This is a genomic window from Psychrobacillus mangrovi (assembly GCF_037104765.1).
Lineage (GTDB): Bacteria > Bacillota > Bacilli > Bacillales_A > Planococcaceae > Psychrobacillus > Psychrobacillus mangrovi.
Genome location: NZ_JBAWSY010000011.1, coordinates 1 through 104,253 on the forward strand (window position 1 = coordinate 1; position 104,253 = coordinate 104,253).

General features: G+C 36.9%; 100 protein-coding genes, 8 tRNA genes, 1 rRNA gene and 3 pseudogenes. 26 read left to right on the forward strand and 86 right to left on the reverse strand.

The genetic code is table 11. The annotated features are described in order from the left end of the window. The 24 genes from WAX74_RS13840 to acpS all read right to left on the reverse strand — a co-directional run. Positions 1–345: ribosomal RNA gene (locus tag WAX74_RS13840) — 16S ribosomal RNA — on the reverse strand; the annotation flags it as partial. A 158-nt stretch (positions 346–503) separates the two neighbouring features. Beyond that, positions 504–577, reverse strand: a tRNA-Gly gene (locus tag WAX74_RS13845). A 27-nt stretch (positions 578–604) separates the two neighbouring features. Continuing rightward, positions 605–681 (reverse strand) — tRNA-Arg (locus WAX74_RS13850). 8 nt (positions 682–689) lie between these two features. Next, positions 690–776: transfer RNA gene (locus WAX74_RS13855), tRNA-Leu, on the reverse strand. 63 nt (positions 777–839) lie between these two features. After that, positions 840–915 (reverse strand) — tRNA-Lys (locus WAX74_RS13860). 9 nt (positions 916–924) lie between these two features. Next, positions 925–999 (reverse strand) — tRNA-Gln (locus tag WAX74_RS13865). Between the two features lie 3 nt (positions 1,000–1,002). Then, positions 1,003–1,078, reverse strand: a tRNA-Asp gene (locus tag WAX74_RS13870). A 25-nt stretch (positions 1,079–1,103) separates the two neighbouring features. After that, positions 1,104–1,175 (reverse strand) — tRNA-Glu (locus tag WAX74_RS13875). A 6-nt stretch (positions 1,176–1,181) separates the two neighbouring features. Next, positions 1,182–1,256, reverse strand: a tRNA-Asn gene (locus WAX74_RS13880). A 65-nt stretch (positions 1,257–1,321) separates the two neighbouring features. After that, a complete protein-coding gene (locus WAX74_RS13885) occupies positions 1,322–1,807 on the reverse strand; it encodes a SprT family protein (RefSeq protein ID WP_336498261.1) in 486 nt (161 codons plus the stop codon). Positions 1,808–1,867: 60 nt separating this feature from the next. Beyond that, the gene (locus WAX74_RS13890; RefSeq protein WP_336498262.1) at positions 1,868–4,036 is read right to left on the reverse strand and encodes a Tex family protein; all 2,169 of its coding nucleotides are present in this window, start codon (positions 4,034–4,036) and stop codon (positions 1,868–1,870) included. An 89-nt stretch (positions 4,037–4,125) separates the two neighbouring features. Continuing rightward, complete coding sequence (locus tag WAX74_RS13895) at positions 4,126–4,722, reverse strand: PP2C family serine/threonine-protein phosphatase (protein WP_336498263.1); 597 nt, start codon at positions 4,720–4,722, stop codon at positions 4,126–4,128. Next, complete coding sequence (gene sigB / locus WAX74_RS13900; protein ID WP_336498264.1) at positions 4,719–5,504, reverse strand: RNA polymerase sigma factor SigB; 786 nt, start codon at positions 5,502–5,504, stop codon at positions 4,719–4,721. Before sigB ends, WAX74_RS13895 begins: the two co-directional genes overlap by 4 nt. Further along, entirely contained in the window at positions 5,482–5,952 is a 471-nt protein-coding gene (gene rsbW / locus WAX74_RS13905) for an anti-sigma B factor RsbW (RefSeq protein WP_336498265.1), read from the reverse strand. The genes sigB and rsbW overlap by 23 nt, the downstream gene beginning before the upstream one ends. Continuing rightward, entirely contained in the window at positions 5,939–6,283 is a 345-nt protein-coding gene (locus tag WAX74_RS13910) for an STAS domain-containing protein (RefSeq protein ID WP_336498266.1), read from the reverse strand. Before WAX74_RS13910 ends, rsbW begins: the two co-directional genes overlap by 14 nt. A 69-nt stretch (positions 6,284–6,352) precedes the next feature. Continuing rightward, positions 6,353–7,351 (reverse strand): PP2C family protein-serine/threonine phosphatase, encoded by a 999-nt coding sequence (locus WAX74_RS13915; protein WP_336498267.1) that lies wholly within the window; start codon positions 7,349–7,351, stop codon positions 6,353–6,355. Between the two features lie 14 nt (positions 7,352–7,365). Further along, positions 7,366–7,767 carry an anti-sigma regulatory factor gene (locus tag WAX74_RS13920; protein WP_336498269.1) on the reverse strand — a complete coding sequence of 134 codons (402 nt, stop codon included), beginning with the start codon at positions 7,765–7,767 and terminating at the stop codon, positions 7,366–7,368. A 5-nt stretch (positions 7,768–7,772) separates the two neighbouring features. Then, positions 7,773–8,135: an STAS domain-containing protein gene (locus WAX74_RS13925; RefSeq protein ID WP_336498270.1), complete on the reverse strand. Its 363-nt coding sequence runs from the start codon at positions 8,133–8,135 to the stop codon at positions 7,773–7,775. Further along, entirely contained in the window at positions 8,132–8,962 is an 831-nt protein-coding gene (locus WAX74_RS13930) for an STAS domain-containing protein (RefSeq protein WP_336498271.1), read from the reverse strand. The genes WAX74_RS13925 and WAX74_RS13930 overlap by 4 nt, the downstream gene beginning before the upstream one ends. 193 nt (positions 8,963–9,155) lie before the next feature. Further along, on the reverse strand, positions 9,156–9,506 hold the full coding sequence (locus WAX74_RS13935; protein WP_142640587.1) for a type II toxin-antitoxin system PemK/MazF family toxin: 351 nt from the start codon (positions 9,504–9,506) through the stop codon (positions 9,156–9,158). A gap of 4 nt (positions 9,507–9,510) precedes the next feature. After that, the gene (locus WAX74_RS13940; RefSeq protein ID WP_336498272.1) at positions 9,511–9,792 is read right to left on the reverse strand and encodes a transcriptional regulator; all 282 of its coding nucleotides are present in this window, start codon (positions 9,790–9,792) and stop codon (positions 9,511–9,513) included. A 138-nt stretch (positions 9,793–9,930) separates the two neighbouring features. Then, positions 9,931–11,037: an alanine racemase gene (gene alr / locus WAX74_RS13945; RefSeq protein WP_336498273.1), complete on the reverse strand. Its 1,107-nt coding sequence runs from the start codon at positions 11,035–11,037 to the stop codon at positions 9,931–9,933. Between the two features lie 68 nt (positions 11,038–11,105). Then, the gene (locus tag WAX74_RS13950; RefSeq protein ID WP_336498274.1) at positions 11,106–12,131 is read right to left on the reverse strand and encodes a LolA family protein; all 1,026 of its coding nucleotides are present in this window, start codon (positions 12,129–12,131) and stop codon (positions 11,106–11,108) included. Between the two features lie 59 nt (positions 12,132–12,190). Continuing rightward, complete coding sequence (gene acpS / locus WAX74_RS13955; RefSeq protein WP_336498275.1) at positions 12,191–12,544, reverse strand: holo-ACP synthase; 354 nt, start codon at positions 12,542–12,544, stop codon at positions 12,191–12,193. Between the two features lie 66 nt (positions 12,545–12,610). Here acpS and WAX74_RS13960 point away from each other — a divergent pair, with 66 nt between their 5' ends. Continuing rightward, positions 12,611–13,237: a rhomboid family intramembrane serine protease gene (locus WAX74_RS13960; protein ID WP_336498276.1), complete on the forward strand. Its 627-nt coding sequence runs from the start codon at positions 12,611–12,613 to the stop codon at positions 13,235–13,237. A 501-nt stretch (positions 13,238–13,738) separates the two neighbouring features. Here WAX74_RS13960 and WAX74_RS13965 read toward each other — a convergent pair. From WAX74_RS13965 to WAX74_RS14000, 8 genes and pseudogenes are all read right to left on the reverse strand, one after another. Beyond that, complete coding sequence (locus WAX74_RS13965) at positions 13,739–15,241, reverse strand: PH domain-containing protein (RefSeq protein WP_336498277.1); 1,503 nt, start codon at positions 15,239–15,241, stop codon at positions 13,739–13,741. After that, a complete protein-coding gene (locus WAX74_RS13970; protein WP_336498278.1) occupies positions 15,231–15,710 on the reverse strand; it encodes a PH domain-containing protein in 480 nt (159 codons plus the stop codon). The genes WAX74_RS13965 and WAX74_RS13970 overlap by 11 nt, the downstream gene beginning before the upstream one ends. 260 nt (positions 15,711–15,970) lie before the next feature. Further along, positions 15,971–17,521 carry a DEAD/DEAH box helicase gene (locus tag WAX74_RS13975; RefSeq protein WP_336498279.1) on the reverse strand — a complete coding sequence of 517 codons (1,551 nt, stop codon included), beginning with the start codon at positions 17,519–17,521 and terminating at the stop codon, positions 15,971–15,973. Between the two features lie 338 nt (positions 17,522–17,859). Continuing rightward, positions 17,860–18,576, reverse strand: a complete 717-nt coding sequence (locus tag WAX74_RS13980) for an alpha/beta hydrolase (protein WP_336498280.1) — start codon at positions 18,574–18,576, stop codon at positions 17,860–17,862. Positions 18,577–18,597: 21 nt separating this feature from the next. After that, positions 18,598–19,968 (reverse strand): UDP-N-acetylmuramoyl-tripeptide--D-alanyl-D-alanine ligase, encoded by a 1,371-nt coding sequence (locus tag WAX74_RS13985; protein WP_336498281.1) that lies wholly within the window; start codon positions 19,966–19,968, stop codon positions 18,598–18,600. 5 nt (positions 19,969–19,973) lie between these two features. Beyond that, complete coding sequence (locus WAX74_RS13990; RefSeq protein WP_336498282.1) at positions 19,974–21,080, reverse strand: D-alanine--D-alanine ligase; 1,107 nt, start codon at positions 21,078–21,080, stop codon at positions 19,974–19,976. Between the two features lie 136 nt (positions 21,081–21,216). Continuing rightward, positions 21,217–21,320, reverse strand: a pseudogene (locus tag WAX74_RS21030) (ligand-binding protein SH3); the annotation flags it as partial. Positions 21,321–21,542: 222 nt separating this feature from the next. Next, a complete protein-coding gene (locus tag WAX74_RS14000; protein ID WP_336498284.1) occupies positions 21,543–22,283 on the reverse strand; it encodes a hypothetical protein in 741 nt (246 codons plus the stop codon). Between the two features lie 182 nt (positions 22,284–22,465). Between WAX74_RS14000 and WAX74_RS14005 the strand changes: the two genes are divergently transcribed. Continuing rightward, complete coding sequence (locus WAX74_RS14005) at positions 22,466–23,650, forward strand: FtsW/RodA/SpoVE family cell cycle protein (RefSeq protein ID WP_336498356.1); 1,185 nt, start codon at positions 22,466–22,468, stop codon at positions 23,648–23,650. Positions 23,651–23,698: 48 nt separating this feature from the next. Here the strand turns inward: WAX74_RS14005 and WAX74_RS14010 are convergent, their stop codons facing one another. Beyond that, complete coding sequence (locus WAX74_RS14010; protein ID WP_253278910.1) at positions 23,699–23,830, reverse strand: Lmo0850 family protein; 132 nt, start codon at positions 23,828–23,830, stop codon at positions 23,699–23,701. A gap of 176 nt (positions 23,831–24,006) precedes the next feature. Here WAX74_RS14010 and WAX74_RS14015 point away from each other — a divergent pair, with 176 nt between their 5' ends. Together WAX74_RS14015 and WAX74_RS14020 are read left to right on the forward strand one after the other, a co-directional pair. Continuing rightward, positions 24,007–24,420, forward strand: a complete 414-nt coding sequence (locus WAX74_RS14015) for a CBS domain-containing protein (RefSeq protein ID WP_336498285.1) — start codon at positions 24,007–24,009, stop codon at positions 24,418–24,420. 149 nt (positions 24,421–24,569) lie between these two features. Beyond that, complete coding sequence (locus WAX74_RS14020; RefSeq protein ID WP_413788974.1) at positions 24,570–25,709, forward strand: MFS transporter; 1,140 nt, start codon at positions 24,570–24,572, stop codon at positions 25,707–25,709. Positions 25,710–26,147: 438 nt separating this feature from the next. Here the strand turns inward: WAX74_RS14020 and WAX74_RS14025 are convergent, their stop codons facing one another. After that, entirely contained in the window at positions 26,148–27,431 is a 1,284-nt protein-coding gene (locus WAX74_RS14025; protein WP_336498287.1) for an MFS transporter, read from the reverse strand. 112 nt (positions 27,432–27,543) lie between these two features. Between WAX74_RS14025 and WAX74_RS14030 the strand changes: the two genes are divergently transcribed. The 3 genes from WAX74_RS14030 to WAX74_RS14040 are packed head-to-tail and all read left to right on the forward strand — an operon-like array spanning position 27,544 to position 30,260. Further along, positions 27,544–28,773: a helix-turn-helix transcriptional regulator gene (locus tag WAX74_RS14030; protein WP_336498288.1), complete on the forward strand. Its 1,230-nt coding sequence runs from the start codon at positions 27,544–27,546 to the stop codon at positions 28,771–28,773. Positions 28,774–28,776: 3 nt separating this feature from the next. After that, positions 28,777–29,685, forward strand: a complete 909-nt coding sequence (locus WAX74_RS14035) for a hypothetical protein (protein ID WP_336498289.1) — start codon at positions 28,777–28,779, stop codon at positions 29,683–29,685. After that, positions 29,682–30,260, forward strand: a complete 579-nt coding sequence (locus tag WAX74_RS14040; RefSeq protein ID WP_336498290.1) for a hypothetical protein — start codon at positions 29,682–29,684, stop codon at positions 30,258–30,260. Before WAX74_RS14035 ends, WAX74_RS14040 begins: the two co-directional genes overlap by 4 nt. Before the next feature lie 934 nt (positions 30,261–31,194). On the opposite strand, the gene WAX74_RS14045 is transcribed toward WAX74_RS14040, so the two are convergent. The 5 genes from WAX74_RS14045 to WAX74_RS14065 form a co-directional block, all read right to left on the reverse strand. Next, positions 31,195–32,757, reverse strand: coding sequence for an aminotransferase class V-fold PLP-dependent enzyme (locus WAX74_RS14045; RefSeq protein WP_336498291.1), 1,563 nt, complete (start codon positions 32,755–32,757; stop codon positions 31,195–31,197). 17 nt (positions 32,758–32,774) lie between these two features. Continuing rightward, a complete protein-coding gene (locus WAX74_RS14050) occupies positions 32,775–33,881 on the reverse strand; it encodes an ABC transporter permease (protein ID WP_336498292.1) in 1,107 nt (368 codons plus the stop codon). Beyond that, positions 33,878–35,152: an ABC transporter permease gene (locus tag WAX74_RS14055; protein WP_336498293.1), complete on the reverse strand. Its 1,275-nt coding sequence runs from the start codon at positions 35,150–35,152 to the stop codon at positions 33,878–33,880. Before WAX74_RS14055 ends, WAX74_RS14050 begins: the two co-directional genes overlap by 4 nt. A gap of 10 nt (positions 35,153–35,162) precedes the next feature. Next, positions 35,163–36,092 (reverse strand): ABC transporter ATP-binding protein, encoded by a 930-nt coding sequence (locus WAX74_RS14060; RefSeq protein WP_336498294.1) that lies wholly within the window; start codon positions 36,090–36,092, stop codon positions 35,163–35,165. Between the two features lie 287 nt (positions 36,093–36,379). Further along, positions 36,380–37,768 carry an L-cystine transporter gene (locus WAX74_RS14065; protein WP_336498295.1) on the reverse strand — a complete coding sequence of 463 codons (1,389 nt, stop codon included), beginning with the start codon at positions 37,766–37,768 and terminating at the stop codon, positions 36,380–36,382. 161 nt (positions 37,769–37,929) lie between these two features. Here WAX74_RS14065 and cls point away from each other — a divergent pair, with 161 nt between their 5' ends. After that, positions 37,930–39,384 (forward strand): cardiolipin synthase, encoded by a 1,455-nt coding sequence (cls, locus tag WAX74_RS14070; RefSeq protein ID WP_336498296.1) that lies wholly within the window; start codon positions 37,930–37,932, stop codon positions 39,382–39,384. A 533-nt stretch (positions 39,385–39,917) separates the two neighbouring features. Here cls and WAX74_RS14075 read toward each other — a convergent pair. The 5 genes from WAX74_RS14075 to WAX74_RS14095 form a co-directional block, all read right to left on the reverse strand. Continuing rightward, positions 39,918–40,775: a M15 family metallopeptidase gene (locus tag WAX74_RS14075; protein WP_336498297.1), complete on the reverse strand. Its 858-nt coding sequence runs from the start codon at positions 40,773–40,775 to the stop codon at positions 39,918–39,920. A gap of 101 nt (positions 40,776–40,876) precedes the next feature. Then, complete coding sequence (locus tag WAX74_RS14080) at positions 40,877–41,122, reverse strand: hypothetical protein (RefSeq protein ID WP_336498298.1); 246 nt, start codon at positions 41,120–41,122, stop codon at positions 40,877–40,879. Between the two features lie 52 nt (positions 41,123–41,174). Then, on the reverse strand, positions 41,175–41,942 hold the full coding sequence (gene yidC / locus WAX74_RS14085; RefSeq protein WP_336498299.1) for a membrane protein insertase YidC: 768 nt from the start codon (positions 41,940–41,942) through the stop codon (positions 41,175–41,177). 77 nt (positions 41,943–42,019) lie between these two features. Continuing rightward, entirely contained in the window at positions 42,020–42,811 is a 792-nt protein-coding gene (locus WAX74_RS14090; protein WP_336498300.1) for a helix-turn-helix domain-containing protein, read from the reverse strand. A 109-nt stretch (positions 42,812–42,920) separates the two neighbouring features. After that, positions 42,921–43,811, reverse strand: a complete 891-nt coding sequence (locus WAX74_RS14095) for a diacylglycerol/lipid kinase family protein (RefSeq protein ID WP_336498301.1) — start codon at positions 43,809–43,811, stop codon at positions 42,921–42,923. A 124-nt stretch (positions 43,812–43,935) separates the two neighbouring features. On the opposite strand from WAX74_RS14095, the gene WAX74_RS14100 reads away from it, so the two are divergent. Beyond that, positions 43,936–45,078 carry an MFS transporter gene (locus tag WAX74_RS14100; RefSeq protein WP_336498302.1) on the forward strand — a complete coding sequence of 381 codons (1,143 nt, stop codon included), beginning with the start codon at positions 43,936–43,938 and terminating at the stop codon, positions 45,076–45,078. A 14-nt stretch (positions 45,079–45,092) separates the two neighbouring features. Here the strand turns inward: WAX74_RS14100 and WAX74_RS14105 are convergent, their stop codons facing one another. Beyond that, complete coding sequence (locus WAX74_RS14105) at positions 45,093–45,404, reverse strand: hypothetical protein (protein WP_336498303.1); 312 nt, start codon at positions 45,402–45,404, stop codon at positions 45,093–45,095. A gap of 54 nt (positions 45,405–45,458) precedes the next feature. Further along, positions 45,459–45,908 (reverse strand): GNAT family N-acetyltransferase, encoded by a 450-nt coding sequence (locus WAX74_RS14110; RefSeq protein ID WP_336498304.1) that lies wholly within the window; start codon positions 45,906–45,908, stop codon positions 45,459–45,461. Between the two features lie 93 nt (positions 45,909–46,001). Between WAX74_RS14110 and WAX74_RS14115 the strand changes: the two genes are divergently transcribed. After that, entirely contained in the window at positions 46,002–46,493 is a 492-nt protein-coding gene (locus WAX74_RS14115; protein WP_336498305.1) for a GNAT family N-acetyltransferase, read from the forward strand. A gap of 153 nt (positions 46,494–46,646) precedes the next feature. Here the strand turns inward: WAX74_RS14115 and WAX74_RS14120 are convergent, their stop codons facing one another. The 7 genes from WAX74_RS14120 to WAX74_RS14150 form a co-directional block, all read right to left on the reverse strand. Next, positions 46,647–47,117: a DUF4064 domain-containing protein gene (locus WAX74_RS14120; RefSeq protein WP_336498306.1), complete on the reverse strand. Its 471-nt coding sequence runs from the start codon at positions 47,115–47,117 to the stop codon at positions 46,647–46,649. 321 nt (positions 47,118–47,438) lie between these two features. Next, a complete protein-coding gene (locus WAX74_RS14125; protein ID WP_336498307.1) occupies positions 47,439–47,720 on the reverse strand; it encodes a GNAT family N-acetyltransferase in 282 nt (93 codons plus the stop codon). A gap of 33 nt (positions 47,721–47,753) precedes the next feature. After that, on the reverse strand, positions 47,754–48,722 hold the full coding sequence (locus WAX74_RS14130; protein ID WP_336498308.1) for a ring-cleaving dioxygenase: 969 nt from the start codon (positions 48,720–48,722) through the stop codon (positions 47,754–47,756). Positions 48,723–49,267: 545 nt separating this feature from the next. Beyond that, positions 49,268–50,179, reverse strand: coding sequence for a DUF1002 domain-containing protein (locus WAX74_RS14135; protein WP_336498357.1), 912 nt, complete (start codon positions 50,177–50,179; stop codon positions 49,268–49,270). 145 nt (positions 50,180–50,324) lie between these two features. Continuing rightward, positions 50,325–51,185 (reverse strand): CvfB family protein, encoded by an 861-nt coding sequence (locus WAX74_RS14140; RefSeq protein ID WP_336498309.1) that lies wholly within the window; start codon positions 51,183–51,185, stop codon positions 50,325–50,327. Positions 51,186–51,352: 167 nt separating this feature from the next. After that, complete coding sequence (gene mntR / locus WAX74_RS14145; RefSeq protein WP_336498310.1) at positions 51,353–51,772, reverse strand: transcriptional regulator MntR; 420 nt, start codon at positions 51,770–51,772, stop codon at positions 51,353–51,355. Between the two features lie 144 nt (positions 51,773–51,916). Next, complete coding sequence (locus WAX74_RS14150; RefSeq protein WP_336498311.1) at positions 51,917–52,171, reverse strand: late competence development ComFB family protein; 255 nt, start codon at positions 52,169–52,171, stop codon at positions 51,917–51,919. A gap of 116 nt (positions 52,172–52,287) precedes the next feature. On the opposite strand from WAX74_RS14150, the gene WAX74_RS14155 reads away from it, so the two are divergent. Further along, a complete protein-coding gene (locus WAX74_RS14155) occupies positions 52,288–52,443 on the forward strand; it encodes a lmo0937 family membrane protein (protein ID WP_336498312.1) in 156 nt (51 codons plus the stop codon). Positions 52,444–52,471: 28 nt separating this feature from the next. Here the strand turns inward: WAX74_RS14155 and WAX74_RS14160 are convergent, their stop codons facing one another. From WAX74_RS14160 to WAX74_RS14185, 6 genes are all read right to left on the reverse strand, one after another. Then, positions 52,472–53,581, reverse strand: a complete 1,110-nt coding sequence (locus WAX74_RS14160) for a GNAT family N-acetyltransferase (protein ID WP_336498313.1) — start codon at positions 53,579–53,581, stop codon at positions 52,472–52,474. A gap of 15 nt (positions 53,582–53,596) precedes the next feature. Continuing rightward, a complete protein-coding gene (locus WAX74_RS14165) occupies positions 53,597–55,696 on the reverse strand; it encodes a heavy metal translocating P-type ATPase (RefSeq protein ID WP_336498314.1) in 2,100 nt (699 codons plus the stop codon). After that, entirely contained in the window at positions 55,680–56,054 is a 375-nt protein-coding gene (locus WAX74_RS14170; protein WP_336498315.1) for an ArsR/SmtB family transcription factor, read from the reverse strand. Before WAX74_RS14170 ends, WAX74_RS14165 begins: the two co-directional genes overlap by 17 nt. 437 nt (positions 56,055–56,491) lie before the next feature. Continuing rightward, the gene (locus tag WAX74_RS14175) at positions 56,492–58,849 is read right to left on the reverse strand and encodes a penicillin acylase family protein (protein ID WP_336498316.1); all 2,358 of its coding nucleotides are present in this window, start codon (positions 58,847–58,849) and stop codon (positions 56,492–56,494) included. Between the two features lie 111 nt (positions 58,850–58,960). After that, on the reverse strand, positions 58,961–59,878 hold the full coding sequence (murB, locus tag WAX74_RS14180) for a UDP-N-acetylmuramate dehydrogenase (RefSeq protein WP_336498317.1): 918 nt from the start codon (positions 59,876–59,878) through the stop codon (positions 58,961–58,963). Between the two features lie 79 nt (positions 59,879–59,957). After that, complete coding sequence (locus WAX74_RS14185; RefSeq protein ID WP_336498318.1) at positions 59,958–60,263, reverse strand: winged helix-turn-helix transcriptional regulator; 306 nt, start codon at positions 60,261–60,263, stop codon at positions 59,958–59,960. Positions 60,264–60,516: 253 nt separating this feature from the next. Here WAX74_RS14185 and WAX74_RS14190 point away from each other — a divergent pair, with 253 nt between their 5' ends. The 5 genes and pseudogenes from WAX74_RS14190 to WAX74_RS14210 all read left to right on the forward strand — a co-directional run bounded on the left by WAX74_RS14190 (position 60,517) and on the right by WAX74_RS14210 (position 65,330). Further along, positions 60,517–61,041, forward strand: a complete 525-nt coding sequence (locus tag WAX74_RS14190) for a YceI family protein (protein WP_336498319.1) — start codon at positions 60,517–60,519, stop codon at positions 61,039–61,041. A gap of 180 nt (positions 61,042–61,221) precedes the next feature. Next, positions 61,222–62,410 (forward strand): annotated as a pseudogene (locus WAX74_RS14195) (hypothetical protein). A 16-nt stretch (positions 62,411–62,426) separates the two neighbouring features. Further along, a complete protein-coding gene (locus WAX74_RS14200) occupies positions 62,427–63,659 on the forward strand; it encodes a Zn-dependent hydrolase (protein ID WP_336498320.1) in 1,233 nt (410 codons plus the stop codon). Continuing rightward, entirely contained in the window at positions 63,656–64,831 is a 1,176-nt protein-coding gene (locus tag WAX74_RS14205) for an amidohydrolase (RefSeq protein WP_336498321.1), read from the forward strand. Before WAX74_RS14200 ends, WAX74_RS14205 begins: the two co-directional genes overlap by 4 nt. 202 nt (positions 64,832–65,033) lie before the next feature. After that, complete coding sequence (locus tag WAX74_RS14210; RefSeq protein WP_336498322.1) at positions 65,034–65,330, forward strand: hypothetical protein; 297 nt, start codon at positions 65,034–65,036, stop codon at positions 65,328–65,330. Between the two features lie 279 nt (positions 65,331–65,609). Here WAX74_RS14210 and WAX74_RS14215 read toward each other — a convergent pair whose 3' ends face one another. Continuing rightward, on the reverse strand, positions 65,610–65,858 hold the full coding sequence (locus WAX74_RS14215) for a hypothetical protein (RefSeq protein WP_336498323.1): 249 nt from the start codon (positions 65,856–65,858) through the stop codon (positions 65,610–65,612). Positions 65,859–66,086: 228 nt separating this feature from the next. Here WAX74_RS14215 and WAX74_RS14220 point away from each other — a divergent pair, with 228 nt between their 5' ends. Together WAX74_RS14220 and WAX74_RS14225 are read left to right on the forward strand one after the other, a co-directional pair. Next, positions 66,087–67,376, forward strand: coding sequence for a helix-turn-helix transcriptional regulator (locus WAX74_RS14220; protein WP_336498325.1), 1,290 nt, complete (start codon positions 66,087–66,089; stop codon positions 67,374–67,376). Next, a complete protein-coding gene (locus WAX74_RS14225; RefSeq protein WP_336498326.1) occupies positions 67,373–67,663 on the forward strand; it encodes a hypothetical protein in 291 nt (96 codons plus the stop codon). The genes WAX74_RS14220 and WAX74_RS14225 overlap by 4 nt, the downstream gene beginning before the upstream one ends. A 39-nt stretch (positions 67,664–67,702) precedes the next feature. On the opposite strand, the gene WAX74_RS14230 is transcribed toward WAX74_RS14225, so the two are convergent. The 5 genes and pseudogenes from WAX74_RS14230 to WAX74_RS14245 form a co-directional block, all read right to left on the reverse strand. Then, a complete protein-coding gene (locus WAX74_RS14230; protein ID WP_231687491.1) occupies positions 67,703–68,032 on the reverse strand; it encodes a DUF4288 domain-containing protein in 330 nt (109 codons plus the stop codon). Between the two features lie 121 nt (positions 68,033–68,153). Further along, positions 68,154–69,889: pseudogene (locus WAX74_RS14235) on the reverse strand (ABC transporter ATP-binding protein); the annotation flags it as partial. Continuing rightward, entirely contained in the window at positions 69,826–69,966 is a 141-nt protein-coding gene (locus tag WAX74_RS21035) for a hypothetical protein (protein ID WP_413788972.1), read from the reverse strand. The gene WAX74_RS21035 and the pseudogene WAX74_RS14235, both read right to left, overlap by 64 nt. Beyond that, positions 69,959–71,701, reverse strand: a complete 1,743-nt coding sequence (locus WAX74_RS14240; protein ID WP_336498327.1) for an ABC transporter ATP-binding protein — start codon at positions 71,699–71,701, stop codon at positions 69,959–69,961. Before WAX74_RS14240 ends, WAX74_RS21035 begins: the two co-directional genes overlap by 8 nt. A 104-nt stretch (positions 71,702–71,805) precedes the next feature. Beyond that, positions 71,806–73,338 carry an FAD-dependent oxidoreductase gene (locus tag WAX74_RS14245; protein WP_336498328.1) on the reverse strand — a complete coding sequence of 511 codons (1,533 nt, stop codon included), beginning with the start codon at positions 73,336–73,338 and terminating at the stop codon, positions 71,806–71,808. Positions 73,339–73,436: 98 nt separating this feature from the next. On the opposite strand from WAX74_RS14245, the gene WAX74_RS14250 reads away from it, so the two are divergent. Next, positions 73,437–73,793, forward strand: coding sequence for a DUF2500 domain-containing protein (locus WAX74_RS14250; RefSeq protein ID WP_336498329.1), 357 nt, complete (start codon positions 73,437–73,439; stop codon positions 73,791–73,793). A gap of 137 nt (positions 73,794–73,930) precedes the next feature. Here the strand turns inward: WAX74_RS14250 and WAX74_RS14255 are convergent, their stop codons facing one another. From WAX74_RS14255 to WAX74_RS14265, 3 genes are all read right to left on the reverse strand, one after another. Next, positions 73,931–74,581: a DsbA family oxidoreductase gene (locus WAX74_RS14255; protein WP_336498330.1), complete on the reverse strand. Its 651-nt coding sequence runs from the start codon at positions 74,579–74,581 to the stop codon at positions 73,931–73,933. Between the two features lie 778 nt (positions 74,582–75,359). Further along, complete coding sequence (locus WAX74_RS14260; RefSeq protein ID WP_336498331.1) at positions 75,360–76,298, reverse strand: manganese-dependent inorganic pyrophosphatase; 939 nt, start codon at positions 76,296–76,298, stop codon at positions 75,360–75,362. Positions 76,299–76,346: 48 nt separating this feature from the next. After that, positions 76,347–76,787 carry an Rrf2 family transcriptional regulator gene (locus WAX74_RS14265; RefSeq protein ID WP_336498332.1) on the reverse strand — a complete coding sequence of 147 codons (441 nt, stop codon included), beginning with the start codon at positions 76,785–76,787 and terminating at the stop codon, positions 76,347–76,349. Positions 76,788–76,952: 165 nt separating this feature from the next. Here WAX74_RS14265 and hmpA point away from each other — a divergent pair, with 165 nt between their 5' ends. Then, positions 76,953–78,140 carry an NO-inducible flavohemoprotein gene (gene hmpA / locus WAX74_RS14270; RefSeq protein WP_336498333.1) on the forward strand — a complete coding sequence of 396 codons (1,188 nt, stop codon included), beginning with the start codon at positions 76,953–76,955 and terminating at the stop codon, positions 78,138–78,140. 130 nt (positions 78,141–78,270) lie between these two features. Continuing rightward, positions 78,271–79,083 (forward strand): GNAT family N-acetyltransferase, encoded by an 813-nt coding sequence (locus WAX74_RS14275; protein WP_336498334.1) that lies wholly within the window; start codon positions 78,271–78,273, stop codon positions 79,081–79,083. Between the two features lie 393 nt (positions 79,084–79,476). Here the strand turns inward: WAX74_RS14275 and WAX74_RS14280 are convergent, their stop codons facing one another. From WAX74_RS14280 to WAX74_RS14295, 4 genes are all read right to left on the reverse strand, one after another. After that, on the reverse strand, positions 79,477–80,091 hold the full coding sequence (locus WAX74_RS14280; RefSeq protein ID WP_413788973.1) for a DNA-3-methyladenine glycosylase: 615 nt from the start codon (positions 80,089–80,091) through the stop codon (positions 79,477–79,479). Beyond that, positions 80,063–81,334: an acetyl-CoA hydrolase/transferase family protein gene (locus tag WAX74_RS14285; protein ID WP_336498335.1), complete on the reverse strand. Its 1,272-nt coding sequence runs from the start codon at positions 81,332–81,334 to the stop codon at positions 80,063–80,065. Before WAX74_RS14285 ends, WAX74_RS14280 begins: the two co-directional genes overlap by 29 nt. 17 nt (positions 81,335–81,351) lie before the next feature. Next, a complete protein-coding gene (locus WAX74_RS14290) occupies positions 81,352–81,876 on the reverse strand; it encodes a DNA topology modulation protein (protein WP_336498336.1) in 525 nt (174 codons plus the stop codon). 99 nt (positions 81,877–81,975) lie between these two features. Next, positions 81,976–83,187, reverse strand: a complete 1,212-nt coding sequence (locus tag WAX74_RS14295) for an MFS transporter (RefSeq protein ID WP_336498337.1) — start codon at positions 83,185–83,187, stop codon at positions 81,976–81,978. A 174-nt stretch (positions 83,188–83,361) separates the two neighbouring features. Here WAX74_RS14295 and thrC point away from each other — a divergent pair, with 174 nt between their 5' ends. Continuing rightward, a complete protein-coding gene (gene thrC, locus WAX74_RS14300) occupies positions 83,362–84,417 on the forward strand; it encodes a threonine synthase (protein ID WP_336498338.1) in 1,056 nt (351 codons plus the stop codon). Next, positions 84,414–85,337: a homoserine kinase gene (gene thrB / locus WAX74_RS14305; protein WP_336498339.1), complete on the forward strand. Its 924-nt coding sequence runs from the start codon at positions 84,414–84,416 to the stop codon at positions 85,335–85,337. Before thrC ends, thrB begins: the two co-directional genes overlap by 4 nt. Positions 85,338–85,380: 43 nt before the next feature. Here thrB and zupT read toward each other — a convergent pair whose 3' ends face one another. From zupT to WAX74_RS14355, 10 genes are all read right to left on the reverse strand, one after another. Next, a complete protein-coding gene (gene zupT / locus WAX74_RS14310) occupies positions 85,381–86,190 on the reverse strand; it encodes a zinc transporter ZupT (RefSeq protein ID WP_336498359.1) in 810 nt (269 codons plus the stop codon). Positions 86,191–86,278: 88 nt separating this feature from the next. After that, on the reverse strand, positions 86,279–86,932 hold the full coding sequence (locus WAX74_RS14315) for a uracil-DNA glycosylase (RefSeq protein ID WP_336498340.1): 654 nt from the start codon (positions 86,930–86,932) through the stop codon (positions 86,279–86,281). Between the two features lie 46 nt (positions 86,933–86,978). Next, a complete protein-coding gene (locus WAX74_RS14320; RefSeq protein ID WP_336498341.1) occupies positions 86,979–87,590 on the reverse strand; it encodes a phosphatase PAP2 family protein in 612 nt (203 codons plus the stop codon). A 132-nt stretch (positions 87,591–87,722) separates the two neighbouring features. Then, entirely contained in the window at positions 87,723–88,031 is a 309-nt protein-coding gene (locus tag WAX74_RS14325; protein WP_336498343.1) for an antibiotic biosynthesis monooxygenase, read from the reverse strand. A 1-nt stretch (position 88,032) separates the two neighbouring features. Then, the gene (locus tag WAX74_RS14330) at positions 88,033–89,022 is read right to left on the reverse strand and encodes a siderophore ABC transporter substrate-binding protein (RefSeq protein ID WP_336498344.1); all 990 of its coding nucleotides are present in this window, start codon (positions 89,020–89,022) and stop codon (positions 88,033–88,035) included. Between the two features lie 20 nt (positions 89,023–89,042). Continuing rightward, positions 89,043–89,804, reverse strand: coding sequence for an iron ABC transporter ATP-binding protein (locus WAX74_RS14335; RefSeq protein ID WP_336498345.1), 762 nt, complete (start codon positions 89,802–89,804; stop codon positions 89,043–89,045). Beyond that, entirely contained in the window at positions 89,801–90,754 is a 954-nt protein-coding gene (locus tag WAX74_RS14340; RefSeq protein ID WP_336498346.1) for an iron chelate uptake ABC transporter family permease subunit, read from the reverse strand. The genes WAX74_RS14335 and WAX74_RS14340 overlap by 4 nt, the downstream gene beginning before the upstream one ends. Beyond that, positions 90,747–91,697, reverse strand: a complete 951-nt coding sequence (locus WAX74_RS14345) for an ABC transporter permease (protein WP_336498347.1) — start codon at positions 91,695–91,697, stop codon at positions 90,747–90,749. The genes WAX74_RS14340 and WAX74_RS14345 overlap by 8 nt, the downstream gene beginning before the upstream one ends. Positions 91,698–92,640: 943 nt before the next feature. After that, on the reverse strand, positions 92,641–93,486 hold the full coding sequence (locus WAX74_RS14350; RefSeq protein WP_336498348.1) for a DUF6612 family protein: 846 nt from the start codon (positions 93,484–93,486) through the stop codon (positions 92,641–92,643). 72 nt (positions 93,487–93,558) lie between these two features. Further along, entirely contained in the window at positions 93,559–95,046 is a 1,488-nt protein-coding gene (locus tag WAX74_RS14355) for a peptide MFS transporter (RefSeq protein ID WP_336498349.1), read from the reverse strand. A 204-nt stretch (positions 95,047–95,250) separates the two neighbouring features. Between WAX74_RS14355 and WAX74_RS14360 the strand changes: the two genes are divergently transcribed. After that, positions 95,251–96,969, forward strand: a complete 1,719-nt coding sequence (locus tag WAX74_RS14360) for an ABC transporter ATP-binding protein (RefSeq protein ID WP_336498350.1) — start codon at positions 95,251–95,253, stop codon at positions 96,967–96,969. Between the two features lie 822 nt (positions 96,970–97,791). Here the strand turns inward: WAX74_RS14360 and hflX are convergent. The 4 genes from hflX to WAX74_RS14380 all read right to left on the reverse strand — a co-directional run bounded on the left by hflX (position 97,792) and on the right by WAX74_RS14380 (position 102,159). Next, a complete protein-coding gene (gene hflX / locus WAX74_RS14365; RefSeq protein WP_336498351.1) occupies positions 97,792–99,063 on the reverse strand; it encodes a GTPase HflX in 1,272 nt (423 codons plus the stop codon). A gap of 14 nt (positions 99,064–99,077) precedes the next feature. Then, positions 99,078–99,821, reverse strand: coding sequence for a VOC family protein (locus tag WAX74_RS14370; protein WP_336498352.1), 744 nt, complete (start codon positions 99,819–99,821; stop codon positions 99,078–99,080). A gap of 259 nt (positions 99,822–100,080) precedes the next feature. Further along, positions 100,081–100,455, reverse strand: a complete 375-nt coding sequence (locus WAX74_RS14375) for a hotdog family protein (RefSeq protein ID WP_336498353.1) — start codon at positions 100,453–100,455, stop codon at positions 100,081–100,083. Between the two features lie 72 nt (positions 100,456–100,527). Beyond that, positions 100,528–102,159, reverse strand: coding sequence for an AMP-binding protein (locus WAX74_RS14380; protein ID WP_336498354.1), 1,632 nt, complete (start codon positions 102,157–102,159; stop codon positions 100,528–100,530). A gap of 405 nt (positions 102,160–102,564) precedes the next feature. Between WAX74_RS14380 and nhaC the strand changes: the two genes are divergently transcribed. Both nhaC and WAX74_RS21040 read left to right on the forward strand, forming a co-directional pair. Continuing rightward, complete coding sequence (nhaC, locus tag WAX74_RS14385; protein ID WP_336498355.1) at positions 102,565–103,962, forward strand: Na+/H+ antiporter NhaC; 1,398 nt, start codon at positions 102,565–102,567, stop codon at positions 103,960–103,962. A gap of 146 nt (positions 103,963–104,108) precedes the next feature. Beyond that, positions 104,109–104,253 (forward strand): transposase (locus WAX74_RS21040; RefSeq protein ID WP_413788975.1); only part of this gene is annotated, 145 nt, incomplete at its 3' end.

Consider the following 104,253-nt stretch of genomic DNA (forward strand, 5'->3'; position numbering starts at 1 on the left):
CTGGGCCGTGTCTCAGTCCCAGTGTGGCCGATCACCCTCTCAGGTCGGCTACGCATCGTCGCCTTGGTGAGCCGTTACCTCACCAACTAGCTAATGCGCCGCGGGCCCATCCTGTAGTGACAGCCGAAACCGTCTTTTAACATTCCCCCATGTGAGGAAATGGATTATTCGGTATTAGCCCCGGTTTCCCGGAGTTATCCCAATCTACAGGGCAGGTTGCCCACGTGTTACTCACCCGTCCGCCGCTAAATCAGAAGAAGCAAGCTTCTTCTTCATCCGCTCGACTTGCATGTATTAGGCACGCCGCCAGCGTTCGTCCTGAGCCAGGATCAAACTCTCCATAATAGAGAACTTAAAAAGCTCATTTTGTTTTGCTGGCATCATCATTAAATGATGTCAAAATTGTTTGCTATCTGACTAACCGAAGCTAGTCTATCAAGCTATATGTCTTAACGTTTTGCATGTTCAGTTTTCAATGTTCATGTATTCATGGTTTTAAATAATGGAGCGGGTGAAGAGAATCGAACTCTCATCATCAGCTTGGAAGGCTGAGGTTTTACCACTAAACTACACCCGCATATATAATATAAGTTATTGCTTTATTTGGCGCGCCCGGCAGGAGTCGAACCCACAACCTTCTGATCCGTAGTCAGACGCTCTATCCAATTGAGCTACGGGCGCAAATGCTTTGGTGCGGCCGAGAGGACTTGAACCTCCACGGGGTTAACCCCCACTAGGCCCTCAACCTAGCGCGTCTGCCGTTCCGCCACGACCGCGTAGTTATCATTTAGGACATGCTTTATTATACTCTCAAAACGAGAGATTGTCAACAATTAAAATGGTGAGCCATGTAGGATTCGAACCTACGACCCTCTGATTAAAAGTCAGATGCTCTACCAACTGAGCTAATGGCTCGAAGAAAAATGGCTGGGGTACCTGGATTCGAACCAGGGCATGACGGAATCAAAATCCGTTGCCTTACCGCTTGGCTATACCCCAACATGGCGGTCCCGACCGGGATCGAACCGGCGATCTCCTGCGTGACAGGCAGGCATGTTAACCGCTACACCACGGGACCTTTGAAACTAATATATAATTGGAAATGACCCCTACGGGATTCGAACCCGTGTTACCGCCGTGAAAGGGCGGTGTCTTAACCGCTTGACCAAGGGGCCATATAATGGCTCCGAAGGTAGGACTCGAACCTACGACCAATCGGTTAACAGCCGATTGCTCTACCACTGAGCTACTTCGGAATAAATTAAGTCGTTTTGTTTTACTCGACTTTTTCTATTATAAAGACCCAATTATAAAACGTCAACTACTTTTTTGAAATTATTTTAGGATTTCTAGGAGAAATTAGAATTAAATTCCCCAAACACTTGCCACATCTATATTTATCCGTATTTAATCTAATTTTCCGATTATATAAAAGGGAGCATTTTTCACATTTATACGTATAGATTTTCTTCCTTTGAAGCTTTTTAGGTTCAACTAGAGTCGAACAAAATCTTGGTGAGTTTGTTCTTTTAAGAAGTTCTCTAAAATCAGCATCTCTATGTTTATAGCCTTTTCCTTCTATATGTAAATGATAATGACAGAGCTCATGTTTAATTACGCCAATTAATTCTTCCATCCCATGCTTTTCAAAAACAAGGGGATTTATTTCGATATTATGTGTTCGTAGCAAATACCTTCCTCCAGTTGTCCGAAGGCGACTATTAAATATCGCTTTATGTTGAAAGTCTTTCCCAAAGATTGTTTTTGATACATCACATACCAATTCATAAAGTTTTTCATCAGTCATTTAACTCTCTCCTATATAAAAAAGAACTTGTCCAATGAGTACTCATTGGACAATCTTACTTCACTCTTGATCTTGTGGAGGAAGCATCGTAAGAGCAATTCTTCCTTTATTGGCATCATACTGATCTACCCATACAGTCACGATATCTCCTAGTGAAACAACATCAAGCGGATGTTTTACAAAACCTTTTTTCAACTTAGATATATGAACAAGTCCATCTTGCTTTACTCCAACATCAACAAATGCTCCGAAATCCACTACGTTACGAACAGTCCCTTGGAGCTCCATTCCTTTTTGAAGGTCTTCCATCTTCAGTACATCTTTTTTCAAAATTGGTTGTGGAAAAGCTTCGCGTGGATCTCTAGATGGTTTAATCAGTGTATCAACAATATCTTTTAAAGTGATTTCACCAATTTCTAATTCCTTGCTTACATCCGTAATATCAATATTCTTCAAGGCTTGCTCAGCTTCTTTAGATCCGATTTGAGACTTTTTCAATCCTACAATTTCTAAAACTTGTTCAGCAGCTTTATAGCTTTCTGGGTGAATTCCAGTGGCATCAAAAGGATTTTTAGCATCTGGAACACGTAGGAATCCAATTGCCTGTTCATAAGTTTTAGCTCCAAGTCGAGGAATCTTCTTCAATTGTGCTCTTGATGTGAATCTACCTTGTTCATTTCTTAGATTCACGACGTTTTCAGCAACTGTCTTTGATAGACCTGAGACGTATTGTAACAGAGAGGCAGAAGCAGTGTTTACGTTAACTCCAACCTGGTTAACAGCAGTTTCTACTATAAAAGAAAGTGATTCAGATAGTTTCTTTTGGGATACGTCATGTTGATACTGACCAACACCTACTGCTTTTGGATCGATTTTCACAAGTTCTGCAAGGGGATCTTGTAAACGTCTTGCTATGGAAACGGCACTGCGCTGCTCCACCTGCAAGTCAGGGAACTCGTTTCTTGCAGTTTCGGATGCTGAATAAACACTGGCACCCGCTTCGTTTACAATAACATACGCAACATCGCCCTCTACTTCTTTTAAGCAATCGACAATAAATTGTTCTGTTTCGCGAGAAGCTGTCCCGTTTCCAATAGCAATCAATGAAATTGGAAATTTCTTTAGATAAGAAAGAACTTTCTTTTTAGAGCCTTCTACGTCCATTTTTGGTGCGTGCGGATAAATTGCCGATACTTCTAATAATTTTCCTGTGTCATCGACTACTGCGAGCTTACAACCAGTTCGATAGGCAGGGTCCACTCCCAAAATAACTTTTCCTTTTAAAGGAGGTTGTAGTAATAGATTTCGTAAATTTTCCGAGAATATATGAATAGCCTGCGCTTCTGCTTTTTCTGTCAACTCCGTACGAATTTCTCTTTCAACAGATGGTTGAATCAAGCGTTTGTATGAATCTTCGATAGCCATTTCTACATGTTCAACCGCATCGCTGGAAGTGTTGTTTGGAACCCACTGTGATTTCATTACATTGATTACTTTTTCAATAGGAACTTGAATGTTTACCTTAAGTACATCCTCTTTCTCACCACGATTAAGAGCTAGTGTTCTATGAGGCACTATTTTTTTCACCGGTTCTTCATATTCATAGTACATTTCAAACACGTTTTTCTCATCCAATTCTGCCTTTTTGACGGAAGAGGTTACGTTACCATCTGCTCTCGAGATATTTCTTATTTGTTCGCGGATTTTTGGATCGTCTGCAAATTGTTCTGCTAGTATATCTCTTGCCCCTTGAAGTGCATCTTCTATAGTAAGAACTTCTAATTCTTCATTTAAATAATCAGCTGCTAATTTTTCTACTGACTCTTTCGGGAAAGTCAAAAGCAAATTTGCTAAAGGTTCTAGTCCTTTTTCTTTTGCGATTGTAGCTTTTGTTCTTCTTTTTTGTTTGTAGGGGCGATATAAATCTTCTACACGCTGTAATACGGTTGCATTATTAATAGAAGTACTCAGCTCTTCGGTTAACTTGCCTTGCTCATCTATCAAGCGGATAACCTCTTCTTTTCTTTGTTCAAGCTGTTGTATGTAATTGTAACGATCTTCAATTGCTTTAATTTGTACCTCATCTAAGGATCCTGTTTGTTCTTTTCTATATCGTGCGATAAAAGGAACTGTATTTCCTTCTTCTAATAGTTTGATTACTTGTTCTGCTTGTGTAGTTTTAACGCCTGTTTCTTTTGAAACAAGTTGTAACATTTTTTTTATTTCCAAAGCAAATTCACCCTTTCCTTATTGTATCTATTTTAACACAAGGCACTTACTTGTCTAAAATGAACCAAACAAAAAAGCTTACCCTAATGTTAGAGTAAGCTTCCTGCGATAAATGTTGCGTCATCACCATGCTTGATAATGTCGAGTAAAGATTCATATAAACATTTTACACTATTCGACTTTTTTAAAGTTTCTTTCGGATTCTTTAATTCTACACCATCCGAGTGCATGAGGAATTTATCATGTTTAGAGTAAGGGTAAGTTTGAGTCCAAAACTTTTGCTTCCTACCAGATAGATAGCCCATAACAGGTAAAGGATAAATCATTTTGTCAGTTTTGCTTTGGTACATGTAAAATTTTATATTGCCAACACAACTATAGGATATAGTTTTGTTCTTTAAATCTGCTCGAACAATCGCAACTGCTGCACCTCTTTTTTGAAACATTCTTTCATTACAAAGTAAAAGCAAATCATCCAAAGATTCGTTTAGGTTGTTAGCAAGAATTTCAGGCATTACATCAGCAGATTCTTTTGCTACTGGACCGTTTCCTAATCCATCCGCAATCGCGCAAAGTAAGTAATCATCATCTTTATAAATATAATACGTATCCCCAGAGTCCAAGTTACCTGTTTTAGCTTCTTGATAGACTAAAACATCTACCGATTCATCTGATATATATCTCACTCTTCTATTCCACCTGACGCTAATATTGCAGATTGCAATTTTTTTATAGCTTTCCTTTGAATTCTAGAAACATGCATTTGAGAAATCCCTAAACGATCACCTGTTTCTTTTTGACTTAATTGCTCAATATATGTAAGCTGAATAATTTCTTTTTCTCGTTCAGAAAGTACATTTAAAGCATTTGCTACAAGCAAACGTTGATCTGTTTTCTCATATTCTCCATCAGTGCTACCGATAACGTCGAAAAGTGTGATCGTACCTCCATCAGAGTCCGAATCAAGGGAATGGTCCATAGAGAGAGCTTGATAGCTTTTCCCCATCTCCATTGCTTCTAGGACGTCTTCCACTTCTACTCCTAAATGATCTGCTATTTCTGGGACTAACGGTGATCGCTGAAATTCAACAGTTAATGTTTCTACAGCTGCACGAATACGTGGCCCTAATTCTTTAATTCTTCTTGGGACATGTACCGCCCATGTTTTGTCACGTAAAAACCGTTTAATTTCACCAATTATCGTAGGAATTGCAAATGCTTCGAAGTTTCTACCGAAGGATGGATCATATCTTCTAATCGCACCTAAGAGCCCTAGCATCCCAACTTGTACAATATCCTCATGATGTGACTTACCATTCGAATATTTGCGCGCAATAGATTCCACTAGCCTAGTGTAATTCAGGACGAGATTCGTTTGTGCTTCTTCACTCTCATTCTGTTGATAATCTTCAATCCATTTTAAGACTTGTTCCTTGGATTGTTTGTTATGAAGAGATGTGTTCGACATTTTCATCCACCTGCTCTACTCCGACATACTTCGTCATAAATACAGTTACACCCTCTTGGTGATGGACCTTAACCTCATCCATTAACGTTTCAATCAAATATAATCCAAGGCCGCCTTCTCTTAGGAAAGACCCTTCTTCTAAATCGTGATATGGGCCAACTTTGGCTTTTGTCTCCTCAAAGTTAAAGCTCTTCCCATGATCTGCTACCATTATTTCTAATTTATCTTCATAAACAGCACATCCAATTACTACTTCGCCCTCTTCATTCTCGGTATAAGCATGTTGAACAGCGTTAGTAATTGCTTCACTAGCAGCGATTTTCAAGTCCTCTATATCGTCATATGTAAACCCAATTCGGTTTGCTAACCCAGAAATTGTTAATCGAGCAACGCTTACATACTGTGGCTTTGCAGGCAAGCGAATTTCAACATAATCAAACGGTTTCATCTATTTTCACCTCTTTACCAGCTGCTTGAATATCCATAATCTCTCCTAAACCAGTTATATCAAACAATCGTTTTAAACGAGATGAAAGACCAGTTAATTCTAAGTGACTATTGGAAGCTTTAACACTTTTGTAAAAGCCTACAAAAACTCCTAATCCTGTACTATCCATATATGATACACCACTCAAGTCTAATTCGACTTGAAGGTCTTCTGATAAATTGATTTCTGCTAATTTTTCTCTAAGTACTGGAGCAGTAAAAGCATCGATTTCGCCTTTAATTATCCCAGTAACTTTCATGTTTTCTTCTAATAACTCTACTGTAATATTCATTATTTTATCCCCCGTTTTCGCTATCTATAGTAATCTATACCACATTTTAGCCAGTGATAAACATTTCTATTACATTTTTTTAAAAATAACCAATGTAAAGTCATCCCGTTGTTCAAAATCCTGTAATTCTTCTAATTTGTGAAATACGTATTCTACCATGACTTGTGCGGGCTCATCCTTCACACTTTCAATGATTTCCATCACCTTTTGTTGTTCAATGAAACCTTCCTTCGAGCGGCACTCTGTCACTCCGTCCGTCATCATGACAACAAAATCACCCTTATCTAATACGATAGAGTGTTGTTCATATTTAACATTTGGAACTACACCAAGTAGTAGACCTTTTGCTTGTAACTCTTTAAAGCTTCCACTTTTATCACAATAGAACAGTGGAGGTTCATGCCCAGCAGAGGCGTAAGTAAACTCACAATTGATTGAATCATATGTTCCATAAAACATAGAAATAAACATGGAGTCACTAACACTTTTTTCAACAATTCTATTAATAATATCTAAAACAATAACTGGTTCGGTTTTTGCTCCCGATAGACTATCCATTCCATATTTAATCATCGACATACATAGTGCTGCGGGAATTCCTTTTCCTATAACATCCGCTACTGCTATACCTAAGTTTGTCTCATCACTTAAGAAATATGCATAATCACCATTCATTTCTTTTGCTGGAACAGAAATCATCCCTATATCTAATCCGGACATATGGGGAACTTTAGTTTTCAGCAATGTCTTTTGAACGTTTGCAGCTAATTCCATTTCCATTTTAATGTTTTCTTGTTTTTTTATTAATGTCTGATGTTCTTTTAACGCCAAGCCATAGTGAATCATTACCTCTATTAATAAATCAAAAGAATGTGATACGTTCGAAGGTAAATCGGGCATAATTTCTTCTAAAGAAGCCTTATGTATGCTGATCACATCTTCTGGAGAGATGTTTTTCTGTATAAGTTGCTTACTAAAGTTTTGTCCCTCATATAAATTTTGTTCATTTTGCATTAATGTATATTCTCTTAATATATTTTTATATTCTCGCTTAAATTCTTGAGGCATTCCTCAATCACCTCCTATCGAAGCCACTTAGTAGCACTAATCTTCGTACCCTCTCCAATTACTGTCTCAATCTTAAAATTATCCATCAGACGTTTCACACCAGGAAGACCTGCACCCAGTCCACCTGAAGTTGTATATCCATCTTCCAGAGCTTTTCGAACATCCACTATTCCTGGACCTTCGTCTGATGCAATAACCAATAATCCTTTAAGATTGCCTTCTGTAATATGGTTGATCTCTATCTTTCCTTTTCCAGCATATATATAAATATTCCGAGCAAGTTCACTGATAGCTGTCGTAATCCTAGCTTGGTCGACTGTCCCAAAGCCTACTTCTTTTGCTTTGTTCCTTCCAAGCTGCCTTGCAGCAACAATGTCCCACTCCGTTATAATATCAACAGAAGACTCAAAGTTCATATGGATTAGGCCTCCAATTCTCGTTCTAATTTTTCCAATCCATTTTCTAAGTCTAGGGCTGTTACTATATTTTCTAGTCGAATCCCTAATTCTATCAATGTTATTGCCACGGCTGGCTGAATACCTGTGATGACAACTTTTGCTCCCATAAGACTAGACATACTAATAACATCTCCAAGTACTTTGGCGATGAAAGAATCAATAAAATCGATCGGAGTTAAATCTAGCACTACCCCTCTTGCAGAAGTAGTATGAAGTTTGTCCAATAAATCCTCTTGAAAAGAAAGTGCCGTTTGATCATCTAGTTCCCATTGAATCGAAACGATTAAGCAGTCTTTTAATTTTAAAATCGGAATTCTTGTTTTCATTGTTCATCCACCTCTACAATTGCTCGATTTGTAAGAGCAAGCGCCTGCTCGACTCCCTTTTGCATTGTGCTAGTTGTTGTAAAATCATTTAAATTAATGCCAAGCGCAACGATTGTTTGCGCAATTTCTGGACGAATACCAACAAGCATACATTTTGCACCGACTAAACGAACGGCATCTGCAGCTTGAATAATGTGATGCGCTACCATAGTATCTACAACAGGAACACCTGTGATATCTAGCAATACTACTTCCGCTCTATGTTTTACTACACCGTGCAATAAATTCTCCATGATCAATTTTGCACGTTCTGTATCAATTGTACCTACTAAAGGCATAACTGAAATTTTATCGAACATCGGAATGAGAGATGCCGATAATTCCTGTAATGCCATTTTTTGTACTTGTACTGTTCTATCCCATACTTTTGAATACGCTTCTACAACGTTATGTGTTAGTGGTGGCATCCAGTTATTCATAATTTCCATATAGGATTTAATATTCTGATCGTTTAAATAACCGTCTTCATCCATTTTAACATAGAGAACATTCGTAAAATTAGTTATTGCTTTTAATACGAAAGAAACGGACCAACCATATTGTACGACTTTGACCGAGAATTCATTTAGCTTTGCAGTATATATTTCATCACTTTCTGTTAAGCTGGATATTATTAGCTCCCCAAATTCACGTACCGTGTTATCAATAATTCGATCAGACATTATTTGAAAAAAGCGATCGTCGTTCTCTTCTTCCATTTTTAATGTCCACTTTTCTAATACTTCGTCAAGATGCTCGTGAATATACCCTGCAATTAGTTTATTCATTTTCTTACATACAACTCCTCAAATCAAAATTGTTAGTATTAATATTGTATCGGATATTAAAATACTTTACATCTTTTTCAAATAATAAAAAAAGAATACGTTATTTATTGCCTTATTACATAGTTTAACATACATAATAAAATAAAAAACACGATGCGCCTTTGTCGGTTACACATCGTGTTTTATCTATGTATTAAAATTTTACAATTCCTAAGCTAATTCCTAAAGCATGATCAACTTCATCCATTACATCTTCATTAAGATGTGTAATCTTATCGGTAAGCCGCGATTTGTCTATCGTTCGTAGTTGTTCTAGTAAAATTACAGAATCACGTTCAAAGTCATACTGTTTTGCATTTATTTCAACATGTGTCGGCAATTTTGCTTTTTGTATTTGAGCCGTAATCGCTGCAATGATGACAGTAGGACTGAATCGATTACCAATATCATTTTGAATCACCAAAACGGGTCTGGTGCCCCCTTGCTCAGACCCTATTACTGGCGATAAATCTGCGAAAAAAACGTCCCCACGTTTTACGATCAAGTTTTCATCCTCCACTTACGAGTCGCTCTGTCGTATGTTGAGCTTCATACTCTGCATGTAAACACTCTGTGCAAATAGATAAGTTTATATGAGACATTTCAACATAGCCCTTAATCATCGCTTCTCTTATAAGATTTGACTGGCCTTTCTTCATATATTCCTTTGCCTGTACACGTACAATACCTTCACTACCAGATAATGATTGTTTAACGGTTTTTACTCCTTCACTAACCATGTGCTTTGGAAGCTGAATAATCGCTTCCTTTTTCTTTTTATCACTTACCACAGCAAACACCTCCGACAAAACATTTCCCTATATGACAATATACTCTATATTACCACTAACATTAGCGAAATAAAAGACATAATAAGAAATGGTTTGACAAATTCTGCTTGTAGTATTTTTTTGTCGAAGTTTAATTGTTTATTTACTGTATACCCTTGGAATTCTATTAGAGAGCATGCAACAAACTTCATAAGGTATTGTTTCTAGTACATCTGCCCATTCTTCTATTTTTACTTCCTCTGTTTCTTGTTTGCCTATTAGCACCACTTTTTCCCCTATAGAAACTGGTTCTTCTAGTCGGATCATGCATTGATCCATGCAAACCCTACCTACTATCTGTACTCTTTTCCCTTTTACTAAAACTGACTGGTTTTGCAACTTTCGTAAGAGTCCATCTGCATACCCTATAGGAAGTGTTGCAATCCATTCATCTTCTATTGCTTTGTACGTTGCTCCATAACCTATCGGTGTTCCTTTTTCTACTTTTTTAACTTGCACTACTTGAGTTTCAAGTGATAGTGCTCTTTCTAAAGGAAAAGGTAAACAATTATCCATAAAAGGAGATGGAGCAATACCGTACATAGAAATTCCATAACGAACTGCATCCCAAGACTGATCGGGATATCTTAAAGCAGCGGCACTATTCGATGTGTGAACCATTTTCGGTTTTATTTTAAATAATGCAAGCATCCGTTCAAAATTAGATACTTGCTTATGAAAATGTTTCTTATCTTCTTCATCAGCAGTGGAAAAATGTGTATATACCCCGGTTACTTGTAGATAATTTTTTTGATGAATTAACGCTAACGCCTCTTTTAGTTCTTTCTCATCTACGAAACCGATTCTTCCCATACCGCTATCTATTTTCACATGAACTTTAAGCGGTTCATGGACGTTCGGAATGGTTTGAAGCCATTCAAGAGAGTACGCAGTTAATGTAATATTAAGTTCTGAGGCTTTTGATAAAAAAGATGCTGGTGCTGCTCCGAGTACAAGAATTTCAGCTGTTATTCCTGCCTCTCTTATATGCAGTGCTTCGTCTGGAGTCGCAACTGCTAATACTGTAGCACCAGCACTTAACGCGGTTTTTGCCACTTCTATATCTCCATGCCCATATGCATTCGCTTTTACTACTGCTATTATTTGTGTCTGCTTTGGAATTTTTTTCTTTAATTGGTGTATATTCGATTGGATTGCTTGTAAGTTTATTCGAATGAATGTAGGTCTGTAAAACGATTGGGACATGGAACTTACCTCTTTTTCATTTTTAGTGTATATTATCCCCCTCTTGCAAAGGAGTAGTCAACACTCAATTATTTTGGTTCTGCTACAGTCATAGATGAAGCTACTTCTATCATTTCTTCTTTTGTTAAAGAAGACGAAGCTAGGAAGAAGGACATTCCATCTTTTTCCCAAGAAAGAGATTGTTCAGTTACAGCACCGATAGCAAACCCTAAATCAACTGGATCTCCTGGAGCAAATACTGGAATTGTAGAGGAAGTACTCTTCTCACTTAACTGTTGAATAATTGTAAACTCTTTTTCACCGCTAAATGTTAAAACAACTCGTTTGTCACCTTCTACATCTAGAACTTTCTCATCAATCATATGAACTTGATCGATTTGAGCCATTGGATAGTGTGTTTTAAATTCAGCATTGTCCATATCAGCTGATGCTTCCACTGTTCCTTTATCTGCTTGGCCAGTACCTGCTGGTGTTTGTTCAATTTTGAATTCTTCCGCAGTGTGAACTTTACCTAATGTTACCTTTTTAAATTTAATTAGAATCTGTTCTTCTTTATTTTCGTTTAAGATAGAAACTTCTGTTGGTAATAATGTCTTTTTGTCGATAAAGATTTTTTGGTACGGCAGCATATTTTTATGGTTATTATTTGTTTTTGTTTCAAAGACGTATTTATTACCTTCTTCTTTAAACTTGGAAGATTTGTCTTTTTTAATATCTTCCGCAAGTGAGCCTATTAAATAGGCTTGGCTATTTTCAGATGGCCATTTACTCTGGAATTTGTACGTTTTGTTAAGTGCAGGTGTTACAACAAAAACTCCCTCTTTGTTTCGAACAATCATTTGGGTATTCTCATCACTTGCGTCAGCAACTTTCACACGGTAAAAATCTGGTTTTGAGTGCCATACTTCCACTTGATAAACTCTCGGTTCTTGACCCGTTTGAATACTCATTTCTGCTGTCAGTTCATACCCCTTCGCATCTATCCATTTGTTGCTCAACTTTTTCAACACATCTTCTTTGGATTGGGCCCCACATGCAGAAAGTATCAGTATCATCGATAATGCAAACAACAATTTAGCCAGTCGGCTCTTCAAATCAGTCCACCCTTTCTATTATCACTGCGTTCGTTCATTGTATGTAGGTGGACTACCATTTATGATTGCAGAATTACTTGAGCAGCCGCATATTCTTTTGTATGGGTGATTGAAACAAAACCATTCACTAACTTTCCTTTAAAATAAAGGGTTGGCCTACCACTAGGCTCTCGAATTATTTCAATATCTTGAAAGCTACAGTTTTTGCCGATGCCCGTTCCCTTTGCTTTGGAAAAGGCTTCTTTTGCAGCAAAACGACCTGCTAAAAATTCTATTTGTCTGTTTTCGGATAACCCTTGCATCTGCTCTATTTCTTTATTTGTAAGAATACGTTCTTCAAATTTGATTGTTTTATTTCTTATAGATTTCACTCTATGGAGTTCTGTAATATCTAATCCAATTCCAGTAATCACGAAGTTCCTCCTTTCAAATGCCGCTAATACAGGCTATACTATTAATAGGAAATTTGAGGTGACGATATGTTTGTAAGAAGAGAAAACTTTAAGCAATATATTAAGTTTTATCCTATTGTGTCCACTTTACTTGCTTTGAATATTGTTATCTTTATTCTAACGGGTATTCCAATTTTAGGGGACCGATTATTTAATTTTGGTATTGGCTTTAATTTGCTCATTAGCGAAGGTGAATATTGGCGTTTAATATCTCCCATGTTTTTACATGCTGGCTTTATGCATTTACTTTTCAATATGTTTTCTTTGTATCTATTTGGTCCAGAGCTAGAGCAATTAACTGGAAAAGCACGCTTTTTAACTATTTACTTCTTATCTGGCCTTGTCGGCAATATTGTTACCTATTTGTTGCAAGACTGGAATTATATGAGCGTTGGTGCAAGTGGAGCTATCTATGGTATTTTGGGCGCATTCGGTGCTTTAGTATATTATACGAAAAATTTATTGCCACAGTTAAAACAAATTATATTGCCTATGATCGTTATTGGTGTAGTAATGACATTTCTACAACCAAATATAAATGTCACCGCACATATTGCAGGTTTAATTACAGGGTTTATTCTCGGATTAATCTATTTCCATCCGAAACGAATTGCCGCATGGAAAAAGAAAAAGAACAAATTTAAGGTAGTATAAATTTTTATATAGAAGGGGCTGTCCCGAAAGTCAAAAAAATGGCTTTTAAGGGCAGCCTCTTTCTTCGTAGCTTCTAGATTTCGTTCCAGGCGGACGCGTTCCGCGGGGTGAGCGATGAACCATCACCGCCCCTTCGGGTACGTTGTGATGTTTCATCTGTCTCACTAACCCCCGTCGGAGTCGCCGCCTTTCACTCCAATCAACTATTATCCGCTTTTCAATTAAAAAACCATTATGACATTAATAGAGAAAGTTTTTAAATTTTTTCAATAAGTATTTTTAGAAAATCGTTGAAAAAGGTGACACTCCAGCGGGAATAGCGTTAGCCGAAGACCCCGCAGTTGAGGGGAAGGCAATCTAAGTTCGCCGCATCCTGCGGCAACGATTGCATGACCAACATCGTGTTGGCCTAGGAGGCTAAGGCAACGCCCGCGGAAAGGGAGCCGTTTCAACGATTTTCTTATTCATCGGATTACATTGTCTACTACCTAAAAGAACAGCCTACTCTGGCTGTTCTTTTTCTATAATTTGAGATTTGAATGGTTCATACCAATTCAGTAGTTTTTCTGCATCGGCTTTATCTAAATGTGGGACTGTGGATGATTCTCCTCCTACACCCGATTTAATAGTGGTGATAACGGAGGATATGTTTTGTCTTTTTTGAAAGTAAGTCGTTCTTTCTGTCATGGATTGGATGCGTCTCTTTTCCATCCAAATGGTGACTTTACTAATATTTCGATAGCGCATTATTAAATGTTGTCCATCTATCGCAAATCCAGCTGTTCGGTGCTGCCACATTCCGAATAAGTAACTTAGCGGAATTAAGATAAGCGACAGGAGTCCATACGGATAAAAAAAGTAAATAACAGCAGCGCAAATAGGAAGAATCCATAGATAATCTAATCTGTAGAAAAACCTTCTCGATTTTTTTGGAACTTTTGTAAAAGTTGGTTCCAAGTGAATGTCACGAAAAATTTGTTCCAATATCGGATTGATCTCGCTTTTCTTTATTAGAGGTAGCAGTCGAATCTTTTCATCCTTTTCCGCTAGGGAACCCCCTGCACTATCTACAATAACAGACGCAAAACCTGTCCATTGTCGAAGGGGATTTTCTACAATCCTTACCCCTTGAATTCTGGAAAGAGGTAGCGTGATTTTCTTCTTTTCCAATAACCCTCTTGTAATAATAATCTCATCATCTTCTACACGGATAGTGAAATCATAGTAATTAATAAAAGTGAGCGCAACTGATACAATCCAGGCAACCAATAAAACAAGGAAAACAGCTAATGCTATTAATAATGCCCCAAAACGAATGAAGACTACAATTTCATCATATATTCTTTCATATGGAATGATATTAGAAAATTGAGATGCAAAAACAGCTATCCCAGAGAAAAATACTCCCATACCACCTGAAGTACTCGCTAAAACAAATAAATTTTTCATCGAAATTTTAAAGATTGGTCGCGTTTCTACTTTTACAACCTCTTCTATTGAAACAGTTTCTTCTAATTCTACCGTTTGTTTATTTTTAGCTTGTAGCATTACTTTTTTTATTTGTTCGGCTGCTTGTTTTGTTATTGCTGTTAACTCTGCATCGGCTTCTTTTGTTGGACCGCCACCAGCCGTTTCCACTTTAACTTTTACAAGTCCAAATGGTCGATGAAAAATACCTTCTGTATAGTTCAAGCTCTGTATACGATCAAATGGGATATATCGCTTTTTCTTGACGAACAAACCATACTCGATTCGCAATTCTTCATCCTCGAACCAATATCTGAACCGTTTCCACTTAATGATACCGCTTACTAATAGAAATACTAGAATAATAGCATAAATGCCAGAAGTTATATAAGATGACCAGCCATCTGATTCGTTACTTGTCCCAAAACCGTTCAGCACTACAACAACAATAAGGGGTACAATCATATCCTTTAATACATTCACAAAGTTAATAACAGCGGAGATTGGATGCAGTTTATATTTTTCGTTAGACATCATCTTCTGCCACCCTTGCAAGTACAGAAATTCTTCCTCTCAGTTCATCTGCTTCTGCTGTAACGAGTGCAGGAATAGTATGATTCGTCGCTGCAGTTGAAATAGTAATAGAAGCCAAATCATACTTTCTTAATATGGGACCTTGCTCCGTATCAACATGTTGGACACGAACCATCGGTACCAAAGTTCGCTTCACAACAAATAATCCATGCTGTAATTCAATTTCTTGTTCGCGTACTTCATAACGCCAGCGCATCCATTTCACTCTCGGAAATAAATAAATCAATAAATATGCTATTAATAATACAACTGCACCTGCAACTATGTATAACCACATAAAGCTCCCTGTGAAATAATTAATCACACTTACACCAATTCCAAGTAATAGTGCAATGAGCGTTTGAAAAATCCCATAGATTCTCCACACGCGAAGCCCTTTTTCAGATATCCGATTAATTGGTCCTGCTCTCATTGTAAACACCTCTTCTCTTGTCATTGTATACGATTTTCATGTCAAAATGTTTCAAAATTTGAGGAAAGTTTCTCGGAGTCTACTGATTTTTTGAAGCCATCCGATTATTTTGGTTTGCCATCCGATTATTTGTGAGAACCATCCGATTAATTCGTTGAACCAACCGATTTTCCTAGGAAACCATCCGATTCTAGATAATTCTACATAAAAAAAGGATGAATCCACATTCTAAATGTAAGATTCATCCTATAGATTTAAAATTAGCCTTCGTTACGTGGTGAACGAGTTCTTGTACTACGTTGAGTAGAGCCGTCACGTGGACCACTGCTACGACGTGCGCTGCTTGGACGGCCACCGCCTGAACGGGAACCACCGCGATCGCTTCCTCCGCGACCTGATGAACTACGTCCGCCACCACCACTGCTGCGGTTACCTTTGTAACCACCGCCGCCGCTGCGTCCGCCACCACCACCGCTGCGTTCTCTACGAGCTGGTAATGGACGTTCTTCAGAAAGTGAGATTGGTGTATCGTCTGGTTCTTTCGTTAACGATTTAATTGCTGCAGCAATTACATCAACAGCTTCAAACTTTTCAAGCATTTCAGCAGCTAATGTGCGATAGTCACCTAAATCATTTTTGTTCACGATTTCTGATAATGTTTCAATCGCAACACGTTGTTGACCGACTAACGCTTCGTCTGAACTTGGTGGACGAAGAGGTGTCATACGTTTTTTCGTAGTATCCTCTACGATACGTAAGTAACCCATTTCTCTTGGTGTTACGAAAGTTACAGCAATACCATGTTTTCCTGCACGGCCTGTACGACCAATACGGTGAACATAGCTTTCAGGATCTTGTGGAATATCAAAGTTATATACATGTGTTACACCAGAAATATCTAATCCACGTGCTGCTACATCTGTTGCAACTAGGATATCAATTTTATTTGATTTGAATTGTTTCAAAACAGACATACGTTTCGCTTGGCTTAAATCTCCGTGAATTCCTTCCGCTAGGTAACCACGAATGCTTAGTGCTTGAGCTAATTCGTCTACACGACGTTTTGTACGACCGAAGATAATTGCAAGCTCAGGTTGGTGTACATTTAATATTCTTGAAAGAACATCGAATTTTTCGCGCTCTGTAGCTTTTACAAAGAACTGTTCAATGTTTTCAACAGTCATTTCTTTAGACTTGATTTTTACTTCTACTGGATCTTTCATGAATTTATCAGCAATTTTACGAATTGGTCCTGGCATTGTAGCTGAGAACAATAATGTTTGACGTTCATCAGGAACACTTTCTAAAATTGTATTGATGTCTTCGATGAATCCCATGTTAAGCATTTCATCTGCTTCGTCCAAGATAAGTGTTTGAACTTGATCAAGTTTTAACGTACGACGGTTGATGTGGTCAAGAATACGACCAGGTGTACCAACGATTACTTGAGGTTTGTTTTTAAGTGCACGGATTTGACGACCAATTTCTTGACCACCATATACAGATAAAAGACGAACCTTTTTGTCGTAACCTAATTTATAAAGCTCTTCTGAAACTTGAATTGCAAGTTCACGAGTTGGAGCGATAATAAGTGCTTGAATATTTGGGTTTTTTGTATCGATTTTTTCAATCATAGGGATACCAAAAGCAGCAGTTTTACCTGTACCTGTTTGTGCTTGGCCAATAATATCGCGGCCTTCCATAGCATGTGTAATAGTACCTTCTTGGATTGGTGTTGCTTCTTCAAAACCCATGCGTTGTACGGATTTTAGTGTAGAAGCGCTAATATTTAATTCTGAAAAATTTGTCAAAATTTTAATCTCCTTTTTGTTCTGTTTTGACAAATGGTTACATTTTCAGATGAAATTGCGGCAAATTCGAGCCTATACGAGGAACGTTTCCGTTTCTTAAAATTCTCTGTGGTTTTCAGTTCAGAGGGGTCTTATTTAAAGGGAAAGCCCGGTCTTTTGCCGAGCGGTTCGTTATGGAGTAATTAACTCTAATTACTTCAACAAACCGTTATGTTCAAAAAAAAGTACTCTTCAATAAAAAGCTGAAGAGTCTTCACACAAAATGTATCCATTGCTCTTTACAGTCTAACATGCAATATCTATCGTTGCAACGAATAAGCAACTGTTATAATAATTAGTTAATTACTCCCTATACTTTCCACCTCTTCTTCCATTAGGAATTGAAATGCTTTATTATACCAATCTTCACTGTCGTCACTATAGCATATATGGTGTTTGCCAACCTCAGAATAGATAAGCTCTTTTTTCTCTGACCCTATTTGGTCAAATAAGAACTGAGCCGTAGTATAAGGAACAATACCATCTTTTTTTCCTTGGACTAAACAGATTGGTACTTTAATTTGGCCATAATAAGGTTCAACCATACGCACTAAACGCATAAATTCTAGCGTGGCATGAATTGGAGTAGCTTTCAACTTAGCTCTATATAATTTATACAGGTTGTTGTCTTCAAGCTTTCCAGACATTGCTTCTTTTGCAATCTCTCGAATGTCCTGAAGCAACTGAGTAGGATAAATGTATTTGGCAGCCGCGCTTAATAAAATCAATTTATCGACTTTATAGCGATTCGCTAAATATAGTGCAATTACACCACCCATAGAAAATCCAATAATATACACACGGTCTACTTCTTTTTGAAGCTGTCTAAGTGCTAGTTCTGCCTCCATCATCCAATTTTCTGCGGATAATTTTTCAAGCGAAAGCGTTTCCCCATGGCCAGGAAGAGTAGGAACAACAAATTCCCAGTCTGTATTTGCATGTAAAAAATCTACAAAAGGTTGCACCTCATATGGTCCACCTGTAAATCCGTGTATGCAAAGTACTCCTGTTTTCATATTGTTCCTCCATTCCCGTTTCTATTTTTGAAACGGTTCAATGACTCTTTCTAATTTCATACCCCGAGATCCTTTTACTAAAACAATTGATTGTTCGTTTATACGTTTGTCTAAAAATAAAATAAGTTTTTTATAGTCATCTTCTACCCAAATAATACTGTCCTCATTAAATTTCTTGACTAATTGATCGTATAGCCATTTCATTCTTGGTCCAAACAAACAAACTCCAGTAAATACATCATTTGAAATGGATTCACTGATTTGTTCGTGGTATTGCCTTTCATTTTCTCCAAGCTCTAGCATATCGCCAAGTACAAGCCATTTAACTGGTTTAATCGATGACTTTTCTAAAAATGAAATTGCGGCTTTCATAGATGTTGGTGCTGCATTATACGCGTCATTAATAAAGATAGCTCCATTTGAAGCTTCAATTACTTGCATTCGCATATCTGTTAATACAATTTTTTTCAACGCATCTCGCATTTGATCCGAACTTAACCCAACCTCTTTCCCGATTAATAAAGCAGCCAATGTATTTTTCACTTGGTGCTCGCCAAGAACAGGGATGGACATTTCTTCGTTTATCTCACCAGCTACACGGAAGGTGCTTCCTTGTTCTGTAAAGTTCACTTCGACAATAGACAAATCATTTTGTTCATTCGTTCCGAAAGATTTCGTATGAATATTAGGAGCATTTTCCACAAATGGACGTAGTAAAGGTTCATCTCCATCATAGAATAACTGTCCATTTGCATCTAATCCTGAAATAATCTCAAATTTAGCTTCCGCAATACCTTCACGAGAGCCAAGGTCTTGCATATGCGCTTCCCCGATATTTGTGATTACTGCGTACTTAGGTTTTGCAAGATTAGATAAAAATTCTATTTCTCCAAATGAACTCATGCCCATTTCTAGTACAGCAAACTCCGTGTCTTCCTCAAGTGAAAGAATGGTTAATGGCAATCCGAGTTCATTATTAAAATTACCTTCCGTTTTTTTCACTCGGAAGTAAGGAGATAACATTCCAGCTACTAAATCCTTTGTAGAAGTTTTGCCATTAGACCCTGTTATCCCAATGAAAGTAGCGTCCAATTCTTCTCGATAAGCTACCGCCATTTGCTGAAGTGCTTTTTCCCCGCTTTCTACGAATAAAAGAGGAACATCCTCTGGTGGATTTGGTTCATCCTTTAACCAAAAAGACGCTGCTGCTCCTTTATCAAAAGCATCCTTCACAAAACGATGGCCATTTACATTTTCCCCACGAAAAGGGATAAATATGTCGCCAGGTAGCAAAGTTCTAGTGTTAATTGATACACCTGTCACAAGTGGATTTAATTCAGGATTTTCTGCTATTCCAAGCCATGCTGCTATTTCTGTTAAACTTTTTTTCAATTCAGTCACTCTCCATCTTTCGAATGCTCGAGTTGTTGTTTTTCCTCATAACGTTCGAGTGCAAGTGTAATCAATTCTTCGATTAAATCGGAGTAGGACAACCCAGACTCAATCCAAAGCTTCGGATACATACTAATAGGTGTAAATCCGGGCATCGTATTTACTTCATTAATAAGTACTTCTTCGTTTTCAGTTACAAAAAAGTCTGCGCGAACAAGGCCCGAGCAATCAAGTACTTTAAAAGCTCGAATTGCAGCGTCTTCCATCTTTTTCAATAATTCAGTAGAAACATTAGCTGGAATTGCATAGTTTGTCGTTCCGTCTTCATATTTTGCCTCGTAATCATAAAAGTCTTTCGTTGGTAAAACTTCCCCTGCTACAGAGCATCTTGGCGCGTCATTCCCTAGAACACTCATTTCTAATTCGCGTGCAACAATCCCCTGCTCCACAATAATTTTACGATCATATTTAAAAGCAAATTCTACAGCTTTTAAAAGTTCTTCCCTGTTCGTAGCTTTTGTGATCCCAACACTTGACCCTAAGTTCGCTGGCTTAACAAATAATGGCCACTTCAAGTTTTCTTCCATTTTTTTCAATAACGCAGCTTGATTGTTTTTCCACTCTTTACGAATAAAGTGCACGTAAGGAACTTGAGATAAGCCCGCTTGAGCAAATAATTGCTTCATTACTACTTTATCCATCCCAGCAGCAGATGCTAAAACGCCATTTCCCACATACGGTAAGTTCAAAACTTCCAGTAAACCTTGAACTGTACCATCTTCCCCATTCGGACCATGAAGTAATGGAAAAATTACATCCAAATTAGAATCTGTTTTTGTCTCCATAGCAGAATTTGCTGATACCTCTTCCGGTAAAAAACTTATAATATTATTTGGTTTACTTTCACGCTCACCAAATTGAAGCATTTGTACAGTTTCTGCTGGGCCGATTAAAGCATTACCTTTTCTCCATTCACCCGTTTTCGTTATAAAAATCGGATATACTTCATATTTATCAAAATTAATAGCTTGAGACACTGCTCTTGCCGTCAATAACGAAACCTCATGCTCGGCAGATTTCCCACCATATAATAAACCTAATTTAATTTTCATTTGTAAATAACCTCCACGTTTTGGATAGTATTAGTTTATCATGTACCGTATCGTTAGATGAACCATCAACCGATGATATAAATTAACTATTTTAGGTATCACTTTCATCCCGACTTAAAATATAACAATGAAACGAAATAATTCCAATGATGACAGTTCTTGCTGACCAGTTCCCTGTAAAATAGCATATGCTGTTCCAATCGGAATCGTTTTCATTACTATTGCAAATAAGTTAAAAACACCAAGTAACACCTCAATATATATAATAAACGCCTTTGCAACTGAAAGTAGCAAAAGCGTTTTTTTAACAAATTAGCATCAGCGTATAGACAAACTTGAATTTATTTTTATATAGAATAGATCAGTTTCCGAAGCTTTCCGCGGTCGAGCGGACGCTTATCCAAACCAATCAGCCAACTGCCTTTTGTCTTCAATCTGGTAATCGCTTTTCATCATAGCTGATTAAAACTGAATTAACAAATCTGCTGGCTTGTCTAAATGATCTTTCAAATCTCCAAGCACTTCATCAGGAAAAATGTTTTCAGGTAGGCTTCTAATCTCTATGCCATAGTTTGTTTTATCTAATTTAAATAAGGACATTAACACGCCATCTTCATAATAATCAGCATACGCATCTACCTTTTCTATAGATAATTCAGGTAAAATCACGTTGTTCTTCTTTCTCCAAAAAGCAGTTGATTTCATTTTTTCATGTATATATTGATTAAATACACTAGCAATTAATTTGTTAATATCCTCTATATCACGAAAATATATTTTTGTGATTTGTTGACCTTCGTCTGATAAATAAACAAATCGATTTTGTAGATGATGATAAAACGGAAGTCGAAATGCTTCTTTTTTATGGGCTATGTATAGTAGCTCTGCTTGTTCCTGAGGTGACAACATATTTAACTTTCGCTCATCAGAAAAATCTAGCAAACAGAGTACTGATGGTCTTTCTGCATAATCCTTTAAAAAATGATTATATTGTTCTTTCACCACAAACTCTAATTGCGTATGCATATTAAAAGATGCGTCTTCATATTGATGTTTTAATAATAAAAGAGCCGACAAATCAGAGAAATTCTTTATAAACTGTTGGACCGAAAGCCCACTAAATAAAGCGAAATGTTCAATTTCATTCACATGTACATAAAGATGTGTTAAATATTCTTCTATTTCTTTCTCTTTTTTTGCCACTGAGGTTCACTCCTTAATCGTCTGTTCTATATTAGCATAATTTTTTCAATTGAAACATCTGATTTTTGTGTGTCGTCTCTATTAACTGACAAGCAAAAATCATTTTTTTAAGCTATAATAAAAAAAGTGTATTTAGCTGGACAAATTGACAAATGAAATTTGATAGAAATATAGGTGACTTTATGGAAAACAAAAAAGGCTTTGCCGATCGATTCGATTGGACGCTCGCTTTTATAATATTATTATTTTTAATTGTTAGCTTACTAGCAATTACATCAGCACAAACATCAGGACAATATGTAGGTAAGAATTTTGCTGCTCAGCAAGTTTTTTGGTATTTCGTTGGAGCAATCATTATAAGTCTTGTTATGTTTTTTGAACCAGAACAATATAAAAAAATGTCCTGGATTATTTATGGCATCGGTATTTTTCTTTTATTTGTTTTGTTTGTATTGCCAGATTCAATGCCACTTGTAAAAGAAGTAAATGGAGCAAAAAGTTGGTTTCATTTACCTATTGGTAATATACAACCAGCGGAGTTTATGAAGACTTTTTATATTTTAGGACTTGCTCGGTTAATCACTAAGCACCACGAAATATATTTAATGAAAAGCTTGAAAACAGATTTTATTCTGCTAGGAAAAATAGGTGCTACGTTACTTGTACCTCTCGTATTTATATTAGAACAGCCTGACTTTGGGACAGCGCTTGTCTTTTTGGCCATTACGGTAGCGTTAATTATAGTTGCCGGAATTACATGGAAAATTATTCTTCCAGTCTTTCTTGGTGGAGTAGGACTAGGTGTCTTACTATTATGGATGGCTCTATTTATGCAAGACTTTTTAGAAGATAAATTTGGCTTCGACCCCTATCAATTTGCTCGAATATATTCTTGGTTAGATCCGTACTCTTATGCTTCAAATGAGGGTATGCACTTGATCACTTCCTTAAATGCTATTGGTTCCGGTGAAATTTTCGGAAAAGGCTATGGCGGTCGCGTTGTATATGTCCCAGAAAATCATACTGATTTTATATTCGCAGTAATTGGAGAAGAATATGGATTTGTTGGAGCTAGTATCGTCATAAGTCTTTTCTTTTTACTTATTTTCCATTTAACAAAAATTACATTGCAGTTAAAAGATGCCTATAGTACGTATGTATGCGCAGGTATCATTGCTATGATTACATTCCATGTTTTCGAAAATATTGGTATGACGATTCAGTTACTCCCTATTACAGGTATCCCACTACCATTCATAAGCTACGGTGGTAGTTCACTAATGGGAAATATGCTAGCAATCGGCTTAGTATTTAGTATGAAATTTCATCATAAAACGTATATGTTCGCTAAAAACGAAGATGACTAAGAAGCAAATAAAAAGAGGGTGGCTCGAATATTCCGAGTCACCCTCTTTTTAGCTTTGAGGACTTTGTGCAGGAGGTGCTAACGCTTTAAGCATGTCAAGTCTCGATTTTGTCATTGTAACAGTCACACCAAGCTTTGAAAGATTACTTACAATTTTCTTTAAATCAACTTCCTTAGCCATTCTTTCCACCTCGTCCTTCCATATAGTATTACGATTTATATTAAAAAAAGTTTCTCATTTTTTATTATTTCCTACCCTATAATACCACTATTTACATCGTTTTAATCTTTCAATTTTGTTACATATTTTATTTAATTGTAAACCAAGCTAGGTAATAACCATAAGGAGTGATTCACGTGAATGTAAAAGATGTGATGAGTAAAGAAGTCGCGACTTGCAATCCACAGGATTACGTAAATGAGGTTGCTGAGCAAATGCGAACATTGGATATTGGTTGTCTTCCCGTTGTTAGCGATAAAAAACTCGTCGGTATGATAACCGATAGAGATATCGTAACAAGATCCGTTGCACGAGATGTGAAAAGTAAAGTGGAAGATGTAATGACGAAATCCGTAATCTCTGTTTCACCTGACGATACTACAGTAGAAGCCTCATTAGTAATGGCAAGATGCCAAGTCCGCCGCCTTCCAGTAGTTGAGAACAGTAAGCTTGTCGGTTTTGTATCGTTGGCCGATTTAGCATTCCCATTTCCACATGTACAAGAAGTTTCTCATGCTATGGAAAGTATATCCGAACCAAGGGGTTATTAAACATTATTAGCTATCCTTTTTTAAAATCGGATAGCTTTTTTATATGGGTTTTGGTACTGAGATGTCAAACATATAGGAAAAGTGTAATATAGAAACTAGAAGATTTTCAGAAAGCAGGTTTCTGTATGAAAAAAACTATTTTTATATTAATGTCCATTCAATTTTTAGTTTATCTAGGTTTTGGGATTATCATACCTATATTGCCCGAAGTTATTCTGCAGCAAAATTATAATGAAATCCATGTCGGAGGTTTATTGACAGTATACTCTCTAGCTTCTTTTTTCACTGCTCCATTTTGGGGAATGCTTTCGGATCGCACGGGAAGAAAGGCACTCATTTTAGTTGGACTGGTTGGTTTTAGTTTAAGCTTTTGGCTATTTTCTTTATTTTTTGATTCGCTATTCATGCTTTACTTGTCTCGTGTCGTTGGAGGACTTTTTTCAGGCGCCTTATACACAGCTGTAACGGGATTTGCAGCGGATTTATCAAACGAAGAAAACCGCACCAAATATATGGGCTTTATTGGAATGTCAATTGGTTTAGGATTTATTTTTGGACCAGCTATTGGAGGTGTTCTCGGGCACGTTAACTTATCGCTTCCATTTACGGTTTCCGCCATTTTATTATTAATCATTTTCGTGTACGCACTTATTATATTGAAGGAACCTATGAGAACTGGAGAAGCAAATAAACGAGCACTTCTTCCAAAGGGCGCTGCAAGTCTTTGGTCGTATCGAATAAAGTATTTGTTTCTGTTTTCATTCATGGTGACGTTCTTATTAGCTGGATTAGAAGCTACATTCCAGCTGTTCCAAATCGAGAAGGTGGACATTACGCCTTTGCAAATCGGCTATTTGTTTATGTTTAGCGGATTCGTGGACGCAGCTATTCAAGGTGGCGTTGTACGACGAATTAAAAATGGTACTGAAACAAAATGGCTATTATACGCACAAGTCATTACTGCAATCGGTTTATTTATGACCGTTTTTACAACGAGCATTTTCTGGGCAGGGTTCTCACTTTGCATGTTTACCGCTGGGAATGCACTAGCCAGAACGACCATTGTTTCACTTACCACGAAGGAATCCGGAGGAAGCTACGGCACAGCTGCAGGTATGACTTATTCCATGGATAACCTAGGAAGAATTATTGGTCCATTATTATTTGCTTGGCTATTCACAATTCAACCAAATAATATTTATGCGTTCTCCGGTGTGCTCGCAGTTCTTTCCATTGGATTGATCTTCAAATTTCGTAAATCTTCGAAATCATTGAGAGACGTAGCGTAAGCTTCACTAAACAATCCAAGATAAAGAGGCTGGTACAAAAGCCTTTCTAAATGCATAAACCGCATGAAATCAAAATGAGATTTCATGCGGTTTAATTTTTTCTATTTGTACTTAAATCACTTAGTTATTTAGTTTTACCAAGCTTACCGCTCGCTGGAACCCGTTGATTTCCGTTCCAAGCAGGACGCGTTCCGCGGGGTGAGCGATGAACCATCACCGCCCCCTTCGGGTACGTTGTGATGTTTCATCTGTCTCCCTGATCCCGCTGGAGTCCCCGCCTTCCACTACAATCAACTAGAGTATGTCTCTATCAAAAAAAAAAATCTATCTAAAAAGGTCATCCGTGTTATGTTAAAACAAAAAAATAAAGTAAATGCAGGCGGATCCACTTCCCCATTTTTTTACATATCTGAACGCAAGAATTTATTCCTTGGCATTTTATTGTAGTTCTGGTTGTGCTTTTTGGAGTTCGGGATGGGCTACTCTCACAACTGAAGGTCTTGCTAATACCAATACGACTAAAATTAGCAAGAAGCTCGATACAATAAGAATACTTTCTGCCGGTAAAACATCATATAAGTAACCAAACAGTACCATTCCGAGTGGCATAAGAGCCATTGCACCAGTCTCAACAATAGAAAACACTCGCCCTTTATAATCATCTTCAATCATTTTTTGCATCATTACTTGAATTGGTGTATTTGTTATGACCATAGCCACACCGAACACGAACATAAGCAATATATAAAATACAACGGTCATGACATAAGACATACTAATTAATAATGGCAAAGCCACGCAGCCTATAAAGACACCCATTACCACGATACTCCATTTAGAAACTAGAAAAGGATATTTCAACTCTTTACGAGCAGAGAAATATATCGACATAATTAGCATTCCTATTGCAAACGCACCTTCAGTAAATCCAAAATGTTGTGAATTAATTTTAAGCTTTTCAATTAAAATGAACGAGTATCCTACTTGGAAAGCCCCAAATAAAAAATTTATAAAGAGTGATATAATAACTAAAATCTTTAAGATTGGTTGTTTCATTAAAAAACTAACGCCTGCCTTCATGCTTTGTAGCATCGGCTCTTTTTCTTCCCCTTCAACCACTTCTTTCCGTTTAGCAAACAACTTAAAGTTCATCGTAGATTCTAGAATTACCGCAACAACTGATGCAACGATATACATAACTAAGAAAACTGGCATTGTTACCGTACCGTATAAAAGACCACCAACTGCAGGGCTTCCTATTGCAGCAAATGAGATTGATATTTGATTTAACGACATAGCCTTTTGAATTCTTGCTTCATCTACTAATCCTGTGATGGAAGAACTAAAGGTCACACCAGAAAATAACGATGTAATCGAAAGAATTACAGATGTAGCATAAATCGCGATTAACGATAGACCAAGCGTTAAGCTTATAGTCAGTAAACCACCAATTGCAATAATAGTTGCAATTTGTGACACAATGACAATCATTTTTCTGGAGTAATTATCTGCTGCATATCCAGCAAAAGGTGCTATCAGTGTTCTAGGTAAAATACCGCAAATTAAATTCATTGCAAAACTAGATGCAGAACCAGTTAATTGCAAAATATAGAAGCTGATTGCAAATGTATACACTTGTGCACCAAAGGAAGATATGACCTTGCTAATCGTGAAAGTCCACAAATGATAAGTTGCCTTTTTAAGCTTTAATACCTCTTCCATTTATATTCCCCTTTAAAAGTTTAATTTAATTAAACAAATAATACCATATTATTCCTTCCCTTTCAACAAAAAGTTTAATATAATTAAACAAATAATTAAAGAGGTGATTCTCATGCCCACATTAGGCGATCGCATACGCAAACTTAGAAAACAACAGAAAATGACACTAGAGGCACTGGCAGGCTCACAACTTACCAAAGGAATGCTTAGTTTAATCGAAAACAATAAGGCTAACCCCTCTATGGATAGCTTGAATTACATTGCGGACCAGCTAGGGGTTGACGTTACAGAACTTTTAGAAGAAGTAAGTGTACAAGAATTCAGAGAAGTTTTAGAGAAGGCAGAATTACTTTTTAATACGAAGTATGATGAGTTAACTGATGAATATGAGCAATTAATAGATCTTGTAGAACCTTATGTACCTAAGCTTACTCACGGCTATGAAGCTGCTCGTTTACTTGAATTGTACAGTAGATGTATATCATTAAAAGACCAAGAATATTCTCAATCCCTTTTTAAAAAGGTTGCTACCATGTATGAACAACTAAATTTAACAACCAAACGGGCCGATATGGGAAGGCTCTTTGCAGTAGTTCCATATACAAACCACAATTATCAAGAAGCACTAAATATACTTCTTAAAGAACGTGAACAACTTGAATTAAACCCTTTATGGATTGACCCTCTATCTCGGTTAGATTATGACTATCTTGAAGCTGTGCTATATTTTGCAGTCAGCAAGCATGAAGCTGCTATCGAGAAAATGGAAAAAGCTATTGAGTACTCAAATAAACATAAGATATTTAAACAAGTTGATAATTTATACAGATTAGCTACCGCGCATTTCATGATGGCTATGGATGAAAAGAAAATAGAATTTTATTTAAAAAAGCTAAGGGCATATAGTGAATTTGCCGAGGATGAGGATTCTAAGACTTTCATCTCATATGCGGAAATTCACTACTTAACTTCTTTTAAAAATTTGTACAAAGAAGCAGATCAGATATATAAAGAGGTTATTAATGAAAGCAAGCAGAATAAGCTATTCTCCCCTTTCTTCTTGCTTGAAAGAGGGAAGATATTGTTTGGATTAAAACAATTTGAAGAAGCCCTTAAACAGTTTGAGGAAGTTGTAATCCCTAGTGTACTTCACCATCCATTCGATTTGTCCATATTCTACGAAAAGGATGCATATGTTGCATTATGTTACTTGCAGCTCGGCCAAAAGGAAAAAGCTTTGGAAGCAGCGCACCTTGCTTTAGATAATATTAATAAGATGCCTGACTCTCCTTATAAAAATTTTATTCAAGAGACGTACAAGAAAGTCAAAGGGGGAATGTAATCATTGAGGAAAAATTGGTTCTGGGGAGTTATTAGCATAATACTCGTAAGCTGGGTTGTTAATTTCATTTACTTTCAATCAAAACAACTAGAGAAACCAGTTATGTTAAATGCTTATTTAGATATACCAACAAGGGATTATACAAATTTATCATTACATTATATAACGAATAAAAAAGATATCATCGAATTACAATCGCTTTCCATAGGAGACCAAAGCTTTTTTAATGAGCGTAACTTCATTTTCCCTGGTTTTGAGAACCCAACTGCCCAATCTTTTAAACAAGAATTTACCCATCATTATTTAAAGGAAGCAATGTTCAGCTTTGGAGAAGAGGATATAAAAAATTTTCAAGAGGAAATAAAGAATAATAATGAGGTTTATGCCACTTTTACAAACGGTCAAACAGTTCCAGTAAATGTATCTAAACTAGATTTCACACCTTATAAAACTTCAGATGAAGCATTTATTAAAGGCTCAGGATATAACTATACTGGCAACTCCCGTGCGGAATTTCTCCATATAAATGTGCCTGTAAACATGGAGGCTTTCGAGTTACCAAAGGCTATTCAACAAGACATCGATATAAAGCTAATGGTTTGGAAAGATGCTAGTGAACATAGTCCAATCATTAGAGAAGATGCATCAAAAGAATGGGAGAATTTGAATGCCCCTCTCTACACGGAAGTAAAATGGCCGCTTCAATTAAATGCAGGAGATTCAATAGGAATTTTCTTTCACACAAAAGAAGATTCGAAAGACGTAAAAACTATTTCACTTATACAAGACTGGACAGGTGAGGACGCCGACGGGAATCAAATCAAGCACGTGATCAATATTATTAGTAATCCTATTCTGACTCAAGACCAAGTGACTGCCATCGTTAAGAAAGCGAGGGATGACGTTAAATGAGAAATGGATTTAAACAACTGTTCATCGGCTTTCTTTTCATATTCATCAAAATTCACATCATTGTTGACCTCTTTCCGGACTTTATTGGATATATTTTTATATACAATGGTATCAAACAAATAGCGACTTTATCCTCTCAACCTTATGAGAAACTAAAAAACTTGTTGATAATTCTAGTAATTGTTTCGATGCCTAACTTCTTTTTAAATGATCAAGTTATCCAACAGAGTGAATGGCTAGGATATTATTCTGCCCTTCTTAGTGTGTTGAAAGTGAGTCTTGTATATTTATTGTTTACTCTTCTTCAAGAGGTCGCAAAGTTGCTTCCTTATAAGGAAGGTTTAATCTCTACGAAGCGAATGTATTATTGGTATATGTCTGTTGTGTTGCCATCTTTGTTCATTCAATCGTTTTTAATGAATACAAGTTACGATAATAGCTTAACTGGGAGTATTTTGATTGTGATGTTCATACTAATCATCGAGATTTCTTTTCTTGTATATTTAAACAATATGCGAAAGAGATATCCTAAAAGCGGAATTTATGAAAGTTATGCAAAAGGGGCAGTCTCCTAACTTGGAGACAGACCTCGGGTTGTAGACAAACTAGGTTTCCGAAGCTTACCACTCGCTTTTTATGGGGAGCGCAGAGCCGCTTGGGCCAACACGATGGTGGTCGTGAAGGCGTTGAGGCCCACAGGAAGTGGGTCATGCAATCGTTGCCGCAGGACGCAGTAACTTAGATTGCCTTCCATTTGAAGAGGTGCACTTAGCCTTCCTTCCCTACGCTGAGGGTACTGAAAAAGTCTATAGAATTTGACTTTACCAAGTAATATCATCCGATAAGTAAGAAAATCGTTGAAACGGCTCCCTTTCCGCGGGCGTTACCTTAGCCTCCTAGGCCAACACGATGTTGGTCATGCAATCGTTGCCGCAGGATGCGGCGAATTTAGATTGCCTTCCCCTCAACTGCGGGGTCTTCGGCTAACGCTATTCCCGCAGGAGTGTCGCCTTTTTCAACGATTTTCTATAAATAATAATTGAAAAAATGTAAGTGATAAAAACTTGCTCTATTTATGGCATGATGATTTCCTAATTGAAAAGCGGATAATAGTTAATTGTAGTGGAAGGCGGCGACTCCAGCCGGAATAGCAAATGTTTTCTGCACTGAAAGCGAAGCGGCAGGTGCATGAGCTGAAGACCCTGGACTGAGCGTAGCGAGGGAAGCGGCTGAAGCCATGCCGGCGGAACGCGTCCGCCTGGAACAGAAATTAACGGGTACAAAATAAAAATCGAGTATGTGAACAACTTGTCGTTCAAATACTGTGATGAAATCTCATTGAGGACTTATTCAGTGCCCTGGCTACGCTCCTGCAGGGGCTCGTCTGTCTTGCTTACCCGCAGGAGTGGAGTGGACGCTTCTCCAAACCAATAAAATGTTACCTTATAATTTATCCGGTCAGTAATTCTTTTATGCTGTCACATTTTATTCTATACGGTCACAAATCTTTCATTCCCCATGATAAGCGCGATAATTATCAAGCCATGCCATAAATTTAATCCAGGCGTCTTCAAAATTCGGTTGAATGCATGAAATTTGTAGTAAGCCGTTTTCGATTAAATAATCACTTCTATAATGCAAATCAAATCCTGACATCCGTGCATCCTCCGCTAAATATGGAAAATTCTTTTCCTTCCACGTAAAAATCATTGGATAATGATGATCCGCTAACAATTCTATTTGATGTTTTTTCACTTCTTCTTCGATAAATCGCATTCTTTTATGTAATTGTTTATATCTAAATCCACCTTCATAAGCCTTTAATGCATACTCTAAACTCAGAACAAACTGAGAAGGCATTGTAAATGGAACTGCATGATTACTTCTAAATCCTAAATCCAAATACGTGGGGATGTTTTCACTTAATGTAATCTCCGTATTAGCAAATACAAATGCTAATCCACTCATCGTTCCAATTGCTTTCCCACTAACTCCTGTAGCCAAATAAACATCATCCAGTTGAAAAGGAAGTGCCCCAAATGAGCTCACACAATCTGCGCATAACAAAACATTATTCCGCTTACAGATTTCAGCCAATTTCTCCAAGTCATTTAACATTCCAGTTGAGGTCTCACCATGTGTCATAAGCAGCCAACTATAATTACCAGTGGCGAGCTCTTTTTCCACCTCCACTAAATCAAAGGAAGTTCCCCATTCATACTGATTCACCTTGTAGGAAAGTCCCCATCTCTTGGCTTGCTTCTCCAAACGTTCTCCAAAAGCACCATTTGTTAGGATTAACCCTCTCTCACCGATTACATGCAATTGAGCAATCATCGCTTCATTGGCAAGAGTCCCACTTCCAACTAACAGATGGACATATGCTGCTCCACTCATTACTCGCAGACTATCCTTTACTCTCTCTAACATTACTTCGAACTCATGCGAACGGTGAGATATTGGCTTTTCTAAAAATGCCTGTTGAATAAGTTCCGATTGTTGGACTGGCCCAGGGTAAAATGAATATCTTTTTTGTTTAAAACGAGCCGCAACCGAATGTTCAAATCGTTCTCTAGTTAGCATCATAGGAACAAAGAGCGCATCATCTGTTCCAACTGTATCAGCAAAAGGTTCAAAACCTAACTGATTGTATAGCTTTTGTTCTCGAATCGTTCCTGATATAACAGCCGCTCCATACCCGTTTTCATACGCATAATCAGATAATGCTCTCGCTAAATAATAAAACACTCTTCCATTTCTATGTGCTTTATCAACCGCCAATAATCGAACTTCACAAAGTAGCCCATGAAGAGCATCCTCCGGAAGTAGATCTTCTACGGGGCCAAGCTTTAGATCTAGCGAAAACGGACGCTCTGCTCGGAAAGCAACCATTCCCGCTAGCTCTTGATCCTTTAGCACAATCACATAAACATTTTCATGATGAAATGGATCGACCCTCATTCCACTTGGATCTGGTTCATGTTGTGGAATCTCTTCCACAAATGTCTGATAATTTAATCGAGCTATTGCTTCAAATTCTTTTTCGGTTCTTGCGATTTTACACCAGTACATATCCAAAACACCCCCATCTATTCACTTGAATGATAGCGTTCCGTTCTTTTTTCTAGTAAAGTAATTCCCACTATTAATAGGAGACCCGCTAAAAATAACATCATACTTAAGTACGTTGAAACATTACTAAAGGTTTCCCCATAAATGGTAACTCTCTTTAATGCTTCCATTCCATAATAGATTGGAGACAACCACTTCATTGCAAGTAAAGCCTCGGACCCCACAATTTCAAGTGGCCAATACGCTCCACCAATCATAGCAAAAGCTACAGCAAGCAATGATATGATCACGCTACTCTGGCTAACTGTTTTGACCAATGAAATGATAAATAAGGAGAAAGCCATCACAAGTAATACATAAAAGCTACAAATAATGATTACCTTCCATAATCCCCCGTACATATTAGTACCCACTATAAATCGAAAAACAAAAATAACTAGAAGCATCTGCACAAGTCCAATTAAATAACTAAAGGATAAATGCCCAAAGTATAATTGAAACCTACTAATGGACGCTAGTTTTAATCGATTCCAAACTCCAGATCTTTTATCTTCTAATATAAATTGTACATTTATAGAGATTGTATAAAAAACAAAATAAAGCATAAAACCAAATAAACTTTGCAATGCACCATCATATCGGAAAATTTTTGATTCATCCATCGATGCTTCATTTAGTTGAAAAGCTTGATCTTCTAACCCTTTATCTACATCATTCCACTTACTTTCCCCTCCTACAGCAATTACTTGATCGCGAAAAGCAAGATTATTATAGGTCGATACTACTTTTAGAGAGAGATTACTCACCACATCCGACTCTATATCGGATAGGATGGTATACGTTTTTTCATTTAGCAATACACCAATCGTGTCTCTATTTTCCTTTATTGTATCCTGAAGCTCTTGCTCTGATAAAACGATTAATGCATAATCCTCTTCTTTTTGTAAGCTCTCTAAAACTTCTTTACTCATTTTTGAGTCATCCGTTGCTACTAATAAAGACAATTTACTACCAACTGAACCACTTAACACATATGCGAATATAACAGTCATGACGGTCATTGATATGAGAACAAGTGGTTTTCTTTTTAAGTTTTGTAATCTTGCCATCCATATACCCTTCATGATGTCACCCCTCTTTTTGGAAATAAAACAATAGAGAGCAACACACAAAGACTAAATGCCACAAACAAAACAGACATTAAAGGCCATATTATCTCTAATTCTCTACCTTTTTGAATAGACAGAATGGCGGTCATTGTAGCTCCATTTGGTGTAAGATTTCCGATTTTAGCTAGTATAGTAGATACGTCCCCAATATTAAAAAACGAGCCACCAAGAAATGAGAAGATCGTAATTACTAAACCATTAAACAAATTCGCTACTCCATCGGACTTCGTTCTAAATTGTAGGGTAGTTAACAATGCAGATAGTCCCCCAATAAACAAACTATAGGTTAAAACAATAACAGCCATTGCATCTAGACCAATCCAATCTATTCCAAGCACAAACTTCCCATAGAGCAGAAGCAACAATTGTTGAACAAAAGCCACAAGCGATCCTGTAATAAATATAGAAATAGCGTACCAAGTAGCTGATACTCCTGCTAATATCATTCGGTCATAAACCTTCCACTGTACCTCTTGTAAAGCAAAGCCAGCTAAGAAGGAAGGGATATATAGAGCAAACATAACAAGCATTCCAGCTGTGTAATAAACGGAGGCTGGAATCTTTCTTTCTCTTTCTTCCAACACTTGTTCCACTTTTTCAACACTTGAGTTATTTTGTAAAGATTGATCCAATGTAATGCCAGCTTTCGTAAGAGCAAGTGACTTTGTATAGCCATTTTGCCATTCAGTTATGACAGATTGGATAATAGAAGCACGTATTTCATTTTCTTGACTAAGAAATAAATCAATCTCCGGTGTTTGAGTTTCATTAAAATAAGCTGTTTTTATGTAATCCAAACGAAAACTCGAAGGAATCGTTAAAATGCCATCCGTATTTTTGTCTTTTCGAATACTATCTAAGCCCGTCGATTGTTTCTTTTCCACCGATATATACTCTTCCACACCATCGGCAGATAGAATGGAGTCTTCTAGAATATAAATAGGATCAGAGCTTTTCAATTGTGTTAGTACTGCATCTAAAGATGGACCACTCAATCCCTGCTCCTCTAAGAAATTCTTAATAGATTCCTCTTCGTTCTCCCAACTTGATTCATCTATTAAAGCCAGTCTAGCTTGAATGGCCGGTTCTCCACCACTATTCATCACACTAGCAAGCGCTGTAGAAAGAATCGTAATTAGAACAAGTGGCATGATTAATAAAATAATCAGTGGTTGTTTATTACGTAACAGCATTTTTATTTGCTTTCCAATTAAAGTAAGTAGCATAGCCATCCCCCTAGTCCCTTAACGCTTTTCCTGTTAAATGTAGGAATACATCTTCAAGAGAAGGAATTTTAATGATGGCAGACGTAATGGTTACATCATTTTCAGCAGCTAATGCGAAAATAGTTGCAAGCGGTTCTTCCTTTTTAGGCATAGATACCAAAAAAATATCTTCTTCATAACGGACACTCGCTGTTGGAAATTGTTTTTTCAGTACCTCTCCAAACTCTTCTGTAAGTAGATGTCCCTTTAATTCAATTGTTTGATTGTTAGAGACTAGTGATTTTAACTGTTCTTTTGTACCGAAAGCAATAATCTCACCTTGGTCCATAATATAAATTTTGTCACAAAGTAGCTCTACTTCTTCCATATAGTGACTTGTATATAATAAGGTCATTCCTTCCTCGACAAGCTGTTTAACGGTATCTAAAATATACGCTCTCGATTGTGGGTCAATCCCAACTGTTGGCTCATCCATAATTAGAATAGATGGTCTATGTAAAAGGGCAGCACCAATATTTAGGCGCCGTTTCATACCGCCAGAAAAAGTTTTCACGATATCATTTTTTCGATCGGATAATCCAATTTTCTGTAATGTTTCTTCTACTCGTTCGGATAATAAGGAACCTTTTAAACCATAGATTCGACCGAAAAAAGCTAAGTTTTCTTTAGCCGATAACTCTGGATATAATGCAATTTCTTGCGGAACTACCCCTAATGTTTTACGAAGGGACTCTGGATTTTTATTTATAGATTCTGAATTCCAAATTACTTCCCCACTTGTTGGCATTACTAAAGAGGAAAGCATGGAAATAGTTGTTGATTTTCCTGCCCCATTAGGTCCGAGTAGTCCAATAGATTCACCTGCTTCTAGTTGCATATTTACTTGGCGGACAACTTCCTTAGTTTTATACCTTTTATGAAGATTTATAGCTTGTAGCACGACTCCATCTCCTTTATCAATCCAATTTATTTTGGTATATATGCATTCAGTTTCTGTATCGACCGCTTGGTGAGCTTCTACAAAAACCGTGACATCCGCCGGGGTTTTCAACTCTATTCAGTCGATATTTAGGCACTTACCGAAACTAATAATTAGTACAATTATACCAAAATTATTGTGTGATATTAAAAAACCATAAGTAAAGTTTATGTTAAGAAAAGGAATAATATTTGAGTGCATACAAAAAAAGCTGCCCCATTGAAGGACAGCTTTACTAGTTGGACTTATTATTCTACTGTTTGTGTTTCTAATGGTGCATTATAAACTTCTTTGTCTAATTCACCCGTCATTTTTGCAGTTGTAACACCTGCAGTCATCGATCCACTCACGTTTACAGCTGTTCGTGCCATATCAATTAATGGCTCTACCGAAACGAGTAAGCCCGCTAAAGCAACTGGTAAATTCAAAGCAGAAAGTACAAGGATTGCGGCAAATGTTGCTCCACCACCTACACCTGCTACTCCAAAAGAACTGATAGCCACTACAGCAACTACAGTAAGGATAAACATTGGGTTTAAAGGATTGATACCCTGAGATGGAGCAATCATGAATGCTAGCATCGCTGGATAGACACCCGCACATCCATTTTGTCCGATTGACAATCCAAAGGAACCAGAGAAATTTGCAATACCTTCAGATACACCTAGTTTATTTGTTTGCGCATTAATATTAATGGGTAAAGTACCTGCACTTGAACGTGAAGTAAAAGCAAAAATTAACGGCTCTGCTGCTTTTTTCACATACGTTATTGGATTTAAACCAGAAAGTGAAATGATGATTAAGTGGATTGCAAACATAATAGCTAATGCTACATAGGATGCTATCACGAATTTACCTAAATTATAAATTGCCGCAAAATCAGATGTCGCAACGGTTCTAGCCATAATTGCTAAGATTCCGTATGGTGTCAATCGAAGAACAAGTGTCACAACACTCATGATAAGCGAGTACACAGCGTCGATTCCTTTTTTAATCGTAGCAGCAGTTTCACTATCTTTGCGAGCAACTCTTAAGTAGGCAAAGCCTAAAAATGCTGCAAAAATTACTACCGCAATTGTAGATGTATCACGCGCACCAGTGAAATCTAAAAATGGATTAGCAGGAAGTAAATCAAGCATTTGCTGAGGTAGTGTTTTGTCTCCCACTTCTGCAGAACGTGCTTCATAGTCCTCTGCGCGAGCAGACTCTGCTTCACCTTGCACAATCTGATCTGCATTCAGATCAAAGATTGCTGCAGAACCAATTCCAACAAGTGCCGCTATAGCAGTAGTTCCAATTAAAATACTTAAAACAATTGCAGCCATTTTCCCAAAATTTTTACCAATCGTCAATTTCGTAAAAGCGCCTAAAATTGAAATAAAAACTAGTGGCATTACAATCATTTGAAGTAACTTCACATAGCCAGTTCCTATCAAGTTATACCAATCTACGGATTGAGCTAACACTTCAGATGTTACACCGTAAATTAGATTCAATACTAACCCTAAAGCTATACCTAAACCTAACGCCGTAAATACGCGTTTAGAGAATGACACATGTTTCTTTTGCATTACTATTAGAACACCGACGAACAACAGTAAGGCTGCTATATTGAGAATGATAAATAATATGTCCATTTCATTACCTCCATTTTTTCACCTAACATAGAATAATACTTTTATTCCAATAGGTCAAGTAGGTTATACTTTCTATCGCATAATGCCTAGTTTCTTCATTCTTTCCCCTAAATCGGATATACTAAAACTAACTTCCAAAAAAATTAGAAGGAGGTGAAACTTTGGCGGCTAGCATTATTAGTTTAATTGTGACAGGAACAATTATTTTAAATATTTTCCTTGCCATCGCCTTAATATTTTTGGAACGCAGAGATGCATCCTCTACTTGGGCTTGGATATTGGTTTTATTTTTTGTACCTATTGTAGGTTTCGGTATTTATTTATTATTTGGAAGAAAGTTACGTAAAAAGCATTTATTCCGTTGGGAAGGTAAAAACAAAATTGGTATCGATAAATTAATAGAATTTCAAATGGAAGCGATTGAGGATGATTCGTTTGATTTTCGATTGGATGATGCCATGCATTATAAAGAATTAATTATAATGCATTTACACAATAACCAAGCTGTTTTAACTCAAGATAACAAAGTAGATATTTTTAATGATGGTCGTGAAAAATTCAATGCACTTTTACAGGATTTAGAAAATGCAAAAGATCATATTCACATTCAATATTATATTTTCCGACTTGATAATCTTGGTCAAGAGATTTACGAAGTTTTATTAGCGAAAGCTAAACAAGGAGTTAAAGTTCGTATTTTATATGATGACACTGGATCACGTGGATTACGGAAAAGGCAATTCAAGGAGTTAATTCATTTAGGCGGCCGTGTAGAAGCATTTTTCCCTTCTATTCTACCCCTTATTAATCCACGTATGAATTATCGTAACCATCGAAAAATTGTCGTGATTGATGGTCGAATCGGTTATATCGGAGGATTCAATGTAGGTGATGAATATTTAGGATTAAATAAACGATTTGGTTATTGGCGTGATACACATCTAAGAATAGAAGGAAGTGCAGTACATCCACTTCAAACTCGATTCATACTCGATTGGAACCAAGCTTCCGCCGAACATGATATTGAATACTCCGATGTATTTTTCCCAGCTATTCCCATGAAAGGCTCTGTTGGTTTGCAAATTGTTTCCAGCGGACCTGATTCCGAATGGGAGCAGATCAAAAATGGATATTTAAAACTTATTATGATGGCGAAAAAGTATATTTACATTCAAACACCATACTTCATTCCAGATGCTAGCTTTATGGATACTCTACGTATTGCTTGTCTATCAGGTATTGATGTTCGACTAATGATTCCAAACAAGCCGGATCATATCTTCGTTTACTGGGCTACCTATTCTTATGTGGGTGAACTAATCAGAGCTGGTGCAAAAGTATATATTTATGAAAATGGATTCCTTCATACAAAAATGATAGTAATTGATGATGAAGCATCAACTGTAGGAACAGCAAATATAGATGTTCGTAGCTTTAAACTAAATTTTGAGGTTAATGCATTTATCTATGACCGCGAAACATCTCATGAGCTTGCAGAGCTTTTCGAGGAAGATATGAAGTTATCCACTCAATTGACTATGGAACTATACGAGGAAAGAACTCGCATGATTAAGTTTAAAGAGTCTCTAGCAAGATTATTGTCCCCAATACTGTAATACGAAACGCAAGCGATTATTAAAGAAAATGAAAACCTAAATCGACATCTATCTTTAGAATAAATTTTTCTTTACTATCTATTACCATGGTAATCAGAGGAGCTAGAAGTGACTGTGTCATTTCTAGCTCCTTCTTTGTGCTCCTTCGTCACGTGAAGAGCAAATCCTAAAACACGAGTGGATACAGTGATGTTTTTTTAGATAGTTGATTTTCGTTTTAGGCGGCGACTCCTGCCGGAATAGCATGAGCTGAAGACCCTGGACTGAGCGTAGCGAAATTATTTTTTGCGACGAGCTTGCGCAGGAGCATAGCTTTTTTGCGACGAGCTTGCGCAGGAGCAAGGGAAGCGGCTGAATCCATGCCGGCGGAAAGCGTCCGCCTAAAACGGAAATCGAGTGGGTCCCAGACAAAAAGCGAGTATGTGAACGAAATATCGCTCAAACACTCGCTAATAGATACCTTGATGAGTTTTTCAGTGCCCTCCCTTTAGTAAAAGAAAAGTCAGCATTCCTTATTATGGAATGCTGACTTTTTAAAATTCGAGATATTCTTCTAAAGTTGTACCTGCTTCATAGACTTGACTTGCTAGTTGCTCACCAACATAACGGAAGTGCCATGGCTCGTACATATATCCGGTGATTTTTTCTTTTTCTTTAGGATATCGCATGATAAAACCATAATTATGTGCATTGGCAGCGACCCATTTTCCAGCCTCTGTTTCTCCAAAGCTTTCACGCGCGAAATGTTGTTCAAAATGTTGTTCTCCTATATCAAAAGCAAGACCTGTTTGATGTTCGGAGTATCCTGGACGTGCACTATAGCGATCCGCTGCTTCTTGCCCATCATTACTCACATATCTCTGATAAAGTGTCGTTTGATATTCAAAAGAACGATATGTACTAAATGCCACTAACACAAAATTAGAAAGCCTTGCTTCGGCAGCCATCTCTTCAAATGCTGCTCTTGCCTCTTTACTTTCTCCTGGGTCAAACGTTGAAGGCAACGGATATTTTTTACTTGCAATGAGAACTCCTTCGATGTATGTCGGTTCCGTTGGTAACGTTTCATTACCTATGTATCCATTTGCTCCTGACATATCTACTTCAGGCTCTTCTACAACTGGAGGTTCGACTATCGGCTCATCTTTAGTCTGCTCTTCTGTTTCTTCTGCTTCTTCTTTTTCGATCGTGTCGATTTCTTTTCCCTCTGTGGTCTTCTCTTCTGTTTTATTAGCGAGACCTAATGATGTAAGACTTTGATCTATATTCCAATCATTTATCCCAACCCAAGTGACGATGGCTGTAACTAACAATCCCAAAATAATCCCTGAGACAATATAAGGCCATTTCTTTTGTTTTTTCTTTTTAAATAAACTTTGTCGAGAATACATTGTCTTCCTTCTTTCCAATAACGATACTATCATTTTAACATTTTTCTACATGATTAGACGAGAAAATGGGTTGTCTTTTATGGACAACCCATGAACAAAAATTATATTAAAATCATCCCAAGTACTACGAAGAATAATACGATAAATAAAATAGACATACCCTTCATCCATTTGGCTTCTCGCTCAAAACCTTTTTCTTTAAAGCTGACTGCCCGATATCCATTAGTTATAGCAAATATAGCTGTCATAAAGAGAACAGCCATGTTTAAATTTCCAACTATAATAAATATTAATGAGGTAATGGCAGCCACTACAATCAGGATTCCAATAATCCAATTCCTGTTCACTTTTAACTACACCTCTCACGAAAAAAACGAAGCTATAAAAAGCTTCGTTTTTTTATACAGATTCTTCCGCTTTTTCTGGATGATTTGAATAAAATTTACGTCCTAAGTATGTTTGGAAGATTAATATAATTCCGCCGACTGTCCAATACAATGGTAATGCAGCCATAGAACTGAACGAGATGAACATAATCATGATAGGAGAAATATAAATCATCATTTTCATCTGTTGCTTTTGTTGCTCTGGTACCGTCCATAAAGAAACTTTTGCTTGAACAAAATATACTACTCCCGCAATAAGTGTCATCGCAATATCCGGTGAACCTAAGTTAAACCATAAAAAAGGATGTGTTTTCACATCTGTTGAGTGCAAAATTGCAAAATATAATCCCATGACAATCGGCATTTGAATAATCATTGGTAAGCAACCCATATTCAAAGGATTTACATTATGCTTACGATATAATCCCATCATTTCTTGCTGTAAAGCCATTTGTTCTTCTTTTGACTTTGTAGCTTTTAATTTCTTTTGAATCTCATCCATTTCTGGTTTCAATTTATCCATTTTTTCTTTCATACCCTGTTGATTCTTATAGTTTTTAAGCATCAAAGGCATTAAAGCAAATCGAATAATTAATGTAATTGCTATAATAGCAAGTCCATAACTACCATTGAATATTTCTCCAAAGAAATGAAGTAAAAAATCAAAAGGTCGAACAAAAATATTATAAAAAGTACCTTCTTTATTTTCTACTCCTGAACATCCGCTTAGAACAACTGCTGCAAAGACAAGAATAGAAAGCAAACTAATCTTCTTTTTCATACATTCACCTTCATTTTTCAAACTATAACGAGTATACCTTCTATGAAGCTATTTATCAAATATAAACATAGTAATACTTATACAGCTCTGCTTTCATTCGGAAAATTATATTTGAAATTAGGGTATTCATGATTATCCCTAAATTGCTTCGGTGTTAGACCAGTATACTTTTTGAATATACGAGTGAAATAGCTTTGATTGCAAAAGTGGAATGAATCAGAAATATCGGAAATCCCTTTGTTCGTATGTCTTAGATAATACTGGCACTCCTCTACCTTACGAATATTTAAATATTCTACTAGAGTTACCCCTGTATGTTCTCGGAAAATACGAGATAAATGACTTGTACTAATATTAAAATATTTAGCAATATCTTCAACAGTTAAATTAGTTTCGATTTCATCATTAATAAATAAAATAACTTTATTCACTGTTTGATGACCAAATGACGGTTTTTTTCTTTCTGTAATAACTAATACAAAAAACTCTACTAGTTCATCTGCACATTGTAGAAATTGTGCATCGCTCATTTTAGTTTCTATTACATTGACACTAGCAATATTAAACGCCATTACTTTATCAGAGGGCACTTGGCTTTCTTGTAATTTCCTAGCCATTACAGCGACTAATTGTATGTAGTAATTTTTCACATACATAATCATTAACTTCTCAGCTCTAATAATAATTAAATCTATAATCTCTCGTAACACTTTTTTAGCTTCTTCAAGCTCGAAAGCATACATGTGAAGAAATAATTTTTTTTCTAGATCTAAAAACAAGCTCAAGCCTTCGATGCTGTTAATAACACTTATTTCTTTTGTATACGCTTTTGAAAAGCTTTCTAAAAAAACCTTTTGTGAGTATTGCATATGGACCTCATCTTTCTTTTTTAATGGTACTTTTGGTATTGTTCCTATTGGGTATGTAGTATCATTTTATAACACTTTCTTGGAAATTGGAAACATTTATGATGTTTTTTTAGCTATTTTTTGGAATTAACATTTCTAAGTGTTTTGGAAGTACTTTCATTTCAAAAGGTGTACATATACCTTCGTCCCCATCAACGTTGCAAAATAACGGGCGATCTGACTCCATGTAAACATTTTTAGTCGTAATGACCTCTACTCCATCGTCTTCTTTTAATGTGCCCAATAAAATTTTCGTACCCATTCGTACAATAGAAGCAATACCAGACTTTTTAAAAATGTACACATGAAGTAATCCATCATTAATCTCAGCATTCGTAATCATCTTTTCAAATCCACCTACTGAATTTGTTAAGCCAATTAATATAAGGATGGCTGTCCCTTTCCAGGTCCCATGGTCATGTTGTATGGTAAAACCTACCTCTTCATTAGATATAACTACTTTTGCCCCCTCTAGTAAATATGCCAAAGAGCCTAGTTTTGTTTTTTTCTCAATGGAAGTGTTCGCTACACTACTAGCTATCTCCCCAATGGCAACAATATTCCCAAAATATTTATTGCCAATTTGAGCTATATCTACAAGCTCTGTATTGGACATCTTTAATGCCTCGATTGCAATATCTGGCTCTAAAGGAATTCCAATCGCTCGTGCGAAGTCATTAACTGTCCCAAGAGGTATTACTGAAAATACTGGACGATAAGGTTGATTGGCAAGTCCATTTATTACTTCATTTATCGTTCCATCTCCACCCATAGCTACAAGGAACTCAATTTTCTCTTCACAAGCTTGTTTTGCAAATATAGTAGCATCATCTTTTTTTTCTGTTTCTTTTTCAACTATTTTATATCCAAGTGCATCGAGAACTGTAAGAGCCCTTTCTTTATATGTTTCGGCTTCTTCCTTCCCGGATGAAGGATTAAATATTATCATTGCTTTTTTCAATTAATTTACCTCCTTTATTAGAAATTTTTATTTCTCTAATACCCTATTTACCTATTTTGAAACAGATTACATAATAAAAAAGTGCTAAACTATAGGAAAGCTTAAATAGAAATGAGGAATATGCTTGCGCGTATTTATATACATAATTATCTTTTTTTCTTTTTTTGATTTATTTTCACAGTTGCCTATCATGAGTCCTTTTGCAAAATCACTAGGAGCAACGCCCTTCGTAACAGGCTTAGTTGTAGGGATGTATTCATTTTCAAATACAATCGGAAATGTTATCTCAGGTTTTTTAACCGATAAGAAAGGTCCTTATTATATATTAATCATCGGTCTTTTCACTACAAGTATTTCCCTCTTTATGTATCAAGGAGTAAATGACCCAGTAGGTCTATTAATTGTTCGCTTTATCCATGGATTAGTTGCTGGACTTGTTGTCCCTTCAGCCTTTACGTATTCAGCAAATCAAACTTCAGCTGAAAAGCGCGGGAAAGGTGTTGCATTATCAGGAGCATTTGTAGGACTAGCAGCTATTTTAGGACCTGCTATGAGTGGAATAATGGCTAGTAAAAGAGAAGAAGTATTTGTCTTAAATATTACTGGATCTATTATGCTGATTCTGAGTATTTTATCAGTTTTCTTATTAAGAACTGTATCGATTAATAAAAAGATGGAGAAATCTGTTTCTGTAACAGTAGGGTGCCTTTTCACAAAGAGTGATTTGGTAAAAGCTTTTGCTGGCGCATTTTTCTTGATGTTTTCGCAAGGTGTACTAGCCTATATGCTCCCTTTAAAGGTACTGCATCTAGGATTTGATTCAAAAACAAGTGGACTATTACTGAGTACTTTTGGCTTTGTGGCAATTTTAGTCTTTATATTACCTATTAATCAATTATTCGATCAGGTTAAACCTATTAAAACACTTGCTTTCGGGATGGGATTAATGGGGATAAGCATGCTTTTACTAGGGCAGATTGATACATTGCAATGGCTATATGTTGGAATGGGGTTTTATGGAGTAGGGTTTGGATTTTTATTTCCCTCTATTAATTCATTACTGATTGATTCTACAGAAGCAGCTTATCGCGGAAAGGCTTACGGATATTTTTATGCCTTTTTTTCAATAGGTGTGGTAGTTGGTTCAAGTGTTACTGGACTTTTACAACTAACTGCAAACGGTGGTTTTTTGTTAGCAGGTGGAATGTTAGTTTGTTTGTCAGCATTATTTATGATTAAAGAAAAGAATAAATTAGGATCCCCTTGACGGAGACCCTTCTATTAAGAATTCACTTCATTATACTCTGATGTTTTCTTGTCCTTATTCTGAACTTCATCGTTATAGTATTGCACACTTGTCATCGCACCTTCGTCTACCATCTTGTTATCGGGAGTATCGTGCGGATCTGGGTGTCCTGCAGCCGTTAAATCAGATTGATTATGTTTTTGTGCTTCCATAAATGAATTGACCTTTGCTTTCGTATTATTAAATGCAACCATCGCTTTATCACGATTTTCTTTTTTACTAAAATATGCATAGGCACCAGCAGCAAGTCCTGCTAGTAGTAATGTGTTACTTTTTCCTTTAGCCATGATATGTACCTCCTAATTAATGTTCTACTTTATACTTACCCTTTATTTCTAAACTTACACTTTTTTATTTCTAACCATATAAACATGAGGAATTCCATCTTCATCAAATTCATCCGAGTTAGTTTGAAAGCCAAAAGAACTGTAGAAATTTTTCAAATGACTTTGAGCACATAGTTGAATCGTTTCAACTCTATAGATACGTTCTGCTTCTTCTAACGCTTTATTCATTAATTGTCTTGCAATGCCTGTCCCACGTGCCTTTTCTTTCACAATTACTCTGCCAATAGAACATACATCATATTTTTCTCCTGGTGGAAGTAATCGACAATAGGCTATTACTTCATTATCTTTGATAGCATATAAATGCAAAGCATTTTGGTCAGATGTATCCAATTCAGGGTAAGCGCAACTTTGTTCTACTACAAAGACATCTACGCGTAGCTTGAGTATTTCATACAATCGGTATACATCCAATTCATCAAATTTTAGTAAATTCCATTCCATTTAAACCCCACCTTTCATTTTTATTATCACACAATGGTAGAAGATTGATATTATTTTTGTTATGATTACAAAAAGAATTTAGAGGTGACTCAAATGATTAGGGCGATCACGTTAAATGATATAGCAACTGTTCAACAAATCGCAAAGATCAGTTGGAACGACACATATAAAGGGATTATTCCAGACAATATACAAGAGCTTTTTTTAGAAAAGGCTTATTCAAATACGATGTTAGCTAAAAGAATAGAAAAAACTATTTTTTTACTTGCAGAGTTTGAAGGAAAACCTATTGGATTTGCAAATTTTACGTATGTAGATGAAGATGGAGATGCTGAATTGACCGCTATCTATGTACTACCTGAGTATCAGCAAATAGGCTATGGTAAAAAGCTACTCCTTGCTGGTTTGAACGAGATGCCGACGGGACGTCAGTTATTTGTCTATGTAGAGAGCAAAAATGATGGGGCTCGTGCATTTTATGAACATTTCGGTTTTGAATGCTTGGAAGAATTTGACGAGTACTTTGAAGGTCATCCACTGTCTACTGCTAAATATGTGTATTTATTAAAAACACCGACTTACTGAGTAAGTCGGTGTTTTCTCTTTATACCAGTTGATCTGGGCTGTAGTATTCTTGCTCCTGCGCAAAGCTCGTCGCAGAAAAAACTTTGCTCCTGCGCAAAGCTCGTCGCAAAAAAGTACTTTACGTTCTTCTATCTTGAAAGAATTATGATTTAGTTATACCGGTTGATCTGGGTTATAGTATTCTTGCTCAGCAAATTGAACTGGTGGCTTACGGACGAAGCACATAATAGCTGCAATGTATAAAAGAATCGATGTTATCGATATTATTCCTGCAAATAGTCCAGCTAATATAAACATGATACCTGCTAACTTTGGATTTTTATTTTTGTTTATAGAAACTATTCCTACGATATTTAATATCAAACTAATTACAAGGATAATAATAAAACCCCATCCAAATACATTAAAAAAGTTTGGTAGGACGTCTAACACTTGCGTTACTGCTTCCGCATCTTGACTAGTTAAAGTAGGATCACTTAATATTTCTTGCTGAAATCCAGTCTGAAATGCCTCATCTTGAATAACTGCACTTCCGTTCACTACTATAATCGACGTCAAAATAATCCCCAATAGCGTGAAAATCGCACTAATAATACCTAATATCTTTTCTCCTGTACGAGACATAAGTATACCTCCGTTAAATATTTATTCTACAATAATTTTACGTTTCACCTTTTAAAAAGTTTCATCTTTTTTAAATTTTACCCTAGAAATAATGAAATAAACTTGTTTAACAATTATTCTATGGGGGTACTAATATACTAACGCTTACTACAGAAAGGAAGGAATAGGATGGAGAAAAAGTTAATCTTTAATCAGTCAGATTTCTTATACACATTGGCAGGTGCATCAGTATTAACTGGTATTTTAGTTTTATTTATTTAACGATACAAATGTAAAAGGCAATCCACTTATCTTAAATAAGCGGATTGCCTTTTATATTTTTTAAGCTTTTACATCATCATATTCGTTGGATTTATTAAAAGCCGCCACAACGTATGAGCATACAGCTTCCATTTTTAAATCTTTTTCACGAGCGTAGGTTACTGCAGTGTCTAATAATTTCTTCGCTATACCCTGCCCTCGAAGTTTATCTGACACGTATGTGTGGTCCATTACCATGACATCTCCAAGTAAAGTCCACGTAATTTCACCAAGTCTTTCACCATCTTGGATATATTGATAGGCAAAAACATCATTACCCAATTCTTTGTATTGAAATTCCACAGTTTACCACTCCTTTTTTGAATTTTAACATAATTATTTGTTAATTGACAATGGACGCAACTTTGCTTCAATTTGCTCTCTTCTTGGTTCTAAAAAAGGAGGTAGAGCTAGAGACTCACCTAAAGACTCCAATGGTTCGTCTGAATTGAATCCTGGCTCATCTGTAGCCAATTCATATAAGATACCATTCGGCTCTCTGAAATAAATAGATTTGAAATAATAACGATCTACCAAACCAGATGTAACAAATCCTTTAGAACGCAATAATTCTTCCCATTTTGGATAGTCTTCCATTGTAGGTACACGGAATGCAACATGGTGCACACTTCCTCTTCCTGGTCTCTCTGGAGGCAAATCTGTTCGCGTTTCAATATGCACTTCGCCTGCAGGACCTCCGGCACCTATAGTATAAACTAACACTTCAGGCATATCCGCAACATCTGATGGATATGATCCAGCTAACGTGAACCCTAGAATTTCTGTAAGCACTTTTTCTGTTGGCTTTGCTTTTCGCACAGTTAGCTTCACCGGCCCTAATCCCACAATCGCATTTTCAGCAGAGATCTCTTCTTTCACCCAAGCCTCTCCATATGGAATTCCTTTACCGTCATCGACTACTAGCATTAAACGGGAGCCTTCAAAGTCTTCAAAATAAAGTGTTTTCCGCCCGAATTTATCTTTTATTTCATCATGGGGTACTTCCAACTTCGTAAATCTTTCTTTCCAAAATTTCAGAGCATCTTCGTTTTTTACACGGAATCCCGTATTGCTAATACTTGATACTCCAGGATATGTTCTTCCTGCCATCGGAATGTCAAAGTAAGTCATATCTGTTCCGGGGGTTCCTTTAGCATCTGCATAAAACAAATGATAGGAAGATGTACTATCTTGATTGACTGTTTTTTTCACTAATCTCATGCCAAGTATTCTTGTAAAAAAGTCGTGATTTTTATCAGCATCTGCTGTGATTGCTGACACATGGTGTATTCCTGCTAATTTCATTTCTTTCTCCTCCTATTTATCTTGAATTCGAGATATTTTTATTAGTTTTATAATATCAAATAAATACAGTATGTGCAAATAGGAAGTTTTTATTAATGATTCTACGTTGAGTGTTGCAAGCATATCCGTGTTTCTACTTTCAAAGAGCTTGTTATACATAAACTGTAACGGATAAATCACCAACTATAGGCATTCGCGCTGGCCGCACGTTCGCATGAGCCGCTGTATGCGCTAGCGCGCAAACATCTGTCTCATACGGCACGTCATGCGGCTAACAAAGCGCGAATACCAGTGCCCCCTGTTAAATAAGTAGAGGTCTATTCTGGAATAAATTGTTCTGAATTCAGCTCCTAATTACTTCTTACTGTATAAATAGAATGTTCTAGGATGTGCGCCTTAAACGCCGTGGGAGCGATGAAGGAGCGACTCATCCTGCGGAGGCTCATGCGTAGCGTGCGGCAAGCGCACATCCGTCTTATGCTTACTAAAGATATAGCCCATAAAAAAACACCCTAATTGCCTCGATGGCAATTAGGGTGTCTAGATTATTTAAACATAGAACGAATGGAATCAATTAAATTATTAAAAAAGTCTTTAACACCTTGCCAGAACCCTTCATTATCTACAATGTTACCAATCTTATCTTCTATCGTTTTACTTAAATCATTCAATTGATCAGACCATTGGCTAAAATCTATATCTAACTGACGAATTCGATCCATCAAATCTATCAATAATTGACGATCTTTTTCGGATAGTTCAATTTGTAAATTCGCTAACTGTTCTGAAACAATTTTTTCTACTTCTTCCCGCGAAACAGGATTTTGCTCAGCAATTTGCTTTTTAATTTCCGTCAGCAATTCGCTTACTTTTGCTTCGTCAATACCTGCCTCTTTTGCTAGGTTTGTCGCTACTGATAATTCATCATTTGCTACATCTGTACGTTCTGGATCTAACTCTCCACCTGTCACTTCATAAGCTTTATATATTCCTACTAGTGCAGAATGACCAGTTACTGGTTTTGGGGCTGCAATTTCTACAACTGCGTCTTGAATACCCGCTGTAAGCATTGCATTTGCATACATCTCTGAAGTTACTTCGGTAATGTTATCTGGTGTGACAATATTGATCACTAAGCCTTTTCCCGCATCTTTTCTAGTTATTTTAGCCGACGAAAACATACGTGCAGATTCATCACCATCTTTTAAATACGTCGCTAAATCTTTACCTGTCACAACTATTTCTTGAACATCCGAGTTCTCGGTTATTTTTAAACTATCTTTAACACTCTTTTTTTGTTCTTCTGTTAGGTTACCACCGTAAACGACGATAGGAGCACCAAACTTTTCGTTAACTGCTTCTGTAGTGCCGGTAGAGTCCGCATACGTGATCGAGGGAGTAACCAAAACTCCAATCAATAAAATAGCAGCTATAAATGGTTGTAATAATTTCTTCACTCCAATATCCCCTTTCTTCCAATCCATTCTTCCATTAGTACGAAAAAAGGAGTAAAAAGTTCCGAATAATCGTTTCTTTTTACTCATTTCCAAGTTTTGCTATCCATTTAGTATTTGTCCAACTTTAGTGTTGAGCGCTTATCTTTTACATTTTAACTTCTGTCCAACCATCATTTTGAACAATTTTTCCTTCTTTCATGAGTTTGCCAAGTGCTCGTTTAAAAGCTGCTTTACTCATCGTAAACATCTCTTGAATTTCCTCAGGTGTTGACTTATCTGTAAAAGGCATTCTGCCTCCCACGTCATTTAAATACCTGAAAATAGATTCTGCATCGTCTCCTAAACGTTCATGTTTACGTGGTAATAAGGAACCGTTAAGAGAACCATCTTCTTTTGTATCAATGATACGAACAGTTAAATCTTGTCCTAGTCTCGGTTCTTCCACACGTTCTGATTCGTGCACGAAAATACGGTAATTCTCTGGGACACTAAGTAAGAATGACCCAACTGGAAGAAGTCTATAAGCTCTTGCTTGTAAATTCTTGTTAAGTAACGTAGTTGGTGCATCTATATATAATTCCTCCACGCGATCTTCCGTTGCTAGACGGCCAAACAACTCTCCGTCTTTGTCTGTGCGAAGTGTCATATATAAGTGATCACCTGTAACTGGCCAGAGTTCCTTCACTTTCGGTAAGTCCTCCGCTTTTACTTGTACTTCCTTAGACGTACCAATATCGACAAATGCCCCTTCTTTATCCGTAACTTTTATGACACGTGCCCATCCATACGTTCCCTTTTGAATTGTTGGAAGTTGTGTAGTAGCTGATAAATTCCCTCTACGGTCGACAAATAAAAACACTTCTATCGTGTCATCTTCTTGTAAATCTTCTGGAGCTTCTGAAGCATTTAAAGAGATTTCTTCTTGTTTATGTGTAAGAATCCATTTCGATCCTTCTTTTTCCTGCACTTTTAATTTTACTATTTCCCCTGATTCTAACTCTGCCAAATTCACCGCTCTCCTTCTGACCAATTATGTTACCGGTCTTGACCTACTACTTTTAATTTGTATCATGCTTTATCTGTTTTATATCGTAAACCTTTACTTTACTTATTACCGTTTCGTTTGCATTATAAACTCTACAATTAATCTGTAACAAAGACTATGTATAAAAACTATTCACTTTCTGCTTCTTGTAACTCAAGAAGCTTTGATTGAAGATCCGGATTCTCTTCCAAAAATAAAACTACATCTGCTATACGGTCGATTGAATTCCAGCTTAGATGATGCTCGATTCCTTCTACATCATTGTAAATATTTTCTTCTTTCACTCCGATTAGTCTTAAGAAATCTTCTAATAAATCATGTCTTTTCACTAATTTCTTACCAAGTTTTAACCCCTTAGGAGTAAGTGTAAGTCCACGGTATTTCTCATAAATTAAAAAACCGTCTTTATCCAATTTCTGCACCATTTTAGTCACAGATGAAGGCAAGACAGATAATGCTTCTGCAATGTCAGACACACGAGCATACCCTTTCTGCTCGATTAACAAATATATTTGTTCGATATGGTCTTCCATGCTTGGTGTTGGCATACGTATCTTCCTTTCATAACTACTCCCTTTATTTTACTACAATGCGCTCTTCTTCACAAATATAGCTATATTCTCCTATTTGTTCTCTTTACATGAAAGAACCTTATCATATGATAAGGTTCTAAAGAGAAAAATGTAAGGGCGTCAGCTTCGATGTGGATACTTTCCGATTACATGAATAGACTGGATTATTCTCTTATTAATCCATTCTAAGTTTTCTTTTGAATTTAAACGTTCAAATACAGCAGTTCTTCCCTTATCTGTTGTTACATAATGTGCTGGTAGTGTATTTAAGCTTAAAGCAATAATATCCATTTCACATTGTTCACATTTACAGAAGGTTTGGTATTCCGGTCCTCTCATAAGCATCGTGACTATGCTCTTTACAATCTCTTCCATTACATTAGTAAGCAAATTTATCTCTTCTTTCCTTAAAAGTTATCCTGATGTTTAACACTATATACAAAGGGGTAAAACTTTAATAACCAAATGCTCAAGCGGAAAGGAGAATATATATGGGTAAATTATTATGGTCTATTATTGTAATTTTAATTGTACTTTGGTTACTCGGTTTAGTATTAAAGATTGGTGGAGGACTAATCCACACATTACTAATTATAGCAGTTATTATTTTTGTTATTCAACTTATAACAGGAAGACGATCGGTATAGAAAAAGGATGCTCCAGGAGCATCCTTTTTTATTGTTTTGTTTTCCCATAAATACATGTGTCTCTCAGCTTTTTCCCGTCAGCAGATAGGGAGTCTTTATGGAGTATACCCTCTAATGTATATCCAACTCTTTCTGCAACGGAGCGACTACGGACATTTTCAGTATCACAACGGATTTCCACTCGGTTAGCATGTAACTCCTCAAAGGCAAATTGTGTTATCCGATCACAAGCTTCCGTCATTAAACCTTTTCCTTCAAACCTACGATCAATCCAATAGCCAATTTCGAATTTACGTACATTCCAATCGATTCGATGTAAACCGGATGCACCTACAAACTCACCAGTATCTTTCAAGAATAAATGGAGACGTAAATCTTTTCGTGTAATAAAATCTGCGACAGCTTGGCGTAAGTTAGTCGTTGACTGTTCTAATGTTTGCTTAGTTTGAGCCCATGGCATCCACTCTTTTAAAGCTTCATGAGAGTTAATCACCGATTTCCACACCACTTCTGCATCCTCCAAATGAGGTGCTCTAATTATAAGCCGGTCCGTATAAAACTCCTCTGAAAAAGAGTGTCGCTCTTCGTTTTTTGCTTTTTTAATGAAATCATCATCCCAATTAACCGGAGTTGCAGTTCCTTTTAAAAAGTCATCTCTCGTCATTCCATATGTCACCGCATCATAGTAAGAATCTTCCTTAGGGGAGAACCACGCCTGTCGGAGCTGTGCTTCTTTCACAAAGCCTGCTCTTTCAAATGTTTTACGCATAGCAAAGTTATCTTGTCGAGTATGACCCTCTAATCGTATTTTGACTTCAGGTAGTTGGAAAACATACTCCGTAACCATTTTCAACGCACGAGGTCCATATCCTCTCCCCCGTGCTCCATCTGCAATTCGTAAATCAAATAAAGGAATCTCATCTTGTAAGTCATAAATTTTAACGATTCCTACTTGTTCATTTTTTTCATTTTCCACCCAGAATGTCTTCACTTGGTCCGATTGATATCCGCCTTCTTCAATCGTCTTTTCTATTAATTCTCTCGCAGGATGAGAGTTACCATGATATGGCCACGTGTTGGTCGTCATAAAATGAATTAGCTCTTCTTGTTCTTTCATTGTCCATTCTGTAAGCTTCATGCTATCCCTCCCGTGCTACTTATACACTTTTAGTAGTCGTAAAGAATTTAGTACCACTAGTAATGTCGCACCCATATCAGCAAAGATGGCAATCCATAACGTTAACCATCCTGGAATAATGAGTAAAAGTGCAATGATTTTTAATCCTAATGCAAACATAATATTTTCTTTAATAATATGCAATGCTTTTCGACTTAATCGAATCGTATATGGGAGTTTTTCTAAATCATCGGCCATCAATGCAACATCCGCCGTTTCTAGAGCTGCGTCTGTTCCAGCTCCACCCATAGCAATTCCAACTGTTGATGCTGCAAGTGCTGGAGAATCGTTTACACCATCTCCAACCATTGCCACTGCTCCATACTTTTCTTTAAGTGTTTTTATTGCAGATAGTTTATGTTCAGGCATAAGACTTGCTTCTACATCGGTAAGTCCAAGCTTAGCAGCAATAGCTTTAGCTGTTCGCTCATCATCTCCAGTAAGCATTACTGTATGTTTGATACCTGCTGATTTTAAATCGGCTAATACTTTACCGCTAGTTGAGCGAATAGGATCTGCTACGGCAATAAATCCTTTGTATACTCCACCCTCTGAAGCAAGCATCACTGTATTTCCTTCTGTTTGTAAGTTTTCCACACGAGCTATAACTTCCGCTGGAACAGTACTATTAGCGACTATCCAAGAAACACTTCCTACGGACCATTTCTTACCATCAACAACTCCCTCTGCACCTTTACCAGTAACAGATTGGAACCCCTCCACATCTACTGCATGTATATGTTCTTTAGCAGCATACTTTACAATCGCTTGTGCGAGTGGGTGCTGAGAATATGTTTCAATCGACATTACTTTTTGAATGAAGTCATTATCGGATTCAGCTTCCACATAAGTTACTTCAGGATATCCTTTAGTTAATGTTCCTGTTTTATCAAACGCAATTGCTTTCAAACGACCTATTTCCTCTAAATGTATACCACCTTTGATGAGCACGCCTTGTTTAGCTGCGTTTCCGATTGCAGTAACTATCGCTACTGGTGTAGATACGACTAATGCACATGGACAACCTACTACGAGTACTGCTAACCCTTGGTAAATCCATGACTGCCAATCCGCTCCGAATATAGGAGGAACGATCGCTACTAAAAAGGCTATCACAATAATTGCAGGTGTATAATACTTAGCAAATTTATCAACAAATTTTTGTGATGGCGCTTTTTCAGCCTGCGCTTCTTCTACTAAATGAATAATCTTTGCAATAGTTGTATCTTCTACTCTTTTTGTTACTTGAACTTCCAAAGAGCCCTCTTCATTTAAAGTACCAGCAAAAACTTCGTCACCAATTTTTTTAACTGCTGGTACTGACTCACCTGTGATAGACGCTTGATTAACAGCTGAAGTCCCTTTCAAGACAATTCCATCCATCGCAATTTTTTGCCCTGGTTTCACAATGAGAATGTCATTAATTTGAATAAATTCGGTATCTACCTCTATAAGCTGATCACCCCGACGAATCGTTGCCGTCGGGGGCGCAATATCCATTAACTGGCTAATTGATTGTCGCGCTTTATTCATCGAGTAAGCCTCTAATGCTTCACTCACTGCGAATAAAAAGACGACAACTGCACCCTCTCGCCATTCGCCGATAATCGCTGCCCCTATAATGGCAATGGTCATAAGCGTATTCATATCAAAATAAAATTTTGATAAATTCTTAATCCCATGTTTAAACATTTCGTATCCACCAACAGCAATAGAAACAACGAACAAACCGACTGCAAATGGATGGGACTCACCATTAACAATGGATGCAATAATCCCAATGACTAAAAATACAAACGAAATGACTGTCACGATATTTTCTTTACGTTTAAAAAATGGCACCTTTTCTTCTACTTTACGTTGTTTTTCCTGTGCTACTTTAATTCCGTCAAATGCCCCTGCTTTTTCAATATCTTCTACTGTTACATCACCTATAACTGAAACCTTAGATGCTCCAAAATTAACAAGTGCATCCTCCACAGTTGGCAGATCTTTTATATTATTTTCAAATTTCATGGCACAACTGGCACATGAAAGATTTTCTAAGCGATATTCTTTTTTAGCTGCTTTCTCCATCTTTCTCACCCTCTTCCACCGCGTGTTCATACGCGATTTTAACTAGCTCGTTCACGTGATGGTCTGCTAATGAATAATAAACTAATTTACCTTTACGACGTGATTTCGCAAGGGATAAATCTCGTAAAAACCGTAAATGATGCGATGCAGTTGCTGTAGATGAACCAATGATTTCACTCACATCGCAAACACATAACTCTTCTTCTATTGTGAGTGCATATGCAATTTTTAGTCTTGTTTCATCTGCCAACGCTTTAAAAATTTGCGCAACCTTTCTAACATCTGGCAATTTCTTTTTGACAGATAGCACCACGTCATTGTGTATTACCGTTACTTCACACATATCTTTTGTCTGCATAAATCCACCTCATTCAAATGTTCATTTGATTGTTCCTTTAATTATATGTTCGAACTATTCAAAATGCAACTACATTCAAATGTACATTTGAATGTAGTTGCATTTATTTAGGAGCCGTCCGATTGTTTGGTTGAGCCGTCCGATTTTTGGGAGGAACCATCCGATTATTTGGGCGAACCGTCCGATTATTGGAGTGAACCATCCGATTATCTGGCGGAGCCGTCCGATTGTTAGGCTATACCATCCGATTTGACCAGATAATCGATTTTCTGTCCGTATAAAATTGTTTCTGACCGGATAATTGAAGTTTTTGTCCGTATAAAATAGTTTCTGACCGGATAGTTGTAGTTTCTGTCCGTATAAGTATTTTTCTGACCGCAGAGCATTTTCATCCAATAAAAAACCACTCAAATACTGAGTGGTCGCTCTATTCAAACTTATTTAGCGGTCAAATTCAATTCATAGCCTTTTTCTATATCGCCATCAATAACTGTTGTATGATACTTACCTTCTGCCCAATCCATCACTTGGTCATGGTACCATTCAGATTTCATGTGTCCACTTTGGCCTGGCCCAACGATGTGATATGACTCACTTAAATCTGCCAAATCCGCAACGAATCGCCAGGATGCTCCGTGGTCAACTCTCCCTTCATCATCAAAGCCAGCTGCTTGTACGGTTATATTTGATCCGCCAATTGGCACAGACTTTGGATTTAATAGATACGCTAAAATAGGAGAGGCGCCTGCCAATGGGTGGTCAAATGTCAACTGGTGATAATCGCCCCACTTCCACTTCTGTTCATTTTCACCATACTGTTCTTTCAAATCAGTAACCGAATCTACAAAAGAGTCATAAACCCATTTGTCGACCCCGCCGTACTCATCTAACCATGCACTGGATTCATTACGATACCCTTTTCTTAAAAACTGATCCGAGATATTCCCTTTTCCAGATAACATACTATAAACATCCTCTGGCATTTCATCTTCCAACAAAGTCTTCGGAAGCTGCTTCATCCATTTATGAAAAATAAGAGGAGCTGCTAACTCTTTGTCATCCACCTGGTTCCACTCAATTAGTAGACTAATAATCTCTTTATATTCTCCACCACTATCTAGCTTTTCCACTGAATTAATCATAGAAGATAAAAATTCCCGAGCATATAGATTCGTTTGATCCATTTGCAAATTCATCATATCTTCTTTTGTTAAATTAGAATTACTCTTTAACTCTTCGGCAATACGATCGTATCGGTACGATTGTGCCCAAAAGTCCGTAATATGGTATTTATAAGAATCGTCTATTACTTGATTGTTCGCTGTCGCAATAAACCCTTCTTTTGGGTTTACCACATTCGGTAATTCATTATATGGAACATACCCTTCCCAACCATAGTCAGCAGAGTCTCCCGGCACAGGTAATTGCCCATCTCCAGATTTACGTATTGGCAGCCTACCATTCGCTTTATATGCAATCGTTCCATCTTTTGCAGCAAATACAAAGTTTTGTGCAGGTGCATGGAAATCTTCTAAAGCAGTCTCAAATTCATCCCAGTCAGAAGATTTATTCATTTTAAGAATCGCTTGTAATTCAAGCGTCGGCTCTAGGGCAGTCCATTGCATGGAAAACAAAGCGGAAGCTTCCTCTTCTTTGAATAAAACATCCGAAATAATTGGCCCATGACGTGTTACCACTACCTCAAAAGGAACTGCTTCTTGCCCTTTCACCTTAATTTCTTTTTTACGTACCTCTGCCTGCTCCCATTTACCTTCATAGAAAAACTGCGTTCGGTCATCCGGGTTTGGTGTTTCAATATATAAATCCTGTACATCAGGTCCTACATTCGTTACACCCCATGCAACATTTTCGTTGTGTCCTAAAATAATACCTGGGACACCAGCGAATATGACCCCTCCTACATTTTGTTCTGGTGACTGTAAGTGCATTTGATACCAAATGGAAGGCGTACTCAATCCTAAATGCGGATCATCCGCAAGTAGAGGCTTACCGCTTTCTGTTTTATCGCCACTTACTACCCAGTTGTTACTACCGTTAAATTCATTTGGTAGTAAAGACGCATCGAAGTAACCCCTTACATTTACAGGTTTATTTTTGTTTGCCTCTATGATTGCTTGTGCATCATTTGGATATGTTATAAATAACTCTTTCGCTTTTTCTTCTTCATATTCATTTAGAGCCCAGTGCCTAATTGCCAGCGTTGACCAGTTTCCACCTAGATCATATGCCATAAATTTACCGATTGCCAATGAATCAATTGGTGTCCACTCTTCTGGCTCATATCCAAGCAGCTTAAACTCATAACTCAATTTCTTTTCTTCTTTCGCAAAGGCGATAAATTCATTTACCCCTTCCGCATACCATTTCAACACTTCTTTTGCTTCCGGACTATAACCGGCATACGACTTTTCTGCAGCATCTCGCAAGCTAAATGTTAAGAAAAACTTGTCAGTATCTAAAGCAGCTTCTCCTACTACTTCTGATAATTGCCCACTTGCTTGTCTTCTTGCTAAATCCATTTGGAACAGTCGATCCTGTGCTTGTACAAAACCTTGAGCACGGTACAAGTCTCCATCTGATTTTGCTCTAATATGAGGAACACCATTAGCATCTCGCACAACTTTGACATCCGCCTCTAATACATCGACGGAAAGATCTCCCTTAATTATCGGCTTGGAACCGGAGACATACATATTCACCCCAACTACTGCAATTACAATTATCGCAAGGATACTCCCCAATACCCAAGCGATTATTTTCCACCTTTTCTTCACATTTGTCCCCTCCCTTTTTATTACATTACAAACTTCGACATCTACATTTAATTACCTCTATCACACAAAAAAAGACCTATGAATAAATATATTCATAGGTCAATATTTATATTATTGTTTGTTTTCACCAACAATTTTCACTTCTAATTCTAGCTCAACATCGAAGTTCTCTTTTACCGCTTTCTTAACCATTTCAATGGTGCTTATATAATCGGTAGCGGTAGCATTGTTTTTATTGACAATAAAACCTGCATGCTTTGTTGAAACCTCTGCCCCACCGAATCCTTTTCCTTGTAATCCGCTATCTTGGATTAACTTTCCGGCGAAATAACCAGGAGGACGTTTGAATACACTGCCTGCAGAAGGATACTCAAGTGGTTGTTTGGATTCCCGTTGAAATGTTAGGTCAGCTATTTTAGCGTCAATTTCTTCTTGATTTCCGGGTTGTAATTCGAACTCAGCAGATAAAACATAGTACCCTTTTTTGGTGATTATACTTTTTCGGTAACCAAGCTCTAGTGCATCTTTTGAGAGAACAAGCTTTTCTCCGCTTGGCGTAAGAACAGTGCATTGGACAATTACATCCTGTATTTCTCCACCGTAAGCACCAGCATTCATCGCCATGGCACCACCGATAGACCCAGGAATTCCACATGCAAATTCTAATCCCGTTAGAGACTCCTTTGCCACAGCTCTTGAAACGTCAATTATGTCGGCTCCACTTCCTGCAATTACTCGGTTGTCATTAATCGTGATCTCGTTTAGGTTTTCTAAGCGAAGAACAATCCCTCGAACTCCGCCATCACGTACGACCATATTCGATCCGTTTCCAAGAAGTAATAAAGGAATATCATTTTTATTCGCGTATTGAACAACGAATGCTGCTTGATCTTCCGTTTCTGGAGTGACAAATAAGTCCGCAACTCCACCCATGCGGGTCATTGTATGCAGATTTAGTGCTTCATCTATTTTTACATTATTCGAATGTAGTTGTGTAGTTAAATCTTGAAACCATTTTTGTTTACTCAAAAAGAGACAATCCTTTCTTCATTTACAATTCACCTTTACATAGTATGCGTTTTCGCAACTAATATATCAAGCAAAATTGTTATAACCATTCTTTAGACCAGGTTTCAATTCCGCCAACTACATCTTTTAGGGCAAAACCTTTGTCTGTTAAGTTATATTCGACCCGCACAGGGACTTCTGAAAAGACAGTTCTTTCTACTATACCTTCTTTTTCAAGCTCTTTTAAGCGCTCAGAAAGTAACCGACCACTTATAGGAAGAGAAGATTCAATTTCATTAAATCGTTTTGCTCCATCTATGAGTTGGTACACAATCAAAGCTGTCCATCTTTTCCCTATCAATTCCATTGCCTTCGATAAACGCGGGCATAATAATGATTCTTTCATCTGTTTCACCTCTATCATGTTCTATTATATTCTCCTCTCATTAATTTGTAAAACAAAGTAATTTAATTACTTGACGTAACCATGGTATTATTTTAAAGTTAGTTACATAAAGTAACTTATGGTTTAATAAATTAATTAGTGGGTATAGATTAATGTTGAACTTTTTATTTATCTTGAAATAAAACATCTTGATTTCAAAACAAGTATGTTTTATAATAAAATTAAGAAAAACATTCCGAGGAGGAAATTAAAAATGACAAAATTTAATCTTGACGCTGCACACTCTAGTATCGACTTTTCTGTGAAACACATGATGGTTTCCAAAGTAAAAGGTTCTTTCACAAATTTCACTGCTGACCTAGAAGGTACTGCTGAAGATTTAACTGGTGCAACTATCAGCTTCGATATCGATGTAAAATCAATTAACACAAATAATGAAGATCGTGATAACCACTTACGTTCAGGTGACTTCTTTGATACAGAAAAATACCCAAGCATTAAATTCGTTGCTACAGACATTAAAAAAACGGATGATGGTGAATATGATGTAACTGGTGATATGACGATTAAAGGTGTATCAAAACCAGTGACTTTCGAAGTAGAATACGGCGGTAAAGGAACTAACCCATGGGGCCAAGAAGTAGTAGCATTCTCTGCGGATACAAAAATTAACCGTAAAGATTTTGACCTAGTATGGAACCAAGCACTTGAAACTGGTGGCGTTCTTGTCGGTGAAGATATCAAAATCACTGTGGAATTAGAATTAAACCCAGCTTAATAATTCAATATGTATATCTCAATGAAGCTATCCTATTACAAACTAGGATAGCTTTTTTATTTTATATTAAACACTTAATATTAAAAACTAACTATTCTGGAATATATTATATACTTCATATCAGAACGATTCTATGCTATTGTATGGAGTATTCTATATTGTCAGAAAGGATTAACTATTATGCCTCAAATGCTTGCTTTAGTTTTGATCGTCGGAATACTATTTATCGGAGACCTTGTGTCTACTAGAACGAAGGCTTGGATTCCTTCCGTTTTCGTTTCAGCAGTACTTTTTATTATTGGCTATTGGACTTTCTTTCCTACAGAGATTGTTTCCATTGCAGGTGTACCGCCCGTCGTTGCGACGATGATGATCTACTTACTTATTACCAATATGGGTACTTTGCTTTCCTTACAACAATTAAAAGAACAGTGGAAAACTATATTAATTTCACTGGCTGGAATAATAGGGATTATCGCTGTTTTGTTTGGAATTGGAACATTTATATTTGGTGTAGAAACAATTATTGTTGCTATCCCCCCTCTTGTCGGTGGTCTTGTTTCTGCTTTGATCATGTCCGAGGGTGCAGCAAATGCTGGATTAACAACATTATCTGTATTTGCTATTGTTATTTACGTTATGCAAGGCTTTGCTGGTTATCCACTTACATCTATCGCACTTAAAAAAGAAGGGAAATCGCTTCTTGAAAAATTCCGCAAAGGAGAACTTTCAATACCTGGACAAACCAACAGTTCTACGGAGGAAACACAAGAAGAGCTTAAAATGTTCCGCAAATTGCCTGCAAAATACAACACAGATTACTTTAAATTTTTCCGTTTAGCATTTTGTAGGTTTCCTTGCTTACCTTGTTTCAACGGTATTAGAACCCATTGTATCCATTAGTCCCTATGTACTTTGTTTATTATTCGGTATTATAGCTGCAAGCATTGGATTTTTAGAGCGCCAAGTATTACAAAAAGCAAATGGTTTCGGCTTATGTATAATGGTTCTAATGCTTTTCGTATTTGACGCCCTAAAAACTGCAACACCTTCGATGATTATGCAAATTTTATATCCATTAATCGGAATAATTATCCTTGGAGTAATCGGTATGTACTTATTCTCTTTCCTTATGGGAAAAATTTTAAAAGTGAGCAAAAACATGGCTTTTGCTATTTCATTAACTGCACTTTACGGATTCCCTGCTGATTACATTATTACAAATGAAGTAATTAATTCTTTAACCCAAGATAAAAAAGAACGAGAAGCGTTAACTGCTCATATGCTGCCACCTATGCTAGTCGGAGGATTCATCAGTGTTACAATCGTTTCTGTTATTCTCGCAGGTATTTTCGTAGGATTCTTATAAAATTAGGAGAGATAATATGGCCAATCAAGCTAGAATAGAAGAACATATTAAGCTACTAAGTCAGTTTACCGCCACTCCAGGCGCAGGAGTCACTAGGTTAACCTATTCTAAAGAAGATCTAGGCGCAAGAAAATACATCATAGAGAAAATGACTGAATATGGACTTATTGTTTCTGAAGACGGATTAGGTAACATTTTTGGAAAACTCGAAGGAACCCATGCAGATTCACCCTCTATAATTGTCGGTTCTCATTTTGACTCTGTTCCAAATGGCGGAGCTTATGACGGTGCTGCAGGAGTGGTAGTCGGTTTAGAGGTGGCTGCACTCTTCCAAGAAAAGGGATATAAGCCTGCTTATCCTCTTGAAATTATCGCGCTTGTAGAAGAGGAAGGCTCACGTTTTGGTGGAGGTTTAATGGGTTCAAGAGGAATGATGGGTTTATTGACTAATGAAGAGTTTAAAAGTCTTGCGGATAAAGACGGAATACTTGCTGAAGAAGCAATGTTAAGTATTGGTTTAGATCCATCTATTGAAAAGGTACGTGATCCAAAAACGATTAAAGCCTTCCTCGAGTTACATATCGAACAAGGTCCAATTTTAGAAGAAAAAAATATTCCAATTGGTATCGTTGAAGCGATCGTTGGTTTAACTCAATTAGAAGTTACGATTCAAGGAAAAGCAGGACATGCTGGTACTACACCTATGGAACAACGCACTGATGCACTAGTAGCCGCTGCTCAAATCATCGCAGCTTTCCCACAGCTTGCTTTGGAGGAAGGAAACGGTACGGTTATTACAACCGGGCAGTTACATGTATTTCCTAATGGATCCAATGTCATCCCAAACAAAGTAATTTTTTCAGTAGATATACGCTCAGCTAAAGAAGAACATGTTCATCGTGCAGTGCAAAAAGTAGGGCAGTTAATTGCCTCTAATATGGGTGCAGGTATTGTTACTTCTATTGAACATTTGCTTTATATTGCACCAAAAGAAATGGATGAAACGATTCAATCCACTTTCAAAGAAGTGAGTGATAAATTAGACATCCCTTACTGCACTCTTAATAGTGGTGCTGGTCACGATGCGATGGTTTTCTCTGATTATACTGCTTGTGGAATGGTGTTTATTCCAAGTAAGGATGGTCTTAGTCACTGCCCGGAAGAATGGTCCAATGCAAGTCATCTCGCTGCAGGTGCAAATATTTTGTTCCAAACAGCTTTACAATTAACGGAGGGAAATAAACAATGATCAATTCAAAAATTAAAGAATCTATCACGAATAATAAAGAAGAATTAATTTCTCTACGCCGTAAATTGCATAGCGAACCAGAGTTATCTTTTGAGGAATTCAAAACGACTGCTTTCATATGCGAATACTTAGACAAACTTGGAATTTCTTATCGAAAAACCGAACCTACAGGGGTTATTGCCGAAATACAAGGAGCCTCAGGTGGAAAAACTGTTGCCCTTCGCGGTGATATGGATGCACTACCTGTCCAACAGCTTAATACTCATGTACCCTACGCATCAAAATTCGAAGGAAAAATGCATGCTTGTGGACACGACGCACACACCTCTATGCTGCTAATCGCTGCAAAGGCTTTATTTGAAGTGAAAGAAGAACTTCCAGGAAATGTACGTTTTCTATTTCAACCAGCTGAAGAAGCGGCTGCCGGGGCAAAAGCAATGGTTGCCCAAGGCGCAATGGATGGCGTAGACAATGTTTTCGGTATTCATATTTGGTCTCAAATGCCAACAAACAAAGTGTCTTGTACACCAGGGCCTTCCTTTGCAGCAGCTGATATTTTTAAAGTAAAATTTAAAGGACGCGGTGGACATGGTGCTATCCCAGAAGCTTGTATCGACGCCGCACTTGTTGCATCTTCATTTGTAATGAATGTGCAAACCGTTGTTTCACGAACTATTGATCCACAAAGTCCAGCCGTTCTGACAGTTGGTAAAATGATAGTAGGTACAAGATTCAACGTAATCGCTGAAAATGCTGAAATTGAAGGAACAGTTCGTACATTCCATCCCGAGACACGAGATCATATTGAAAAGAGCATTACACAATATGCTGAAAGTGTTGCTGCTATCTTCGGCGCTACTGCTAAAGTGGAATATATCCGAGGTACAGATGCAGTAGATAATGATAGAAATAGCTCGGAACTTGTTCAACAGGTTGCTACTGAAGCTTTTGGCTCAGAAGTGATTTATAATGAAAAGCCTACAATGGGTGGAGAGGATTTCTCTGCATTCCTCACAAAGGCTCCTGGTAGCTTTGCACTTGTCGGAAGTGGCAATCCCGAGAAAGATACAGAATGGGCTCATCACCATGGGAACTTTGATATCGATGAAGACGCACTTGTCACTGGAGCAGAACTATACGCTCAGTATGCCTGGGCTTACTTAAATAAGTAAACTTGGGTTTATTAGATGGAATTCCAACTAAAGTGATGTAGTTTCCAACTAAGTCTATTTTTTCCAACTAACATCTCAGAAATTCCAACTAAACTTCGCTCATTTCCAACTACTCTGAAATAATTCAGAGTAGCTTTTTAATTTTGAAACTATCTTTTATGTTTTTCGTATATACTATAGAAAATGAGATGGAGGGATAATTATGGAAAATCTTTTGGGGTTGGGAATTGGATTTGTAGCGGTTGTGATGATTTTTTCTATACCACTATCCGCAATATGGACAACTCATTTACGCAAATCACAAAATATTCGTGCGAGAGTTGTAAAAGACGAAATAGAATTAGAGAAGCTTAAATATGATAATTTTTTACTTGAAACGGAAAAGATACGAATTGATTTACAACAAAAACAAGCAAGCTTACTCGAGACTTCAGCGGATCCTTTAATTTTAGATTTACAAAAGCGTGCTCAATCCGAGTCAAAAGTCATATCTTCATAAAAAATCGTGCTGAGCCCATTCTGCACGATTTTTTTAATGACATTATGGAATGGGTGCAAGGGCGCACTACACTTATTATTACACACAGGCTAGCAATCATTATACTTGCAGACCAAATATTCTTCTTCCTGGAGGAAGTAAAAATTACTAGAACAGGCACACATGATGAACTTATCGCTAAACACTATTTATACGAAGAAATGAAATTACCCATGGACAAGGGTTATCGTAAAACGAAAATCCAAAAAGTGCAGTTTCTTTACTGTACTCATTGGATTTTTAGTTTCTCCACAATTCTTTTGCTTTCGAATAAAAGTTCTCTATAGCAGCTTTAAAATCTTCCATCTTCTTAGCAGTTAATGCTTCCGTCTTTTCCACTTCTTCGAATTTGCTCGGAATTGTGTCCTTGTTTAGATTATATTCGTTCTTATTATGTGGTAGAGTTGTTAATAGAAACCAAAACGAGATGGAAAAAAGAAGAAAGAAAAAAAGCAGTTTGCGAATTGTTATACTTAAAACCTTTCTCAAATCTTCACCACCCATTTATTTATATACCTTAAGTATTAACCAAAAACCCAAATAATTCCACATCTTTCATTTGGGAAAGTAGGTATGAAAATATGGCGTTTTTTGAGCGTTTTTTATTCGTACTTTCCTGTTCTTTCATTTTTCTGATTTCCAAATAATATTATGTTATTATTTATATTGTATTGGTTTTCTTTTTTTTACTAGGTCCTATGGAGGAGGTGCTTATGGATGGAAATAGGACAATTGATTAAATTAGAACGCCAAAGACAGAATATGAAACAAGAATATTTGGCTTCTGGTATTTGCGTCCCCTCATACTTAAGTCGAATAGAAAATGGTTTAGTGAAACCAAGTGAAGATATCCAACACCATATTCTTATGCGTTTAAATATCCCCTTGGACTCTTTAAAGAGTGAAATAAACCAAGAGAAAACAATACATTTTAAAACACAATTCAAAACAGTTATTAACTCTAGAAATAAACAAAAAGCAGAAACTCTACAACTAGATATCCATAACTATATTGAGTGTCATCCTTTCGAACCCAATAGACTGACACTTCTATTAATAGAAACTAGATTAATGCTTATGTTGCCAGATAAAACGATTAATATTAGAAACAATCTTGCTATATTAGTTGAGTTTAAAAAGGAAATGGACCCAGAACAGTTATTTTATCTATATACCATTCAAGGAATTGTAGCGTATCAAAACAACCAGTTCAGCCAAGCATCTGAGCTTTTTGCACAAATATTTACACTCATTAAAAACTATCGTATGGAAGACTGGGAAATGGCCGAACTTTATTATGTATCGAGTTTGTCGCTTCTATCTGAATCTCGATATATAATGGCTATCGATTATGTAAAATCCGCTCTTTCCTATTTCAATCAAGAATTATTAATTGAACGCTCTATCGAATGTTTAATTATTTTAGGTATTGCTCAGATTGATACTGGGGTATTAAAAGAAGCAATAGCTACATTTGAAAAGGCGAAGGAAATCAGCTTAAAAATCGATTCTTCTAAATACAACGGAAAGATTGAACATAATTTAGGAGCAAGTTACTCTATTCTAGGAAATCAAAACCAAGCACTTTATCATTTTCAAAATAGTTTAGATATAAAAACTAGACCGGATGATAAAATAGTGACTATCTTATCTTTACTTAAGGAATATCACAAAATCAATGATGTTCAAAATGCAATAGTTTGGTTAGAAAGAGGATTCGAGATAATAAGTTATTTATCCGGAGAAAGTAAAAACTTCTTTAAAAGTCATTTTAATATATATAGAGCACTTTTATTGGAGGAAAATAATATTATTTCTATATTTAAAGAAGCCTTAGCGTATTTTGAAGAAATTCAAGACTACAAATATTGTTTTATTTATTGCCAAGTGCTGGCAAAAAGATTAGCTGATAAAAAACAATACAAACAATCAACAATTTATTATCAGTTAGGTTTTAACTATAATTTAAAACTATCACATGTAACTAATTGGGAGGAATTATCATGAAAAGATTTATTATCGGCACGCTTTGTTTATTAGGATTATTAATTACGTTTAATTTAGGTGGAGCAGAATCAGCAGTTCAAGATAAACCGGATATCACTTCTATTAACAAGTTTGCAGTTCAAGATAAACCGGATATCACTTTTATTAATAAGTTTGCAGTTCAGGATAAACCGGATATCACTTCTATTAATAAGGTTGCAGTTCAGGATAAACCGGATATCACTTCTATTAATAAGTTTGCAGTTCAAGATAAACCGGATATCACTTCTATTAAATTCTACATCTAATATTAAAAAGGACCCAAGATCTTTAGTCTTGGGTCCTTTTTAATTTCCATAGTTTCGTTCAAGGCAAACTTCTTCATCCAGAATTATGTGATGACTATATACTTCCCCAAACTCTAGACATTCTTCTATATTATCGACAAGTTCAAAAACATCAAGAATCATTAATAACTTTATAGTAGTGGTCTCCCCAAATGCATTGGCATAGGTGACGTCTTTAAAATGTTGCTTCACTAATCCGTCTACGTCCTCTAATTTATCTGCTCGGACGATATTGATCGTTTCTTCAAATGTTTTATTAGGCATAGATTCTGGTGAGGAGATATGTTCAAATAAAAGTTTTACAGAGTAAATGTTTGACAATAGAATCACCTCTTCTTTTAATTCTATTATTCTTTAATTTGAGCCAGAATGCCACAACTTTCACGTGGGAAAGTCACCTTCAAAAATGGTGTTTAAGTACCGATTTGCTTCACTACTTTCATGAATAATTTTACCTATTCAACTGACTTTCATAGAGTTCGTAATAAAAGCCTTTCTTTTGAAGTAACGCTTCATGCGTACCACTTTCTATGAGCTCTCCTTGATGGATCACGAGAATTTGGTTAGCATTTTCAATCGTTTTTAATCGGTGCGCAACGACAAAGCTTGTTCTCCCCTCCGTTAACCGATTTAGTCCTTGCTGAATTGCAATTTCCGTACGTGTATCAATACTTGAAGTTGCTTCATCTAGAATTAATATATCGGAATCTGCTAGTATTGCACGAGCAATCGAAAGCAATTGACGTTGTCCCTGACTTAAACTTGAACCTCCAGAAGTGATTATCGTTTCATATTGGTCAGGCAAATGCTTGATAAACCCATGTGCTGAAGCCATTTTAGCAGCCGTTACGACTTCCTCGTCTGTTGCTTCTAAACGACCATATCGAATATTTTCCAAGATTGTTCCAGAAAATAGAAAAGTGTCCTGTAATACTATCCCAATTTTTTCACGGAGGGAACTAATTTTATAATCTTGAATACTATCACCATCGATTTTAATCTCACCTGAATTTATATTATAAAATCGCATTAAAAGGTTGATAATAGTTGTTTTCCCCGAACCCGTTGGACCTACCAATGCAATTTTCTCTCCTGCCTTCGCCCGAAAACTAATATTTTTCAATACCGGCTTACCGTCCTCATAGGAAAAGTTGACACTCGAAAACTCCACTTCGCCTCTAAAGGAATCTATTTCAATTGCATTATGTTTGTCCGCTAGATCAGGAGTTTCATCCATTATTTCAAATACTCGTTCTGACCTGCTATTGCAGATTGGAACGTGTTTAATAGGCTTGATAATTGATTGATAGGACGAAAGAATTGGCGTGAATATGTAACAAAGGCAGCAATTATCCCTACAGTTGCCAACTCTTGAACCGTCATCAGTGCTCCAACTCCAATGATTAATGCAAGCCCCAAGTTGTTTATAAAGTTATTAATTGGACCAAGAAGGCCTGATACAGTATCCGCTGCTGTTGCGGATTGGCGTAATCTTTCATTTATCATTGCAAATTTTGTGAAGGTTTTCTCCTCTTGTCCAAAAATAGTGATGACTTCATTTCCTGATATGGCTTCTTCGATAAATCCGTTTAATTCACCCAAGTCTCGCTGTCTTCTAATGAAATTACTCCTGCTATATGTAATGATTTTCTTCGTTGTAAAAACGATTAAAGGAATAATTGCTAGTGCCACAATTGCAAGTATCCAGTTAAGCATAAACATGGCAATCGCAACACCAGTCACCATTAATATAGAGGAAAATATTTGTATAACGCTTTGACTGAGTGCATTGTTCAAGCTTTCAATATCATTTGTCACTCGACTCATTAAGTCACCATGCGTTCGTTTGTCAAAAAAGCGTAAGGACAATGTTTGAAACTTCTCGAATAAATGCTGACGTAATATTCGAATTGTCTTAAGAGACACCCGAACCATTAAAAATGTTTGCAGCCAAGTGAAGATAGAAGCAGAGGTATAGATTAATGCTAATAATAACAAAAAGCGTAGAGTCCCCTGCATATCCTTAGGAATGATATAGTCATCAATGATAAGCCCAATTAAATATGGTACGAGTAGATTCAACAATGTTGATATAATGACAAATAAAATGGAAGTAATCATTGCTATCTTTTGCTTCTCCATATAGTGCCATATCCGCTTAATTGTTCCCTTTTTATCCTTTGCTTTTTTTTTTCAACTGGCCCGCCAAAACCTCTTGGACCACGTGCACGGCCAATCACGTTGTTATTCGAAACTTTATTCATAGGAAAGAATCTCCTTTCCTTTTTGTGTTTCGTAAATTCCTCTATAAACGTTGCTATTTATAATTAATTCTTTATGGGTCCCACTTGCCTCAATTATTCCATCATCGATCACAAAAATTTGATCTGCATCTTGAATAGAAGACACTTTTGAAGAGATGAAAAACACAGTCGTATCTGGGTGGTTTTGTCTCAATGCTTGTTGAACCGATGCTTCTGATAAAGCGTCTATTGCTGAAGTCGAGTCATCTAATATCAATATTTTGGGCTCCCGAATGAAAGCTCGTGTCATTGCAAGACGTTGCTTTTGACCGCCAGATAGATTGGTTGCTCCTTGCATGAGCTCGTAGCCAAACTTACCTTCGAGTTTGTTAATAAACTCAGCGGCGGCTGCCGATTGAGCTGCTTCTTCCATGTCTTCAAAATTTGCTTCTTCTTTACCAAAGCGGAGATTTTCTTCAATTGTTCCAGAAAATAATGTTGCCTTTTGCTGGACAAAACCAATAGATTCTCTCAGTTTTTCAAGGGGATATTCTTTTATATTTACTCCATCAATGAAAATCTCTCCCGAATCCGGATCATACAACCGTGGTATTAGTTTGACAAGTGTTGACTTTCCACTTCCAGTAGACCCTATAATACCAATTGTCTCCCCTGCTTTTACTTGGAAAGAAATATTTTTTAAAACATACTCACCATTTTTACTATAACTAAAATTAACTTGTCGGAACTCGACCTCTCCTTTTATTTTTAGAAGGGCAGCAGGAGTGATCGGTTCACGAATATGTATTTCGGTCTCAAGTACTTGTTGAATCCGATTTGCTGAAGTAAAAGATTTTGTAATTTGCATTAAAACATTACTGCTTGTCATCAGCCCGTTCATAATAATATTCAAGTAGTTAATAAAAGCTAGAATTACACCGACTTGTAGCGTACCTTCGTTTATTTTAATTGCGCCCATCCACATTCCGAAAACCACACCGATATTCACAACAAAAAGCATAATCGGCATGAGTGTTAAAATTACTTGCTCAGCTGCCATGTTTCTCTTTGTTAAAGTATCATTTACTTGCTTAAACGTATTCGTTTCAAAATCAGATCGACCAAATGCTTTTATTACCCTAATACCTGCGAATGTTTCTTGTAGCTTTGTATTCACTCTATCCATTGCTCTCTGTACTCTCGCAAATAATTGGCCAGATTTTGAAGAAAACCAATAAATCAAAACCATTAATATTGGTATTGCCACTAAAAGCACTGGAAACAATTCTCGAGCAGTGAACCAAACAATCACGACTGCGCCAATAAACAGAAAAGGTCCTCGTACAAAGATTCTTAACGTCATCATTAATGCTTGTTGAACTGCTGTCACATCATTCGTCACAATGGTAATTAATTTCCCTGTACCAAATGAATCCATATTTTCACTTGAAAACTGCTCTGTTTTTTTAAATACATCTCGGCGAATATCCGCTGCAAAATTTACAGATGCTTTTGTACTGTAAACCGTACTACCGACACCACCTATTAATCCAATGAAAGCTGTAAACAACATAAAGAATCCAAGTTTCATCACATACGCATTATTATTATTTGCAATTCCAACGTCAATAATATGTTGCATAATGGTAGGTTGTAATAAATCCATTGCTACCTCAACACACATTAATAGTGGTCCTAGAATCGCAAATAGGGTATACGGCTTCACATAAGGAAGTAATTTATTTAGGGATTTCATCTTTTTCTCTCCTTAACTATATCCCCAATTTTAATAGAGATATGGCAGGAGAACAATCGATTGTTTAGAATAAAAAAAGCCTAGAGATTATTCTCTAAGCTCAGTTATTCGATATTTTCTATTTTCTCCAACGGTTCAAATGCAGGACCTTCAATAACGTCACCCTTGAATGTGTATCGTGACCCGTGACATGGACAGTCCCATGTGGTCTCTGCATCATTGAATACGACATCACACCCCATATGTGTGCATACTGGTTTAACTAAATATATTTCACCGGTGACGTCCTTAAATGCTCCAACCTTTTTACCGTCTAGTTTTACGATGTCTCCAGTACCAAGTTGCAAATCTTTAAACAAGACATCTATTTTTTCAGTCTTTCCTTTTACTAATTCTTTTGCGACTGCTGCATTATACTTGGCAAAACTAGCTATATCTTCTTTTTTCATTTTGGAACGGATTGGATTGTAAAGTTCCGCATATCGATTTTCTTTTTCCAGGACATTGTCCGCCATTATTTGGGCAGCTACCGTACTATTCGTCATACCCCATTTTGCATACCCAGTTGCAACCAGTACATCCGGAAGACCTGACGTCATGGTCCCTACATACGGCAATTGATCTAGTGTTACTAAATCCTGAGCAGACCAACGATTTGTAAACTGCTTTATATTAAATTGCTCTCTACCAAATGTAGCTAGTGCATCATAATTAGCCATCATATCACCTTCAAATCTACCGGTAACATGACCTTCTCCTCCTAGTATTAAATATCTTTTTCCATCAGTACCTAGCGCTGTACGTACGGATCTTGTTGGCTTTTCTACATTAATATAAATGCCTTTTGGATAATTAGATTCGGCAGGGGCAGCTACCGCATAGGATCTTTCTGGGGACATTCTTGAAAAATATAGACCACTTCCATCATTAAATGGGAAATGAGTACAAACTAATATTTTCTTTGCTCGTATTTTATGACCATTCATCATTTCTACTATATTTTCTGATATAGTTTTTGCTCTCGATTTTTCAAAAAACTGCACACCATTTTCAATTGCTTTATTCATTAACCCAGTGGCATACTTTATGGGATGAAACTGTCCTTGATTTTCTAACTTTAATGACTCCATCACATCATAAGGAAGACCGGTATTTGTTGTAAGAGTTGCCCCCTCTATACCTAGCTTATTATAGGCGTCCATTTCTTCCCTTACTGTTTGTACTCCTTCTTTAGTATCTGCATATATGTAAGCATCTACCTTTTCAAAATCACATTTAATTCCCAATTCTTTGGCTGTTTCCTCTATAAAGTTTTTAGCCTCCATATTGGCTTCATAATATAGTCTTGCTTTTTCTTCACCGAATATGGATATTAGCTTCTGGTAAATAGGCCCATGCTGCGCTGTCACCTTTGCAGTGGTGAAACCAGTTGTACCTTTTAATATTCTACCTCCTTCCAAAACCATTACGCTTTTTCCACTCTTGCTAAGTAAATACGCAGCAGTAATTCCTGTAAGACCTGCTCCCACAATTAAAATATCGGTTTCTATGTTTTCTCTTATTTCAGGAAAAATTGGAAAGTCTTCTGTGGCACGCCAATAAGATTGTGATTCAGTTGGTAGTATTTGATCGTTCATTGTATTTCCTCCTTTTCTTCTAGTGTCTATCTATAAACGAAACTTTATTCAATTTTTTACGTATAAGAAAAAAAACAGTTTTTTTAAGGGGGGTTAAGATGGATATCTTAGGTTTTTTCTTCGGGGGTTTCCCTATATTTATAGGCTTGATTTTCATTTTAGTATTTGGACTTATTATTTTCGCTATCGTTAAAAACATATCTCAGTGGAATAAAAACAATAATTCTCCAAAGCTTTCAGTACCTGCCCAGGTAGTAGCAAAACGGTCCGATACACGAGGCGGTTCGGGAAATAGTTCTGCTTCTACTTCCTATTACGCAACGTTTCAAGTAGAAAGCGGTGATCGAATAGAGCTTCACGTTAGCGGACAAGAATATGGCATGCTCGCTGAAGATGATTTAGGTGTTCTTACTTTTCAAGGCACTAGATTTTTAAGTTTTGAGAGAAGAAGTTAAGAAAAGACGTGCAAGCACATCCGCTGCACGTTTTTTTATCTTAATAAATTTTACATAAACTTGTTATACCCAATTCCGTTAATAAACTAAGACAAAATAAAAAACCAGCAGAATTTCTCCTACTGATTTTTTATAAGTTATTTAGCTTGTAATCCTTCTTCTTCCGCAACTTTGTTTAATGCACCAACAAACGTTTCAAGTGGTTGTGCACCAGAAATTGCGTACTTATCATTCAAAACAAAAAATGGAACCCCGCGCACGCCAATTTGTCCAGCTTTAGCGATATCCAGTCGAACCTCCGTTAAATACTTATCGGAGTTCAATACTTCTTCCGCTTCATCTCTAGGTAATCCAAGAGATTCGATTAAATCAAGGAGAACCTCGTTTTTGCCAATCTCCTTGCCTTCAATAAAATAAGAGTGCAGTAACAATTCATTCGCTTCTGCAGCTTTCCCTTGTTCGGATGCCCATTTCACTAAACGGTGTGCATCTAACGTGTTTGCCGGCTTCATAATGTCAAAATTATAATCTAGTCCAACTGTTTTTGCTTGTTCCACTACTTGTGCAGTCATTCCTTTAGCTGCTTCTACAGTAGATCCGTACTTTTCAGCAAGCACTTCATACATGCTTTGATCCGATATCTTTGGAGAATTTGGATCCAACTCAAAGCTCTTAAACTCAACCTCTGCCTGACTTGCATACCCAGCCTGCTCTAAAGCCTCTTCCAAACGTCTTTTTCCTATATAACAAAAAGGACAAACAAAATCTGACCATACTTCAATTTTCATAATTTTCACCTCCATTACATTGTAAAGTCTTCTTATGTATTCAACAATTTTAATGCTCTATGAAATCTCAGGGAGGGCTCTGAAAAAATTTAGAGAATATGACCCTACTAAATAAGGTCGTCCAATAAATAAGAAAATCGTTGAAACGGCTCCCTTTCCGCGGGCGTTGCCTTAGCCTCCTAGGCCAACACGATGTTGGTCATGCAATCGTTGCCGCAGGATGCGGCGAACTTAGATTGCCTTCCCCTCAACTGCGGGGTCTTCGGCTAACGCTATTCCCGCAGGAGTGTCGCCTTTTTCAAAGATTTTCTATAAATACTAATTGAAAAAATTTAAGTAATAAAAACTTGCTCTAATAATGTATGATGGTTTTCTAAATTGAAAAGCAGAAAATAGTTAATTGGAGTGGAAGGCGGCGACTCCAGCCGGAATAGCAAATATTTTCTGCACCGAAAGCGAAGCGTCAGGTGCATGCGCTGAAGACCCTGGACTGAGCGTAGCGAGAATTAATTTTTGCGACGAGCTTGCGCAGGAGCAAGGGAAGCGGCTGAAGCCATGCCGGCGGAAAGCGTCCGCCTGGAACGGAAATTATCGGGTCCAAATTAAGATTCGAATATCTGAACAACTTGTCGTTCACATACTGTTAAGATATCTCATTGAGGACCTTTCAGTGCCCTCATTCCAATTTCTTAGATTCTCGGGGATCCGCCGAGATTTTCTGAGATACACTCATTTCCAAATAAAAAAGCTATCTCTTTATCCAAGAGATAGCCATTTTCTACAATAATAATGCTAGTGCTTCAGTCAATGCTGGAACTACTTGTTTTTTACGAGATACTACGCCTTTTAGTAAAGCAATATTGTTATCATCGAATTTCACATTAAAGGCAGCTTCTGCTTTTAGCGCCAATTTTCCAAGCGCTAGCGCTACGGAATCATTGTTTAAAATATCCGTTACTACAAAGAAAAAGAGATCCAATTCATTTTCTTGAACTTCAAGATTAATTAAGTCTTCCAGCTCTGCTCTGCGGTTCATTACATCATTTACGTCTACCGCGTTTACTTGAGCGATGACTACTTTGTATTCGCCCATAACGAATTCTTTTGCGTCTAATGATAGAAGATCCTCTAAGCTTTTATCGCTCAAATCTGCTCCAGCTTTCAACATTGCTAGTCCATACTCTTCCAAGTTTACACCAGCAATTTCTTCTAGCTCACGTGCTGCAGCAATGTCTTCTTCCGTGCATGTTGGTGATTTAAATAATAAAGAATCCGAAACAATCGCAGAAAGCATTAATCCTGCAATGTTTGCTGGGATTTCTACGCCTTTTTCTTTAAAGATTTTATTTAAAATGGTTGCTGTGCATCCTACTGGTTCTGCACGATAGTATAAAGGATCTGCTGTTTCGAAATTTGCAATACGGTGATGGTCGATAACTTCAGTTACTTGAACATTTTCAATGCCATCTGCACTTTGTTGTTTTTCATTGTGATCAACTAAGATCACTTTCTTTGCTTCACTTGAAACATCTCCAATAATTCGAGGTGCTTCAAATCCGAATTTTTCAAGAGCAAACTTTGTTTCATTGTTTACTTCGCCTAAAGCAACCGCTTCTGCCTCTATCCCAATGGCATTTTTTAAGTATGCATATACGATTGCTGAAGTAATTGTGTCTGTATCAGGGTTTTTATGTCCAAAAACTAATACTTTTTCCATGAATAATCCTCCTAAAAATCAATTTCCGAACTTATTTTATCATATATCTTACTGCTCTTTAAAAAGTAAATTTGCTAACAAGTGCTTTTGAAGCAAAAAGTCTGCCAATGTATATCCGTCCAACACTTTCAAATAAGCTAGCAAAGCCCGATTCAATGCACCTTTTAGTCCACAAACAGGCGTAATTACGCAAGAGTTTGAATGACAATCGAAGCATTCGACGAGATGGAAATCATCTTCTGTATGTCTTACCACTTGTCCAATATTGATAGCTTCCGGCTCCATCGCTAACCGAATTCCCCCACCACGGCCACGGATTGTTTCTATATAACCGAGCTTTCCTAATTCATATGTTACCTTCATTAAATGATTTTTTGAAATTCCATAAGCAGTTGATATTTCTTGAATTGTTGACAATTCATTACTTTCTTTTGTTCCGAGGTATATTAACACTCTAAGCGAGAAATCTGTATACATAGTCAATCTCATGTTACCACCGCCATTCTTTCTTCATTATAAACGACTATGTCAGAAACGTGAAAGAAATGTGTCTGAAATATTACATCGTTCTTAAAGATGTATTTTAAATATTGCTTTAAAAAAACGCTAGGAGTATTCTGTATTTGTAAACAAAAAGATAAGGATGTGTAAATTATGTTATCTCAAAAATCAATGGATATCGTAAAATCAACTGCACCTGTTTTAGAAGTTCACGGAGTTGCAATAACAACCGCTTTTTATAAAAATTTATTTGTAGCTCATCCAGAACTATTAAATATTTTCAATCATGCTAACCAAGCAAAAGGTCGTCAACAGACTGCGTTAGCAAACGCTGTTTACGCAGCAGCTGTTCATATTGATAATTTGGCGGCAATTATTCCAGCAGTGAAACAAATCGGACAAAAACACGTAAGCTTAGGAATCAAACCAGAGCATTATCCAATTGTAGGTGAACATCTACTTGGTGCAATCAAAGAGGTATTAGGCGATGCAGCTACTGACGATATTATTAATGCTTGGGCAGAAGCATATGGAGTGATTGCTGATGCATTTATCGGTATCGAAGAAGAAATGTATGTAGCTGCAGAATCAAAAGAAGGTGGTTGGAGATTCTTTAAAGACTTTGTTATTGCAGATAAAGTAAAAGAAAGTGACAACATTACTTCATTTTATTTAAAACCAGCAGATGGATCAGCGGTTCCTACTTTTGAGCCTGGACAATTTATTACCATTCGTGTAAGCATCCCAGGGGAAAAGTATTTGATGAACAGACAATATAGTTTATCAAAAGCTGCAGATACAGAGTCATTCCGTATTTCAGTAAAAAAAGAAGACGAAAATGATCCAGAAGGAAAAGTTTCTGTCCACCTACACAATAATGTAAATGTTGGTGACATAGTTGAACTGACTGCTCCAGCTGGGGAATTCATTTTAGATCCAGAAAAAACTACTCCTGTAACATTCTTAAGTGGCGGAGTAGGTATCACACCTATGATGAGTATGCTTGAAACAGTTGCTAAGCAGCAACCAAATCGCCCAGTATCCTTTATATATAGTGCTCGAAATGAAAGCCTACATCCATTTGATCATGATATTCGTTCTTTAATGGAAACAATGGAAGATGCAAAATACGTAACTTTATATTCTGATAGCGGTGATGGCTTCATTTCAAAAGATGTAATAAAAGAACATTCACGTAATGATGGAGATGTCTATGTTTGCGGACCGGTTGGATTTATGGAAGCAATGATTAATCATTTACTAGACCTTGGCTATGCAAATGAACAAATTCACTACGAATTCTTTGGGCCAGCTTTACAATTAGAATTAGTACAAGTATAAATACTCTGTAAAAAAGTGTTACTTCACTATGAAGTAACACTTTTTTACAGGAATTATTTTACGTTAAAATATGCTTTTTGTAGTGTGAATGTCATACTGTTGATGCTATACTTAGCCTATAAATTAAGAAATGAGTGAAATAATGCCTAAAATATTTGAAAGCAAATATATTCCCCTCTCCACTTTCTTTCAACAATCGACGAATAAAGAAATCAGATTAACATATGCAGAAATAGAAGCAATCATTGGACAAGTACTGCCTAACGCAGCTTATTTAAGTAGCAGTTGGTGGAAAAAAACAAAACCACCTGCATTACATTATTTCGCTTGGACAGAGCATGGATACTCAGTAAAAACTGTAGACCTAGGGAAGTCTGTTTTATTTCATAGTTCGGTTCTCGAGACAGATGAAATTATAGATGATGTAAATAATCACCAAGACATACTTATTATAAGAGAAGCAGAATTAGACGATGCCCGTGCATTTATTCGTTTGCAAGAAACTATTTTTTCGGAAACCGACTTTATGTTGTACGGCAAGTCTGATATTCAGATGACTGTACAGAGTATCCGTAAAGAAATGTCAGCATGGAAGAACACAGAAAACTCTAATTTACTTTTAGCGATTATGAATGGTCAGTTCGCTGGATATGTATTGTTTACAGGGGGACCGGCACCACGTGCTTTGCATCGAGCTTCTGTAGTAATCGGCGTCAAACAGGAATTCTCTAAAAAAGGAATTGCCTCATCCTTAATGGTCCACGGAGAAAAATGGGCAAAAGAAGTAGGAATATCCAAGCTTGAACTGTCTGTTATTAAAGAAAATATAGGTGCCCAAAAACTATATAAGAAGCTCGGTTTTGAAAAAGAGGGCGATCGTAAAAATGCACTAATTATAAATGGACATTTTGTAGATGAATATTATATGGGAAAACTCATCTAATACATATTAAAATACCGACCATTCCTGGTCGGCCACTGAAAAACTTACATTTTTTATAGCGTATTGGTTTTCAAAACAAAAAGAGGGCACTTTCCGTTCGATTTTGAACAGAAAATGCCTTCTTTCTTTGTCTATTTCTTTCGGGATCAGTGAGACAGATGAAACATCACAACGTACTCGAAGGGGCAATGATAGTTCATCGCTCACCCCGCGGAACGCGTCCGCCTGGAACGGAAAATCAACGGGTTCCATCTAAAAAAGCGAGTAAGTGAACAATATGTTGTTCACTTACTCGCTATAAAATCCTTTTAAGGACTTTTTCAGGGCCTCCATTTCTGGTCGGTATTTTTTCTTCTACTTGCGACTTGATGCATTCATGTTTTCCAAGCAGGTTCATCTCATTTTAGATACATATGGATTGTCCGTTTCCCAAAAACGATAGGGGTAGTGAACAGCTTCCCCACTGTTTTCTATACCAATTCTTGGACCAGTGGAAATGAACGACACTTCCCCGCCCTCTGCAATGTATAGAGGCTTTTTGGACCAATGTTTCCCATAGTATTCCATTGTGATTCCCATTGCTTTTGTTAATTTTCCTGGTCCATTTGTCCACTGCTTCATTGGTAGATTGTTTCGAAACTCTTTCATTATTTCTAAGCCTTCCACTGGCTCTACCGCACGTATTAATATTGCATTCGGAACGCCTTCTACTCCTGCTACAACGTTAATGAGTGTATGGGTATGCATTTGATAAGTGTATATAAGTCCTGCTTCACCAAACATCACTTCCGTACGTTTAGTTCTTCTATTTCCGAAGCTATGGGCTGCCCGATCTTCAGGTCCCATGTACGCCTCCGTTTCGACTATTTTTCCTATTAGCAACCCACTGTTGTGCTCATGCACAATATTTTTTCCAATCAAATTTCTCGCTAGTTCTAATGTTGGTTGATGAAAGAATGATGGATCAATTGGTTTCACTTTAAATAAACCCCATTTGCTTCGCTTCAAAAGTTAGTTCTTCTCTAAATTTCGGATGCGCTATTGATATGAGTTGCTTTGCTCGTTCAGAAATTGGTTTACCAAACATTTTTGCCACTCCATATTCTGTCACAATTGTATCTATATCGTTTTTGGACGTTGTAACGACTGATCCAGGTGCAAGGCTTAGTTTTATACGAGAGATTTCATCATTTTTTGCGGTAGATGTCATACATACAAAGCCTTTCCCTTCTTTTGCAAAACGTACGCCTCTTGCAAAGTCTGCTTGTCCTCCCGTAGAGGAATAATACTTTCCAGCAACCGTTTCTGATGCACACTGACCAAATAAATCAACTTCTGTTGTAGCATTAATAGAAACAATCCGTTCTTCCTTTGCAATTTCTCGGGGATCATTTACAATACTAACCGGCAAAAATTGAACAGCAGGATTATTATGCAAAAAATTATAAATTTTATTGGATCCATGTGCAAAGGTTGCGACTATCTTTCCTTTATTCGTAAACTTTTGGGTTCCGTCAATTGCACCAGCTTCCACAAGATCTACTATTCCATCTACGAACATTTCTGTATGAACGCCTAAATGTCTATGATCTTTCAGTAAACTTACTACTGCGTTAGGAATGGAACCGATTCCGATTTGCAACGTGTCACCATTTTGAATACTACCTGCTACATAAGAAGCGATTTTCATATCCTTTTCACCAATTGGAGGTGCAATATCTTCAAAAAGAGGACGGTCATTTTCTACAAAGCCAGCGATTTGGCTTATATGTATTTGATTTTCACCAAAAGTACGTGGCATATGTTTGTTTACTTCTAATAGAAAAGGTACCTTTCCAATAAATTCAGAAACGATGTCCGCTTGCGTTCCGAGTGAAAAGTATCCATATTCATCCATAGGAGAAGCAACTGCCATAATCATCGATAGATTGGTGGATTGTCTTAAAATCTTTGGCATTTCGTGAAAATGATTAGGCACTAGATCCACTAATCCTTGGTGAAACATTTTCCGAGTAGCACCACTTAAAAAATACGAAACATGCTTAAGCTTTCCTGGGAAAGCACCTTCCATATACTTTCTATGCTGAAGTGCGAGTAACTGGTGGATTTTCACATTCGTTAAAGCATCCGCATTATCTTCCAAAATATCGAGTAATTTATGTGGCTCACCATTGGTTAATGGGAGAATAATATCGGCATCCTTTTCAATTAATTCAATGATTTGCCTCTCCGATAGTTGTTTGTTTTTCATAGCTGTTCCTCCTACATTTATCTACTCGGGGCAGTATCAATAAAGGCTTTCACTTCCACCGGATTTCTTAATATACATATCTCAACGTTACTTGCTTCTCTTAATACTTTTAATATACCTGGGCGGACATCTTTTGGAAAACGCCATACCCACTCTGCAAACTCAAAATCTATTTTTTCTTCACAATCAGTTCCCATATCAGGACGTGTTTTACCTCTGTATTCCCATGCTCGCTTTATTACTCGATACGTACAAAGTAATCTGGGAAAATCTAAGAAGATAATTAAATCGGCGTATTTGGCTCTTAATTCTAATGTAGAATTAAAATTCCCATCGATGATCCACTCATCTTCCTCTAACTTCAACTTAATTTTTTCTTGAAACTCTGGCTTTGATGTAGGTACCCATCCGGGATTCCAAAATAGGGCATCCAGATGGACAAGTGGTAATTTCCATTGTTCAGCAAGCTTTTTTGATAAGGTTGATTTCCCCGCTCCACTAGAACCGATAATCAGTATTCGTTTATGACGCCGATTAACCATGACCTACACCTCCACATTTCCCATACTTTTATTTTACTATGTATGGGGAATGAAACAAAATAAAACCTGCTCCGTTAGAGGAACAGGTTTTATATCTAGTTAGTCTAATTCCACTTGTTTTGTCTCAGTGCCGAGGAATAGTACAGCTAAAACACCAATTACGATTGCTACACAGAATATACCAAAAATGAAACCAATCTCATATCCAGCAGTTACGAGCATCCCAACCAACAAAGGCCCTAAAATCCCACCAATACGTCCAACGGATGCTGCCATTCCGGATCCAGTTCCACGAATTACTGTAGGATACTGTTCTGGGGAATAAGCATACAAAGCACCCCAAGCTCCTAGGTTAAAGAATGAAAGAAACATACCCGAGACGATTAATGCAACCGTAGAATCAGCGGATCCAAAAACTAGTGCACTCGCTGCAGTTCCTAGTAAAAACGTAATCAATACAAATTTTCGACCTGCTTTTTCTATTAACCATGCTGCAATGAAATATCCAGGTAGTTGAGCGAGTGTCATTAATAATACATACTCAAAACTTTTTATCAAATCGAATCCCTTCATTACCATTACACTTGGTAACCATAAGAACATTCCGTAATACGAAAAGACAACCATAAACCAGACAATCCAAAGCATAAGTGTTCTTTTTGCATATTTCTTCGACCATACATCCTTCATGTTTTGCATAATCGATCTAGATTGTGTTTCATTCGATACGAAACGAGGAGAATCTGGTAACTTTATACGCAAATAAATTGCATAAAACGCTGGGAGCGCTGTGATGATTAAACCTATTCTCCAACCGTAATTTAAAATAATAAAATAAGATATTAGTGCCGATAAAAGCCAGCCTGCTGCCCAAAAACTTTCAAGTAATACTACAACTCGACCTCTCTCTTTAGCTTCTACACTTTCAGAAACGAGCGTGGATGCAACTGGTAATTCGCCTCCCAGTCCCATTCCAACAAAAAATCGAAGGATTAAAAATGCCGCTAAGGTTGTTGTGAGAGCAGATAATCCCCCTGCCACAGAGAATAAGACCAATGTGATCATAAATATTTTTTTACGTCCTACTTTATCTGCCAATACTCCAAATACCAAAGCACCGACTGCCATCCCTATTGAATTTATGCTTCCAATCCAGCCCATCTGACCAGGAGTCAAGCTCCATTCGGCAGCAAGCGCTGCAATAACAAAGGATAGAATTCCAACATCCATTGCATCAAACATCCAAGCTAGACCAGCAATGCCTAGTAATTTATTCTTTGAAAGTGGTTTACGTTCTTTAATTGTAGCCATTTCTCGCTCCTGTCTTTACACCTGTAATGTTTTTTGTTTACATGATAAGTATACGCATCTACTAGTAAACTTTCAATAGAAATTTTATCTTGTTTTTTAAGCTTTATTAAGGTAAAATGTCCTTTATACAAAGACATATGTTTATTCAAGAAGAACAGAGAGGCGGAACACAACATGGCTTGGCAAGGTTTAATAGAAGAATATAAAGAATTTTTACCTGTAACAGAAAGAACACCAAAATTAACATTACTCGAGGGAAATACTCCTCTTATTAAATTAAATAACTTGTCAATTGAACTAGGGATTGAACTTTACGGAAAAGTAGAGGGCGCAAATCCTACTGGTTCATTTAAAGATCGTGGAATGGTTTTCGCTGTTGCTAAAGCAATTGAAGATGGCAGTGAATGTGTTATTTGTGCATCTACAGGAAATACTTCAGCAGCTGCCTCGGCATACGCTGCTCGTGCAGGTATAAAATCGATCGTTGTCATCCCAAAAGGTAAAGTTGCTCTTGGTAAATTAGCTCAGGCTTGTATGTATGGAGCTAAAATTATTGAAATCGATGGAAACTTTGATGATGCACTTCAAATCGTTCGAAAAGTTAGCGAAACTTCTCCGGTTGCATTAGTTAATTCTGTAAACCCATATCGTTTAGAAGGGCAAAAAACTGCTGCTTTTGAAATTGTCGACGCTTTAGGTTCTTCTCCAGACTTTCTGTGTATTCCAGTTGGAAACGCTGGTAACATCAGTGCTTACTGGAAAGGCTTCAAAGAATATAACGAAGTAAAACAATCCGGCTTACCTAAAATGTTCGGTTTTGAAGCAGAAGGCTCCGCTGCAATCGTACAAGGTGCTCCAATTGCTAACCCAGAAACAGTTGCAACAGCGATTCGTATTGGAAACCCAGCAAGCTGGTCTTTAGCGGAAGCGGCTCGTGACGAATCTGGCGGTATTATTGATTCTGTCACAGATGAAGAAATTTTAAACGCCTATCAGTTAATCGCTAGTCGTGAAGGGATATTTGTAGAACCTGGATCTGCTGCATCTTTAGCTGGAGTAATTAAATCTGTGAAAAATGGAAAAATTGCTGCTGGTAGTAAAGTTGTTACTGTGTTTACAGGTAACGGTTTAAAAGATCCAGATACTGCAATGAGTGTGTCAACAGTTGATTTAGTTTCTTTAAAAAATGATGAAGATGAAATACGTCAATATATTGAGGGAGTATTATGAGTAAAAAATGGTCTATTTCAATACCTGCAAGTACAGCTAACTTAGGCCCTGGTTTTGATTCGATCGGAATAGCTTTAGATAAATATTTAAAAGTTGATGTGGAAGTTTCGGAGAATTGGAAGATTGATAATTTATCAGATAACCTTCCAGAGGTTCTATATCCACAAGATCATTTAATGGTGCAAGCTGCGCAAAAAACTGCCCAAATGCACGGGTTAGAATTACCCGCTTGCCATTTAGAAGTTAAAAGTGAAATTCCCCTTGCCCGGGGTATGGGTAGTAGCGCTTCAGCAATCGTCGCAGGAATTGAAGTCGCTAACCAAGTGCTCGACCTTCAGCTTACTTCACAAGACAAGCTAAAAGTAGCTACTTCTATGGAAGGTCATCCTGATAATGCTGCTGCATCTATTTACGGAGGCTTTACCATTTCATCAAGTGCTGAAAATGGAGAAATTCACGTGTTTCATACGGTTAATGTTGATGCTGCTTTTGTTTTATTCATTCCAAACTTTGAATTAAAAACAGAAAAAGCTAGAAATGCTTTACCTGAAACTTATTCTCGTAAAATCGCCGCACAAGCAAGTGCAGTATCCAATTTATTAATAGCAGCCCTTCTATCTCAATCGTTTGAACAAGCTGGTGTGTATATGGAAGAAGATTTATTCCACGAACCATATCGTCTAGACCTCATTTCAGAAAGTAGAGAGATTAAAATTGCTGCAAAAAAAGCTGGGGCATACGGAACTTGTATAAGTGGAGCTGGCCCTACCCTCCTGTCTTTAGTAGAAAGAGGCACAGAAGAAGAGTTTATCTCTAGGTTAAGTGGTATATTCCCGAACTTTCAGCTTGTACCAGTGTCAATTAATCGAACAGGAATTGTCGCATCAAAAAATAAAAAGGGCAGTGCCGTTCTCTCTTAAGAGAATTGCACTGCCTTTCGTTTGTCTTTCAGAAGTTTAGTTACTACATCATTAATACTAAACTTAACGCCATCACAAGCATTCCAGCTACAACTCCGTAAATAGAAGAGTGCGCTTCATCATATTTTCTTGCAGCCGGTAATAGTTCATCTAAAGAAATAAAAACCATGATTCCTGCAACTGCTGCAAAGACAACTCCAAATACTACTCCATTTAAGAATGGCAATAATATTAAAAACGCAACAATTGCACCCACAGGTTCTGCAAGTCCAGAAAGAAACGATAATTTGAATGCCTTTTTACGATTTCCGGTCGCATAATAAATAGGAACTGCAACAGCAATACCTTCTGGAATGTTGTGAATAGCTACCGCTATTGCTATAGCAATCCCTAAATTTGGATCCTGCAACGCAGAAGCAAATGTTGCTATACCCTCTGGAAAGTTGTGTATCCCAATAGCAAGCGCAGTAAACATTCCCATTTTCATTAGTTTTGTGTATTCGGCATTAGTTGGTGCCACATCCATATCTTCTACACTCTTCGCTTCATGTGGGTTGCCAAGACTAGGTAATAGACGGTCTATAATTGCAATAAAAATCATTCCACCAAAAAAACCAGCTATAGTCATCCAGTAACCATTCTTCTCACCTAGTTCTGCTACTAACGATACTTTTGCTTTCACAAATATTTCTACTAAAGATACATATATCATCACACCTGCTGAGAATCCTAACGCAACAGACAAAAATTTTGTATTTGTTCGAGAAGTTAACAAAGATAGCAAACTGCCTATTCCTGTTGCTAACCCCGCAAACAATGTAAGTAATAGTGCAAAAACAACATTGCCTTCCATTGTACCAACTTCTTTCTCCTCAATGATTAACCACTTTATTATACGCAATAAGTTTCCTTCGTGCAACTCTTTTCAATTAAAGAAAACATTAAAAAGCAGGCGCTTTATTAATAAACTCCCCAATTTTTATCCAATCCTTCTCCAATGCCTCCCGATGAGATGGTCGGTAAAATACTGCAGCTGGATGATACGTTGGCATAATAATATATTCTTCTTTTGACCATTTATACACACTTTCCTCAAGTGAAGCAAGGTGCTGCACGGGATGCTTAATGATTTGGCCATGTAACTCTGATATCCTTACTTCCTTACCTAGTAAGCGCTGAAGCCCTACATTTCCTAAAGTCACAATAACAACTGGTGAAATATTTTTTAATTCAAAATCGAGGAGTGGCGCGTGAGCTATAATTTCCTGCTGAGTAGGTGGCCTATTATACTTTTTTTCCGTTATTTCCCCATTTCTCATTTTCTTCTCTTTCCATTGAAATGGTCTACTTCTTACAGCACTTGTCATATACACATCATCTCTCGTCAGGTTGATACTGTTCAGTGATTTGGCTAATTCGTTTCCAGCTCTTCCTATGAACGGTATCCCTTGAATTGCTTCATTTTCTCCTGGTGCCTCTCCAATTAACATTATTGTAGGGTCTTTGGGACCTCTCCCTTTCACAAAACCTTCTACTGGGAAGCCTTCTATTCTTTTCATTCCAAGTTTGACTAGTTCATCTGGTAGCTCAAACATATACGTTATCCCTTCTAAAAAATCCTCTCCTATAAAGGAAAGGATTTTAGTCAATATTCTTATTGTAACTCCTGTTTCTCCATTCATACCATAAGGCAACTAATACAAACCATGTATACCCTACCATCCATCCAGCAAACACATCGGAAGCATAATGACGACTCTCTGCAACACGAGATAGGCCAATCATCATTGCAAGAAGAATCGCGCCAACCCATGTAAAAATTTTGATCTTATTATTTGCTTGATGAGCTGTCAATAAATAGGCAATGGTAAATATATAAAGTAAACCAACCATTGCATGACCAGAAGGAAAACTAAAGGTCTCTAATTGATGTGGAACATCTGGTCGTTCTCTTTGAATCCACTTTTTTAATAATTGATTCAAAACATTTCCTACACCTACTGAAAATAAAACAAAGAGCATACCTCTATAGTTTCTTGAATGTAGCCACAAATAGATTATTAATAGAAGCATGGCAAATAATATAAATTTCGTTTCCCCTATATAATGAAAATAAGTTATAAAATCATTTCCTGCAAGAAGATCGGACATTGTATAGTCTATTGATATAATTTCGTCCTTCGTAACTTTTAGAAATAACATAACAAAGCCTATCAATGTAACTAGTCCTAGTGGATAAAACCACTTCTTCACAAAATCCCCTCCTAACCATTACAAAAAGTATAAGCCAGATAATATGTTATGTACATCAAAATATAAGCAACTATTTGATTGAGCGATTCCACAAAAAAATCCACAAGGAACGAGCTCCTTGTGGATTACAAATTATTTACTTACTTTTACTTCATAAACATTTTGGCTGGATTCAATAATATAATCAGGTTTCGGCTTTCCGATATTCGCTTTGTGACCAGCAATATGCTCGGGGCTCTTTTCCCAATTCTTCCAGTCCTCTTCCGAAGACCAACCTACTACTACAAGAACTTCTTCTTCGCCTCGGCGAACTTTTTTCACTAGAACTTCTAACTTTTCAAAGCCCGGTTGCTTTTCAAGTTTTCCTTCTCCCTGAAAACGCTCCACCACACTAGACGAAAAACCTTCTTTTATGACCATACGTTTTATTTGATAAAACATATTATTTAATCGCCTCTAGGACAGCATCAATTTTTGCATTTTCTGATTCAATACCGCCACCTGATAAGTACCAAACCTCTGGATCTAAGTAAAATACTTTACCATTTTTAACAGCATTTGTTTTACTTACGATTTCATTTTCAATTGCCGCTTTTGTGCCAGACTCCCCTTCTGATGCTACTGCATCACGGTCCACTACAAATAAGATATCTGGATTTTGCTCTAACACATACTCATAAGAAACACTTTGACCATGTGTAGAAGCTTCTAAGTTTTCATCAACCGCTTTAAAACCATATACATCATGAACTACTCCAAAACGTGAACCAGGACCAAATGCACTTAATTCACCCTCAGATGCAAGTACTACTAAAGCCTTTTCTTCGATGCTTTTCGTTTTCTCTGCTAATTCTGCAATTTTAACGTCAATTGCTTCTAAAGCTGCAGTTGCTTCTGCTTCTTTACCAAATATTTTACCCGCTAACTCTGTATTAGCTTTGAATGAATTCATGTAGTCAGTATTATCAACTCCGACATAAACAGTAGGGGCAATTTTACTTAATTCTTCATAAGCGTCTGCTTGACGATTAGAGATAAAAATTACATCTGGATTCATCATACTAATTGCTTCAAAATCTGGTTCTTTTAAAGCTCCAGCATTTTTGTATGCAGCTTCATCTGCATATTTACTTAAGTATTTAGGTACATTGCTTTGTGACACTGCCGCAACGTCAACCTCTAGAGAATCTAATGTATCTAAGAAACCATAGTCAAATACAACAACTGTTTCAGGCTTTTTCTCTAGTGTTACTTCTTTATATCCTTCAGGTTGAGGAATAGTTAATGGAAAAACAGACGATGCTTCACTTGATCCTGTTGTTTTTTCTGAATTATTTTCTTTTGCAGTTGACGCATCTTCGTTTGAACCACATGCAGCAAGCAAAAGAACTAGCATTGCAAAAATCACAGCTAAGAATTTCTTGTTTTTCATATGTTAATATCTCCTTTTTCTTATGAATTAAAATAAACGCAAATACGGCAGCTATTCATTTCTTGAATCGGAATATCCATGTCATAAATCTCTTTTAATGCATCAGAGTTAATGATTTCATGAGTTGGACCATCTTTGATCACACGACCATCCTTCAATGCAACAATGTAGTCTGAATATACGGATGCAAAGTTAATATCATGCAATACGATGACAACCGTTTTGCCTAACTCTTCAACAAGCTTGCGAAGGATTTTCATAATTTGTACAGAATGCTTCATATCTAAATTATTTAACGGCTCATCTAGTAAAATGTACTCTGTATCTTGTGCAATAACCATTGCGATGAAAGCACGTTGACGTTGACCACCAGATAGTTCATCTAAATAGCTATCCTCGATATCAGCTAAATTCATGTACTCAATTGCTTGATCGATCATTTTCATGTCTTCCGTGTTTAAGCGTCCTTTAGAATAAGGAAAACGGCCAAATGACACTAATTCACGAATTGTTAAACGGACGTTCATATAGTTTGATTGTTTTAAAATGGATACGCGCTTTGAAAACTCATCGGATTTCCATTTACTCACATTTGATTTATCTAAAAGAACTTCACCTGTGTCTGCATCCAATAAGCGACTAACCATTGATAAAAGAGTTGATTTTCCAGCACCATTAGGTCCGATAAATGATGTGATTTTCCCTGACTGGATATTAACACTTACGTTATCCACTACTGGCTTTTTAGAAAAATACTTTGTTACTTCTTTTACTTGTATCATGATGTAGCTCGACTCTCCTTTAGTAATAAATAAATGAAGTAAATTCCTCCGAGAAAGTTAATTATAACGCTCAGTGTTGTATCAAAAGTAAAGACTCGTTCTACAATCCACTGGCCTCCAATTAGTGCAATTAAACTCATGATGCTTGCTCCGATAATTAGAACCGAATGCTTATATGTGTTAAAGAATTGGTATGATAAGTTTGCAACGATTAAACCAAAGAATGTTATAGGGCCTACTAGTGCTGTAGAAGTAGCTATTAAAACAGCTGATAATACAAGCATTTTTTTTACTATTTTGTCGTAATCCACTCCAAGGTTGATGGCATTATCACGTCCAAGCGACAATACGTCTAGTTCTCTAATCGTGCGCCAACCATATAGGATAACTAGGACGATAATAACCATCGCTAACCAAACTAAATCACTATTTACGTTGTTAAAACTTGCAAACATCTTATTTTGTAAACTTGTAAACTCATTAGGATCAATAAGTACTTGAAGAAACGTTGTAATACTTCCCAAAAATGTTCCCAGAATAATCCCTACAAGCAACAAGAAATAGATTGGGCGTTTCCCTGAGTTAAATAAAAAGCGATAAAGCAAAAGCGCGAAGCCAATCATTGCTAAAACAGAAATAAAGAAATTATAATTTTTGTTTATAACTAAAATTGACATAGACCCAAAGAAGTAATAAATACATGTCTGTACTAACATGTATAACGAATCCAGCCCCATTACACTTGGAGTTAAAATTCTATTATGTGTAATAGTTTGAAAAATTACCGTTGAATACGCAATCGCTACTCCAGTAAGTCCCATTGCCAATACCTTTATAGCTCGACGCGGCAATGCATAATCATAACTTCCATTTAACCCTTGAAATAAATAAAGTGCTATACAAACTAATGCTAAAGCTAGTAATAAAATCATTTTTGTTCTGTTACGCATATGCTTTCCCCCTAAACAGCAAGAATAGGAAGATCGCACTTCCGATTACACCGACTGTCATACTAATCGGGATTTCATAAGGGAAGATTAGTACCCTACCCAGAATGTCGCATATCAACAAGAAAATGACTCCTAGCAATGCAGTATGTGGTAATGTTTTTTCTAAATGATCTCCTTTAAAGATGGATACGATATTAGGGATGATTAATCCTAAAAAGGGAATCATTCCAACTGTCAAAACAACCGTAGTAGAGATCAAAGCGACTAGCACTAATCCTAAATTTAATACTCTTTTGTAAGAAAGACCGAGGTTTTTTGCAAAATCCTCCCCCATTCCTGCTACAGTAAAGCGGTTAGCGTAAATATAGGCAATAATAAGTACTGGTACACTTATGTAAAGTAATTCATATCTGCCTTTTAATATTAAGGAGAAGTCTCCTTGTAACCAGACAGTGATGTTTTGAATAATATTTGATTTGTATGCGAAAAACGTCGTAATAGAAGCTAAAATATTTCCAAACATCAGACCGACAAGCGGAACAAAAACTGCATCCTTAAATTTAATCCGATTCAGTATTTGCATGAATAGCAATGTAGCTGCTAGTGCAAATATAAATGCAAAAGAGATTTTTTGAATATACGTTGCATTAGTAAATACAAGCATCGAGATTAAAATACCTAAGCGAGTAGCATCAAGCGTACCTGCTGTTGTGGGTGATACAAATTTATTTCTACTAAGACTTTGCATAATTAAACCTGCGATACTCATTCCTGCTCCTGCGAGTATTATGGCAATCAGTCTAGGTATGCGACTAATGAGAAATATTTGTGTCTCCTCCGAAGTGATATCTAACAAATCCATTGGTGAGATTCTAGTAACACCAACAAAGAGAGATAAGAGAGAAAGTGCGACTAGTGCAATTATAAGATATCTTTTTTTCATAGCTATCCTCAACATTTCTATTTGTGAAAGGGCGATAGTGAAAATCATTATCATTTACTCACAGTTTTTATTATAGCACCCTGACATGACAAGTCAACGGTTAAATGAAAATGATTTTCAATTGATAATATACGTATATGCCAGATCATCCTATTTTATTTATATGAAGCAATTTCATAATTCAAATTTACATGAAAAAACACAAACAATATTATTGAATAGAGTATAGTTGATTTCCGCTATAGGCGGACGCTTTCCGCGGGGTGAGCGATAAGCCATCACCGCCGCTATGCGTCGCTTGTGATGGCTTATCTGTCTCACTCATCCCGCTGGAGTCGCCGCCTGTCACTCCAATCAACAAAGTGATATATGTTCGTTTGTATTAATGGCAAAGTACTATTTGGAATTAACTATAGTTAATTTCAAACGTGACGACAAAAGTATTTTTATAAACGGTTATGTTAAATAATAAATCTTCCTAATGAGGTTGCTTTATCCAATTAAAAGTAAAGATAGTGGATATCTATAAGGAATTGTTTATAAGACAAGGACCACCACGAAGACTCCTGTGGGAACAGCTTGAGCTGAAGACCCCGCAGTTGAGGGGAAGGCAATCTAAGTTCGCCGCATCCTGCTCCTTTGCAAAGCTCGTCGCAAAAGAACTTTTGCGGCAACGATTGCATGACCAACATCCTGTTGGCCTAGGAGGCTGAAGCCAAGCCCACGGAAAGCGAAGTGGTGGTCCTTGCCGAATTTAATATACAACTCTATGCACCCAGAATTGAGTTTGTCTACAGCCTGAAATTAACTCATAATTAATTTTACTATAAAAAATATATAAAACAAAAAGACTGCCTGTAATTGTCGCTTTTTCGCAACAATTAACGCAGTCTTTTTCGTTATTTTCAATATCTACTTGACGCCTCAATCATTCAGTTGAAGTTTAAATTTCTACAGCATTATCAATTACTTCTTGAGGAATAACAATTTCTTCTACTTGATTGAAATTTGAGAAGTCGGATTTCATATCTTGTTTCATATTCATTTTTTCTCCGTCAATTGTCATATCCATATCAAGAACCATATCTACTTTATTTGTTTGAAATGTTTCTTTATCAATATGAATTAAGTAGTTTACGGAATTAATAATCATATCCACTTCAACTTCTTCAGCACCAACCATGTTTTGGAGAGCCTCATCCACTTGTTCTTTTACTAACTCGGTGAATTTTTCACCAGACGCTTCTAAAGTAAGAATGTAGTTGTCGTTATCTTGCTCAAAGGTAAAGTCTTCTAAGTATCCTTCAATTTGTTTTAATTGATTAGATGGATTTGATTGATCTGTAGTGCTCATTATCTGATTCATCATCTCTTGAGGAAACTTCATCCATTGACCAGACTCTCCCTCATACATATAAAAAGCATCCTTCGTTATATAGCTCTCCATCTTCATTTCTTGACTTCCCATATTTTCATCGGTAGATTTCATAGATGTTGTTCCTGTTTGATGAATTTGTATTGGATCAATTATATAATCCATATCCATTAATGAATTAATGTCTAAATTTACATCTTGACCAGGTAATTGCATCGTTTGCTTCATATCAATTTTTGCTTTCACACTCTTTAATTCTTCTGAAACAGCCATTGACTTATCATATACTTCTTGTAGTGTTAACTCACTCTTCTTCGCAACTTCTTTATCATTTGCAGGGGCAGCTGTCTCATTACATGCTGCTAAACCTAATGTTAATGTGGCTACAGCTAAAAGTGTGGTCCATTTCTTCATATTGTTTATCTTCCCTTCCTATTGGTAATAACTTTACGAGGAAAGTTAAGGAAAGGTTTCATTTATTTTCTACTAGTTGACTCCACGCATATATCTCTGGATTAGTGGTGTAAGGAAGAACAGTACAAATCCTATTCCAAGCGCTACGGCACCGATTACTCCAAAGTAAAGAATTTCGTTATCCGGTGAATAAAATTTAACGACTTGTGCATTGATTGCTTGTGCAGAAGCACTTGTCATGAACCATAAACTCATCGTTTGTGCAGCAAAAGCAGTAGGTGCAAGTTTTGTAGTTGTAGACAGACCAACTGGTGATAATAATAATTCACCCAGAACAACTAATAAGAAACTCAATACAAGCCACCATGGACTAACAAGTGACTCTGTCCCATTAACATACGCAGGGATAATCATCACGATAAACGACAACCCACCAAATAAAAGGCCGTATGCGAATTTTTTCGGTGTAGACGGTTGTCGATCCCCTAGTTTTATCCAGAACCAAGCAAACACAGGCGCAAGTGCAATGATAAATAATGGATTCAATGATTGGAACCAAGCAGGAGAAATCTCAAATGAACCAATAGTTAAATCAACACGTTCGTCGGCATATTGTGCTAAAATACTTGATCCTTGTTCCTGTATCGCCCAAAACATCATCGCAGAGACAAATAACGGAATATATGCAAGTAATCTAGATTTTTCATCTGCAGTTGTTTTTCCACTTCTATACATAACGATGAAGTAAAGAGTTGGTATAACTATCCCTAAAACGGAAACAGTCATGGTAAATACATCGAATGTCATAATACCTTGTTGTATTAGAATATATCCAACGATTAACACTACTAATACTGCTATCCCAATTCGAGTTAATACTTTTACACGTTCATCTCTTCCCATTGGGTTTGGAGCATAGGAACCTGCTAGGCCTAAATACTTTTTCTTCGTAATTAAGAATACAATTAACCCAATTGCCATACCTATAGCTGCAATTCCAAATCCTAAGTGGAAATTATACTCTAGTCCAATTGTTCCGACAATTAAAGGTGCAATAAATGCTCCCATGTTAATACCCATATAGAAAATACTAAAGCCTGAGTCACGACGAGTATCAGTTTCTGAATATAAATCACCAACAATACTAGAAACATTCGGTTTTAATAAACCCGTACCAATAATGATTAAAGCCATTGAAATAAATAATGGTGTTGTACCACCAGGAAAAGAGAGTACTATATGTCCAAACATTATAAGGACTCCACCATAAAATACGGTTTTAGTAGTACCAAAAAGTCTGTCGGCAATCCAACCACCAATAATTCCTGACATATAAACTAACGAACCGTAGATAGCCATAATGGAGTTAGCCGTAGTACGATCCATCCCTAGTCCGCCTGCTGAGACTTCGTAGTACATATAATAAATTAATATTGCTCGCATTCCGTAGTAAGAAAAGCGCTCCCAAAACTCGGTAAAAAATAGAGACAATAACCCTTTTGGATGCCCAAAAAAGCCTTTCTGCGGTACGGACCGAACTATTTCTTCTTTTGTTGCCATGATTAATACCTCTCTTCCAATTTAGAAAACTCAAAGTGATTACTATAACGTTAAAAGTCGTACAGATGTCCGACCTTGTAATGTTGCTTATAAGAAACTTATTATAAACTTCCCTATTTTCATTGTCAAAAACATTTACTCATTTTGAATTCTGAAATTAATCTATATAATAGTCGTTATGACATAGGGGAGGAGTAGATTTCCGTGCTAAAAAAGTTTTTTGCCTTTTACAAACCACATAAACGATTATTCGTGATCGACTTTAGCAGTGCAGTGTTAGTAGCAATTTTAGAACTAGCATTTCCGGTGGCAGTTCAATGGTTTATCGATGACCTTTTACCGGGTGGAGATTGGAATATGATTGTACGAGTGAGTATTTTACTATTTTTCGTATATATAATAAGTACATTTCTTCATTTTATCGTAAGTTATTTAGGTCATAAACTCGGTATAAATATTGAAACGGATATGAGACAGAAATTATTTAACCATGTACAACGACAATCATTCCGTTTCTTTGATAATACAAAAACTGGGCATATTATGAGTCGCATTACAAATGACTTATTTGATATTGGAGAACTTGCCCATCATGGTCCCGAAGATTTATTTATCGCAATTATGACGTTGATCGGTGCTTTTGCAATTATGTTCAACATTAACCCAGAGCTCGCAGTTATTGCGATAGTTATGGTACCGTTTTTGTCTATTGTTGCTACATACGGAAATATTATGATGAATAAAGCATGGAAGAACATGTATGGCAAAATTGCAGACGTTAACGCTCGAGTTGAAGATAGTGTATCTGGTGTACGAGTAGTACAGTCGTTTACAAATGAAAACTTTGAAATTGCTCGCTTTAAAAAAGATAATGGGCAATTCCGAATAGCAAAACTCATTGCTTATAAGGTGATGGCTGGAACACATTCAAGCATCTATATGATGACCCGTCTTGTTACATTGGTCGTCTTAGTAGTAGGGGCATGGTTCACCTACAAGGGGATACTTTCTACCGGTGAACTCGTTAGTTTTGTTCTTTATGTTAATGTACTAATTAAACCAGTAGATAAAATTACCGCACTTTTGGAGCTATATCCAAAAGGAATGGCCGGATTTAAACGCTTTTTAGATCTTGTAGAGCAAGATCCTGAAGTTCAAGACCGACCGAATGCATTAAATGTATCTCATTTAAATGGGAACATTGAGTTTGAAAATGTTAGCTTTCAATATGATGAACATAAATCTGTGCTTGAGAATATTGATTTATCGGTAAAAGCAGGAGAAACCGTTGCGTTCGTTGGACCCTCTGGAGCAGGTAAAACTACTATTTGCTCGCTGATTCCTCGTTTTTACGATGTGAGTGAAGGTGCGATCTCCATTGATGGATTAAATATTAAAGATGTCACGATGCAATCTTTACGTTCCCAAATTGGTATCGTACAACAAGATGTATTCCTATTTACCGGTACGATTCGAGAGAATATTGCGTACGGCAAAAAAATTGCTGCGGAAGAAGAAATTCAGGATGCAGCGAGAAAAGCACATTTAGAAGACTTTATCAGCTCTCTTCCAGAAGGATATGATACACAAATCGGTGAGCGAGGGCTAAAACTATCAGGTGGACAAAAACAACGCCTAGCAATAGCTCGCATGTTCCTGAAAAACCCTCCAATCTTAATATTGGACGAGGCAACTTCTGCTCTTGATACGGAGACAGAAAAAATCATCCAAAAATCTTTAATGGAGCTCGCAGAAAATCGTACTACTCTTATTATTGCCCATCGACTTGCAACCATTCGTGATGCAGATCGCGTGATTGTAGTTACCGAAGACGGAATCGCAGAAGATGGTTCATACAGTGAATTAGTTGCACAAAATGGCATTTTTGCAAGATTGCATAATATACAGTTTCAGGAAGTTTAAAAGAGTTAAAAATAAAATACGACACGGATGTTCGCTTGCCGCTCGCTACGCATGAGCCTCCGCAGGTTGTGGGAGCTCATGCGTAGCTCGCACAGTCGCGAGGCGTATGACGTGGAGGGCAGTGAAAAATTATATAGAATTTGACTTTACTAAATCATGTCGTCCGATAAATAATAAAATCGTTGAAACGGCTCCCTTTCCGCGGGCGTTGCCTTAACCTCCTAGGCCAACACGATGTTGGTCATGCAATCGTTGCCGCAGGATGCGGCGAACTTAGATTGCCTTCCCCTCAACTGCGGGGTCTTCGGCTAACGCTATTCCCGCAGGAGTGTCGCCTTTTTCAACGATTTTCTATAAATTCTAATTGAAAAAATTTAAGTAATAAAAACTTGCTCTAATAATGTATGATGGTTTTCTAATTGAAAAGCAGAAAATAGTTAATTGAAGTGGAAGGCGGCGACTCCAGCCGGAATAGCATGCGCTGAAGACCCTGGACTGAGCGTAGCGAGAGAAGCGGCTGAAGCCATGCCGGTGGAACGCGTCCGCCTGGAAAGGAAATTAACGGGTCCAAAATAAAAATCGAGTATTTGAACAACTTGTTGTTCACAATCTCCTATGAAATCTCATAGAGGACTTTTTTAGTGCCCTAATGACATGGAGTAAGAGACAGCTAGATGGTCTAGAGCATACACCGGCTCATACGGGTGTGCTGCCAGCACGAATGCGCTTGCCGCACGCTACGCATCTTCATTGTTCAAATTAATAGTAAAAGGTTGCCCCATTAGTAGAAAAAAACTACTTAGGAGCAACCTTTTTTATTTATCACTGTTTATATTCAAACTCTTGAAATCTGTTATAGTCGGATTGCTTTAATTCAACTTTGATAAGCGTACCCTCTTCCTCATAAGAAGTAGACATAACAGAGGAATTTTCATTTAAATACGACACGATATCTCCTCGGTCAAATGGTACAAGTAGAGAGCATTGTACATAATTAGAAAAAATATGTTTTTTAATCAATTCAAGCAGCTCATCTAGACCCGTTCCATCTTTTGCAGAGATCCAAATATTATTGCCTGAAACATGTGGATATTTTAATTCTGCCAAGTCTGACTTATTGTATACATAAATAGTTGGCACGTCCTCTACCCCGACTGCTAGTAAAGTTTCATTTGTGACGTCCATCATATACCGATGTTCTTCATTAGAAACATCCACCACATGGAGAAGTAAATTTGAATTTCGCGCTTCTTCTAACGTTGAGCGGAAAGCTTTGACAAGATGATGAGGAAGCTTACTAACAAATCCTACAGTGTCTGTTAATAAAAACTCTTTTTGATCCTGCAATTTTATTTGCCGCACAGAAGTTTCTAATGTAGCAAAAAGCATATCCTTCTCAAATACTTGCTTTGATTCTTCTTGTCCAATTTTATGAAGGAGTTGATTCATAATAGTGGATTTACCAGCATTCGTATATCCAACTAGTGACACAACTGGAATGGCATTTTTCTTCCGTTGCTTTCTTTGCGTTTCTCTTTGGTCTTTTACTTGCTCTAATTCACGTTTTAGCTTTGCGATTTGATCCTCAATTTTACGTCTATCTAGCTCTAGTTTCGTTTCCCCAGCACCACGGTTTTTGAATCCACCGCCAGTACCTCCACCTTGTCTTCCTAATGATGCACGAAGCCCAACTAATCGTGGAAGCATATATTGGAGTTGGGCAAGCTCTACTTGCATTTGCGCCTCATTTGATTTAGCTCGACGTGCGAAAATATCCAATATGAGCATTGTACGGTCGATCACTTTACAGTCCAAATCTCTTTCTAAATTTCGAATTTGGGAAGGTGACAGCTCATCATTAAAAATTACGAGATTTGCTCCTGCTTCTTCATAGAAGTTTTTAATCTCTTCCACTTTTCCTGTACCGACATAATGAGATGATGTAACTCTATCCAAGTTTTGGGTTACTTCACCTACAACTTCCACATTTAATGCTTTAGCTAAGTTGTGTAATTCCTCTAACTCATATTCAAAATGCTCGTCATTTTGCAATTTAACTGCAACGACAATCGCTTTTTCTATTAATTCTTCCATACTAATTCCCCTTTTTAACAGAAACAATACTTCGCTTGCTCATAATAAATAGTCTTTTCCTCTCCAAGCCCATTTAAATAAACACAAGAAAGTCTTTCCTGTTCTTCTGCTTCCAACTTTTTAAAAACTAATTTTGTATTAGCTAGTAGTAATGTTTGTTCATCCTGTTCATTCATATCAAAGTATTTTTTCCATTTATCCATTACTTCCCTAGGATTACGTACATAAAACTCGCAAGTTGAAATAGTTAAATCTAAGTTACTATCCTCGACTGTTCCATCCTCTTTTAGTGAATGATATCGCTCTTCATCACTTTCCTCCCATTCAATGAAAAATGGAGTCGGTAAATCCTTACTTATTTCTTCCTTTATAAATAGCATTTTCCACTTACGAACCTTCCCACTTGTTGTTTTTCTTTCAGCTTGTAAAACTCCGGATGTTTCTATACCTTTCCGATCTAGTTGGTTACATAATTCGTCAATTTTATTAGTTCGAATACAAACTGTTCCAAAACCTGGCCGCACATTCAAATCATGGAGAAGTAGATTAATTAAAGGATGATTTGCGTTTACTGCAATTTCTTCATGTTCAAGTGCAAGCCATTCTATATAACTATTTTTTGTGTAAAGGAGCGCATTATACGTTCCCCAGTGAGTGTGTTGGCCTCCAACTACAGCGTGAAGTCCTTTTCCCTTCCAATCATCTGCTACCTCTGTTGGTTTTTTTGTTACAAAATGAACAATATGATCTAAATACATGATTGCACCTCAAATTCTATAAATTACCTTTGTAATAGTATACAACAAATAAAAAATGCATCGCTTATAAAAACGATGCTCAGATTGAAGACAAACTTGAATTTATTTTTATATAGGATAGATTAAGTTTTCCGAAGCTTTCCGCGGGCAGTCCGTGAGCCCACTCAACCCAATACGATGTTGGTCACGAAAGCCTTACCACAAGAAGTGGTGTTCATAGCATCCGCTTCCTTCCGCTGAATGATTCTTTTAATAATTACTATAATATAACTCCTGCAAAGTTTCCTCTCAATACTTCCTTTTCATTTTGGTTTTTGCATAAAAAAGAAGCAGCAATACCCGTTCTATTATCCTGCTTTTCGAATTGATCAATTATTACTTCACAAATTATTGTATCACCAGTAAATACTGGTCTAAAAAATTCAAAATTCATAGTACGTGCCAGTACGTTATTATCTCCACCCACTTTTGTTGGTAGAGTTGCAGTAAGTAATCCTTGAACGACAAGTCTCCCCTGTTCATCCGTGGTCAGGTGATGAATCCCTTCATCGCCTGAAACCTTAGTAAACAATTCAACATCCTCTACTGTGAAAGTCCGTTCAAATGTAATTATTTCTCCTACTTTCAATGACAATTTTATTCCTCCCTTTAAATTAGAACACAATCTTTTCATGTCTATTTCCCAGGAAATATGTCATTAATTGTGTTAAGCTTCAATCTTCTCTTTCGACATTTCTCTTAGTAGGAACTTTTGAATCTTACCAGAAGCTGTCATTGGGTATGCATCGATAAATTCCACGTACTTAGGTATTTTATGAAATGATATTTTACCTTTGCAGTACTCTTTTAATTCCTCAGAGGTTAGGCTCTCGCCAACCTTCAAAATTACCCAAGCCATTAGCTCTTCTCCGTATTTGGCATCAGGAACTCCTACTACTTGCACATCTTGAATAGCTGGATGCTGATATAAAAATTCTTCTACTTCTTTCGGATAAATATTTTCTCCGCCACGAATGACCATGTCTTTAATGCGGCCTGTAATATCGATGTAACCATCTTCATCCATTACTGCAATATCTCCTGTATGTAGCCAGCCATTCGAATCAATTGCAGATTTTGTCGCTTCTTCATTTTTATAATAGCCTTTCATAACGAGATAACCTCTAGTACACAGTTCCCCTGGTACTCCTGCAGGTGTATCTTCTCCAGTGACAGGGTCGATAATTTTAACCTCTACTCCAGGGTGGGCTTTCCCAACAGAGGATACCCGTTTTTCAATCGCATCATCTGTCTTCGTTTGTGTAATAACCGGGGAGGATTCTGTTTGTCCATAAGCAATCGTAATTTCGGAAGCACCCATATCTTCCATTACTTTTTTCATTACTTCGATTGGACATATTGAACCTGCCATGATACCCGTTCGTAATGTCGATAAATCAAAATGAGCAAAGTCAGGATGATTCAACTCTGCGATAAACATCGTTGGCACACCGTGCAAAGCTGTACACTTTTCATCCTGTACAAGTTGCAATACTTTTCCCGCCTCAAACTGTTCAACAATGACCATAGTTGTACCGTGTGTAACCGATGCAATTGTCCCCATTACACAGCCGAAGCAATGAAAGAATGGCACTGGTATACATAGACGGTCAGTCTCTGAAAGATGAATATAATCTCCAACAAGTTGACCATTGTTTACAACATTCTTATGAGAAAGCATAACTCCTTTAGGGAAGCCAGTTGTTCCAGATGTGTATTGAATATTGATTACATCTTCATTATGAGTTGCTTTCAATGCTTGCTCTAAAATTTCATCCGAAACACCTTCTGCATGAGCCAGTAACTCTGACCACGTATAGATTCCTGGATACTCATTCTCACTCATCACAATAATACGTTTAAAATGAGGCAACTTCGCTGATTGAATATTACCTTTTTCTGCGTTGTTTATTTCCGGACAAACTGTTCGCACAATATCTAAATAGGAAGTACCTTTAAAAGACTCACATAAAATTAGAGTAGTAGAATCTGATTGTTGTAGTAAATACTCTAGTTCTTTTTCTTGATAGTTCGTATTAACTGTAACAAGTACTGCTCCCATCTTACCTGTAGCAAACTGACTTAATAGCCACTCTCTTTTGTTGTCAGACCAGATTGCGACATTTTCCCCTTTTTGAATACCCATGCCAATAAACGCCTTCGCCAACTCGTCCGTTTCTTCATCGAATTCCTTATATGTTTTTCGAATACCATGCTCTGGATATACATATGCTTCTGTTTCAGGAAACTTTCTCGCTGCTTCTTTTACGATTTCCCCTACCGTTTTTTCATTTAACAAACAAATCTCCCCTTTGATTGTTTATATGTAATATCATTTTATCATAAAATTCTGACGAAATAGTAGTCTTAACAATTTTACAAGTTTACTTGACAGAACGCTGAAAAATGGTAAAATCCTTAATGACTTTAGTGGTTGAAAGCGTTGAATCACGAAAGTGAAATATATAAGAGTAATTGTCTTAGTAGTTTGCATGTATACAGAAAATAGAGACTGAACGGTTGGTGAAAGTTCAGGTAGGATGACAGATGAATTACAGCAATATTTAAAGCTCTTTACAAATGAAGTGGTTGAGCATTTATGGTCAACAAATAGGGTGGTACCGCGGATATTCCTTCGTCCCTAACAAATTGGGATTAGAAGGTTTTTTAATTCCTTATTATTACTCACCTAGGAGGATTTACAATGTTTCGTATTCAATCGAAGATTACTCCATCATTTTTGGAGTCAGTACTTCTTACTTTATCAATTATCTCTATAATGGGAGTTTTCATTATAAAATTTGATGCTGTTCCACATATGCCTGTTTTACTTGCTATTCTTTTACTTATTACATACGGACTCTTTAAAAAAGTACCTTACAAACAATTAGAAGATGGACTTGTGGAAGGTTCAAAGGCGGGACTGGGAGCAATTTTTATCTTTTTCTTTATTGGAATATTAATTAGTAGCTGGATGATAGGCGGAACCATCCCAACACTTATCTACCTTGGTTTTCAGTTCATTTCACCTCATTTTTTCTATGCCATCGTATTTATCATTACATGTATAATCGGTTTGTCTATCGGAAGCTCCCTAACTACAGTTGCAACGGTTGGAGTTGCCTTTATTGGTATGGCGGGTGCGATGGATATTTCTTTAGCTATTACAGCTGGCGCAATTGTCTCGGGTGCATTTTTTGGAGATAAAATGTCTCCGTTATCAGATACTACAAATCTAGCGTCTGCAATTGTTCATGTCGATTTATTCGAGCATATAAAGAATATGGGATGGACAACAATTCCAGCATTTTTTATTTCGCTCGTAGTGTACTGTATTTTATCACCTAGCAAAGATCTTCAAAATTTAGAGGAGATATCAGTCTTTCAAGAAGGTCTCCTTCAAACTGGTATGATTCATTGGTACACATTATTACCACTTGTTTTACTAATTGTACTTTCCATAAAGAAGGTTCCAGCTGTATTATCTCTTGCCCTAACTTCTATTACAGCGATTATTGTTTCTTACTTTCATTTACACCTTACCGTGGGAGAAATATTAAACATATTATTTAGTGGCTATACTTCTCAAACAGGTATCGAAGTAATAGATTCCCTTCTTTCAAGAGGAGGTATGAATAGCATGATGTTCACTATAGGGCTTGTCTTACTTGCCTTAAGTATGGGTGGACTTCTATTTACTCTAGGTATCGTTCAAAGTTTATTAATGAAAGTAGAGAGTTTATTAAAAAGTGTAGGATCTGTCATATCTGCTGCTGCTTTTACCGCAATCGGAGTAAACACTTTAATCGGAGAACAGTACTTATCAATTTTATTGACTGGAGATGCATTCCAAGCTCAATTTCAAAAGGTCGGTTTAGCAAATAAAAACTTGGCGAGAGTAATGGAAGATGCAGGTACCGTCGTTAATCCTCTTGTTCCATGGAGTGTGTGCGGTATATTTATCACAAATGTGTTAGCAGTCTCCACTATCGACTATTTGCCATTCGCATTTTTCTGCTTACTTTGCCCGATATTAACTATAATATTTGGACTTACAGGTAAAACACTTACTTATATAAAAGAAAATTCCCTTCAGGACTGAAGGGAATTTCTTTTATATTCCAACTAGCATTGCCAATATTCCAACTAAACTAGAGTTAGCATAAAAAGTGGACATGTTAAAACACGACCCTCATACTAAAAGTAAATTAAGGGAGCGTGTGTAGGATGGCTGTATTATCAAGAGAAATGCGAGAATATCTAGTGAAATTAGTTGTAGAAGACGGAAGAAAAGCTTCCGAATTGGCATATGAGTATGGAGTAAAACCAGAAAGAATACGTGATTGGGTTAGAGTTTACAAACAGAAACAAGCCCTATTGAGTGACGGTGAGC

Excerpts from the sequence above, each read along its gene's own strand:
- WAX74_RS14200 (WP_336498320.1), top strand. The coding sequence starts at position 62,427 with ATGGCCAATCAAGCTAGAATAGAAGAACATATTAAGCTACTAAGTCAG.
- WAX74_RS13965 (WP_336498277.1), bottom strand. The coding sequence starts at position 15,241 with ATGATGTCTAACGAAAAATATAAACTGCATCCAATCTCCGCTGTTATT.
- WAX74_RS14090 (WP_336498300.1), bottom strand. The coding sequence starts at position 42,811 with ATGCAATACTCACAAAAGGTTTTTTTAGAAAGCTTTTCAAAAGCGTAT.
- WAX74_RS14150 (WP_336498311.1), bottom strand. The coding sequence starts at position 52,171 with ATGGAAGAGATTGTAAAGAGCATAGTCACGATGCTTATGAGAGGACCG.
- thrC (WP_336498338.1), top strand. The coding sequence starts at position 83,362 with ATGGCTTGGCAAGGTTTAATAGAAGAATATAAAGAATTTTTACCTGTA.
- WAX74_RS14345 (WP_336498347.1), bottom strand. The coding sequence starts at position 91,697 with ATGAAAAAAAGATATCTTATAATTGCACTAGTCGCACTTTCTCTCTTA.
- WAX74_RS21035 (WP_413788972.1), bottom strand. The coding sequence starts at position 69,966 with ATGAATAAAGTTTCGAATAACAACGTGATTGGCCGTGCACGTGGTCCA.
- WAX74_RS14255 (WP_336498330.1), bottom strand. The coding sequence starts at position 74,581 with ATGAAAATTGAAGTATGGTCAGATTTTGTTTGTCCTTTTTGTTATATA.
- WAX74_RS14285 (WP_336498335.1), bottom strand. The coding sequence starts at position 81,334 with ATGAAAAACAAACAACTATCGGAGAGGCAAATCATTGAATTAATTGAA.
- WAX74_RS14050 (WP_336498292.1), bottom strand. The coding sequence starts at position 33,881 with ATGAAGGGTATATGGATGGCAAGATTACAAAACTTAAAAAGAAAACCA.
- WAX74_RS14190 (WP_336498319.1), top strand. The coding sequence starts at position 60,517 with ATGACAAAATTTAATCTTGACGCTGCACACTCTAGTATCGACTTTTCT.
- WAX74_RS14370 (WP_336498352.1), bottom strand. The coding sequence starts at position 99,821 with ATGTATTTAGATCATATTGTTCATTTTGTAACAAAAAAACCAACAGAG.
- WAX74_RS13960 (WP_336498276.1), top strand. The coding sequence starts at position 12,611 with ATGTTTGTAAGAAGAGAAAACTTTAAGCAATATATTAAGTTTTATCCT.
- WAX74_RS14330 (WP_336498344.1), bottom strand. The coding sequence starts at position 89,022 with ATGAAAAACAAGAAATTCTTAGCTGTGATTTTTGCAATGCTAGTTCTT.
- sigB (WP_336498264.1), bottom strand. The coding sequence starts at position 5,504 with ATGTCGAACACATCTCTTCATAACAAACAATCCAAGGAACAAGTCTTA.
- WAX74_RS14250 (WP_336498329.1), top strand. The coding sequence starts at position 73,437 with ATGGATATCTTAGGTTTTTTCTTCGGGGGTTTCCCTATATTTATAGGC.
- WAX74_RS13925 (WP_336498270.1), bottom strand. The coding sequence starts at position 8,135 with ATGAAAACAAGAATTCCGATTTTAAAATTAAAAGACTGCTTAATCGTT.
- WAX74_RS14350 (WP_336498348.1), bottom strand. The coding sequence starts at position 93,486 with ATGAAGAAATGGACCACACTTTTAGCTGTAGCCACATTAACATTAGGT.
- WAX74_RS14040 (WP_336498290.1), top strand. The coding sequence starts at position 29,682 with ATGAGAAATGGATTTAAACAACTGTTCATCGGCTTTCTTTTCATATTC.
- zupT (WP_336498359.1), bottom strand. The coding sequence starts at position 86,190 with ATGGAAGGCAATGTTGTTTTTGCACTATTACTTACATTGTTTGCGGGG.
- alr (WP_336498273.1), bottom strand. The coding sequence starts at position 11,037 with ATGTCCCAATCGTTTTACAGACCTACATTCATTCGAATAAACTTACAA.
- WAX74_RS13885 (WP_336498261.1), bottom strand. The coding sequence starts at position 1,807 with ATGACTGATGAAAAACTTTATGAATTGGTATGTGATGTATCAAAAACA.
- WAX74_RS13910 (WP_336498266.1), bottom strand. The coding sequence starts at position 6,283 with ATGAATATTACAGTAGAGTTATTAGAAGAAAACATGAAAGTTACTGGG.
- WAX74_RS14170 (WP_336498315.1), bottom strand. The coding sequence starts at position 56,054 with ATGCAGACAAAAGATATGTGTGAAGTAACGGTAATACACAATGACGTG.
- yidC (WP_336498299.1), bottom strand. The coding sequence starts at position 41,942 with ATGAAAAAGAAGATTAGTTTGCTTTCTATTCTTGTCTTTGCAGCAGTT.
- WAX74_RS14210 (WP_336498322.1), top strand. The coding sequence starts at position 65,034 with ATGGAAAATCTTTTGGGGTTGGGAATTGGATTTGTAGCGGTTGTGATG.
- WAX74_RS14265 (WP_336498332.1), bottom strand. The coding sequence starts at position 76,787 with ATGAGATTGACTATGTATACAGATTTCTCGCTTAGAGTGTTAATATAC.
- WAX74_RS14010 (WP_253278910.1), bottom strand. The coding sequence starts at position 23,830 with ATGGCTAAGGAAGTTGATTTAAAGAAAATTGTAAGTAATCTTTCAAAG.
- WAX74_RS14155 (WP_336498312.1), top strand. The coding sequence starts at position 52,288 with ATGGGTAAATTATTATGGTCTATTATTGTAATTTTAATTGTACTTTGG.
- WAX74_RS14030 (WP_336498288.1), top strand. The coding sequence starts at position 27,544 with ATGCCCACATTAGGCGATCGCATACGCAAACTTAGAAAACAACAGAAA.
- hmpA (WP_336498333.1), top strand. The coding sequence starts at position 76,953 with ATGTTATCTCAAAAATCAATGGATATCGTAAAATCAACTGCACCTGTT.
- WAX74_RS14055 (WP_336498293.1), bottom strand. The coding sequence starts at position 35,152 with ATGCTACTTACTTTAATTGGAAAGCAAATAAAAATGCTGTTACGTAAT.
- mntR (WP_336498310.1), bottom strand. The coding sequence starts at position 51,772 with ATGCCAACACCAAGCATGGAAGACCATATCGAACAAATATATTTGTTA.
- thrB (WP_336498339.1), top strand. The coding sequence starts at position 84,414 with ATGAGTAAAAAATGGTCTATTTCAATACCTGCAAGTACAGCTAACTTA.
- nhaC (WP_336498355.1), top strand. The coding sequence starts at position 102,565 with ATGTTTCGTATTCAATCGAAGATTACTCCATCATTTTTGGAGTCAGTA.
- WAX74_RS14160 (WP_336498313.1), bottom strand. The coding sequence starts at position 53,581 with ATGAAGCTTACAGAATGGACAATGAAAGAACAAGAAGAGCTAATTCAT.
- WAX74_RS14105 (WP_336498303.1), bottom strand. The coding sequence starts at position 45,404 with ATGGCTAAAGGAAAAAGTAACACATTACTACTAGCAGGACTTGCTGCT.
- WAX74_RS14335 (WP_336498345.1), bottom strand. The coding sequence starts at position 89,804 with ATGATACAAGTAAAAGAAGTAACAAAGTATTTTTCTAAAAAGCCAGTA.
- WAX74_RS14275 (WP_336498334.1), top strand. The coding sequence starts at position 78,271 with ATGAGTGAAATAATGCCTAAAATATTTGAAAGCAAATATATTCCCCTC.
- WAX74_RS14005 (WP_336498356.1), top strand. The coding sequence starts at position 22,466 with ATGGAAAACAAAAAAGGCTTTGCCGATCGATTCGATTGGACGCTCGCT.
- WAX74_RS14240 (WP_336498327.1), bottom strand. The coding sequence starts at position 71,701 with ATGAAATCCCTAAATAAATTACTTCCTTATGTGAAGCCGTATACCCTA.
- WAX74_RS14260 (WP_336498331.1), bottom strand. The coding sequence starts at position 76,298 with ATGGAAAAAGTATTAGTTTTTGGACATAAAAACCCTGATACAGACACA.
- WAX74_RS14325 (WP_336498343.1), bottom strand. The coding sequence starts at position 88,031 with ATGTTTTATCAAATAAAACGTATGGTCATAAAAGAAGGTTTTTCGTCT.
- WAX74_RS14340 (WP_336498346.1), bottom strand. The coding sequence starts at position 90,754 with ATGCGTAACAGAACAAAAATGATTTTATTACTAGCTTTAGCATTAGTT.
- WAX74_RS14225 (WP_336498326.1), top strand. The coding sequence starts at position 67,373 with ATGAAAAGATTTATTATCGGCACGCTTTGTTTATTAGGATTATTAATT.
- WAX74_RS14290 (WP_336498336.1), bottom strand. The coding sequence starts at position 81,876 with ATGGTTAATCGGCGTCATAAACGAATACTGATTATCGGTTCTAGTGGA.
- rsbW (WP_336498265.1), bottom strand. The coding sequence starts at position 5,952 with ATGAAACCGTTTGATTATGTTGAAATTCGCTTGCCTGCAAAGCCACAG.
- WAX74_RS13990 (WP_336498282.1), bottom strand. The coding sequence starts at position 21,080 with ATGAAAATTAAATTAGGTTTATTATATGGTGGGAAATCTGCCGAGCAT.
- WAX74_RS14065 (WP_336498295.1), bottom strand. The coding sequence starts at position 37,768 with ATGGACATATTATTTATCATTCTCAATATAGCAGCCTTACTGTTGTTC.
- WAX74_RS13920 (WP_336498269.1), bottom strand. The coding sequence starts at position 7,767 with ATGAACTTTGAGTCTTCTGTTGATATTATAACGGAGTGGGACATTGTT.
- WAX74_RS14075 (WP_336498297.1), bottom strand. The coding sequence starts at position 40,775 with ATGTATTCTCGACAAAGTTTATTTAAAAAGAAAAAACAAAAGAAATGG.
- WAX74_RS14295 (WP_336498337.1), bottom strand. The coding sequence starts at position 83,187 with ATGGCTACAATTAAAGAACGTAAACCACTTTCAAAGAATAAATTACTA.
- WAX74_RS14185 (WP_336498318.1), bottom strand. The coding sequence starts at position 60,263 with ATGAAAGAATCATTATTATGCCCGCGTTTATCGAAGGCAATGGAATTG.
- WAX74_RS14205 (WP_336498321.1), top strand. The coding sequence starts at position 63,656 with ATGATCAATTCAAAAATTAAAGAATCTATCACGAATAATAAAGAAGAA.
- WAX74_RS14110 (WP_336498304.1), bottom strand. The coding sequence starts at position 45,908 with ATGGAATGGAATTTACTAAAATTTGATGAATTGGATGTATACCGATTG.
- WAX74_RS14025 (WP_336498287.1), bottom strand. The coding sequence starts at position 27,431 with ATGGAAGAGGTATTAAAGCTTAAAAAGGCAACTTATCATTTGTGGACT.
- WAX74_RS14315 (WP_336498340.1), bottom strand. The coding sequence starts at position 86,932 with ATGTTTGAGCTACCAGATGAACTAGTCAAACTTGGAATGAAAAGAATA.
- WAX74_RS14045 (WP_336498291.1), bottom strand. The coding sequence starts at position 32,757 with ATGTACTGGTGTAAAATCGCAAGAACCGAAAAAGAATTTGAAGCAATA.
- WAX74_RS14220 (WP_336498325.1), top strand. The coding sequence starts at position 66,087 with ATGGAAATAGGACAATTGATTAAATTAGAACGCCAAAGACAGAATATG.
- WAX74_RS13915 (WP_336498267.1), bottom strand. The coding sequence starts at position 7,351 with ATGCCTCAAGAATTTAAGCGAGAATATAAAAATATATTAAGAGAATAT.
- WAX74_RS13930 (WP_336498271.1), bottom strand. The coding sequence starts at position 8,962 with ATGAATAAACTAATTGCAGGGTATATTCACGAGCATCTTGACGAAGTA.
- WAX74_RS14245 (WP_336498328.1), bottom strand. The coding sequence starts at position 73,338 with ATGAACGATCAAATACTACCAACTGAATCACAATCTTATTGGCGTGCC.
- WAX74_RS14355 (WP_336498349.1), bottom strand. The coding sequence starts at position 95,046 with ATGGCAACAAAAGAAGAAATAGTTCGGTCCGTACCGCAGAAAGGCTTT.
- WAX74_RS14120 (WP_336498306.1), bottom strand. The coding sequence starts at position 47,117 with ATGTCTCGTACAGGAGAAAAGATATTAGGTATTATTAGTGCGATTTTC.
- hflX (WP_336498351.1), bottom strand. The coding sequence starts at position 99,063 with ATGGAAGAATTAATAGAAAAAGCGATTGTCGTTGCAGTTAAATTGCAA.
- WAX74_RS14165 (WP_336498314.1), bottom strand. The coding sequence starts at position 55,696 with ATGGAGAAAGCAGCTAAAAAAGAATATCGCTTAGAAAATCTTTCATGT.
- WAX74_RS14020 (WP_413788974.1), top strand. The coding sequence starts at position 24,570 with ATGTCCATTCAATTTTTAGTTTATCTAGGTTTTGGGATTATCATACCT.
- WAX74_RS14130 (WP_336498308.1), bottom strand. The coding sequence starts at position 48,722 with ATGAAATTAGCAGGAATACACCATGTGTCAGCAATCACAGCAGATGCT.
- WAX74_RS13970 (WP_336498278.1), bottom strand. The coding sequence starts at position 15,710 with ATGAGAGCAGGACCAATTAATCGGATATCTGAAAAAGGGCTTCGCGTG.
- WAX74_RS14115 (WP_336498305.1), top strand. The coding sequence starts at position 46,002 with ATGATTAGGGCGATCACGTTAAATGATATAGCAACTGTTCAACAAATC.
- WAX74_RS13980 (WP_336498280.1), bottom strand. The coding sequence starts at position 18,576 with ATGAAAACAGGAGTACTTTGCATACACGGATTTACAGGTGGACCATAT.